General features: G+C 66.7%; 95 protein-coding genes, 1 pseudogene and 1 riboswitch (2 of these 97 running past the window's edge). Of the genes and pseudogenes, 33 read left to right on the forward strand and 63 right to left on the reverse strand.

What is annotated here, in order from left to right; all coding sequences use genetic code 11:
• A protein-coding gene (argF, locus tag EYS42_RS01770) for an ornithine carbamoyltransferase (protein WP_130966139.1) crosses the window boundary here: on the forward strand, positions 1-13 show its final stretch. It extends 920 nt beyond the left edge of the window; the window shows 13 of its 933 coding nt (coding positions 921-933); the start codon falls outside the window, past its left edge; the stop codon is at positions 11-13.
• A gap of 86 nt (positions 14-99) precedes the next feature.
• On the opposite strand, the gene EYS42_RS17410 is transcribed toward argF, so the two are convergent.
• The 15 genes from EYS42_RS17410 to ybgC all read right to left on the reverse strand — a co-directional run bounded on the left by EYS42_RS17410 (position 100) and on the right by ybgC (position 20328).
• Positions 100-1524, reverse strand: a complete 1425-nt coding sequence (locus tag EYS42_RS17410; protein ID WP_130966140.1) for a methyl-accepting chemotaxis protein — start codon at positions 1522-1524, stop codon at positions 100-102.
• Between the two features lie 97 nt (positions 1525-1621).
• Positions 1622-2977, reverse strand: coding sequence for a methyl-accepting chemotaxis protein (locus tag EYS42_RS01780; protein WP_130966141.1), 1356 nt, complete (start codon positions 2975-2977; stop codon positions 1622-1624).
• A 73-nt stretch (positions 2978-3050) separates the two neighbouring features.
• Positions 3051-3764: an RNA polymerase sigma factor FliA gene (locus EYS42_RS01785; RefSeq protein ID WP_130966142.1), complete on the reverse strand. Its 714-nt coding sequence runs from the start codon at positions 3762-3764 to the stop codon at positions 3051-3053.
• A 21-nt stretch (positions 3765-3785) separates the two neighbouring features.
• The gene (locus EYS42_RS01790) at positions 3786-4616 is read right to left on the reverse strand and encodes a flagellar biosynthesis protein (protein WP_130966143.1); all 831 of its coding nucleotides are present in this window, start codon (positions 4614-4616) and stop codon (positions 3786-3788) included.
• Between the two features lie 13 nt (positions 4617-4629).
• Positions 4630-6378 carry a flagellar biosynthesis GTPase FlhF gene (flhF, locus tag EYS42_RS01795; protein WP_130966144.1) on the reverse strand — a complete coding sequence of 583 codons (1749 nt, stop codon included), beginning with the start codon at positions 6376-6378 and terminating at the stop codon, positions 4630-4632.
• Positions 6375-8480 (reverse strand): flagellar biosynthesis protein FlhA, encoded by a 2106-nt coding sequence (gene flhA, locus EYS42_RS01800; protein WP_130966145.1) that lies wholly within the window; start codon positions 8478-8480, stop codon positions 6375-6377. The genes flhF and flhA overlap by 4 nt, the downstream gene beginning before the upstream one ends.
• Before the next feature lie 3 nt (positions 8481-8483).
• Entirely contained in the window at positions 8484-9626 is a 1143-nt protein-coding gene (gene flhB / locus EYS42_RS01805; RefSeq protein WP_130966146.1) for a flagellar biosynthesis protein FlhB, read from the reverse strand.
• Positions 9627-9773: 147 nt separating this feature from the next.
• Positions 9774-11321, reverse strand: coding sequence for a SpoVR family protein (locus EYS42_RS01810; RefSeq protein WP_130966147.1), 1548 nt, complete (start codon positions 11319-11321; stop codon positions 9774-9776).
• Positions 11318-12622 (reverse strand): YeaH/YhbH family protein, encoded by a 1305-nt coding sequence (locus tag EYS42_RS01815; protein WP_130966148.1) that lies wholly within the window; start codon positions 12620-12622, stop codon positions 11318-11320. The genes EYS42_RS01810 and EYS42_RS01815 overlap by 4 nt, the downstream gene beginning before the upstream one ends.
• 128 nt (positions 12623-12750) lie before the next feature.
• The gene (locus EYS42_RS01820) at positions 12751-14673 is read right to left on the reverse strand and encodes a PrkA family serine protein kinase (protein ID WP_130966149.1); all 1923 of its coding nucleotides are present in this window, start codon (positions 14671-14673) and stop codon (positions 12751-12753) included.
• A 320-nt stretch (positions 14674-14993) separates the two neighbouring features.
• Entirely contained in the window at positions 14994-17555 is a 2562-nt protein-coding gene (locus EYS42_RS01825; RefSeq protein WP_425358853.1) for a GspE/PulE family protein, read from the reverse strand.
• Positions 17556-17697: 142 nt separating this feature from the next.
• Positions 17698-18627 (reverse strand): energy transducer TonB, encoded by a 930-nt coding sequence (locus EYS42_RS01830; protein ID WP_130966150.1) that lies wholly within the window; start codon positions 18625-18627, stop codon positions 17698-17700.
• Positions 18628-18633: 6 nt separating this feature from the next.
• The gene (locus tag EYS42_RS01835; RefSeq protein ID WP_130966151.1) at positions 18634-19074 is read right to left on the reverse strand and encodes a biopolymer transporter ExbD; all 441 of its coding nucleotides are present in this window, start codon (positions 19072-19074) and stop codon (positions 18634-18636) included.
• A gap of 12 nt (positions 19075-19086) precedes the next feature.
• Positions 19087-19800 (reverse strand): protein TolQ, encoded by a 714-nt coding sequence (gene tolQ, locus EYS42_RS01840; protein WP_130966152.1) that lies wholly within the window; start codon positions 19798-19800, stop codon positions 19087-19089.
• Positions 19801-19827: 27 nt separating this feature from the next.
• Positions 19828-20328, reverse strand: a complete 501-nt coding sequence (ybgC, locus tag EYS42_RS01845) for a tol-pal system-associated acyl-CoA thioesterase (RefSeq protein WP_425358854.1) — start codon at positions 20326-20328, stop codon at positions 19828-19830.
• A 123-nt stretch (positions 20329-20451) separates the two neighbouring features.
• On the opposite strand from ybgC, the gene EYS42_RS01850 reads away from it, so the two are divergent.
• A complete protein-coding gene (locus tag EYS42_RS01850; RefSeq protein ID WP_130966154.1) occupies positions 20452-21762 on the forward strand; it encodes an acyltransferase in 1311 nt (436 codons plus the stop codon).
• Between the two features lie 83 nt (positions 21763-21845).
• Here EYS42_RS01850 and EYS42_RS01855 read toward each other — a convergent pair whose 3' ends face one another.
• The 3 genes from EYS42_RS01855 to EYS42_RS01865 form a co-directional block, all read right to left on the reverse strand.
• Positions 21846-22967, reverse strand: a complete 1122-nt coding sequence (locus EYS42_RS01855; RefSeq protein WP_130966155.1) for a beta-ketoacyl-ACP synthase III — start codon at positions 22965-22967, stop codon at positions 21846-21848.
• A 118-nt stretch (positions 22968-23085) separates the two neighbouring features.
• The gene (locus EYS42_RS01860) at positions 23086-23799 is read right to left on the reverse strand and encodes a pseudouridine synthase (RefSeq protein WP_130966156.1); all 714 of its coding nucleotides are present in this window, start codon (positions 23797-23799) and stop codon (positions 23086-23088) included.
• Between the two features lie 19 nt (positions 23800-23818).
• Complete coding sequence (locus tag EYS42_RS01865) at positions 23819-24841, reverse strand: bile acid:sodium symporter family protein (RefSeq protein WP_207301085.1); 1023 nt, start codon at positions 24839-24841, stop codon at positions 23819-23821.
• A gap of 64 nt (positions 24842-24905) precedes the next feature.
• Here EYS42_RS01865 and EYS42_RS01870 point away from each other — a divergent pair, with 64 nt between their 5' ends.
• Positions 24906-26069 (forward strand): DNA alkylation repair protein, encoded by a 1164-nt coding sequence (locus tag EYS42_RS01870; protein WP_130966157.1) that lies wholly within the window; start codon positions 24906-24908, stop codon positions 26067-26069.
• A 32-nt stretch (positions 26070-26101) separates the two neighbouring features.
• On the opposite strand, the gene EYS42_RS01875 is transcribed toward EYS42_RS01870, so the two are convergent.
• The 3 genes from EYS42_RS01875 to exaC all read right to left on the reverse strand — a co-directional run bounded on the left by EYS42_RS01875 (position 26102) and on the right by exaC (position 28551).
• Complete coding sequence (locus tag EYS42_RS01875; RefSeq protein ID WP_130966158.1) at positions 26102-26461, reverse strand: ArsC family reductase; 360 nt, start codon at positions 26459-26461, stop codon at positions 26102-26104.
• A 75-nt stretch (positions 26462-26536) separates the two neighbouring features.
• Positions 26537-26923, reverse strand: coding sequence for a DUF779 domain-containing protein (locus EYS42_RS01880; protein ID WP_130966159.1), 387 nt, complete (start codon positions 26921-26923; stop codon positions 26537-26539).
• Between the two features lie 107 nt (positions 26924-27030).
• The gene (gene exaC / locus EYS42_RS01885) at positions 27031-28551 is read right to left on the reverse strand and encodes an acetaldehyde dehydrogenase ExaC (protein WP_130966160.1); all 1521 of its coding nucleotides are present in this window, start codon (positions 28549-28551) and stop codon (positions 27031-27033) included.
• 306 nt (positions 28552-28857) lie between these two features.
• On the opposite strand from exaC, the gene EYS42_RS01890 reads away from it, so the two are divergent.
• The 3 genes from EYS42_RS01890 (at position 28858) to EYS42_RS01900 (ending at position 32402) form a co-directional block, all read left to right on the forward strand.
• A complete protein-coding gene (locus EYS42_RS01890) occupies positions 28858-30900 on the forward strand; it encodes a sigma-54-dependent Fis family transcriptional regulator (protein WP_130966161.1) in 2043 nt (680 codons plus the stop codon).
• Between the two features lie 69 nt (positions 30901-30969).
• Positions 30970-31689, forward strand: a complete 720-nt coding sequence (ubiG, locus tag EYS42_RS01895) for a bifunctional 2-polyprenyl-6-hydroxyphenol methylase/3-demethylubiquinol 3-O-methyltransferase UbiG (RefSeq protein ID WP_130966162.1) — start codon at positions 30970-30972, stop codon at positions 31687-31689.
• A complete protein-coding gene (locus EYS42_RS01900; RefSeq protein ID WP_130966163.1) occupies positions 31686-32402 on the forward strand; it encodes an HAD family hydrolase in 717 nt (238 codons plus the stop codon). Before ubiG ends, EYS42_RS01900 begins: the two co-directional genes overlap by 4 nt.
• 98 nt (positions 32403-32500) lie before the next feature.
• Here the strand turns inward: EYS42_RS01900 and EYS42_RS01905 are convergent, their stop codons facing one another.
• Genes EYS42_RS01905 through EYS42_RS01920 form a run of 4 tightly spaced genes read right to left on the reverse strand, consistent with a single transcriptional unit; the run spans position 32501 to position 37727 of the window.
• Complete coding sequence (locus EYS42_RS01905) at positions 32501-33958, reverse strand: mannose-1-phosphate guanylyltransferase/mannose-6-phosphate isomerase (protein WP_245503459.1); 1458 nt, start codon at positions 33956-33958, stop codon at positions 32501-32503.
• Positions 33959-33989: 31 nt separating this feature from the next.
• A complete protein-coding gene (galE, locus tag EYS42_RS01910; RefSeq protein WP_130966164.1) occupies positions 33990-35021 on the reverse strand; it encodes a UDP-glucose 4-epimerase GalE in 1032 nt (343 codons plus the stop codon).
• An 8-nt stretch (positions 35022-35029) separates the two neighbouring features.
• Positions 35030-36298, reverse strand: coding sequence for a hypothetical protein (locus EYS42_RS01915; RefSeq protein ID WP_130966165.1), 1269 nt, complete (start codon positions 36296-36298; stop codon positions 35030-35032).
• Between the two features lie 34 nt (positions 36299-36332).
• Positions 36333-37727: an undecaprenyl-phosphate glucose phosphotransferase gene (locus tag EYS42_RS01920; RefSeq protein ID WP_130966166.1), complete on the reverse strand. Its 1395-nt coding sequence runs from the start codon at positions 37725-37727 to the stop codon at positions 36333-36335.
• A 184-nt stretch (positions 37728-37911) separates the two neighbouring features.
• On the opposite strand from EYS42_RS01920, the gene EYS42_RS01925 reads away from it, so the two are divergent.
• The 12 genes from EYS42_RS01925 to EYS42_RS01980 all read left to right on the forward strand — a co-directional run bounded on the left by EYS42_RS01925 (position 37912) and on the right by EYS42_RS01980 (position 52928).
• On the forward strand, positions 37912-38442 hold the full coding sequence (locus EYS42_RS01925) for a hypothetical protein (protein WP_130966167.1): 531 nt from the start codon (positions 37912-37914) through the stop codon (positions 38440-38442).
• Positions 38443-38462: 20 nt separating this feature from the next.
• Positions 38463-40025: a ubiquinone biosynthesis regulatory protein kinase UbiB gene (gene ubiB / locus EYS42_RS01930; protein ID WP_425358860.1), complete on the forward strand. Its 1563-nt coding sequence runs from the start codon at positions 38463-38465 to the stop codon at positions 40023-40025.
• 182 nt (positions 40026-40207) lie between these two features.
• Positions 40208-41656, forward strand: coding sequence for a high affinity choline transporter 1 (locus tag EYS42_RS01935; protein ID WP_130966169.1), 1449 nt, complete (start codon positions 40208-40210; stop codon positions 41654-41656).
• A gap of 102 nt (positions 41657-41758) precedes the next feature.
• Positions 41759-42097 carry an FmdB family zinc ribbon protein gene (locus EYS42_RS01940; RefSeq protein ID WP_130966170.1) on the forward strand — a complete coding sequence of 113 codons (339 nt, stop codon included), beginning with the start codon at positions 41759-41761 and terminating at the stop codon, positions 42095-42097.
• 21 nt (positions 42098-42118) lie between these two features.
• On the forward strand, positions 42119-42793 hold the full coding sequence (locus EYS42_RS01945; protein ID WP_130966171.1) for a DUF502 domain-containing protein: 675 nt from the start codon (positions 42119-42121) through the stop codon (positions 42791-42793).
• Between the two features lie 73 nt (positions 42794-42866).
• Positions 42867-44669, forward strand: coding sequence for an aspartate--tRNA ligase (gene aspS, locus EYS42_RS01950; protein ID WP_130966172.1), 1803 nt, complete (start codon positions 42867-42869; stop codon positions 44667-44669).
• A 139-nt stretch (positions 44670-44808) separates the two neighbouring features.
• On the forward strand, positions 44809-45654 hold the full coding sequence (locus tag EYS42_RS01955) for a CsgG/HfaB family protein (protein ID WP_130966173.1): 846 nt from the start codon (positions 44809-44811) through the stop codon (positions 45652-45654).
• Positions 45651-46139, forward strand: coding sequence for a dihydroneopterin triphosphate diphosphatase (gene nudB, locus EYS42_RS01960; RefSeq protein WP_130966174.1), 489 nt, complete (start codon positions 45651-45653; stop codon positions 46137-46139). The genes EYS42_RS01955 and nudB overlap by 4 nt, the downstream gene beginning before the upstream one ends.
• A gap of 203 nt (positions 46140-46342) precedes the next feature.
• Positions 46343-49609: a calcium-binding protein gene (locus tag EYS42_RS01965; RefSeq protein ID WP_130966175.1), complete on the forward strand. Its 3267-nt coding sequence runs from the start codon at positions 46343-46345 to the stop codon at positions 49607-49609.
• An 80-nt stretch (positions 49610-49689) separates the two neighbouring features.
• Entirely contained in the window at positions 49690-50508 is an 819-nt protein-coding gene (locus EYS42_RS01970) for an endonuclease/exonuclease/phosphatase family protein (protein ID WP_280960172.1), read from the forward strand.
• A complete protein-coding gene (gene clsB, locus EYS42_RS01975; RefSeq protein WP_130966177.1) occupies positions 50498-51820 on the forward strand; it encodes a cardiolipin synthase ClsB in 1323 nt (440 codons plus the stop codon). Before EYS42_RS01970 ends, clsB begins: the two co-directional genes overlap by 11 nt.
• A gap of 1 nt (position 51821) precedes the next feature.
• Positions 51822-52928: a ligase-associated DNA damage response exonuclease gene (locus tag EYS42_RS01980; protein ID WP_130966178.1), complete on the forward strand. Its 1107-nt coding sequence runs from the start codon at positions 51822-51824 to the stop codon at positions 52926-52928.
• Between the two features lie 134 nt (positions 52929-53062).
• Here the strand turns inward: EYS42_RS01980 and EYS42_RS17230 are convergent.
• The 14 genes and pseudogenes from EYS42_RS17230 to EYS42_RS02050 form a co-directional block, all read right to left on the reverse strand.
• Positions 53063-53470: pseudogene (locus tag EYS42_RS17230) on the reverse strand (histidine phosphatase family protein); the annotation flags it as partial.
• Between the two features lie 6 nt (positions 53471-53476).
• Positions 53477-54373 (reverse strand): adenosylcobinamide-GDP ribazoletransferase, encoded by an 897-nt coding sequence (locus EYS42_RS01990; protein ID WP_207301086.1) that lies wholly within the window; start codon positions 54371-54373, stop codon positions 53477-53479.
• A gap of 2 nt (positions 54374-54375) precedes the next feature.
• Positions 54376-55479, reverse strand: coding sequence for a nicotinate-nucleotide--dimethylbenzimidazole phosphoribosyltransferase (gene cobT / locus EYS42_RS01995; protein WP_130966180.1), 1104 nt, complete (start codon positions 55477-55479; stop codon positions 54376-54378).
• A gap of 87 nt (positions 55480-55566) precedes the next feature.
• Complete coding sequence (locus tag EYS42_RS02000; protein WP_207301087.1) at positions 55567-56442, reverse strand: ABC transporter substrate-binding protein; 876 nt, start codon at positions 56440-56442, stop codon at positions 55567-55569.
• A gap of 84 nt (positions 56443-56526) precedes the next feature.
• On the reverse strand, positions 56527-58062 hold the full coding sequence (locus EYS42_RS02005) for a cobyric acid synthase (RefSeq protein ID WP_130966181.1): 1536 nt from the start codon (positions 58060-58062) through the stop codon (positions 56527-56529).
• A complete protein-coding gene (locus EYS42_RS02010) occupies positions 58059-59213 on the reverse strand; it encodes a pyridoxal phosphate-dependent aminotransferase (RefSeq protein WP_130966182.1) in 1155 nt (384 codons plus the stop codon). The genes EYS42_RS02005 and EYS42_RS02010 overlap by 4 nt, the downstream gene beginning before the upstream one ends.
• Positions 59210-60247, reverse strand: a complete 1038-nt coding sequence (gene cbiB, locus EYS42_RS02015; protein WP_130966183.1) for an adenosylcobinamide-phosphate synthase CbiB — start codon at positions 60245-60247, stop codon at positions 59210-59212. The genes EYS42_RS02010 and cbiB overlap by 4 nt, the downstream gene beginning before the upstream one ends.
• Positions 60248-60256: 9 nt before the next feature.
• Positions 60257-60826, reverse strand: a complete 570-nt coding sequence (gene cobO, locus EYS42_RS02020; RefSeq protein WP_130966184.1) for a cob(I)yrinic acid a,c-diamide adenosyltransferase — start codon at positions 60824-60826, stop codon at positions 60257-60259.
• A gap of 184 nt (positions 60827-61010) precedes the next feature.
• Entirely contained in the window at positions 61011-62369 is a 1359-nt protein-coding gene (locus EYS42_RS02025) for a cobyrinic acid a,c-diamide synthase CobB (protein WP_130966185.1), read from the reverse strand.
• A gap of 16 nt (positions 62370-62385) precedes the next feature.
• Positions 62386-63153: an ABC transporter ATP-binding protein gene (locus EYS42_RS02030; RefSeq protein WP_130966186.1), complete on the reverse strand. Its 768-nt coding sequence runs from the start codon at positions 63151-63153 to the stop codon at positions 62386-62388.
• Positions 63154-63155: 2 nt separating this feature from the next.
• Positions 63156-64175 (reverse strand): FecCD family ABC transporter permease, encoded by a 1020-nt coding sequence (locus EYS42_RS02035; protein ID WP_245503461.1) that lies wholly within the window; start codon positions 64173-64175, stop codon positions 63156-63158.
• Positions 64172-65086: an ABC transporter substrate-binding protein gene (locus EYS42_RS02040; protein ID WP_130966187.1), complete on the reverse strand. Its 915-nt coding sequence runs from the start codon at positions 65084-65086 to the stop codon at positions 64172-64174. The genes EYS42_RS02035 and EYS42_RS02040 overlap by 4 nt, the downstream gene beginning before the upstream one ends.
• Positions 65083-65646, reverse strand: a complete 564-nt coding sequence (cobU, locus tag EYS42_RS02045; RefSeq protein ID WP_130966188.1) for a bifunctional adenosylcobinamide kinase/adenosylcobinamide-phosphate guanylyltransferase — start codon at positions 65644-65646, stop codon at positions 65083-65085. The genes EYS42_RS02040 and cobU overlap by 4 nt, the downstream gene beginning before the upstream one ends.
• Positions 65646-67532, reverse strand: coding sequence for a TonB-dependent receptor domain-containing protein (locus tag EYS42_RS02050; protein ID WP_130966189.1), 1887 nt, complete (start codon positions 67530-67532; stop codon positions 65646-65648). The genes cobU and EYS42_RS02050 overlap by 1 nt, the downstream gene beginning before the upstream one ends.
• A gap of 65 nt (positions 67533-67597) precedes the next feature.
• Positions 67598-67838: riboswitch (cobalamin riboswitch) on the reverse strand.
• 40 nt (positions 67839-67878) lie between these two features.
• Between EYS42_RS02050 and EYS42_RS02055 the strand changes: the two genes are divergently transcribed.
• Both EYS42_RS02055 and EYS42_RS02060 read left to right on the forward strand, forming a co-directional pair.
• Positions 67879-68118 (forward strand): cell division protein ZapB, encoded by a 240-nt coding sequence (locus EYS42_RS02055; protein WP_130966517.1) that lies wholly within the window; start codon positions 67879-67881, stop codon positions 68116-68118.
• Positions 68119-68129: 11 nt separating this feature from the next.
• Entirely contained in the window at positions 68130-68468 is a 339-nt protein-coding gene (locus EYS42_RS02060) for a cell division protein ZapA (protein WP_130966518.1), read from the forward strand.
• A gap of 328 nt (positions 68469-68796) precedes the next feature.
• Here the strand turns inward: EYS42_RS02060 and EYS42_RS02065 are convergent, their stop codons facing one another.
• A complete protein-coding gene (locus EYS42_RS02065; RefSeq protein ID WP_130966190.1) occupies positions 68797-69792 on the reverse strand; it encodes a GGDEF domain-containing protein in 996 nt (331 codons plus the stop codon).
• A 162-nt stretch (positions 69793-69954) separates the two neighbouring features.
• Between EYS42_RS02065 and EYS42_RS02070 the strand changes: the two genes are divergently transcribed.
• Positions 69955-70845 carry an NAD(P)-dependent oxidoreductase gene (locus tag EYS42_RS02070; RefSeq protein ID WP_130966191.1) on the forward strand — a complete coding sequence of 297 codons (891 nt, stop codon included), beginning with the start codon at positions 69955-69957 and terminating at the stop codon, positions 70843-70845.
• Between the two features lie 81 nt (positions 70846-70926).
• On the forward strand, positions 70927-71697 hold the full coding sequence (locus EYS42_RS02075) for an oxygen-binding di-iron domain-containing protein (protein WP_130966192.1): 771 nt from the start codon (positions 70927-70929) through the stop codon (positions 71695-71697).
• On the opposite strand, the gene EYS42_RS02080 is transcribed toward EYS42_RS02075, so the two are convergent.
• Both EYS42_RS02080 and EYS42_RS02085 read right to left on the reverse strand, forming a co-directional pair.
• On the reverse strand, positions 71621-72466 hold the full coding sequence (locus tag EYS42_RS02080) for a hypothetical protein (protein WP_130966193.1): 846 nt from the start codon (positions 72464-72466) through the stop codon (positions 71621-71623). The genes EYS42_RS02075 and EYS42_RS02080 overlap by 77 nt on opposite strands.
• Positions 72463-73311, reverse strand: coding sequence for a hypothetical protein (locus EYS42_RS02085; protein WP_130966194.1), 849 nt, complete (start codon positions 73309-73311; stop codon positions 72463-72465). The genes EYS42_RS02080 and EYS42_RS02085 overlap by 4 nt, the downstream gene beginning before the upstream one ends.
• Before the next feature lie 71 nt (positions 73312-73382).
• Between EYS42_RS02085 and EYS42_RS02090 the strand changes: the two genes are divergently transcribed.
• On the forward strand, positions 73383-73595 hold the full coding sequence (locus tag EYS42_RS02090; protein WP_165456602.1) for an oxidoreductase-like domain-containing protein: 213 nt from the start codon (positions 73383-73385) through the stop codon (positions 73593-73595).
• A gap of 38 nt (positions 73596-73633) precedes the next feature.
• Here the strand turns inward: EYS42_RS02090 and tssG are convergent, their stop codons facing one another.
• From tssG to EYS42_RS02125, 7 genes are all read right to left on the reverse strand, one after another.
• Positions 73634-74713, reverse strand: a complete 1080-nt coding sequence (tssG, locus tag EYS42_RS02095; RefSeq protein ID WP_245503462.1) for a type VI secretion system baseplate subunit TssG — start codon at positions 74711-74713, stop codon at positions 73634-73636.
• 35 nt (positions 74714-74748) lie between these two features.
• Positions 74749-76674: a type VI secretion system baseplate subunit TssF gene (gene tssF, locus EYS42_RS02100; protein WP_130966195.1), complete on the reverse strand. Its 1926-nt coding sequence runs from the start codon at positions 76672-76674 to the stop codon at positions 74749-74751.
• 4 nt (positions 76675-76678) lie between these two features.
• A complete protein-coding gene (gene tssE / locus EYS42_RS02105; RefSeq protein WP_165456603.1) occupies positions 76679-77116 on the reverse strand; it encodes a type VI secretion system baseplate subunit TssE in 438 nt (145 codons plus the stop codon).
• A 101-nt stretch (positions 77117-77217) separates the two neighbouring features.
• The gene (locus EYS42_RS02110) at positions 77218-77778 is read right to left on the reverse strand and encodes an Hcp family type VI secretion system effector (RefSeq protein WP_130966197.1); all 561 of its coding nucleotides are present in this window, start codon (positions 77776-77778) and stop codon (positions 77218-77220) included.
• 54 nt (positions 77779-77832) lie between these two features.
• Positions 77833-79329 (reverse strand): type VI secretion system contractile sheath large subunit, encoded by a 1497-nt coding sequence (tssC, locus tag EYS42_RS02115; RefSeq protein WP_130966198.1) that lies wholly within the window; start codon positions 79327-79329, stop codon positions 77833-77835.
• A gap of 4 nt (positions 79330-79333) precedes the next feature.
• Positions 79334-79855: a type VI secretion system contractile sheath small subunit gene (gene tssB / locus EYS42_RS02120; protein ID WP_130966199.1), complete on the reverse strand. Its 522-nt coding sequence runs from the start codon at positions 79853-79855 to the stop codon at positions 79334-79336.
• Positions 79856-79872: 17 nt separating this feature from the next.
• A complete protein-coding gene (locus EYS42_RS02125) occupies positions 79873-80649 on the reverse strand; it encodes a hypothetical protein (RefSeq protein WP_165456604.1) in 777 nt (258 codons plus the stop codon).
• A 288-nt stretch (positions 80650-80937) separates the two neighbouring features.
• Between EYS42_RS02125 and tssJ the strand changes: the two genes are divergently transcribed.
• Genes tssJ through icmH form a run of 3 tightly spaced genes read left to right on the forward strand, consistent with a single transcriptional unit; the run spans position 80938 to position 83751 of the window.
• On the forward strand, positions 80938-81522 hold the full coding sequence (gene tssJ, locus EYS42_RS17025; protein WP_165456605.1) for a type VI secretion system lipoprotein TssJ: 585 nt from the start codon (positions 80938-80940) through the stop codon (positions 81520-81522).
• 38 nt (positions 81523-81560) lie between these two features.
• Positions 81561-82916 carry a type VI secretion system baseplate subunit TssK gene (tssK, locus tag EYS42_RS02135; protein WP_130966202.1) on the forward strand — a complete coding sequence of 452 codons (1356 nt, stop codon included), beginning with the start codon at positions 81561-81563 and terminating at the stop codon, positions 82914-82916.
• Positions 82917-82950: 34 nt separating this feature from the next.
• On the forward strand, positions 82951-83751 hold the full coding sequence (gene icmH / locus EYS42_RS02140; RefSeq protein WP_130966203.1) for a type IVB secretion system protein IcmH/DotU: 801 nt from the start codon (positions 82951-82953) through the stop codon (positions 83749-83751).
• A gap of 18 nt (positions 83752-83769) precedes the next feature.
• On the opposite strand, the gene EYS42_RS02145 is transcribed toward icmH, so the two are convergent.
• The gene (locus EYS42_RS02145; protein ID WP_130966521.1) at positions 83770-85104 is read right to left on the reverse strand and encodes a replication-associated recombination protein A; all 1335 of its coding nucleotides are present in this window, start codon (positions 85102-85104) and stop codon (positions 83770-83772) included.
• Between the two features lie 542 nt (positions 85105-85646).
• Here EYS42_RS02145 and EYS42_RS02150 point away from each other — a divergent pair.
• Complete coding sequence (locus EYS42_RS02150; protein ID WP_245503463.1) at positions 85647-87731, forward strand: DEAD/DEAH box helicase; 2085 nt, start codon at positions 85647-85649, stop codon at positions 87729-87731.
• A 56-nt stretch (positions 87732-87787) separates the two neighbouring features.
• On the opposite strand, the gene lolA is transcribed toward EYS42_RS02150, so the two are convergent.
• Positions 87788-88483: an outer membrane lipoprotein periplasmic chaperone LolA gene (gene lolA / locus EYS42_RS02155; protein ID WP_130966204.1), complete on the reverse strand. Its 696-nt coding sequence runs from the start codon at positions 88481-88483 to the stop codon at positions 87788-87790.
• A 182-nt stretch (positions 88484-88665) separates the two neighbouring features.
• Here lolA and EYS42_RS02160 point away from each other — a divergent pair, with 182 nt between their 5' ends.
• Positions 88666-92253, forward strand: coding sequence for a DUF748 domain-containing protein (locus EYS42_RS02160; RefSeq protein ID WP_130966205.1), 3588 nt, complete (start codon positions 88666-88668; stop codon positions 92251-92253).
• 63 nt (positions 92254-92316) lie between these two features.
• On the opposite strand, the gene EYS42_RS02165 is transcribed toward EYS42_RS02160, so the two are convergent.
• Both EYS42_RS02165 and EYS42_RS02170 read right to left on the reverse strand, forming a co-directional pair.
• Complete coding sequence (locus tag EYS42_RS02165; protein WP_130966523.1) at positions 92317-94659, reverse strand: DNA translocase FtsK; 2343 nt, start codon at positions 94657-94659, stop codon at positions 92317-92319.
• 262 nt (positions 94660-94921) lie between these two features.
• The gene (locus EYS42_RS02170) at positions 94922-95593 is read right to left on the reverse strand and encodes a Crp/Fnr family transcriptional regulator (RefSeq protein ID WP_130966206.1); all 672 of its coding nucleotides are present in this window, start codon (positions 95591-95593) and stop codon (positions 94922-94924) included.
• 254 nt (positions 95594-95847) lie between these two features.
• Here EYS42_RS02170 and trxB point away from each other — a divergent pair, with 254 nt between their 5' ends.
• The 4 genes from trxB (at position 95848) to EYS42_RS02190 (ending at position 98314) form a co-directional block, all read left to right on the forward strand.
• Positions 95848-96798 (forward strand): thioredoxin-disulfide reductase, encoded by a 951-nt coding sequence (gene trxB, locus EYS42_RS02175; RefSeq protein ID WP_130966207.1) that lies wholly within the window; start codon positions 95848-95850, stop codon positions 96796-96798.
• A gap of 264 nt (positions 96799-97062) precedes the next feature.
• Positions 97063-97296 carry a 50S ribosomal protein L28 gene (rpmB, locus tag EYS42_RS02180; RefSeq protein WP_130966208.1) on the forward strand — a complete coding sequence of 78 codons (234 nt, stop codon included), beginning with the start codon at positions 97063-97065 and terminating at the stop codon, positions 97294-97296.
• 14 nt (positions 97297-97310) lie between these two features.
• Positions 97311-97481, forward strand: a complete 171-nt coding sequence (rpmG, locus tag EYS42_RS02185) for a 50S ribosomal protein L33 (protein ID WP_130966209.1) — start codon at positions 97311-97313, stop codon at positions 97479-97481.
• Positions 97482-97636: 155 nt separating this feature from the next.
• A complete protein-coding gene (locus EYS42_RS02190; RefSeq protein ID WP_130966210.1) occupies positions 97637-98314 on the forward strand; it encodes a M949_RS01915 family surface polysaccharide biosynthesis protein in 678 nt (225 codons plus the stop codon).
• Between the two features lie 48 nt (positions 98315-98362).
• Here EYS42_RS02190 and EYS42_RS02195 read toward each other — a convergent pair whose 3' ends face one another.
• The 7 genes from EYS42_RS02195 to EYS42_RS02225 all read right to left on the reverse strand — a co-directional run bounded on the left by EYS42_RS02195 (position 98363) and on the right by EYS42_RS02225 (position 104263).
• Positions 98363-99589 carry a DesA family fatty acid desaturase gene (locus EYS42_RS02195; protein WP_245503464.1) on the reverse strand — a complete coding sequence of 409 codons (1227 nt, stop codon included), beginning with the start codon at positions 99587-99589 and terminating at the stop codon, positions 98363-98365.
• A gap of 149 nt (positions 99590-99738) precedes the next feature.
• Positions 99739-100494, reverse strand: coding sequence for a lysophospholipid acyltransferase family protein (locus EYS42_RS02200; protein WP_130966211.1), 756 nt, complete (start codon positions 100492-100494; stop codon positions 99739-99741).
• Entirely contained in the window at positions 100494-101831 is a 1338-nt protein-coding gene (locus tag EYS42_RS02205) for a dihydroorotase (RefSeq protein ID WP_130966212.1), read from the reverse strand. Before EYS42_RS02205 ends, EYS42_RS02200 begins: the two co-directional genes overlap by 1 nt.
• Complete coding sequence (locus EYS42_RS02210) at positions 101828-102790, reverse strand: aspartate carbamoyltransferase catalytic subunit (protein ID WP_130966213.1); 963 nt, start codon at positions 102788-102790, stop codon at positions 101828-101830. Before EYS42_RS02210 ends, EYS42_RS02205 begins: the two co-directional genes overlap by 4 nt.
• The gene (pyrR, locus tag EYS42_RS02215; RefSeq protein WP_130966214.1) at positions 102787-103299 is read right to left on the reverse strand and encodes a bifunctional pyr operon transcriptional regulator/uracil phosphoribosyltransferase PyrR; all 513 of its coding nucleotides are present in this window, start codon (positions 103297-103299) and stop codon (positions 102787-102789) included. Before pyrR ends, EYS42_RS02210 begins: the two co-directional genes overlap by 4 nt.
• Positions 103296-103685, reverse strand: a complete 390-nt coding sequence (ruvX, locus tag EYS42_RS02220; protein ID WP_130966215.1) for a Holliday junction resolvase RuvX — start codon at positions 103683-103685, stop codon at positions 103296-103298. The genes pyrR and ruvX overlap by 4 nt, the downstream gene beginning before the upstream one ends.
• Positions 103682-104263, reverse strand: a complete 582-nt coding sequence (locus EYS42_RS02225; RefSeq protein WP_130966216.1) for a YqgE/AlgH family protein — start codon at positions 104261-104263, stop codon at positions 103682-103684. The genes ruvX and EYS42_RS02225 overlap by 4 nt, the downstream gene beginning before the upstream one ends.
• Before the next feature lie 50 nt (positions 104264-104313).
• Between EYS42_RS02225 and EYS42_RS02230 the strand changes: the two genes are divergently transcribed.
• Complete coding sequence (locus EYS42_RS02230) at positions 104314-105804, forward strand: cryptochrome/photolyase family protein (protein ID WP_130966217.1); 1491 nt, start codon at positions 104314-104316, stop codon at positions 105802-105804.
• A gap of 18 nt (positions 105805-105822) precedes the next feature.
• Here EYS42_RS02230 and EYS42_RS02235 read toward each other — a convergent pair whose 3' ends face one another.
• The 3 genes in view from EYS42_RS02235 to EYS42_RS02245 are tightly spaced (at most 45 nt apart) and all read right to left on the reverse strand, a layout consistent with a single transcriptional unit that may run on beyond the window.
• The gene (locus EYS42_RS02235) at positions 105823-106869 is read right to left on the reverse strand and encodes a GGDEF domain-containing protein (protein WP_130966218.1); all 1047 of its coding nucleotides are present in this window, start codon (positions 106867-106869) and stop codon (positions 105823-105825) included.
• A gap of 13 nt (positions 106870-106882) precedes the next feature.
• Positions 106883-113653, reverse strand: a complete 6771-nt coding sequence (locus EYS42_RS02240) for a hybrid sensor histidine kinase/response regulator (RefSeq protein ID WP_245503465.1) — start codon at positions 113651-113653, stop codon at positions 106883-106885.
• Between the two features lie 45 nt (positions 113654-113698).
• Positions 113699-115098, reverse strand: partial view of a methyl-accepting chemotaxis protein gene (locus EYS42_RS02245; RefSeq protein WP_130966219.1) — the 3' portion only. Its footprint extends 931 nt past the window's final position; the window shows 1400 of its 2331 coding nt (coding positions 932-2331); its start codon lies off the right edge, out of view — the gene reads right to left on this strand; it ends in the stop codon at positions 113699-113701.

Genomic DNA, 115098 nt, shown 5'->3' on the forward strand with positions numbered 1-115098 from the left:
GCGGGTGGGCTGACCCGCCGGGCACCGTACCATCCACCACAACATGAAAGAGGGGCCCCGAGGGGCCCCTCTTTCATGTGCACACGGCATCCGATGCGATCACCGCATGGCCAGATCGGGCAAGCGGAACTGCGACACCGCGTGGTGCAGTTCGTCGCTCATCTGCTGCAGTCCGTGGGCCACGGCCGAGGTCTGCTCCACCAGCGCCGCGTTCTGCTGTGTGGTGGCGTCCAGGCGGTTGATGGCCTGATTGATCTGGCCGATGCCGTCGTTCTGTTCGCTGCTGGAGGTGGAGATGTGGCTGATCAGATCGGTCACCTGACGCACCTGTTGCACCACCTGCCCGATGGTTTCGCCCGTGCTGCCCACCAGCTGGCTGCCGGTGTCGACCTGCTCGACGCTGTCGGTGATGAGCTGCTTGATCTCGCGGGCGGCCTCGGCGCTGCGCTGGGCCAGGGTGCGCACCTCACCGGCCACCACGGCAAAGCCGCGGCCCTGTTCGCCGGCCCGGGCCGCTTCGACCGCGGCATTGAGGGCCAGGATGTTGGTCTGGAACGCAATGCCGTCGATCACGCCGATGATGTCGGTGATCTTGCGGCTGGAATTCTGGATGCCGGACATGGTGTCGACCACCCGGTTGACCGCATCACCGCCCTCGGTGGCCACCTCGGACGCCTTCAGGGCCACGCCATTGGCCTGACGGGCACTTTCGGCGCTCGACTTGATGGTGCCGGCAATTTCCTCGACCGCGGCCGCGGTTTCCTGGATGCTGGACGCCGCCTGTTCGGTGCGCATCTGCAGGTCGCTGTTGCCCTGCTGGATGGTCGATGAGGCCTGGCGAATGGCCTCGGCGGCACGGTGCACTTCCTGCATGGCCTCGGTGATGTGGGCCAGGGCATCCTGCAGGCGCTGGCCTGCTTTGCTTTCGGCCTGCATGCGAGCCGCCTGCAGGTCCACTCGACCGTCGTCAGACATCATGCGCTCGACAGCCAGGGTGATTTCTTCACCCGCCTGGAAATCACGCTGCGCGCGCAATGCCAGGAAGATCAGCACCGCGGCTTCGGCCACCACGTACACCGCATGCTCGACCACCTTCATGAGGCCAGGCTCGGTGAAGCAGATGGGCCCCCACCCCCAGGCCTGCATGTAGTTGAAGCTGAGGTGGTGCACCGCAATGGCTGCAGCCCCCACCACCACAGGCACCACCTTGCGGTACACCACCAGACAGGCCATGAAGGCGAACACCGCAAAGTGGGCCTCGTTGTGCCCGCGTGCGGCATGGATCAGCAGACCCACCGTGGCCATGCCCAGAACGGGCATGGCCCACTGGCTCAAGGCGCGACCACCGCCCGCCAGGGCCGCCGCGGTGGACAGCCCCACCAGCACGATGGCCAGGGTGATGACCAGCCCCACACTGCCGTAGACGCCGGCATAGGCCACAGCCCCCAGTGCGGTCAGGCCGATGGCACTCAGCACCACCTGATCGGCCGGTGCGATGCGTGATGTGTGTTCAGAATGACTCATTTTCGTACAGCTCGTGTCCAGTCGATGTCACCTTGGGTTTCGGATAATCCCCTGTGAACTTGAGGGCTTATACCCCTTGGGGTATGCCGAAACGCGTTCAAAACCGGTAGGCCAGCCGCAACCCACCCCAGTGGCGCCCTCGCACCACGATGGGCGCTGAGGCCTCCTTGAGCATGACGAACTGGCCACCGCCCATGTCGCGGCGGTAGGTCTGCAGCAGGAAGGGCCGGGTGTTGCGGGCCGAGGCCAGCCCCGTGCGGTCGTTGAAGATGCGTCGCCACCGGGCATTGGCCGTGTTCCAGACCACATCGCCCGCGCGCTGGGTCTGGCAGTACTTGCGGTTGTGGGTGGGGATGTAGCCGTTGCGGTCGGCGCCGATGCAGAAGACCACGTTGGGCAAGGCGTCGAGCGCCGGCTCCTGGATGGCCGGGAAACGTGCATCGGTGACCGGGTTGAATCGGGTCAGGTGCTGCAAGGGGTTGCTGCCCTGCACGGGTCGGTAGTCATCATCGAAGAGTTGGGCCTCGCTGAGCTGGCCACTGGCCAGTGCGTCTTCCAGGGTCTGGGCCAGTTGGCCAGCCACCCGCTGGGCCATCTCGATGTAGGGCGTGTCGGCGGTCTGCACGCCGCAAGACGCAATGACCTCCATGAGGCGCTCGGACACACCCAGCACGGTCTCGCTGCGGCGCACCGCCTGCGACAGCGCCTGGCGTGAGGCCTGCACCTCCTGGGCCATGCGCTGGCCCTGGTGCTGCAACTCGCCACTGACCTCGATGCTCTGCGCTGCCGATTCGCTGATGCGCGCCACGCCTTCTTCCACATGGCGCAAGGCGGCCTGGAAGCCTTGGGTGTGGCCCTCTTCCGGGGTGCGGCGGATGTCCCGCTCGAGGGCCTGCACGCGGCCATCCAGTGCAGACACGGTGCTCATGATGGCCTTGGACGTGGTCTCGACCTGGGTGGAGAGGTCGCGCACGGCGTCGGCCACCACCGAAAAGCCGCGGCCGGCTTCACCGGCGCGCTTGGCCTCGACCGAGGCATTGAAGGCCACCAGCCGGGTCTGCAGGGCAATCTGAGTGATTTCTCGGGCGGCCTCCGCCACCTCCTTGAGCGAGGCCACCAGGGCCGACACTTCATGGCCCACCTGATCGACGGCCGCGCGGGCCTGGCCCACGGCCTGCAGGCTGTCGTCGGTGCGGCTTCGGATGGCGGACTGCGCCTCGGAAATGCGGTCGAGCTGCCCCACCAGTTGCGACAGTGCCCCTGCCTGGCGCTCGGCCACAGCGGCGCTGTCTTCCAGCGTGCCACGCAATTGCGCGGCCTCCAGCCCCAGCCCGGACGTGTCCTGCTGCAGCTGGCGAGCCAGGCTCAGTGCATCGGGCCGGTCATCCACCGGCTCGCGCTGCACGGACGCGACCACCTCAGCCTGTGGTCGCGAACGGAACGGCAACAGCATGGCTGTTCCCCTTGAAGTGGCCGCAAGCCCGCGATGCCTGCGGCGGCCTTCGCCCGTTCGAATGGCAAGGACATCACCACTCCCGAAGCTTCACACGCAACCGGGCGATGGACTGGCTGTGAAGCTGGCACACACGTGATTCGGTCACCCCGAGCACGGCGGCAATTTCCTTGAGGTTCATGTCCTGCTCGTAGTACATGCTCATGACGTACTGCTCCCGATCGGGCAGGTTCTTGATGGCTTCGACCAGGGCCTCGCGCATGCGGTGGTCCTGGATCAGCGACAAGGGGTCGTTGCCCTCGTCGGCCACATGGCGGTCGAGATAGTCGCTGTCGCCATCGTCACCACTCATGTCTTCCAGGTAGATGAGCTGGGTGCCACGCACCTTGCCCAGCATTTCCTGGTACTCGACCAGCGTGATGCCCATTTCCTTGGCGATCTCGCTTTCCTGCGGCGCACGGCCCAGCTTCTGCTCGAGCCGGTGCACGGCGCCTTCGATGTCGCGCTGCTGCTTGCGGGTGCCGCGGCTCATCCAGTCGGCGCCGCGCAGCTCGTCGAGCATGGCGCCGCGGATGCGCTGGGTAGCGAAGGTCTCGAACTGCACGCCCTGCCCGGCATCGAAGCGGCTGAGCGCATCGCTCAAGCCAATCATGCCCACCTGGATCAGGTCGTCGATTTCGACGTTGGCCGGCAGCTTGGCGATCATCTGATGCGCCAGGCGCCGCACCAGCGGGCTGTACTGGTGGAGCATCGCGTTCAGATCGAGGCGGCCTTTGGCGGTGTACATGTTCTGCTCCATGAACGTCATTCAGTTGAAGACCGGTGCGTGGCGGGACGGCAAGGCCGCACCCGGCGAGACCAGTTGATCAAAGGCGCTGTCGCCCAGGGTGTGCGGCATGGCACAACGCAGCAGGTCGGCAGCCATTTCCAGGAAGCGCGCAGAGGGCTCCCGGGTGGGCGGCTCCATCGGGTTGATGGGCAGCCAGGCATGCTGGGCCGCGTGCAGGAAGCTGTCGGCGCATTGCGCCAGACGGCGGGCCACCTGCGGCGCCAGCTGTGAGTTGGGGGCGGCACACACGATCAGGTCGTGGGCCATCCAGTTCGCGCGCTGCGCCATCACCTTCACGCCGGCATAGGCATGCGTGAGGCCTTCGGCGCGTTCGTCGGTGAACAACAACGGGCGCACGTTGTGCCCTTTCGAGCCGCGCCCCAGCACCCGCACCAGCTCGCTGGCCGGCGCATGCAGCAGGACCACGTCCATCTGGGGTGCGGCATCGGCGATCTCGTCGACCAGGGTCTGGCTGCAGCCCTGGGCATCGACATGCTTGAGCGGCAGGCCCTTGGCTGGCAGGTAGTGCACATGCGGCGAGAGCTCTTCCAGGCCTTCGCGCAGGTCGAATTCGGCCAGTTCGGAGGGGCGTCGGGCGCGCTCGCCGGCGTCGACCACCAGGGTGCGCAGGCCAAAGCCGGCGTAGGCCGCACACAGGCGTTCGAGCACCACGCCGCCGTACATCACCTCGGGGTTGGACACCACCGGGATGAAGCGCAGCACACGGGTCTGGAACATCTGCCGCAGGCCATGGGCCTGATCCACCGGACGTGCAGCAGGGGCTGTCATCGTGTTGAGCGGAGGGTTCATGAACGGCTCGGGCTCAGGCGGCAGAAGAGGGGTTGGCAGCGGCGGTGTCCGACAGGGCGTTGGCCGCCAGGATCAGGCTGACTTCGTTGGGGTCGAGGCGGAAAGCCGGGTTCAGGCTGGCCCGCAAGGCCCGGTGCACCAGCGAAGTCGCGGTCAGACGATGCCAATCTTCGGGCACCCGTTGACCATTGGCGACGCCAAGGATCTTGGTCTTGTGACGAATTAACGCATCCAGGGCCGGGCCGAGTTTCACGGCTTCGTCCAGCTTGGAGAGCACCACGCCAGCGCACTTGTGGGCCTGGTAAGCCACCAGCACGTCTTCGATGGCGTCGCCCTGCGCCGAGGCGTTGACCACCAGCAGCTTGCGGATTGACTTGTGGCTGACCATCTCCAGCATTTCGCGGGTGCGGGCGTCACGCTGGGGCATGCCGGCCGTGTCGATCAGGATCATCTTCTTGCCGGCCAGCAGCTCGAGCAGGTCTTCCAGCGCGGCGCGGTCGTGGGCAATGTGCACGGGCACGTTCAGGATGCGGCCGTAGGCGCGCAGCTGCTCGTGGGCGCCCATCCGGTAAGCGTCGAGGGTGATCAGGCCCAGGTTGTGCGCGCCGTGCTTGGCCGCGAACAATGCGGCCAGCTTGGCGGTGCTGGTGGTCTTGCCCACGCCGGTGGCACCGATCAGGGCAAAGATGCCGCCCTGGTCTTCGATGTTGGGTTCGTTGTCGGCGGTGTTCAGGTTGCGCTCGAGCACCATGCCGGCCCAGTCCATGGGGTCACGCTGGCCGGCCACCACGTCGGCGGGCATGCCGTCGATCATCTTGCGGATCAGCACGGGCGAGAAGCCGCCATCCAGCAGGCGCTGGGCCATGGTGGCCTGGCTGGGGGTGCGTTGCAGGCGCTCGATGAAGGCGATGGTTTCAAAGCGCTCCTTCATCATGGCGCGCATGGCCCGCAGCTCGCCCAGCATGGACGCATTGGCCGCCTGCGCAGCCGCCAGGGCTTCGCGGGTGCCATCGTCGGGCGCTGCCACCTGTGCGGCGGCCACGGCGGTGGCGCTGGGTCGGGCGTTGCCCGGGGTGGGCTTGGGCGTCTGGGCCACCATCTGCGACATGGTCAGGTCGGCCGGGTCGCTCCACAGGCCGGGGCGTTGCGGGGCGCTTTGAGGCAGGGGCTGGGCCTGCGGCTCCAGCTGGGCAGCGGCCTGCGGCAGCTCGGCCACAGCCAAGGCCACGCGGGGCGCAGCTTGCGCCGCTGCGCTGGGCAGAGGCTGGGCCAGGTCCAGGGGCTCGTCAACCACGGCGCGGGTGCGAGCCGCCAGGGCCGGGGCCTTGGCGGCGCCCTGCCCGTTGCTGCCCACGCGCTGGGCCAGCTGGTCTTCGGGCGTGGGGGCCAGTTCGGGCTCCATGCGGGCCTTCAGGGCGGCCTGGCGGCGGCGCAGCATGCGTTCACGCACATAGTCCTGGAAGGACAGCGTGCTCATGGCCAGCTGGCGCACATCTTCCTGCACGGTGGTGGCCAGCGAGGCCACGGCCTGGCGGGCGCCACCCTTGGGGGCCTTGCTGCCCTCGTCCACCGGTTCCTGACGGCTCTGATGGGCCGCCTGTTTCTCGATGGCGGCCATGCCCTCGGGGGCCATGGCCATGATCTCCACACCACCCTCGGGGGCTGCCTTGTTCGACAGCACGATGGCATCGTTGCCGAAGGCCTCTTTGACCTTCTGCATGGCTTCGCGCGAAGTGCGACCGGTGAAGCGTCTGACGTTCATGCGTGGCCTCCAATCAGGGTACCAATGCGGATGGAGTGGGTCTCAGGGATCTCGCTGTGGCCCAGCACCTTCAGGCGCGGGGCCGCACGCTTGAGCAAGCGGGCCAGGCTGGGGCGGATGTTGTCCGGCACCAGCAGGCAGGCGGGGTGGCCCAGGTTTTCCTGGCGCTGCGAGGCTTCGGCGGCCTGGCGGGTCAGGTGGTCGGCCACGCCCGGATCGAGCATGGGGCCGTTGGGCGAATTCAGGGCCTGGCTGAGCAGGCGTTCGAGGTCGGGTTCGATGGCGATCACGTCCAGCTCGCGCACCGGGCCGTAGATCTGCTGCACGATGGCCGGGGCCAGCCCCACCCGGATGCGGCGGGCCATCTCGTTGGCATCGCTGGCCAGGCCCGGGGTGAGCGCGGCCTGCTCGGCCAGCGTCTCGATGATCGAGCGCATGTCGCGGATGTGCACACCCTCGTCCAGGAGGAGCTGCAAGACCTTCTGCAGGGTGGCAATGCCGACCATCTTGGGTACCACGTCTTCGATGAGTTTGGGAGCCAGTTTCGTCACGTGTTCCACCAGTTGCTGGGTTTCGACTCGGCCCAGGAGCTTGGCGGCGTGGACTTGCATCAAGTGTGAAAGGTGGGTGGCCACGACGGTCGAGGAATCAACCACGGTGTACCCGGCCATTTGCGCTGCTTCCCGCTGGCGTTCTTCCACCCACACCGCAGGCAGGCCAAAAGCCGGGTCGATGGCCTGGGTGCCGGGCAGCGGGTTGGTCACGTGGCCCGGGTTGATGGCCATCAGCATGCCGGGGTAGACCTCGCCCTCGCCCACCACGGCGCCACGCAAGGTGATGCGGTAGACCGCAGGCCGAAGTTCCAGGTTGTCCTTGATGTGCACGGAAGGCGGCAGGAAACCCACCTCTTGCGCGAACTTGCGGCGCACGCCCTTGATGCGGTTGAGCAGGTCGCCGCCACGGGCCGTGTCGACCAGCTGGATCAGTCGGTAACCCACCTCCAGGCCCAGTGTGTCGACCGGCTGCAGGTCATCCCAGGAGGCCTCGCCATTGAGTTGCGGGCCTTCGGCCGGCTTGTCGCTGGCCTTCGGCTGATTCTTCTCGGCCTCGGCGCGCAGGTACTGCTTCCAGGCCCCCCAGCCCAGCACACCGGCCGCGGGCACGAAGATGAAAAAGGGCATGCCGGGCACCATGCCGATCAGGGCGATCACGCCCGCGGCCACGCCCATCACCTTCGCATTGCGGAACACCTGCCCGATGATCTGGGCGCCCACGTCTTCGTCCTTGCCCACGCGGGACACCACCATGGCCGAGGCCACCGAGATCAGCAGGGCCGGGATCTGGGCCACCAGCGCGTCACCCACGGCCAGCAGCACGTAGGTGCTGGCGGCGTCACCGGCGCTCAGGTCATGCTGAGCCACCCCGATGATGAAGCCGCCGATGATGTTGATGAACAGGATCAGGATGCCGGCGATGGCGTCGCCTCGCACAAACTTGGAGGCACCGTCCATGGAGCCATGGAACTCGGCTTCTTCACCGACCTCGCGGCGGCGCTTCTTGGCCTCGGCCTCGTCGATCAGGCCAGCGTTCAGGTCGGCGTCGATCGCCATCTGCTTGCCAGGCATGGCGTCCAGGGTGAACCGTGCGCCCACTTCGGCGATGCGCTCGGCACCCTTGGTGATCACCACGAAGTTGATGATCACCAGGATGGCGAACACGATGATGCCCACCGCGAAGTTGCCGCCGATCAGCACATGACCGAAAGACTCGATCACCTGGCCGGCCGCCCCGGTGCCGGTGTGGCCATTCATCAGCACCGCACGGGTGGAAGCCACGTTCAGAGACAGGCGCAGCAGCGTGGTCAGCAGCAGCACCGCCGGAAACGCCGCAAAATCGAGCGGGCGCTTCATGGTGGCCGACACCATCATCACCATCAGGGCCATGGCGATGTTGAAGGTGAAAAACAGGTCCAGCAGCAGCGGTGGCAGCGGCAGCACCATCATCACCAGCACCATCAGCACCACCACGGGGGCGGCCATGACCTGGAAGGTCTTGGCGTCCTGGCCTGACAGGCCCTTGAGTTTCAACAGCAGCTCGTTCATGCGTCAGGCTCCACGGGTGTGGTGGGGGTCGAGGTCTCGCGGCACGTCCAGGTCGGGCATGTGGCCCGGCATGGGGGCCTTGCCGGCCAGGGCGGCCTTGAGCTGGTACACATAGGCCAGCACCTGGGCCACGGCGCTGTACAGGGCCATGGGCACTTCGGCGTCCACCTCGGTGGTGGCGTACAAGGCACGCGCCAGGGGCGGCGCTTCCAGCACCGGCACCTCGTGTTCCGTGGCGATGTCGCGGATCTTGAAGGCCATCAGGTCCAGGCCCTTGGCCACCACACGCGGGGCGCCCATGGTGCCGTCGTCGTACTTGAGGGCCACGGCATAGTGGGTGGGGTTCATCACCACCAGATCGGCCTGAGGCACATTGGCCAGCATGCGCTTGCGGGCACGCTCGCGGCCGATCTGCTTGATCTTGTTCTTGACCTCGACGTTGCCTTCCTGCTGCTTGAACTCGTCCTTGACTTCCTGGTGGCTCATCTTCATCTGCTCGGCAAACAGGTACTTCTGCAAGGGCCAGTCGAGCAAGGCAAAAGCGGCCACCACCAGCAGCAGGCTCATCAGCACGCTGCGCACGGCCTCACCCACAGCGGCAAAAGCAGCAGGCAAGGGGAGCGCCAGCAGGTTGACCAGGTCGGGCCAGCGCTTCCACAGCAACAGGCAGCCCACGGCTCCGATGACCAGCCCCATGGCGCAGGCCTTCAGCGCATCGAGCAGCTGCTTCTTGGAAAACACATTGCCAATGCCCTGCAAGGGGTCGAGCTTGCTGAACTTGGGCGCGATCACCTTGAAGGTCATGACCCAGCCGCCGGCAGCCACGCTGGCGGCCACCGAGGCCAGGGCAATGCCCAGGGCCAGAGGCACCACCAGCACCAGGGCCTGCGTGACCCACTGGCCCAGGCGCTGCACCATCATGTCGGGGGCCGCGACCGTGCGGGCGTCAAAGATCAGACCGCTGCGCAGCAGCTTGCCCACGGCATCGAACCAGGTGGGCGTCAGGGCGATCAGGATGCCCGTGGCGGCCAGCAACACCAGGAAGTGCCCCAGGTCTTTGGAGCGCACCACCTGGCCGTCTTCGCGGGCTTTGGAAAGCTTCCGCTCCGAGGCTGGTAACTGTTTGTCCTGTGAGTCGTCTGACATGGTGCAAGGGGGTACTTCGTCCTTGTCACCATTGTTCGCAGCGCCCCGCTTTTCTTTAGCGGGATAAGGGGGGTGCCCCTTGCGCTATTCCGGAGGGGTTTCAGGGCGCGAAACCCGCAGGCCGCGCCCTGCCCCCCGGTTTTCCGGTCAATCCATGTTGGCCGGCACCACCGTCCATTGCTGGCGGGATGTGCCCTGGCCATCGACGCTTTCCAGGTGCACCGGGAAACCCCACAGGCGCGCGACATGCTTGAGCACCTCGCGGGTGTCGCCATGCAAGGGGCGGCTGTTGTGCTGGGTGTGCCGCAAGGTGAGCGAGCGGTCGCCGCGCAGGTTCACGCTCCAGACCTGAATGTTGGGCTCGCGGCTGCCCAGGTCGTACTGGCGGGACAAAGCTTCGCGCAGGCTGCGGTAGCCCTGCTCGTCGTGGATGGCCGAGACCTCCATCTCGCGCTCGTGCTCGTCGTCGTGAATGGCGAACAGACGGAAGTCGCGCATCACCTTGGGCGACAGGAACTGGCCCACGAAGCTCTCGTCCTTGAAATTGCGCATGGCGTAATCCAGGGTCTTGAGCCAGGCGTTATCGGCCGGGTCGCAGCCTTCGGCCGAACCGGCGAACTCGGGGAACCAGCGCCGGTCTTCTTCCGTGGGCTTTTCGCAGATGCGCTTGAGGTCGGTGTACATCGCAAAGCCCAGCGCATAGGGGTTCAGGCCGCTGTAGGCCCGGTGCCCCACCGGCGGCTGGAACACCACATTGGTGTGCGACTGCAGCCACTCCAGCATGATGCCGTCGGCCAGGTGGCCGCGGTCGTACATGGTGTTGAGCAGGGTGTAGTGCCAGAAGGTAGCCCAGCCCTCGTTCATGACCTGGGTCTGGCGCTGCGGGTAGAAGTACTGCGCCACCTTGCGCACGATGCGCACGATCTCGCGCTGCCAGGGCTCCAGCAGCGGCGCGTTCTTCTCGATGAAGTACAGCAGGTTCTCCTGCGGCTCGGCCGGAAAGCGGCGCACGGCCTCTTCTTCCGGGCGGTCGGCACGGCGCGGCAGCGTGCGCCACAGGTCGTTGACCTGCTGTTGCAGGTAGGTCTCGCGCTCTTCGCGGCGGGCCAGCTCTTTGCTGAGCGAAAGTTTGCTGGGCCGGCGGTAGCGGTCAACGCCGTGGTTCATCAGGGCATGGCAGCTGTCGAGCAACTCTTCCACGGCCTCGATGCCATGGCGCTCTTCGCACTGGGCCACGTACTTCTTGGCATAGACCAGGTAGTCGATGATCGAGCCCGCATCGGTCCACATGCGGAACAGGTAGTTGCCCTTGAAGAAGCTGTTGTGGCCGTAGGCCGCGTGCGCGATCACCAGGGCCTGCATGGCCATGGTGTTTTCTTCCATCAGGTAGCTGATGCAGGGGTTGGAGTTGATGACGATTTCATAGGCCAGCCCCATGTGCCCGCGGCGGTAGTTCTTCTCGGTGGCGATGAACTCCTTGCCGTAGCTCCAGTGGCGGTAGTTCACCGGCATGCCCACGCTGGCGTAGGCGTCCATCATCTGCTCGGCCGTGATGATCTCCAGCTGGTTCGGGTAGGTGTCGAGCTTGAAGCTCTCGGCCGTCTCCCGGATCACCTGGTGGTAATCGTTGATGAGTTCGAAGGTCCAGTCGGACGGTGAAGGCAGCATGCGGCTGCTGCGAGTGTCGGCATTCATGCGTCAACCCCTTCCTTCTTGAACAGCTCACGGAAGACCGGGTAGATCTGGCTCTGGTCCAGCACCTTGCGCATGGCGAAGTGCTTGTGGCGCTCGCTCAGGGCCAGGTACTCTTCCCACAGATTCTGCTCGGTCTGGGCCACCTGCACATAGGCAAAGTACCGCACCAGGGGCAGGATCTTGTTTTCCAGGATCTCGGTGCAGCGGCTGGAGTCATGGTGCCAGTTGTCGCCGTCAGAGGCCTGGGCCACGTACAGGTTCCATTCGCTGGTGGGGTAGCGGGCCTGCATCACCTCGTCGAGCAGCACCAGGGCGCTCGACACCACCGTGCCGCCGGTTTCGGTGGCGTGGAAGAACTCGTCTTCCGTCACCTCTTGCGCCTGGGTGTGGTGGCGGATGAACACCAGCTCGATCTTGTCGTAGTGCCGGGTCAGGAACAGGTACAGCAGGATGAAAAACCGCTTGGACAGCTCCTTGCGCTGCTCGTCCATCGAGCCGGACACGTCCATCACGCAGAACATCACGGCCTTGGTGGTGGGCACCGGCACCTTGATGCGGCTGCGGTAGCGCAGGTCGATCGGGTCGAGGTACGGAATGCCCTGCAGGCGGGCCTTGAGGTGGTTCAGCCGGTCTTCCAGCTTCTCGATCTCGGCGGCGATGTCGCGCACCAGCGCGTCGTCAGAGGCCGCACCTTCGCGCTCTTTCAGCTCACCCAGGCGGTGTTCGATCTCGCGCACTTCACCGCGGCTGCTGGCGCCCAGCGCAATGCGCCGGCCCAGCGCACCGCGCATCGAGCGCACCACGTGCAGGTTGTTGGGGGTGCCGTCGCTGGAATAGCCGGCACGCTGGCTCTTCCACTCGGGCACTTCGGCCAGCGCGGTCTTGACCAGGTTGGGCAGGGCCAGGTCTTCAAAGAAGATCTGCATGAACTCTTCTTTGCTCAGGCTGAACACGAAGTCGTCTTCGCCTTCGCCTGAATCACTGGCCTGATCACCCCGCCCGCCCTGACCGCCCTGCCCTTCCGGCTTGGCGATGCGGTCGCCGCGCACGTACTCGCGGTTGCCCGGGTGCACCATGTCGCGCGTGCCGCCCTGGCCGTGGTGGAACACCGGCTCGGACAGGTCCTTCTTGGGGATGGCGATGTCTTCGCCCTTTTCGATGTCGCGGATGCTGCGGCCATTGATGGCCCGCTGCACGGCCTCGCGCACCTGCCCCTTGTAGCGACGGAGGAAACGTTCGCGGTTGCCGACGGACTTGTTCTTGCCCGCCAGTCGCCGGTCGATGATGTTGCTGATGCTCATGTTCGTCCTTCGCCTGCACCCGCCGAACGCCCCTCAGGGCGATCGGACAGGCGGGGAAACGCCCGGACTTCGCCTTGTGAGCAAATGACCGTGGCGTTTCATGGGTCGCTCCTTGGGCTGGGGGCCAGTCAGGACGACTTGCGCACGCGCAGGTACCACTCGCACAGCAGGCGCACCTGCTTGGCCGTGTAGCCCTTGTCGACCATGCGGTTGACGAAGTCTTCGTGCTTCTTGGCTTCGTCGGCACTGGCCTTGGCGTTGAAGCTGATGACCGGCAACAGCTCTTCGGTGTTGCTGAACATCTTCTTCTCGATCACGGTGCGCAGCTTTTCATAGCTGGTCCACAGCGGGTTCTTGCCGCCGTTGTTGGCACGGGCCCGCAGCACGAAGTTGACGATCTCGTTGCGGAAATCCTTCGGGTTGGCAATGCCCGCCGGCTTCTCGATCTTTTCCAGTTCTGCGTTCAGCGAGCCCCGGTCGAAGATCTCGCCCGTGTCGGTGTCGCGGTACTCCTGGTCCTGGATCCAGTAGTCGGCGTAGGTCACATAGCGGTCGAAGATGTTCTGGCCGTACTCCGAATAGCTCTCCAGGTAGGCCGTCTGGATCTCCTTGCCGATGAACTCGGCATAACGGGGCGCCAGCATCTCCTTGATGTAAGCGATGTACTTCTGCTCGACCTCGGCCGGGAACTGCTCGCGCTCGATCTGCTGCTCCAGCACGTACATCAGGTGCACCGGGTTGGCGGCCACTTCCTGGCTGTCGAAGTTGAACACCTTGGAGATGATCTTGAAGGCAAAGCGCGTGGAGATGCCGCTCATGCCTTCATCGACACCGGCGTAATCGCGGTACTCCTGGATGGACTTGGCCTTGGGGTCGGTGTCTTTCAGGTTCTCGCCGTCGTACACCTGCATCTTGCTGTAGATGCTGCTGTTTTCGGGCTCCTTCAGGCGCGTGAGCACCGCAAACTGCGACATCATCTTGAGCGTGCCCGGGGCGCAAGGCGCCTGGCTCAGTGACGAGCCCCGCACCAGCTTCTCGTAGATCTTGACCTCTTCGCTCACGCGCAGGCAGTACGGCACCTTGACGATGTAGATGCGGTCCAGGAAGGCTTCGTTGTTCTTGTTGTTGCGGAAGGCCTTCCACTCGCTCTCGTTGCTGTGGGCCAGCACCACGCCGTCGAACGGGATGGCGCCAAAACCTTCCGTGCCCTTGAAGTTGCCTTCTTGCGTGGCCGTCAGCAGAGGGTGCAGCACCTTGATGGGCGCCTTGAACATTTCCACGAATTCCAGCAGGCCCTGGTTGGCCAGGCACAGGCCACCCGAGTAGCTGTAAGCGTCGGGGTCATCTTGTGCGTAGGTTTCGAGCTTGCGGATGTCGACCTTGCCCACCAGCGAGCTGATGTCCTGGTTGTTTTCATCGCCCGGCTCGGTTTTGGCAATGCCGACCTGCTTGAGCACGCTGGGGTAGCGCTTGACCACGCGGAACTGGCGGATGTCGCCACCGAACTCTTCCAGGCGCTTGACGGCCCAGGGGCTCAGGATGCGCTGCAGGTAGCGGCGCGGGATGCCGTATTCCTTTTCGAGGATGGGGCCGTCTTCACCCGGGTCGAACAGGCCCAGCGGCGACTCGTTCACGGGCGAGCCCTTGATGGCGTAGAACGGCACCTTCTCGGCCAGCACTTTCAGGCGCTCGGCGATCGAGCTCTTGCCGCCACCCACCGGGCCCAGCAGGTAGAGGATCTGCTTCTTTTCTTCCAGGCCCTGAGCGGCGTGGCGGAAGTAGCTCACCACCTGTTCGATGGCGTCTTCCATGCCATAGAACTCCTGGAAGGCCGGGTAGATCTTGATGACCTTGTTGGTGAAGATGCGCGACAGCCGCGGGTCATTGCGGGTGTCGATCATCTGCGGCTCACCGATGGCCTGCAGCATGCGTTCTGCAGCGGTGGCATAGGCCGTCTTGTCGTTCTTGCAGATCTCGAGGTATTCCTCGAGGCTCATTTCTTCTTCGCGTGTGCGCTCGTAGCGGGCGGCGAAGTTGCTGATCACGTTCATGCGGGCCTCCGGACATCGAACTCAAAGGTTGATGCACGTCGGTTGGCCGCCGCCAGATCACGCTGGTGGGGATGCCAACCTGTGCATCGCCATGTCACCAAAGATCGATCAATTCAGCTGCGAGGCAAGGGCCGATGAGGCCTGGTTTCCGAGCCTGTTTCAATGCCTCGGACGGCTGAGTTGTTGTGACTATCTTGCACCTTTTTTGGCCCTCGCGTGCGGTGGCGGCACAACATTCCCCACAAACGTGAAAGCTGCCCTTTACACGCCCCCTTGAACAGGCGTCAGACAGCCCGAGGCCTTGGGGTTGCCACCAGGGCTCAGGTGTTGCTGGTGGCGCGCACTTCTTCCATGCCGGTGATGCCCATCAGCACCTTCTCGATGCCGTCCTGGCGCAGGGTCTGCATGCCGTCGAACAAGGCCTGGCGTTGCAGCTCCTCAGCCCGGGCACCGGTCTGGATCAGGCGTCGCAGCTCGCGGGACACCACCATCAGTTCGTGGATGCCCGCACGGCCCTTGTAGCCCGTGTGGTTGCAGTGCGGGCAGCCCGGGCTGTGGTACTTCATGAGCCGCCCTTCCCGCCCGAACTGAGCCTGCCAGCGCGCCATCAATGCCTGCGCATCAAAGCGCTCCGGGTCGGGCGGGCACACGTGCAGGAAGTCGGCCAGCAGGGTCTGAGCCTCTTCGTCGGGCATGGGCTCGCTGACCCGGCACTGGGTGCACAGGCGGCGCACCAGGCGCTGCGCCAGCACCACCAGCAGCGAGTCGGCGAAGTTGAACGGGTCCATGCCCATGTCGAGCAGGCGGGTGACGGTTTCGGGGGCGCTGTTGGTGTGCAGCGTGGACAGCACCAGGTGGCCTGTCAGCGAGGCTTCCACGCCCATGGAGGCGGTTTCGGCGTCGCGCATTTCGCCCACCATGATCACGTCGGGGTCGGCACGCAGGAAGGCGCGCAGCGCCTTGGCAAAGGTCCAGTCAATCTTGGGGTTGACCTGCACCTGACGCAGGCCGGGCTGCGTGATTTCCACCGGGTCTTCGGCTGTCCAGATCTTGCGCTCAGGCACGTTGATGAAGCTCAGCGCCGAATGCAGCGTGGTGGTCTTGCCCGAGCCTGTGGGGCCCACGCACAGCACCAGGCCATACGGGCGCTCCATGGCCGCCTTCAGCCGCTCCAGGTTCCAGGGGCTCAGGCCGATCTTGTCGAGCGGCAAGGGCTTGGCCGACGCCAGAATCCGCATGACCACGTCTTCCAGGCCATTGTTGGTCGGGATGGTGGCCACACGCAGCTCGATCTTGTGCTGCGGCACGAACCTGGCGAAGTTGATCTTGCCGTCCTGCGGCTTGCGGCGCTCGGAGATGTCCAGGTCGCACATGATCTTGACCCGGGCGATCACCGCGGTGCGGTAGTTGTGGGGGAGCTCCAGGTAAGGCACCAGGGCGCCGTCTTTGCGGAAGCGGATCTTGACCTTTTCCTTGCCGGGGTAGCTCTCGATGTGGATGTCGGAAACACCCTGCTGGTGGGCCTCGATGATCATGGTGTTGATCAGGCGCACCAGGGAGTTGTCGCTTTGCTCGATGGCACGCTCTTCTTCGACACCCGACTCGCGCCCTTCAAGCTCCAGGCTGGCGATCAGGGCGCTGGAATCTTCGCCTTCGAGGTCCAGCTGCACCGCAGGCAAGGCGGGCTTGCCTCCGCTGTCCAGTGACAGGTCGGCGCCGATGCGGGCGTAGGCCTCGTACAAGGCTGCGTCCATCTGCTGCCGGTGCTCGGCTAGCACAGGCACGATCTTGCACTGCGTGATGAACGCCAGCTCGTCAATGTGCTTGCGCTGGCTGGGGTCTTCCAGGGCCACGATCAGCGAGCCTTCGCGCAACAGCAGCGGCATGGCCTCCAGCCTCGCAGCCACGGCATACGGCAGCTTGCGCAGGGCCTCGGCCTCGACCGGGAACTTGCCCACGTCGACCACGGGGTAGCCCATCTTGCGAGCCAGGGCCATCTTCAGGTCCTGGCGCGAGACGAATTCGAGCTGGATCAGCACCTCGCCCAGGGGCACGCCACGGTCGCGCTGCTGCTGGGCCAGGGCATCGTCCAGCTGGGCCTGCGTGACCAGGCCCAGGGCCAGCAAGGCCTCGCCGATGCGCACCATGGGCATGCGCTTTTGCTGGGAAATGGCCACCAGCAACTGCTCGGGGTTGACGACCTGCGACGACAGCAGGATGTCACCGAGCTTTTGCGTGCGCATGTGCTGCTGCACCTCCACCGCGCGGGCCACCTGCTCGGGCGTGACCACCTGGCTGGCCACCAGCACCTCGCCGATGCGCCCGCCCAGGTCGGCGTGGGTGTAGGCGTCACGGGGCACGAACAGGCGCTGCACGGCACCGTCGGTGCCCTCGGGCGGGAACAGGAACAGGCCGAAGCCCAGCTCCACATGCCCGACCGTGAGGCCCTCCAGCACCTGGCCGTCGCTCAGGTTCAGGGTGTAAGGGGTGCTGCTGCGGTGGCCCAGCAGCTGGCCCAGTTCGGCATTGCCACCATCGGTCAGGCGCAAGGGTTTCAGGGGCCGGGTCAGCAGCATGCTGCGGAAATGCCGAAACCGCAGCGGCACCGTGGTGCGTGAAGGAGGAAGCTGCACGTGGGCCAGCTGCTCTCGCGGCTCGAACAGGGCCAGGCGGCCACTCATCTGCTTGCCATTGAGGCCCTCGATTTCGCAGGGTTCGTGTTCGATCTGCTCGCTGGGCGGCGCGTATGTGGCAAATGGCGGCGTGGGCCACAGGAAGGCGCCGTCATCGGCGGTGTACACCTGCACATCGGCCGGCAAGGCAGCCGACGCCGACAGGGTGTCGGTGTCGTCCAGGGGAGGCAGGGGTGGCAGGTCAGGCATGGGGCTCTCCGCACGGCACGAGCACCCCTGCCCTTCGGGCATGGCAGACGCACGTCCGCGATGCTTGCCATGCTATGAAAGGCCAGGCCGATCAGGTCGGCACAAATGCACGCCCGACCCCGCCCATTTCAAAAGGGTCCGATCAGAAGTCGCGTGGGCGGAAATCGATCTGCATGACCGGCGGCACCTTGCCGCGCTCGTCCAGTGGCAGCACCTCGGTGCGGTCGACGGCGCGCAGCACCGCGTCGTCCCAGGCGGTGTTCCCGCTGCGGGTGATCAGGCGGCGGCCGATGATGCGGCCGTCCGGGGCGCACCGCACCTCGACCGTGGCCAGAGGGTTGCCGGCCACCTCGTCGGTGAAGACGATGTTGGGCTTGATGCGCGCCTTGATGCGACCCGCATAAGCCGCGCTGGGCCCGGCAGAAGGCGTACCCTCGCCACCCAGGTCGGCCATCAGGCTTTTCAGGCGGGCCTGACGCTCGCGTTCGAGCTGGGCACTGCTGGGGCCTGGTTCTGACTTGGCTTGCGCCTTGACGGCCTCTTTGGCAGCCTCTTTGGCGGGCTCTTTGACGGGCTTCGGGGTTTCCTTGGCGACCGGCTTGGGTGGCTCCTTCGCCGGCTCTTTCACCGGTTCAGGCTTCTTGCGCGCCTCTTCCAGCTTCTTCTTGAGCTGGGGCGGGTCGGCCTCGAACACTTCCTTGGCCGGCTTTTTCTTCTCGGGCTCGGGCTTGCGCTCGACCTGGATGTCGGCCGGCTTGGGTGGGGGCGCAGGGGTTGGCGCGGGCGCCGGTGGCGGGGGGGGTGGCACGGGGGCGGGTGCCGGTTCAGGTGCCGGCGGTGGGGGCACCACGGGCGCGGTCTCCACCCGGGCAGCGGGTTGGGCCGCGACGGGCACCTCGGCCCACACTTCGGCCTCGACCACGTCCTGCGGCTGAGTCTTCCAGCTCATGTGCAGCATCAGGCCCACCGCCAGCAGGCCATGGGCGGCCAGCGCCATCAGCAGGCCCTGACGCCAGCCTTCCTGCACCCGGGGGCGCAGGATGTCAGGAGGGGAAGCCACCGCGACGCTCATGCAGGCTCAGCCTCCGGTGGTGCGCACGGACAGACCCACACGGGCCACACCAGCCTTCTGCAGCAGGTCCATCACCTTGACGACCACCTCGTAGCGCACGTCCTTCTTGGCCGAGATGATCACCGGGGCGCTCTGGGCGCCCCCTTCGGTGCGGTCTTGCTCGTCCTTCACGCGGGCTGCGATGTCTTCCATCGGCAGCTGGCCCGAGGGCTTGCGGTCGATCACCAGCTTCAACTCGGTGTCTGATTCGACCAGCACCTCGATGACCTTGTCCGGGGCCTTCTGGGCCTTGCCCATGGTCGGCAGGTCGACCACCCCCGTGGGCAGCAAGGGGGCGCTGACCATGAAGATGATGAGCAGCACCAGCATGACGTCGATGAACGGCACCATGTTGATTTCGGCATTGGTGCGGCGACGTCGCCCGCCGCGGCCCATGAGCTGTGCCATGCGTGCCCCTTCTCAGCGCGCCGTGCCCACGCCGCGGCTTGCGTCGGGGGTGGCCATCATGGCGTTGCGGGCCAGGATGTTGGAAAACTCTTCCTGGAAGGTTTCCAGCTGGATGGCGATGCGGTCGATGTCGCGGCCGAAGCGGTTGTAGGCCAGCACGGCCGGAATGGCCGCGAACAGGCCGATGGCCGTGGCCACCAGGGCCTCGGCGATGCCGGGAGCCACCGTGGCCAGCGTGACCTGCTGCAGGTTCGACAGGCCGGTGAACGCATGCATGATGCCCCACACGGTGCCGAACAGGCCCACATAAGGCGAGACCGAGCCCACCGAGCCCAGGAAATCGAGGCGGGCTTCCAGCAGGTCCATCTCGCGCTGGTAGCTGGCGCGCATGGCGCGGCGGGCGCCTTCCAGCAGCGTGGGCACATCGGCCACTTTCTTGTCGCGCAGCTTCATGAACTCGCGCATGCCGGCGGCGAACATGCGCTCTTGCGGCGAGGGCGGGCCGTCGCCTCGGGTGGCGTCGCCGTAGAGCTCCTGCAGGGTGCGACCGGCCCAGAACTCGCGGTCGAATTCCTCGTTGTCGGCCTTGACCTTGCGCAGGCCCATGGCCTTGCTGAAGATGATGGTCCAGCTGGCCAGTGACACGCCCAACAAGAGCGCCATGACGATCTGGACCACCACGCTGGCCTGCATCACCAGCTGGATGATGGACAAATCCTGGTTCATGGGTTCAAGCCTTTCTTGTTCGAGGGTTCATTGTGGCGCATGGCCCGCAGGGTTCTGCGCGCCGGGCTGCGCCTGAAGCTGCGCCAGCAGGTCGGCCGGCATGCGGGCCGGGCGCAGGCTGCCGTCGGCCGCCCTGTTCACCCAGCCGATGCGGATGTGCCCCTCGCACAGCAGGGTGTCACCGCGCCAGGCCTGCTGGAACACCGCCATGCTGGCGCGGCCCACTTCACCGAGCTGCACAGTGACGCGCAGGCTGTCGTCGAGCACGGCCGGTTGCAGGTACTTCACGCGGGTCTCAGAGACGACGAACATGCCGCTGCCGGCCTGCCGCAAGGCTTCCTGGCTGGGGCCCCGGCTACGCAGCCATTCGGTGCGCGCGCGTTCGAAAAATTTCAGGTAGTTGGCATAGAACACCACGCCGCCGGCGTCGGTGTCTTCCCAGTACACGCGCACAGGCCAGCTGAAATCGGCCGGTGCCGCCCCTTCGGCGAGGGCGTCGGGGCCGCTGGGCATGCGTGTGTTCTCCATGGCCCGAACTCTACCAAAGCAGTGCCTCCAATCGCGGGGGTGGGGCATGTTTCGCGGGGCAAATCCGGGGGCCGTGCGACCGGCGGCTGCATTAGATTCCCCCAGTTAGAGAAGGATTCCTGCATGCCCAAGCCCCAGTCCACCCTAGTGATGAGCAAGATCGTCAAGTGCGGCGCCACCTGCGAGCGCCAGTACCTGACCGGGGTCGACGTGTTCAACACCCACACCGGCATCCCCGTGACGCTGGTCTACCCCAAGGGCCTGGACGTGGCCCGACTGGAAGCCGGCCTGGTGCGCGAAGTGGCCCGCCAGCCCGTCATGGCCGGTCGCATCAAGACCGATGAACAGGGCATGGCCTACATCGACGGCAACGACGGCGGCCTGGCCCTGCGGGTACACCGCGTCAAGGGCCGCATGCCGAACTTCGGGCCTGATTGCCACATGGCCAAAGACCTCAAGCACTTCGGTCGGGTCATCTTCCCCTGGAGCGTGGTCAACAAAGACGTCTCGCTGTTTCACATCGACGTGCACCAGTACGAATGTGGCGGCGCGGTGCTGTGCATCACCGGCATCCATTCGCTGTATGACGGCTCCAGCTTCTGGAAGTTCATGCTGGACTGGGCCAAGGCCACCCGCGGCGAGCCCACCGAGCCGCCTGATTTCGACCGCTCGATCATGATCAGGATCGGGCAGGAACACATCAATGACCCGTTCGACACCGGCCTGGTCTACAGCGCGGGCTTCTGGCAGCGCCTGAAGCTGTACTGGGGCTTTGCCTGGCAGGCCCTCACGGCCCTGGACAAGGGCGTGTTCCGCATCCCGGCCAGCACCATCGACCAGTGGAAGGCCCAGGCCAAGGCCGAGCTGCCACCCGACCACCCCGGCGTGAGCACGGTCGACCTGGTCACCCTGCACGTGATGAAGGAAATGTCGCCCGTGATGTGGTGCGACAAGGACCGCTTCATCGGCATGGTGATCGACCTGCGCTACAAGCGCCGCCTGCGCCTGCCGCGCGACTACTACGGCAATGCACTGGGTCAGGGCGAGGTGCGCTACACCAAGCGCGAGCTGGAGACCGAATCGCTGGCCCAGCTGGCCGCGCGTTGCAAGGTGCCCTCCGAGACGGTGTCGGACAAGGTGTTCTTCGGCTTCCTGGGATTCATGGAGCGCATGCGCCAGGAAAAGAAGTGCCACACGCTGATGATGAAGAACGCGGTGGACACCATCGAGGCCGGCGTTGTGCTGAACAACTGCAGCCACTTCCCCACCTACGACATCGACTTCGGCACCGGCAAGCCCAGCTGGCACGACAACGCCCAGGTGGTCTACCGCATGATCATGCTGTGCCCCACCCCGCAGCAAGATGGCGGCATCGACGTGCACCTGACCGCGCGCAAGAACGAGGTGGCCGTGTTCAGGAAACTGTACGGCTGAGGCCCTTCACGGCCCTTCACGGCCCTTGGGACCATGAAAAAAGGGGCGCATGAAGCGCCCCTTGGGTTTTTTTCGGCCAGGTGTCAGCGCTTGCGCACCACCACCGAGCCCACCGAATAACCGGCACCGAAGGAGCAGATCACGCCCAGGTCGCCCTGTTTCAGGTCACCATGGTGCTCATGGAAGGCGATGATGGAGCCGGCCGACGCGGTGTTGGCGTAGGTGTCCAGGATCAGGGGGGCCAGGTCGGCCGTGGGGTCGCTGCCCACCAGCTTGCGGATCACGAACTGGTTCATGCCCGAATTGGCCTGGTGCAGCCAGAATCGGCGCACCTGGGTGGGCTCGAAACCCAGCTGCTTGAGGTGACCTTCGATGTGGGCGGCGGCCACCGGCACCACTTCCTTGAACACCTTGCGGCCTTCCTGGCGGAAGGTCTTGTCGCGGGCGTTGGGGTCGCTGTCTTCACTGCGGTTCATGAAACCGAAGTTGTTGCGGATGTTGTTGGAGAACTGCGTGGCCAGCTGGCTGCCCAGCACTTCCCACTGGTCGTTCGAGGTGGCCGTGTCGGCACGCTCGAGGATCATGGCCGTGCACACATCACCGAAGATGAAGTGGCAGTCGCGGTCTTTCCATTCCTGGTGGGCCGAGGTGATCTCGGGGTTGACCATCAGCACGCACTTGGCCGAACCGGAGCGGATGGCGTTGATGGCCTGCTCCATGGCGAAGGTGGCGGCCGAGCAGGCCACGTTCATGTCGAAGCCATAGCCCTTGGCACCCAGGGCCTGCTGGATCTCGATGGCCATGGCCGGGTAGGCGCGCTGCATGTTGGCCGACGAGCAGATCACGGCGTCCACATCGGAGCCCTGCTTGCCGGCGGCGGCCAGGGCCTTCTTGGCGGCGTCGACCGCGATCTCGGCCATCAGCGAGAGCTGGTCATCGCCGCGCTCTTCGAAGCGCGGGTGCATGCGGTGGATGTCGAGGATGCCTTCCTTCTCGATCACGTAACGCTGCTTGATGCCCGAGGCTTTCTCGATGAACTCGACGCTGGAGGGCGACAGGGCGGCCACGGTGCCAGCTTCGATCTCGGCCGCATGGTCGGCGTTGAACTTGGCCACGTAGGCGTTGAAGGAGGCCACCAGCTCTTCGTTGGTGATGACGTGCGGAGGCTGGTAGAGACCGGTGCCGCTGATGACAACTGAAGTCATGGGAAATCCTGTGAAGCCTGGGCGCCAGGCGCCCGATCAAGCCGCGTATGGTACGGGCAAGCCGCACCCAGCGGCGTCAGGGATCCCCACATGAACGGCCCAAACCAAGGGATAACCCTCAGAAATCAGCACCCCGAACGCAAGAAATGACAAGACCACTTGTCACATCAGCCAGGTCGGGCCAGCTCAGGTGCTCGGCATGCAGGCACAGGCGCTCCGCTTCGGCAAAGGCATCGGGGCCGTAGAGCGGGTCGCCGACGATGGGGTGACCGATGGCCAGCAGGTGCACGCGCAACTGGTGCGTGCGGCCCGTCACGGGCTCCAGCGCCACCCGAGTGCGCCCTTGAGCCAGGTCGCGCGCCAGCACCTTGAAGCGGGTCAGCGAGGGCTTGCCGGTGTCGGGGCACACCTTCTGCATGGGACGGCGCGGCCAGTCGGTGATCAGGGGCAGGCTGATCTCGCCTTCGTCGGGCTCGACCAGGCCGTGCACCAGGGCCACATACTGTTTGGTGACCCGGCGATCACGGAACAGGGCACTGAGGGTGCGCTGGGCCTCGTCACCCCGGGCCAGCATCACCAGGCCCGAGGTGGCCATGTCCAGCCGGTGCACGGTTTGCGCCTCGGGGAAGCGGCGCTGCACGCGGTGGATCAGGCAGTCCTGCCGGTCATCGCCCCGACCCGGCACCGACAACAGGCCGGCAGGCTTGTGCACCACCAGCACCTGCGCGTCTTCGTGCAACAGCTCCAAACCGGCGTCGGGCGGGGGGTGGTAGGCCACCTCCGGCGTGAGCGAGGGCGGTGAGCCCGCCGGGCGCAAGGGCTGCTCAGACATCACGCAAGCCAGCCAGGGTTCAGGACCGCGCCGCGTAACGGCGCGCCATCACGGCACACACGAACAGCTGGATCTGGTGGTAGATCATGATCGGCAAAATCAGCACCCCCATGGCGGCCGAGCCCCCGAACAGCAGCTTGGCCATGGGCATGCCCGAGGCCAGGGTTTTCTTGCTGCCGCAGAACACGGCCACGATCTCGTCTTCCACGTCGAACTTCATCTGGCGGGCCACCCAGCGGGTGAAGGCCAGCATGGGCAGCAGGAACAGCAAGGCGCCCGCCGTGGCCTGCAGCAGGAGTTGAGGGCCGTGCCGGGTCCACAGGCCGTCGGCCACCGAATCGCTGAAGGCGGCCCACACCAGCAGCACGATCACCCCGCGGTCGAACACGGTGGTGACAGGCTTGATGCGGCTGAAGAAACCACCCAGCACCGGGCGCAACAGGTGGCCCACCACGAAGGGCAGCAAGAGCATCTGGGCCACCTTCAGCATGGTGGCACCCACATCGAGCTGCTGCACCCCGCCCTGCCCCAGCACGCCCGAGGCCCCGATCACCAGGCTGACCAGCAAGGGTGTGAGGAACACACCCAGCAGGGTCGACAAGGTGGCGTTGAGCACGGCGGCGGCCACATGCCCACGCGCCAGGGCCGTCATGGCCACCGACGACGACACGGTGGAAGGCAGCACAGCCAGGTAGAAAAAGCCCATCAGCAGGTCATGCGAGATGTGCCGCCCCAGCAGCACGCTCCACAGTGCCCACCACAGGGGAAACAGCACATAGGTGCAGCTTTGCACCAGCAGGTGCAGCTTCCAGCGCGTGGCACCCGCCTTGAGGCTGTCGGTCGACAGGCCCATGCCGTGCAGGAAGAACAGCAGGAACACGCCCACGTCGGTGACGGTGCCCAGGTGCAGCACGCCGTCGCTGCGCCCCCAGTCGGGCGCCACAGAGGCCAGGCCGACAACCGCCACCATGGCCAGCAGGAACCAGTCGATGGCGCCGCGGGCCGGGCGCAGGCGTGGCAGGGGTCGCATGGAGCGGCGCATGGGAGAAACTTCAGGCAGAAAACCCGTTAGGGTAGCGCATGCCCTCCATTTCAAGCGCATGCCCATGGCCGAAGCCTTCAAACACCTGATCGGCGCCCACACCGTGGCCGAGGTGGGCCACCACCTGAAACGTGTGTGGCCAGCGTTCGACCGGCCTGCATTCGAGCGCCAGGCCCTGGCGGACCTGGACACGCTGGAATTCAAGGCCCGGGCCGTGCACCTGGGAAACGCGCTGGCCAGCCACCTGCCGCCCGATTTCGAACACGCCACCGCCGTGCTGGTGGCCAGTCTGAAAGCCGTGCCTCCACCCGCGCACCACCACGACCCCGATGCCGAACTGGGGCAATTGCAGACCGACGCCACCGGCGTGGCCGGCTGGGCCCTGTGGGCTTACGGCGATTTCGTGGCGCGGCACGGCCAGGCCCATGTGCCGCAGGCCCTGATCGCCCTGCACGCCATCACCCAGCGCTTCACGGCCGAATTCGCCATCCGGCCCTTCCTGGTGAACCACCCGGAAGCCGTGCTGGCCGTGTTGCGGCAATGGCAGCATGACCCCAGCGCGCATGTGCGCCGCCTGGTCAGTGAGGGCAGCCGCCCCCGCCTGCCCTGGGGCTTGCGGCTGCAGGCCCTGGTGCAGGACCCCACCCCCACCCTGCCCCTGTTGCGCACCTTGCAGGACGACCCCAGCGAGTACGTGCGCCGCAGCGTGGCCAACCACCTCAACGACATCGGCAAAGACCACCCCGGTGTGCTGGTGCAGTGGCTGCAGGAGCACCTGCCCGGTGCCCCCATCACCCGGCAGCGCCTGCTGCGCCACGCCAGCCGGCACCTCATCAAAGCGGGGCATCCTGGGGTGCTGCAGGCCTGGGGGCTGGGCCTGGGCTTGCAAGGGCACGCCACACTCCAGGCCGCACACCCACAGGTACAGATAGGGCAAAAACTGCCGATTCACATCCGGGTCCACGCCTCACCCGACGCGCCCGTCCAATCCCTGGAGGTGGACTACCGGGTACACCACATCAAGGCCGACGGCAGCACCAGCCCCAAGGCATTCAAAGGCAAACGCATCACACTGCCGCCAGGCGAGACCGTGGCCTGGCAGAAGCTGCACAGCTTTGTGCCCGTGAGCACGCGGGTGCTGCGCCCGGGCCTGCACCGCATCGACCTGCAGGTCAATGGGCAGCTTGTGGCCGAGACCGAAGTGCTGTTGCTGGACGTCCAAGTCTGAGCGCCCAGGTCTGGGCATTCAGCCGGTGGCGATCACAGGGCTGCCGCCACCGCCGCCTGGGCCTTGTCGTCAAAGCCCACGGCCAGCACCCCCCCTGCGCGCTCGATCACCGGGCGCTTGATCACGCTGGCCTTGTCGAGCATCAGGGCACGGGCACTGGCGGCATCCACCACCGCGGCCTTGGTGGCCTCGTCCAGCTGGCGCCAGGTGGTGCCCTGGCGGTTCACCAGTTTCTCCCAGCCCACCGCCGCGATCCAGGCATCCAGCCGGTCGGCCGGCACACCCTGCTTCTTGTAATCATGGAACTGATGAGCCTGCCCCTGGTCGTCGAGCCAGGTGCGCGCTTTCTTGACGGTATTGCAATTGGGGATGCCGTAAACGATCAGGGCCATGGTGAAAAGCATTCAGTGGAGAGACTGCACAAGTTGCACCCCACACTGTCGCACAAGGCTGTCAGGCCCCTGGCCTCAGGGGGCTTGCTCGGTCACGCCAGATGCCTGTGCCTCCAGCGCCCGCCACTCGTCATCGGTCCAGAGGCGGGTGCGGGCCACGAAGTGGTGCCCGTCGGCGTCTTCCAGCGAAAAAGTGCCCAGGCTGCCAGGCGACACGTCCAGCGTCAGTTGCACGCCCATCAGGTATTCGCACTGCGACAGGCTCACATGAAACGGCACGCCGCTGACCCGCCCCAGCAGGCGGTCGTCCGGCATCAAGGTCATGTCCCCCTCGGCGTAGCACATGGGGGCACTGCCCTCGCAGCACCCACCGGCCTGGTAGAAAAAAATGGCGCCGTGGCGGGCCTTGAGCTGCTCGATCAGCGCCAGCGCCTGGGGCGTGGCGGTCACACGGTCGATCATGCGCACTCCAGATGAAAAAAAGGGGGGCTCGTGGCCCCCCGAAGAGATGGCGCTCAGGGTTGGAGAAGCGCCATCCAGACACTCGATCCAGGGAGACAGTCAGCCGATCAGAAAAAGCCCAGCTTGTTGGCGTCGTAGCTGACCAGGATGTTCTTGGTCTGCTGGTAGTGGTCCAGCATCATCTTGTGGGTCTCGCGGCCAATGCCCGATTCCTTGTAGCCGCCGAAGGTGGCGTGCGCCGGGTAGTGGTGGTAGCAGTTGGTCCACACGCGACCGGCCTGGATGCCCCGGCCGAAGCGGTAAGCGCGGCTGCCGTCGCGGGTCCACACGCCAGCGCCCAGGCCATACGGCGTGTCGTTGGCGATCTGCATGGCTTCGGCCTCGTCCTTGAAGGTGGTCACGGCCAGCACGGGGCCAAAGATCTCTTCGCGGAAGATGCGCATGCCGTTGTGGCCCTTGAACAGCGTGGGCTGGATGTAGTAGCCATCGGCCAGATCGCCGCCCAGCTGCGCACGGTCGCCACCGATCAGCACCTGCGCGCCTTCGTCCTTGCCCACCTGCAGGTAGGACATGATCTTGTCCATCTGCATGCTCGAAGCCTGCGCGCCCATCATGGTCTCGGTGTCCAGCGGGCTGCCCTGCTTGATGGCGGCCACGCGCTGGAGCACCTTCTCGATGAAGCGGTCGTAGATCGATTCGTGGATCAGGGCGCGGCTCGGGCAGGTGCACACCTCGCCCTGGTTGAAGGCGAACAGCACCATGCCTTCGATGGCCTTGTCCAGGAAGGCGTCGTCAGCGGCCATCACGTCTTCGAAGAAGATGTTGGGGCTCTTGCCGCCCAGCTCCAGCGTGGCCGGGATCAGGTTGGCCGCCGCGGCCTGGCCAATGATCTTGCCGGTGGCCGTCGAGCCCGTGAAGGCGATCTTGGCGATGCGCTTGCTGTTGGCCAGCGGCATGCCGGCTTCGCGGCCCATGCCGTTGACGATGTTCAGCACGCCCGGGGGCAGCAGGTCGGCGATCAGCTCGGCCAGCACCAGGATGCTGATGGGCGTGCTCTCGGCAGGCTTGAGCACCACGCAGTTGCCGGCACCCAGGGCCGGGGCCAGCTTCCAGGCGGCCATCAGGATCGGGAAGTTCCAGGGGATGATCTGACCGACCACGCCCAGCGGCTCGTGGAAGTGGTACGCGATGGTGTTGCCGTCGATCTCAGAGATCGAGCCCTCCTGCGCCCGCAGGCAGCCGGCGAAGTAGCGGAAGTGGTCGGCCGACAGCGGGATGTCGGCGTTCAGGGTTTCGCGGATGGGCTTGCCGTTGTCCACGGTCTCGGCATAGGCCAGCTTCTCGACGTTGGCCTCGATGCGGTCGGCGATCTTGAGCAGGATGTTCGAGCGCTCGGTGGGCGAGGTGGCGGCCCACTTGTCCTTGGCGGCGTGGGCAGCATCCAGCGCCAGCTCGATGTCGGCCTCGGTCGAACGCGCTGCCTGCGTGAACACGCGGCCATTGATCGGGGTGATCACGTCGAAGTACTGACCTCCCACGGGGGCCACGAACTTGCCGTTGATGAAGTTGTCGTAACGGGTCTTGAAGGCAACGGGGGCGCCCGCGCTGCCGGGGGTGGCGTAGATCATGTGGGTCTCCTGTGAAGGTGCTCAGCGGCACAGACCCTTTCCATAGCGCACAGGGCGTGCCATCTGGGGTTTCACCTGATCTGCGCACACGCTTGCCTGGGACGCCCCCTCCACCCCACCCACCCCGGTTGTGCCAGAGGTGTCACCCGAGACACCCATTGCGTGACACATCGCGCAGAAAAGTGACGGTGTCACGTTCTGACACAGTGGGAACCCGCAGGCGCCCCCCATGAATCGGGGAGATACTTTCTTCCGCACTGCAGACCGCGGCCAAATGAACAAACGCTGGGCACTCGAGGGACAACCATGCACCTGATCCAACCGAACCGCTTCGACCAACTCCGCGAGGCCCGCCGTGGCCTCCTGGAAGACGGCGTGGTGCCGGCCGGTCTGGTCGACGACGTGGTGTCGCGTTCCTGGACCCGCAGCCAGATGGCCGGCCTGTCGCCCACCGAGCCGCCCATGGCCCCCCCGGTCAGCAGCGGAGCCGAACTGCGCCGAGCCCTGGCCCGCGAGTACGACTTCCTGTCGCATGCCCGCCCGGTCATGGAATTCCTGTTCGACCAGATGCGCGACAGCGGCGCCATGGTCATCCTGGCCGACGCCCAGGGCATGCTGCTGCACAGCCTGGGCGATGCCGAGTTCCTGCAACGCGCCGAACGCGTCTCGCTCTGCCCTGGGGCCCTGTGGCGCGAGGAATACCGCGGCACCAACGCCATCGGCACCTGCATCGTCGACCAGACCCCCACCGTCATCCAGGGCGGCGAGCACTACCTGGAGCGCAACGGCTTCCTGACCTGTGCGGCCGCCCCTGTCATGGCCCCTGACGGGCACCTCAAGGGCGTGCTCGACATCTCGGGTGACCAGCGCGGCTACCACCCACACACCTTCGCGCTGGTGCGTTCGGCCACCCGCATGATCGAAGACCGCCTCTTTCACGCGCGCCACGCCAACGACCAGCTGCTGCGCCTTCACCCGCACGTGGAAGGCCTGGGCGGCGTGGGCGAAGGCCTGCTGGCCGTGACCGAAGACGGCTGGGTGATGGGCGCCAACGCGGTGGCCCAGCAATGGCTGAGCCTGTCGGCCAGCCAGATCGGTGCCGTCACCCTCGACCGCCTCCTGGGCCCGCAGGCCCAGCGCCTGCTGAACCTGCCCGCCACCGGCACGCCCACCCGCGTGACCACCATGAACGGGCAGACCCTGTTCGCCCGCGACGAACCCGACCGCCGCCGCCGCATCTGGGCCGTGGCCAATGCCGCCGAGACCGACGACCGAGGCGCAGCGGGCCGGCCAGGCGGCAGCACCGCCACCGCCCTGCCCGTGCGCCCCGTGCGCAGCCACCGCCCCAAAGACGATGTGCGGCTGAGCAAAGCCCTGGCCCGCGCCTTGCGCGTTCAGGCCCAAGGCATCCCCGTGCTGCTGCAAGGCGAATCGGGCACCGGCAAGGAGGTGTTTTCTCGCCAGCTGCACCGCGAAGGTGACCGCGGCAACAAGCCGTTTGTGGCCGTGAACTGCGCAGCACTGCCCGAAACGCTGATCGAAGCCGAGCTCTTCGGCTACGTGGGGGGTGCCTTCACCGGCGCACGGCGCGAGGGCTCACCGGGCCGCATCCGGCAGGCCGAAGGTGGCACCCTGTTCCTCGATGAAATCGGCGACATGCCCCTGGCCCTGCAAGCCCGCCTGCTGCGGGTTCTGCAAGACAAGTGTGTGGTGCCCGTGGGCGGCTGCCACCCGGTGCCGGTCGATTTCGTCCTGGTGTGCGCCACCCACCGCAACCTGCGCGAGGCCGTGGCCCAGGGCGAGTTCCGAGAAGACCTGTTCTGGCGCATCAACGGCCTGACGGTGCAATTGCCCGCCCTGCGCGAGCGCGGCGACATGGTCGAGTTGATCGACGACATGCTGCACAGCCTGGCCCACGACATGAAACGCCACGAAGTGCCTAGCCTGGCCGACGAGGTGCTGCAGGCCCTGCAGCAGCACCCCTGGCCCGGCAACCTGCGCCAGCTGCACGCCGTGCTGCGCACCGCCTGTGCCCTGCTGGGCCCGCATGACAGCGAACTGCACTGGGAACACTTTGGCGAGGACCTCTGGGACGACGTGTTCTCGCGCCCCATCCGCGCCGACGACGCTCTGGACGACCGGCTGGCCGCCCAGGCCCGCCAACAGGCCGCGCTGACGGCTGCCCCAGGCCCTGAATCGGCGCCTGAAACCAACCTGCGCCGCCTGTCGAACAGCGCCATCGAGCGCGCCATCCGCGACAGTGACGGCAACATGACCCAGGCCGCCCGCCTGCTGGGCATCAGCCGCAACACGCTGTACCGTCGCATCAAGCAAATGAGCACGCACTGAGTGAGCACGCGTTGAACAAGGCGGTCCGGGGCCGCCTGTTCGGCGCCGGCAGGCGGTACCATCTCGGGCATGAGCACGTCTGCCCCCCTCCACGCCAACGCCGACCCTCAGGAGCTGGCCAAGTTCAGCGAACTGGCCCACCGCTGGTGGGACCCTGAGAGCGAGTTTCGCCCCTTGCACCAGATCAACCCCTTGCGCCTGGACTGGATCGACCAGCACGTGGGCCTGGCGGGCAAGAAGGTGGTCGACGTGGGCTGCGGCGGTGGCATCCTGGCCGAATCCATGGCCCGCCGCGGTGCTGATGTGCTGGGCATCGACCTGGCCGACAAGGCCCTGAAGGTGGCCCAATTGCACGCCATGGAAGCCGGTGTGGCCCACCTGACCTACCGCTCGGTGGCGGTCGAGACCCTGGCCGCCGAACAGTCGGGCCTGTACGACGTGGTCACCTGCATGGAAATGATCGAACACGTGCCAGACCCTGCCTCGGTGGTGCGCGCCTGCAGCGAGCTGGTCAAGCCGGGCGGCTGGGTGTTCTTCTCCACCCTGAACCGCAACCTGAAAAGCTTCCTGTTTGCCATCGTGGGCGCCGAGTACGTGCTCAAGATGCTGCCCAAGGGCACGCACGAGTACGGCAAGTTCATCAAGCCGGCCGAACTGACCCGCTGGACCCGCGATGCCGGCCTGAACGCCGTGGAAATGAAGGGCCTGGAGTTCAACCCCCTCACCCAGCGCTACTGGCTGTCAGGCGACACCAGCGTGAACTACATGATCGCCTGCCGCAAGCCATGAGCACCCCTTCTGAAGGCGCTGCAGGCCACCCCTCGGGGGTGACCGGCCAAATCGAGTGGCCTGCGCCCGTGCAGGCCGTGCTGTTTGACCTCGACGGCACCCTGGCCGACACCGCCGGCGACCTGGGCGGCGCCGTGAACGTGCTGCGGGTGCGCGAGGGCCTGCCGCCCATGGCGCTCGACCTGCTGCGCCCACACGCGTCGGCCGGCGCACGCGGCCTGCTGGGCGTGGGCATGAACCTGTTCCCGGGCGACGAGCGCTACGAGGCCATGCGCCTGGCCTTTCTGGACGCTTACCTGCTGTGCCTGGCCGACACCACCGCCTTGTTCCCTGGCATGACCGAGGTGCTGAACACCCTGGAAACGCGTGGCCTGGCCTGGGGCGTGGTGACCAACAAGCCGCACCGCTTCACGGTACCTGTCATGGAAGGCCTGGGCCTGATGCAGCGCTCGGGCACCACCATCAGCGGCGACACCACGGCACATGCCAAGCCCCACCCCTTGCCCTTGTTGACCGCCGCCGAGCAACTGGGCGTTGACCCGGCCCGCACGCTGTACGTGGGCGACGACCTGCGCGACATCCAGGCCGCCCAGGCCGCCGGCATGCCCAGCGCCGCGGCCGCCTGGGGCTACCTGGGCACGGCCCATGAGGTGCACAGCTGGGGCGCCAGCGTGATCTGTCAGCATCCGCTGGACCTGCTGCGTGTGATCTGACGCGCCTGATCTGAGCTGAGTCAGCGCCCCCTGCCAGGCCGGGGCTCAGGAACGCAAAAGGCGCCCGAGGGCGCCTTTTGCATGCCACGGCGGCAAGCTCAGGACGAGCGGCCGTAGTTGTCCTGGAAACGCACGATGTCGTCTTCGCCCAGGTAGCTGCCCGACTGCACCTCGATGATCTCCAGCGGAATGGCGCCAGGGTTCACCAGGCGGTGCACGGTGCCCAGCGGGATGTAGGTGGACTGGTTCTCCGACAGCAGCAGCACCTTGTCGCCCACCGTCACTTCGGCCGTGCCGCTGACCACGATCCAGTGCTCGGCACGGTGGTGGTGCATCTGCAAGCTGAGCGACGCCTTGGGTTTGACCATGATGCGCTTGACCTGGAAGCGCGGGCCCATGTCGATCGAGTCGTACCAGCCCCAGGGGCGGTGCACCCGGCGGTGCAGGCTGCCTTCCGTGCGCTCGGCCGACTGCAGCTTGGCCACCACGTGCTTGACGTCCTGGCTGCGGCTGCGATCGGCCACCAGCACGGCGTCCGGCGTTTCCACCACGACCACATTGTCCAGGCCCACGGCGGCCACCAGGCGCGAAGTGGCGTGCACCAGGGTGTTGCGGCTGTCCTGGATCAGGCCATCGCCTTCCACGGCATTGCCTGCCTCGTCATGGCCACTGACCTGCCACACGGCATCCCAGGCGCCCAGGTCGGACCATCCGGCGTCCAGCGGCACCATGCGCACGCTGAACCCGGCATCAGGCTGGCGGGGGCACTGCTCCATCACCGCGTAGTCGACCGACTCGGAGGGCACCTTCAGGAACTCGGCCTTGCCCGGGCGCACGAACACCTCGTCGGTGGTGCGCACGTCGAACGAAGCCTGGGTGGCTTCAGCGATGTCCGGGCGGAACTTCTTCAGGGCCGCCAACCAGCGCGAAGCGCGCATCACGAACATGCCGCTGTTCCAGTAGTAGCCACCTTCGGCCAGATAGCCCTGAGCGGTGGCCAGGTTGGGCTTTTCAACAAAGGCCTGCACGGTGCCAGCGCCATCAGCGGCCAGATCGGAGGCCTTGATGTAGCCGAAACCGGTTTCCGGGCGATCGGGCGTGACGCCCAGAATCACGATGTCGCCTTGTGCCGCCACGCGAATGGCCGTCTGCAAGGCGGCGGTGTAGGCCTCTGGCCGGGTCACGGTCTGGTCGGCCGGGGTGACCACCAAGATGGGGTCCTGACCACCGGCCATGGCCTGCAGGGCCGCCAGGGCCACCGCCGGGGCGGTGTTGCGACCCGCGGGCTCCAGCAGCAAACTTTCAGGGGCAGACTTGAGTTCGCGCAGTTGGTCCAGCACCAGGAAGCGATGCTCCTCATTGCCCACCACACAAGGGGCCGCCACGGCGATGTCTTGGGACGCCAGCGACTGAAGCCGAAGATGCGCCTGCTGGAACAGGGTCTGAGGGCCGTTGAGCGCCAGGAACTGCTTGGGGTAAAGCGCCCGGGACAGAGGCCACAGGCGAGTGCCCGAACCACCGGCCATGATCACCGGCAAAACAGCAAAAGCATTCATTCCAACCACCTTGAATTCAATGTCGTGATCATCAGGATTCGAACCCTTGCGGGTTCTTTTGTTGCCAGCGCCAGGAGTCTGCGCACATGGCATCGAGATCTCTGCGGGCCTTCCACCCTAGCAATTGTTCGGCCATCGCCGGATCGGCGTAGCAGCTCGCCACGTCGCCAGGTCGCCTGGGCACAAACACCAGCGGCACCTTGCGGCCACTGGCGCGCTCGTAGGCCTGGGCCACCTCGACGACGCTGTATCCACGCCCAGTGCCCAGGTTGACGGTCAACGACTGGTCATGCTGCGCCAGGTGATCCAGCGCGGCCACATGGCCGTCGGCGAGGTCGCACACATGGATGTAGTCGCGCACACCGGTGCCATCGGGCGTCGGGTAATCCTGTCCGAACACATTCAAGTGCGGACGGCGACCAATGGCCACCTGGGCCACATAGGGCATCAGGTTGTTGGGGGTGCCACGAGGGTCTTCGCCGATGTCGCCGCTTTCATGGGCACCGACCGGGTTGAAATAGCGCAGGCAAGCCACACGAAACCCTGGCACCGATTGCGTCAGGTCTTGCAGCAGCTGCTCACCCCGCAATTTGGTTTGTCCGTAGGGGTTGGTGGCCGTGACCGGCGCGTCCTCGCGGATGGGCAGGGACTGGGGGTCGCCATACACAGTGGCTGAAGAGCTGAACACCAGGTGACGACAGCCGTGCATCTGCATGGCCAGGCACACCGACATCAGCCCCCCCAGGTTGTTCTCGTAGTAGCGAGCAGGCTGTTCAACCGACTCCCCGACAGCCTTGAACGCCGCGAAGTGAACCACGGCTGAAGCACCACCGTGCGACTGAGCCATCTCGAAGGCGCGGGCCAGATCTGCCTGCTGGCGGACATCACCTTGCACGAAGCGAGGTGTACGCCCGCCCAGCTGGGCCAGCCGCTCCAGCACCTTGGGCGAACTGTTGCTGAAATTGTCAATGCCCACCACCTCGTGCCCTGCGGCCCAGAGCGCCAGCCAGGTGTGCGACGCAATGTAGCCGGTGGCACCGGTCAGGATCACGCAAGAAGCCATGGGCAGATTCAGTCCAGGGTCAAGCGGGCATTGCAGCCCAGCGATTCACCGTTGTAGGCTGCGCCAAGACGCGACTGAGAGCGGCTGTAAGCCTCCAGGCTGCAGCCCATGGACACAAACCTGCGAGGAGCGACGGTGAAACCCGCCCGCACCGAGGTGATGTCGGTGCTGGCCTTCTGAAACGACGTGATGTCGGACAACTGGATCACCGTGCTGCTCGAATTGCCTGTGAAGGTGTCGTTGATCCGGCGGTAAGCCAGTCCGCCATTGAGATTGACCTTGCTGGTCAAAGCGTGGTTGACCCCAATGTTCAACGCAGTGCTCAACTGGTTCTGAGACACGTTACTCAGCGTTCCACGCTCCACGTTGCCCAGGCCGTCGTCACGGATGAAATTCAGAGAGTCACCGCGTCCGGAGTTGTCGGTGTCACGGCTGACCGACACCACATAGCTGGTTCGCCCACGCGGCGCAAAATTCCAGGAGAGTGAGCCGGTCAGGCCATCGAAATCAAAACCTGCCGTCCGGGGACGGCGCTCACTGGACCAAGCCACCGAGCTGCGGAGGTTGCTGTACCCCGTGATGATCCAGGTCGATGCGAGATCGATATCGGTGCGGTTGATGCGGTTGATCGACACGTCCACGTTGGGCAACTCGACCTGGGAACGGCGCACGCCCAGGTCGAAGCTGAGGAGGTCTGTCACGTTGTAGCGAGCCCCCACACGAGCGCTGACCTGGTCGCGGTCCTGCGCTTCCAGCAAGCTGTAGCGGGTCTGAGAGGTCGACAGGTTGGTCGACAGTCCAAGGCGGGTGTAAACGCCCAGCAGACCAAACACCGACAGGTTGCGGGCCGTGACGTTTTGTTCGGTCCGGGTGCCCGTGCGCTCGTTGGGATCCTGCAGCGAACGCGACGCCGAAGCCGAAGCCGACACGTAGCCGTTTTGCCCCACAGTGGAGCTCAACGAGAGCGAACCAGAGTACCCGTCGTTGTCAAAGACCTTGAAGTTGCGGTTGCGCTGGGCGGTCGCTGCCAGGGAGGCGGTGTAGCGCTGACGACCGTAGTCCTTGTCCAACCCCAACTGCAGGGTGGTCGACGAAATCAGTTCTGACCGCCGGAACGCATCGTTGCGAAGGTAATTGTTGTCGTAAGAGACATCCTGTTGAACCGAGACACTCAGTGGTTCGATGCGGGCGTGGGCCGATGTCGCCAGCACGGCACATGCAATTGCGCCCGACAAGCTGGCAATCGCAGCGCCCGGTTGGGGTGGAATGAAACTCATGTCAGTCTCCTTGCAGGCCACTCAGCAGCGCCTGTCAGTAAGCATTGCGATCGAACACCATCAGGCGAACGGTCCGGATGATGATCTGAAGATCGAGTCCCAGCGACCAGTTGCGCAGGTACTCCAGGTCGAATTCAACGCGCGCCTGCATCTTCTCGATGGTGTCCGTTTCCCCACGGTAGCCATTGACCTGAGCCCACCCTGTGATACCCGGCTTGACCTTGTGCCGCACCATGTAGGCCTTGATCAGGCGCCGGTACTCTTCGTTGTGTGCCACCGCGTGAGGCCTGGGGCCCACGATGCTCATGCGCCCTTGCAACACGTTGATGAACTGCGGCAGCTCGTCCAGTGATGTGCGACGAATGAACGCGCCGAACGGCGTGATGCGCGGATCCCCTTTGGTGGCTTGCTTGACCACCGCGCCGTTGTCCATCACCCGCATCGACCTGAACTTGTAGACCATGATCTCTTCGCCGTCCAGGCCGTTGCGCTTTTGCTTGAAAATGATCGGCCCCGGTGAAGAAAGCTTCACCCCGATGGCCACTGCGGCCAAGATGGGAGAGATCAGGATCAGGATCACCGCGGCCAGCACGATGTCGGAAATGCGTTTGACCAAAGCATTTGTGCCCGTGAAAGGCGTTTCGCAGATACCGACCACCGGCACGCCATGCAGATCCTGCAAGCGCCCCTGGATGATGCTGATCCCGAACACGTCCGGCACAAAATAAAGCGACGCCGTGGTGCCCTGAACCGCCTCCAGCAGCTCGACGATGCGAGGCTGGGAGCCCAGCGGAAGGGTGATGTACACCTCGTGGATGCCGTGCGCATACACATGGTTGGCAACGTCTCGCAGCCCCCCGAGGCGCATGCTGATGGCCTCAGGCAGCACACGGCTGTCGGTGCGATCATCGAAGTAGCCCACGAACTCGCGGCTGAGGTCACTGGGGTTCTGAAGAGCCCGGGCCACCTTGCCACCCAATGGGCCCGCACCGACCACGATCACCCGACGACGGGCGTCAGGCTGGGCCGCACGATGCTCCAGCACCGCCTTGCCCAGCATCGTGAAGCTCCATTGCAGCAGAGGGGTCAGAAGGCCCCAGGCCAGCACGACCCTTGAGTCGAAAAACACCAGCGAGTTGGTGGCGTAACCGCACAGCCACAGGATCGCCAACATCGAAAACCACGACGTGAGGACGTCCACCAGCACTTCGGTGCGGTTGCCCGCGAACCGGTTCCGTCCCGGGAAGGTGAGCGCAAAAACCAGCAGACACAAGGCCAGCGACGCACGCTGGAGAGGCTCGCCGTACCACGCCATGACCGCCAGGTAAGTGGCCACGGTGATCGCTGGCTCCATGAAGGCCGCCACGAACGACGTCACCGACTGAGGCGCATTGAAGAACGTTCGGTTGTAGTTGCGATTGTTGAACATGGAACACCAGGCACACCCGCAGCGCTGACCACCAGGCGAGCGAGAACCGGACAATTGTGGCCCAATTTGCCCAGCCCACTGCCCCCCTGTTCGCCGGCCTTTCGCTCCCGTTACAACAACGCACAAATCGTGGACATCACCGCCAGGCCATGGGCGCGCGGTTGCGCTGCTTCTACAATGGATCATGGTCGAAAACTTCACCTCCGGGCTGACCGAAGCCCTTGTCGCTCGCCTGATCCTGCTGGCCAACCACGTGCTCAGCAGCGAACCGGTGGCCATGCAGAAGCTGCAACCGTTCGCCGGGCGGCAGATCGTGGTCACGGTCACTTCCACCGCCTCGAACACCCCGTGGCTCAAGCCGCTGGCCGCTCTGCTGCCCCCGCAAACGCGCCTGACCATCACCCGCGCCGGACTGTTCGAGCTGTCCGAAGCCGGTCAGGAGCCTTCGGGCCCGGGCCTGACCATCGACATCGACGTACCGCCCCCGCTGTCGGCCCTGCAACTGCTGATCCGCCGTGAGCGCCCGCCCGTGAACATCGGCGGCGATGCGGCGCTGGCCGAAGCCGCCTCATGGCTCATGAAAAACCTGCGTTGGGACATTGAAGACGACCTGGCCCGCTGGCTGGGCACCACGCCCTCTCAGGTGCTGAAAACCGTGGGTGGGCAGGTCAAGGCGGCCTTCAGCCGTTGGCGCCCGGGCACCACCTCGCGCTGAGCGCCCGGATGCGCCGCGCCCTGACCACCTTCCTGCGCCCGTTCTACATCGGGCTGATCGTGCTGCGGTATGGGCTGGACACCATCCTGCTCGACAGCTTCCGCCATCCCTCGCTGCGCACGCTGTCTCGGGTGCTGTCCTTCGGCCGGCGCCATGAAGCGCCGCGAGGCGCCCGCCTGCGCGAGGCCTTCGAGCAACTGGGCCCGATCTTCGTGAAGTTCGGACAGATGCTGTCCACCCGGCGTGACCTGCTGCCCCCCGATGTGGCGGAGGAACTCGCCCGCCTGCAGGACCGCGTGCCCCCCTTCCCGGCCGAACAGTCGGTCGCGCTGATCGAACAGGCGCTGGGGCAACCCGTGTCCAAACTGTTCAAAACTTTCGAGGCACAGCCGGTGGCCAGTGCATCGATCGCCCAGGTGCACTTCGCCGTGCTGCACGACGGTCGCGAAGTGGCCGTGAAGGTGCTGCGCCCCGGCATGGTCGACGTGATCGACGACGACCTGGCCATCCTGCGCACGCTGGCGGGGTGGGTCGAGCGGCTGTCGGCCGACGGCCGGCGCCTGAAGCCGCGCGAAGTGGTGGCCGAGTTCGACAAGTACCTGCACGACGAACTCGACCTGGTGCGGGAAGCCGCCAACGCCGCTCAGTTGCGTCGCAACATGAAAGACCTGGACCTCGTGCTGGTGCCCGAGATGGTCTGGGACATGTGCACCACCAAGGTGATGGTGATGGAGCGCATGAAAGGCGTGCCGGTCAGCCACATGGACCGCCTGCGCGAGGCCGGGGTCGACATCCGCAAGCTGGCCCGCGACGGCGTGACCATCTTCTTCACCCAGGTGTTCCGTGACGGCTTCTTCCATGCCGACATGCACCCGGGCAACATCCAGGTCAGCCTGGCGCCGAACAGTTTCGGACGCTACATCGCGCTCGACTTCGGCATCATCGGCACCCTCACCGAGTTCGACAAGGACTACCTGGCCCAGAACTTCATGGCGTTTTTCCGCCGCGATTACAAGCGGGTGGCCGAACTGCACATCGAAAGCGGCTGGGTGCCGGCCACGACCCGGGTGGACGAACTCGAAGGCGCGGTGCGCACCGTGTGCGAGCCCTACTTCGACCGGCCCTTGCGAGAAATTTCGCTGGGCCAGGTGCTGCTGCGCCTGTTCCAGATCTCCCGGCGCTTCAATGTCGAAGTGCAGCCGCAACTGGTGCTGCTGCAGAAAACCCTGCTGAATGTGGAGGGTCTGGGGCGCCAGCTCGACCCCGACCTCGACCTCTGGACCTCGGCCAAGCCCTTCCTGGAGCGCTGGATGCACGAGCAGATCGGCTGGCGTGGCCTGCGCCAGCGCCTGATCCGCGAAGCACCGCGCTACGCCAAGCTGCTGCCCGAGTTGCCTCGGCTGGTGCACGAAAATCTGCAGCATGGCGCCCGTGACGTTCGCCATGACCTGCAGTTGATGCTGCTGGAGCAACGCCGCACCAACCGCTTCCTCGGGGCCCTGGTGTTCACTTTGCTCGGCTTCATTCTGGGCGCGGTGGTGGTGCAGGTTCTGATGCGCGCGCACCTGCTTGGCGTGCTCTGACGCCACACCCAGGCCCAGCCCCCGCGTTCGGGGCATGGGTTTGAACAACAGCCGGTGCCCGGTGGGGTGCATCTGGTTTTACACTGCGCGCGAATCCTGACCCCGCGGCCCGTCGGGCCCGGGGTTTGCTGTGTCTGCTCACCCGCTTTGTCCACCCGCTTCATCCGGATGCATTTGCCGACATGAACACCACCTTGCTTGCCTTCGTCGTTGCCTACCTGGTGGGCACCATGCTGATCGGCCTGTACGCAGGCACCCGCGTGAAGAACACGGCCGACTTTGCGGTGGCCGGGCGCAGCCTGCCGCTGGCCATGGTCATCACGACCACCTTTGCCACCTGGTTCGGCGCCGAAACCGTGATGGGCATTCCGGCCAAGTTCGTGGAAGGCGGCCTCAACGCGGTGGTGGAAGACCCCTTCGGCGCCTCGATGTGCCTGGTGCTGGTGGGGGCTTTCTTCGCCAGCCGCCTGTACAAGATGAACCTGCTGACCATCGGCGACTACTACCGCGAACGCTACGGCCGCGGGGTGGAAATCTTCTGTTCGGTGGCCATCATCCTGAGCTACCTGGGATGGGTGGCCGCCCAGATCACGGCCCTGGGCCTGGTGTTCTCGGTGCTGTCAGGCGGCGAAATCTCGCCAGCCACGGGCATGGTGATTGGCACCAGCCTGGTGCTGGCCTATGTGCTGGTGGGCGGCATGCTGGCCGTGGCCTGGACCGACTTCATCCAGATGGTGGTGCTGGTGGTGGGCCTGTCCTTCATTGCCTACACCGCAGCCGGTCAAGCCGGTGGCGCCGACAAGGTGCTGGCCCTGGCCGAGCAGAAAGACTGGTTCAAGTTCCTGCCCGAGCCCACGGCCGACGGCTGGGTCTGGTTCGTGGCAGCGGCCATCACCATGATGCTGGGCTCGATTCCGCAGCAGGACGTGTTCCAGCGCGTGATGTCGGCCAAGGACGCCGACACCGCACGCAAAGGCGCCATCATCGGTGGCTTCAGCTACCTGGCCTTTGCCTTCGTGCCCATGTTCATCGTGGCCTCGGCCCTGATCATCATGCCGGGCGAAATTGGCGAACTGCTGGCCAACGACCCGCAGAAGGTGCTGCCCACTCTGATCCTGAACCACATGCCGCTGGTGGCCCAGATCCTGTTCTTCGGCGCCCTGGTGTCGGCCATCAAGTCGACCTCGTCGGCCACGCTGCTGGCCCCCTCGACCAGCTTCGTGGAGAACATCCTGAAGAACCTGATGCCGAACATGACCGACAAGATGGAGTTGCGCCTGATGCGCATCACCATCTTCGTGTTCACGGGCCTCGTGCTGACCTACGCCATCGTGATGCAGGGCACCTCCATCTACGACCTGGTGTCCGCCGCTTACCAGGTGCCCCTGGTGGGCGCCTTCGTGCCCCTGGTTTTCGGGCTGTACTGGCAGCGCGCCACCACGCAGGGCGCCATCGCGTCGATCGTGCTGGGCATCGGCACCCTGGCACTGTTCACCTTCAACGCCACCCTGGGTGAGGCATTCCCTGGCCAGCTGGCCGGGCTGGGCATGGCGCTGGCCGGCATGTTGCTGGGCTCGCTGGGCCCTCAGCTGATCGCCAACAAGCACCTGAAAGCCGCCCACATCGCCTGAGCGCGGGGGGTTGAATTCTCAGGGTTCGCCCTGAGTTGAACGGGCGGCCGTCTAGAATGAGGGCCGTCCGTGTTGTTTCTGCATGCCCCCAGGGGGTCTGACATGCCCATCTACGCCTACCGTTGCAACGACTGTGGTCACGCCAAAGACGTGCTGCAGAAGATTTCCGATCCCGTGCTGACCACCTGCCCTGCCTGTGGCGCCGAGGCCTTCCAGAAGCAGATCACCGCCGCCGGCTTCCAGCTCAAGGGCTCGGGCTGGTACGTCACCGATTTCCGTGGCGGCTCGGGTGGTACCAGTGCCCCGGCCGTGGCGGGCGGTGCCGCCGCCTCGGCGGCTGCCAGCGACACCAGCGCCGCATCGTCCAGCGACAGTTCCTCTTCGTCGTCTGACGGGGGCACGGCCGCAGGCGGCTGTGGCACCTCCTGTGCCTGCCACTGATTCCCGAACCGGGTCCACATCTTGAAAAAATACCTCCTGACCGGTCTGCTCGTCTGGCTCCCGCTGGCGGTCACCGTGTGGGTGCTCTCCAGCGTGGTGGGCATGCTCGACGGCATCTTCGCCTCGCTGCTCGTGGCGGCCAAGACCGTGCTGCCCCTGTCCGCCCACGCCACGCTCGATGGCTGGCGCGACACCAAGGGCCTGAGCGTGCTGGTCATGATCAGCGCTTTGTTGCTGACCGGTGCTGCCGTCAGCAACATGGTGGGTCAGTGGCTGCTGAACCAGTCGAACCGGGTGTTCTCGAACATTCCCATCGTCAAGAGCATCTACACCTCGGTCAAACAGGTGTCCGACACGCTGTTTTCCAGCAGTGGCCAGGCCTTTCGCGAAGCCGTGCTGGTGCGCTACCCGCATGCCGAGAGCTACACCGTGGCCTTCGTGACTGGCAAGCCCAGCGGCGAGGTGGCCGCCAAGCTGCCCACCGACATGGTGACGGTGTATGTGCCGACCACACCCAACCCGACCTCGGGCTACATGCTGCTGGTGCCCAGCACCGATGTGATCAAACTGAACATGTCGGTCGACGAAGCCCTGAAATACGTGATTTCCATGGGTGTGGTGGCCCCGCCCACCAACGCCGGAGGCCCCCAAGTGCCTCCCGCCGGCACGCCCGCCGCGCCAGGCACCCATTCCTGAACGACAATCGAGGGTTTGCAGCGCCGTGCTTTTGCAGCGGTGCCACCGACCTTCACCCCCGGAGAGAACAACAATGCGCACCACTTACTGTGGTCTGGTCAGCGAAGCGCTGATGGGCCAGACCGTGACGCTGATGGGCTGGGCCCACCGTCGCCGCGACCACGGCGGCGTGATCTTCATCGACCTGCGTGACCGCGAAGGCTTGGTGCAGGTGGTGTTCGATCCCGACCGCGCCGAATCGTTTGCCACCGCCGAAGGCGTGCGCAACGAGTTCTGCCTGAAGGTCACGGGCGTGGTGCGCGCTCGCCCGGCCGGCACCGAGAACGCTGGCCTGACCAGCGGCAAGATCGAAGTGCTGGGCCACACGCTGGAAGTGCTGAACGCCTCGGTGACGCCCCCGTTCCAGCTGGACGACGAGAACCTGTCGGAAACCACCCGCCTGACGCACCGTGTGCTGGACCTGCGCCGTCCGTACATGCAGAAGAACCTGATGCTGCGCTACCGCGTGGCCATGGAATGCCGCAAGTACCTGGATGAAAACGGCTTCGTCGACATCGAAACCCCGATGCTGACCAAGAGCACCCCGGAAGGTGCCCGCGACTACCTGGTGCCCTCGCGCGTGCACGATGGCCAGTTCTTCGCGCTGCCGCAGTCGCCCCAGCTGTTCAAGCAGCTGCTGATGGTGGCCGGCTTCGACCGCTATTACCAGATCACCAAGTGCTTCCGCGACGAAGACCTGCGCGCCGATCGCCAGCCCGAATTCACCCAGATCGACATTGAAACGAGCTTCCTGACCGAGCAGGAAATCCGTGACATGTTCGAAGGCATGATCCGCCATGTCTTCATGAAGGCGCTGAATGTGGACCTGGGCGAGTACCCGGTCATGAAGTACGCCGATGCCATGTTCCTGTACGGCTCGGACAAGCCCGACCTGCGCGTGAAGCTGCAGTTCACCGAGCTGACCGAAGTCATGAAGGACGTCGACTTCAAGGTGTTCTCGACGCCTGCCACCACCAAGGGTGGCCGCGTGGTGGCCCTGAACGTGCCCGGCGGCGCGGCCATCAGCCGCGGCGAGATCGACGCTTACACCGAGTTCGTCAAGATCTATGGCGCCAAGGGCCTGGCCTGGATCAAGGTCAATGACGTGGCCGCCGGCCGTGAAGGCCTGCAGTCGCCCATCGTGAAGAACCTGCACGATGCCGCCATTGCCGAGATCCTCAAGCGCACCGGCGCCCAGAACGGCGACCTGATCTTCTTCGGTGCCGACAAGGAAAAGGTGGTGAACGACGCCATCGGTGCCCTGCGCCTGAAGGTGGGCCACTCGGAGTTCGGCAAGAAGGCCGGTCTGTTCGAAGACCGCTGGGCGCCGCTGTGGGTGGTCGATTTCCCGATGTTCGAGTACGACGACGACAGCGAACGCTGGAACGCTGTGCACCACCCCTTCACGGCCCCCAAGGATGGTCACGAAGACTACATGGACACCGACCCGGGCAAGTGCATTGCCAAGGCCTACGACATGGTGCTCAACGGCTGGGAACTGGGTGGTGGCTCGATCCGCATCCACCGTGCCGACGTGCAGAGCAAGGTGTTCAGCGCCCTGAACATCACGGAAGAAGACGCCAAGGTGAAGTTCGGTTTCCTGCTGGACGCCCTGCAGTATGGCGCGCCTCCGCACGGTGGCCTGGCCTTCGGCCTGGACCGCCTGGTCACCCTGATGACCAAGGCCGATTCCATCCGTGACGTGATCGCCTTCCCCAAGACACAGCGCGCCCAGTGCCTGCTGACCGGCGCCCCGTCGCTGGTCGACGAAAAGCAGTTGCGCGAGCTGCACATCCGCCTGCGCAACGCCCAGGCTGGTCAGGCCCCTGCGGCCTGATCGCTTCAGCGCCCAAGGAAAACCGCCCCATCCGGGCGGTTTTTTTGTTCTCGCTGGCCCGAGGGCGCCCTGTGCACCCCAGCGTTCGTGATGCAGCGTGCCAGGTTTTAGACTGCGAGGATCAATTCAGGAGGACAGCATGCGAACCCATTCATTCAGCAATCCATGGCGCAGAGGACTGCTCTTGCCGGTCGCAGCCCTCGCGCTGAGTGGCTGCCTGGACAAGCAAGCGCCCAAGGGTTCCGTCGAACTGGGGCAAGGCGGTTCGGTGGTCACTGGCTCTGCAGGCCCCTTGGGCGCACAAGGGGCTCATGCTTCATTGACCACCTGCGACAAGCCGGTGGCCACACTGGCCTTGGCAGAAAACCCCGATGGCTATACGGTGAGCAGCCAGTACCGTCTGCCTGCTTCGCCCGTGCCATTGATCAAACTGATGGCCCAGCAAAGTGGTTGCTTTCGGGTGATGGACCGTGCGGGCGGCTTGCGAGGCACGATCCAGGAAAACGAGCTGAAAGAGGCCGGCATCGTGCGCGCTGACAGCACGGTGTCCAAAGGCAAAGGGCTGGAGGCGCAATACACCATCGTGCCCAGCCTGACATTCAGCGAGCAGGACGCAGGCCGGGGCATCGCTGGCATCGCTTCGTCCATTCCTGTGCTGCGTGACCTGGGCGCGCTGATCGGGCTGATCGAGCAGATCAAGCTCAAGGAGGCCCAAGTGGCCCTGCTGCTCACCGACAACGAAACCACCGAGCAACTGGCCGCCGCCACCGGCTCGGCCCGAAGCACGGACATGGGGCTTGGAGGCCTGATCGCCAGCAAGCTGGGAGGCGCTGGAGGCATTGGATGGAGCAACACCAACGAAGGCAAGGTGATTGCTGCCGCCTTTCTGAATGCGCACAACCAGTTGGTGACCCAGGTCCGTCAATTGCAGCCCAAACCGTTGCCTCCGGCCGCGCCGACCCGACAGGGCACAATCAGCCCATGAGCGAAACAGCACAAGCACAGCCACGGCCCAAGATCCCACAGTCGGTGCTGGTGGTCATCCACACACCGGCACTGAACGTGTTGCTGATCGAACGCGCAAAGCAGCCGGGCTTCTGGCAAAGCGTGACCGGCTCGAAGGATTTTCTGGACGAAGACTGGCGCGAGACCGCCGTCCGCGAGGTGGCGGAAGAAACCGGCATCGTGGTGGGCAGTCACTGCATCTCGCCCGAGCACCTGCAGGACTGGGCGCTCGAAAATGTGTATGAAATCTACCCGGTGTGGCGAAAGCGCTATGGACCCGGCGTGACCCACAACACCGAAAGGGTGTTCAGCTTGTGCGTGCCGGAAGGCACGCCCGTGACCCTGGCCCCCCATGAGCACACGCGCTATGAATGGCTGCCTCTGGCTGCCGCAGCCGACCGCTGTTTCTCGCCGTCGAATGCCGAGGCGATCTTGCAATTGCCCCAAAGATGGTCTGGCCGCTGAACGCAGTGGCTCTCACCTGCGCTGCTCCCTCTTTCTGTTGACCACGACCTGACGACCTGACGCCACGCCGAGGGTTTGCCTGCATCCCCTCGTGGTTGCGTGCATTGGTTTGCCCCTGTATAAATGCGCATATTGCGCATTTATTGAATCGCAATCCATCAGGCGAAGGTTTCTCGCCGCAAACCATTCATCAGGAGGCAACCATGGCTCTTCACTCCGGCACGTCCGGCCCCGACACCCTCACCGCAAACTGGGGCGATGAAGCCTCGGGAGGCGACGGCCATGACCTGATCCGCAGCACCGGATCTGCACTTCTGATCGGCGGCTCAGGCCAGGACACCTTGATTGGAAACAGGTGGGGCTCTGACACGCTAGACGGTGGCACTGGCGATGACTTCTTGCACACGGTCAGCCTGGATGCACCAGAGGGTGCAGTGCTCAGCACGCTCAGCGCGCTGAACTGGGCAGGCGGCAATCTGATCCGCGTACAGGCCAACAGCGGCCATGATGTGCTGATCCGCAAAATGCCGGCGGGCATGCCCGATCTGGCGGCGGCCGACACCATCTCGCTGGACGCAAACATCCGCATCGACAGCCTGCAGGCAAGGCTGGACGGTCGGGATCTGCAACTGAGCTGGTCGGACAATGCACAAGGCCGCAGCAGCCTGACCATCCGCGATTACCTGCAAGCCAATCAGACACTGCCCCGAGGCTTCGTGGTGAGGCGGGCCGACGGCGTGGAGGTCGACATCCCGGTGGCACGCTGGAACACCCGCACCACGGTGCTTGGGGATGCCGATCTGGTGCTGGGTGACGCCCGCACGGCAGACACCCTGGCCGGAGGCGCAGGGGCCGACACGCTGCAATCAGGCGGAGGCAACAGCCTGCTGGAGGGTCAACTGGGCACCGATGTGATCCTGGCTGGCGACGGGCAGGACACGGTTCTGGGGGGCTGGGATGCTGACCTCCTCAGTGGACAAGGTGGACATGACCTTCTGAGGGGTGGGCATGGCCAGGACACTTTGATCGGCGGCAGTGGTGACGACACGCTGCAAGGTGGTGAAGGCGCCGATTTGCTGCAAGGCAACGAAGGCCGGAACTTGCTGCAAGGTGGCGCAGGACGTGACACCCTCACCGCACAAGCACCCAGCACCTTCGATGGTGGCAGTGGCCACGACATGCTGCTGGCTGCCAATGGCGACAACACGTTCGTGATGCAGCGACACGGCGGCCATGACATTGCAGGCCTGGCCTCATCACAATCGCCCTTGCTGGATCAGAGGGGACTCCAAGGGCTGCAGACCGTGAAGATGGCTGCCGGGATCAAGCCTGAAGAGGTGATGATCCGGGAATCCATGAACGAAATCTGGGTGTCACTGAAAGACGGCAGCAGCCGACTGCGTCTCGATCTCGACAAGGCAGGTGGAGGAAGCTTGCACCAGGTGCTGTTTGCAGACGGTACCCATTGGGATGGCGCCGAACTCAGCGCCAAGATCCAGCGGGTCACCGACGGCGACGACACGTTGCGACTTCGACCTGACGAGCATCAACTGGACGGGCAAGGAGGCCATGATCATCTGTTCGGAGTGGCCGGCGACACATTGATCGGTGGCGCCGGCAATGACCAACTGAGCATCTGGAGCTCTCCCGACGACACTGCAGCCCAAGGGGGACTTTTGAAAGGCGGCAGCGGCCAAGATGCCCTGGACGGCGCGGGCGGCGCTGACACCCTGAACGGTGGCACCGGCAGCGATTGGCTGCGCGGCGATGTCGGTCGGGACACCTATGTGTTCCAGCGAGGCGACGGACAGGACGTGATCGAAGAGTTCTCGTGGTGCAACGGAGACCCCTCGGTCACGCTGGCGCAAGAAGTGCAGATTCAGTTGGGCGATGGCATCCGTCAGCAAGACCTGCATTTCGTGCGCACTGCACGCGGGGCACTGGAGATCAACGTGCGTGACGGCGGCACAGGCACAGGCACCGACCGCATCACCGTACAAAACTACTTCATCGGCAACGTCAGTGGCTCGTTCATCCAACTGGCAGATGGCTCCACGCTTGGCACTGACGAGGTCGACGCCTACCTGGCAGCACATCCCACACACATCAGCAGCCTGGTCACCACGGGCACCAGTGGCAATGACACGATCGACACACGAGGGGCCAACGCCACCTTCCAAGGGGGAGCTGGGGCAGACACCTACTTGTGGGGCGATCGGGGCGGAAAGGCCACGGTGATCGACCAGGCTGATGGGCAGAGCACCAGTGCAGACTGGCTGCAACTGGCGGACAACATCCGCCCGGATCAGGTAAGCGTGCAACTGTTGGGCCCACACGGCTGGTCATTGCGCGCTGAAGACGTCTTGGGACAAGTGAACGTGATCCGCCCTGCCGGCACCGATGTGTCGTTGGAGGCCTTGCTCGGGGTCAGGTTTGCGGATGGCACCACATGGACGCAAGGGGACATCGCTGCGAGACTGCGGGCGGCACACCCGGACGAATCGGCCTGGTACCAAGGAGGTGCAGACACCATCACCCGTGGGGTTGGCACATCAGACATCGCGCTGGGCGGCGCGGGTTCGGACACCTACCTGGTGGGGCTGAACTCAGGCATCTCGCGGATCGGCGCCAGCACCATGCGACCCGATCAGGCACAAAACTCGCTCCAGCCGGATGGCATCAGTCACATCCTTCACGGTGCCGCACCTCAGGCACAAGCGTCTGACGTGGACACTCTGCGCTTGTTGGATGGCATCCGCCCCCAAGACGTGCAGGCCATGCTGAACAGCCAGGGGGACCTGATGCTGACGGTTCGCAACAGAGACCTCGAATTGAAGATCGACCAGTTCCTGCCCAACGACGGGCTTGCCTGCGAAGTCGATCGCGTGGTCTTTGCCGACGGCACGCAATGGGGCCGAAGCGAGCTGCTGACCTTGGCCCAGGCACAGCGGAGCCAGGGGCTGGCCTTGATGGCCGGACGGACCTCGACGTCCATGACTGGCGAAGATGGCAACGACTGGCTCCGGGGGGCGGCTGGTCGCGACACCCTGGTGGGAGGTCAGGGCGATGACTGGCTGGAGGGTGGGCTGGGAGATGACCTGTACACATGGCGCCGTGGCGACGGCAACGACCGGATCGTGGAACACCCCACGTCCGACAGTGGCACCGACACCCTGAGGCTGGATGGTGTCAACCTGGCGTCACTGCGGTTCAGCCGCCAGGGCAATGACCTGGCCATCCAGGTGCAAGGACAGGGCGCTGGCAGTGTGACTGTTCAGGACTGGTACCTGGGCACTGCGCGCCAGATCGAGCGGGTGACCTATGACGGCGGCAGCTTGACCCAGCAAAGCGTGCAACAGCTGGTGCAGGCCATGGCCAGCAACGTCCAGGCACCGGCGCTGGCTGCCACCGGCACTGTCATGAATGCGCCCAGCCCAATGCCTCAGCCCTATGGCCCCATGGGGTTTTGACGGGCCCAAGCGTCTAACTGGCCCCCTGCCCCGGGTCTAACCGACCCGACGAGGCAGGGGACTGGCGCTATGCTTTGCCTGTGCTCAACCCTCTTCAATCCACCCTGCTGCCCCCGTCCACGCTGACCGCCAGTTCGTTGCGGGTGGCCACGTACAACATCCACAAGGGTGTGCGCGGCATGGGGCCCACCAAGCGCCTGGAGATCCACAACCTGGGCCTGGCCGTGGAGGCCATGGACGCCGACCTGGTGTGCCTGCAGGAGGTGCGACACCACCACCACCAGGAGGCACGCGCCTTTTCGGCCACGCAGTTCGGCCATTGGGCCTGGCCCCCCCAGCCTCAGGCCGACTTTCTGGCACCCGAGGGCTATGAGGTGGCCTACCGCACCAATGCCGTGACCCGGCATGGCGAACATGGCAACGCGCTGTTGTCTCGCTGGCCGCTGGGCGAGGTGCGACACCACGATGTGTCCGACCACCGGCTGGAGCAGCGCGGTCTGCTGCACGTGACCGTGCAGTGGCACCACGCGCTGCTGCATGTGGTGGTGGTGCACCTGGGCCTGATCCACGCCAGCCGTGTGCGCCAGACCCAGCGTGTGGCCGACATGGTGCTGCAGGACATCCCCCTCGACGCGCCCGTGATCGTGGCCGGTGATTTCAATGACTGGAATGAGGCGCTGGACCAGATCCTGGTGCCAGCAGGCCTGCACCGCGCCCGCACCGATGACATGCCGCGGGCGGCCACCTTCCCGTCGCGGGTGCCGGTGCTGGCGCTGGACCGGGTGTACACGCGAGGCCTGCGCTGCAGCCAGCTGATGGTGCCCAGGGGCACGGCCTGGGCCCGCATGTCGGACCACTTGCCGCTGGTGGCCGAGTTCGAACTGGCCGATGCCGTTTGACGATGACCCGCAACAGGCCCTGAGTCTGGCCTGGTACGCCCAACGCACGCCGGTGTACACGGGCGGCCATGCCGTGGAGCTGCTCAAAGGCGGACAAACCTTGTTCCCGGCCATGGTGAAGGCCATCGATGCAGCGCGACACGAGGTGTGGATGGCCATGTACCTGGTCAGCCCCGTGGGGCAACCGGCCCTGGTGCTCAAGGCCCTGCGGCGTGCCGCTCAACGGGGCGTTCAGGTGCGGCTGGTGATCGACGGTGTGGGGTGCGCTGACACCGATCCCGAGACCTGGCGTGACCTGAGCGCCGACGGCGTGCAGCTGGTGATGTACCGGCCGGTGCGGGGCTGGTGGTCGCTGCTGACCGAGCCCCGCGACTGGCGTCGCATGCACCTCAAGCTGTGCGCCATCGACGACCGGGTGGGCTTTGTGGGCGGCATCAACCTGATCGATGACCTGCACGACCTGGTGCACGGCTGGAGCCAGCAGCCCCGGCTGGATTACGCGCTGGGCGTTCAGGGGCCCGTGGTACTGCCGATCCAGCACACCATCCGGGCCTTCTGGATGCGGGCCCAGTTCGGGCACGACTGGCGCGACGACCTGCTGAGCTGGGTGCGGCAACCCCAGCGCCTGAGACGTTTGCAGGCGGCCTGGCAGCAAGCCAGGCTCAAGCTCAGCCCGGCCGAGCAGCAGAGCCTGGCGCACCACGCCCACAGCCGCGCGCCCGTGCGTGTGGCCTTCGTGATGCGCGACAACCTTCGCCAGCGCAACACCATCGAGCGCGCGGCGCGTCAGGCCATCGAGCAGGCACGCAGCACGGTCGATCTGGTATGCCCCTATTTCTACCCGGGGCGTGTGTTGCGCAAGGCGCTGGTGCGTGCGGCCCAGCGAGGGGTGAGGGTGAGGCTGCTGCTGCAAGGCAAACCCGACTATGTGATGGCCGCCCTGGCTGCCCGGGTGCTGTATGCCGAATTGCAGCAGCATGGTGTGCGGGTGTTCGAATACCAGGCTGCGTTGCTGCACGCCAAGGTGATCTGCGTGGACGGTGAATGGTGCAGCGTGGGCTCGTCGAACTTCGACCCGCTGTCGCTGCAGATGAACCTGGAAGCCAATCTGCTGGTGAAAGACCGCGCCTTGACACAGCGCCTGAGCGCCTTGGTTCAAACCGATTTTGCGGCAAGCCAGGAAGTGCCAGTGCAGGCTCGCGGCGCTGCACCCTGGTGGATTCGGCCGGTGCGGGCCCTGATTTCGTGGACCGCGCGCACCTACCTGCGGCTCGGTGGAGTGCGTTGGCGCCAACGCCAACGCAAGGCCTGACATGAGCGACGACCTGATCGTGCGCCGCCCGGAAGGCCTGTACTGTCCTGCGGGTGATTTCTTCATCGACCCGTGGCGCAAGGTGGATCGCGCCCTGATCACCCACGCCCATGCCGACCACGCGCGCACAGGCTCGGCGCACTACCTGTGTGCGGCCCCGGGTGCGGGTGTGCTGCGGGCACGGCTGGGCGGCATTTCACTGCAGACCCTGGCCTATGGCGAGGCCCTGCGCATTGGCGAGGTGACCGTGTCCTTCCACCCGGCGGGGCATGTGCTGGGCTCGGCCCAGGTGCGCGTGGAACACCAGGGCCAGGTGTGGGTGGTGTCGGGCGATTACAAAACCCAGCCCGACCCGACCTGCACGCCCTTCGAACCGGTGCGCTGCCACTGCTTCATCACGGAGTGCACCTTCGGTTTGCCGATCTACCGCTGGCGGCCCTCGCACGAGGTGATGGCCGAAGTGAACCAGTGGTGGCAGGGCAATGGGGCCGCGGGGCGGCCTTCGCTGCTGCTGGGCTACAGCTTCGGCAAGGCCCAGCGGCTGCTGGCGGGCCTGGACCCGTCGATCGGGCCGATCGTGGTGCATGGCGCCGTGGAGCCGCTGAACGAGGCCTACCGTGCCGAAGGCGTGGCCCTGCCAGCCACCTTGCGCATGGCCGAGGTGAAAGACAAGCGCCTGTACCAGCAGGCCCTGGTGGTGGCGCCGCCCGGTGCGGCACGCGGCCCCCTGGCGCGCACCCTGGCCCAGGCCAGCGACGCCATGGCCAGCGGCTGGATGCAGTTGCGCGGTGCCCGGAAGCGGGCCGGTGTGGACCGAGGCTTCGTGCTGTCTGACCACGCCGACTGGCCTGGCCTGGTGCAGGCCATCGGGGCCACGGGTGCCGAGCGCGTGATCGTGACCCACGGCCAGGAAGACGTGCTGGTGCGATGGCTGCAGGAGCAGGGCCTGCAGGCCTCGGCCATGGCAACCGATTACGGTGGCGAGGCGGCCAACGATGTGGCACTGGTGACTGAGGCACCGGCATCACAGGCCGCATCGGAAACGCACGACACGGCGGACAGCCCGTCCCCCGGCAGCCCGCACTCCAGCAGCCAGCACTCGCCGTAAGCAGGCGGCCGAGGCCACTGGTCGGCACGGGGCCATTCACCGGGCGCATGGGTGGCCAGCCAGCGTGCAGCCAGCATCCAGCCGGCATGACCCACCACCACGGCGCATGGCACAGGCGGCTGCCAGCTGGCCACACGGGCCAGCAGTTGCTGAAGGCTTTCGCCACCGCCAGGCGCGTATCCTGAGAAGTCAGCCACCCAGGCGTCCACCTCGGTGCGGTCGATGTCGGCCCAGCGCTGGCCATCCCAGGCGCCGAAATCGGCCTCGCTCAAGGCCGCATGCACCTGGTGCTGCCAGCCCCAACGGCGCAACAGGCGCCCCACCACGCGGGCTCGTTGCAAGGGCGAGGTGCACACCACACGCGCCCAGCCCTGGCGAGCGGCTTCACGCCGGATGCGGCGGGCCAGACGCCGGGCGCGGCGCGGGTCGACCGGCAGGTCGGTGCGACCGATGCAACGGCCCTCATGCCCCCTTGGGCGCGGGTGGCGAAACACCGGGCAAGGCCAGTGGGGCCCTGTGGGCAGACCCGACGATTCAGGCATGGCCACTCAGCCCAGCTCGAAACCCGACACCGGGCGGATCACGGCCAGCCAGCCCAGCAAGGCGGCCAGCTCGGCCAGTTGCTGGCAAGCCCCCAGGGTGTCGCCAGTGAAGCCACCCAGGCGCTGGCGAAACCACCGAGCGGCCAGCGCCATGGCCAGCAACACGCCCAGGCTGGAAATGCCCATGGCCTGCCACCAGGTGCGCACGGGCCAGCCCCACAGGTTCAGGCAGGCCCACAGGCACAGCGCCACGACCGCCAACATGAGGCTGGCGCCGAGCAGCGTGCGAGGGCCCGCGCGCAGGGCCAGGGGCGGCGCTTTGGCCTGGCCGGCATCTCCCGCGTAGGGCAGCAGGCACATCAGCACCACCGGCGCCCAGCGCGAGGCGGCATGCGCCCAGACCAGGCCCAGGCACGTCCAGCCCAGCAGCACGCGGTGGATGCCACTGCTTTGGGCCGCGTTCAGCTCGGTCACCCAGGGGGTGAGCAGGCTGCTCAGCACCGCCGCCTTCAGGCCCAGCATCAGCACCACACCCACGGCACCGTAACTGCCGATGCGCGAGTCTTTCATGATGGCCAGCGCCTTGTCGCGCGGCACGGCGCCCCCCAGCCCGTCGCAGGTGTCGGCCCAACCGTCCTCGTGGAAGGCGCCGGTCAGCCAGACGGTGGCGGCCATGCTCAGGCCCACCGCCACGGCCGGGGGCCACCAGGCGCTGGCCAGGGCCAGCACCAGCGCGCCCCAGGCGCCCACCAGCAGCCCCACGGTGGGCAGGTGGCGAAGGCTGCGCGGCATCCAGGCCGGATCGAACCCCACCCAGGCCGGCACCGGCACCCGCGTGAAGAACTGCAGGGCAGTGAACACCAGCCGCACTTCCAGCAGCAGACGCCGGGCCAGGCTGCGCATGTTCAGGCCTCTTTCTGACCGATGGTGGGGCTGACCGTGTGGTCGTCTTGCTGGCTGACCTGGGCCTGCTCGAAGCTGGCCATGTCGCGCAGGAAAACGCAGGCCGACTGCAGCAGCGGCCAGGCCAGTGCAGCGCCCGAGCCCTCGCCCAGGCGCAGGTCGAGCCTGAGCAGAGGCTGGGCCTTCAGGTGGGCCAGCATGCGGGCATGGCCGCTTTCGTCCGACTGGTGCGCGAACACACAGCGCTGCAACACCAGGGGTTGCAATGCCTGGGCCACCAGCAAGGCACTGGTGGCGATGAATCCATCGACCACGATGACACGGTCTTGCGCGGCGGCCTCCAGCATGGCACCGGCCATCATGGCGATCTCGAAGCCGCCGAAGGCCGCCAGCACGGCCAGTGGATCGGCTTGCCCGGCAGGGGTCGGGGACAGCGCCTGTGCATTGACCTGCACCGCCTGAGACAGCACGGCCAGCTTGTGGCGCAAGCCGTCGTCACTGACGCCGGTGCCACGGCCCACGCAGTCGGCCAGAGGCACACCGGTCAGGGCATGCATGATGAGCGCGGCGCTCGATGTGTTGCCGATGCCCATTTCCCCGAACAGCACGGCGTTGCCGGGCAGGCCATCGACCACAGCGGCGCCCTGCTGCAGGGCCTGCTGGCATTGCGCGGCACTCATGGCCGGGCCTTCGCTGGCGTCTTGCGTGCCCAGGGCCACCTTGCGCACCTGCAGGCCTGCACGCGGGGCGATGTCACGGGCCACGCCCGCATCGACCACCGTGAGCGCCAGGCCATGCTGACGGGCCAGCACGCTGACGGCCGCTCCACCGGCCAGGAAGTTCTCCACCATCTGCCAGGTCACGTCTTGCGGGAAGGCCGACACGCCCTTGCGCGCCAGGCCATGGTCCCCCGCGAACACCACCATCTGGGGCGACTGCAAGGCAGGGGTTTCGGTGCCCTGCACCATGCCCAGCTGCCAGGCCAGCCGCTCGAGGGCACCCAGGGCACCCAGCGGCTTGGTCTTGTGGTCGATCACGTGCTGCAGGCGGGGCGCCAGAGCGGCATGGCGCTGGTGCAGGTCGTGGATGCGGGAGGTGTCGGTCATGGAAGGCATGGGTTCAGGAATCGGCTGACTGCAGGCGAAAGGCGGGCGACAGGTGGGCGTCAGGTGTGATGGGGTGATGGGCCAGGCTCAGTGGGCCGCAGCAGGGGCACGCCAGTCAAGCGGCCCCTGGTAGCCGAGGGCTTCGGGGGTGGTGCCGACCACGCGGCAGATGGCGGCCAACATCTGGGCCAGGCCACGCTCCAGCGCCACGGGCCCGGGGGCCAGGAGGTCTGACGAGGGCATTTCCAGCACGGTGGCGTTCAGTGCAGCCCAGCCCGGGCGGGCCAGCACCTGGGCCGTGTCGAAGCGCTGGCCGCACCACGCGCCCAGCACCAGCTGCGGCTGAGCGGCCAGCACCTCATCGGGCGTGACCGCGCGAGCGCTGAACGGGTCACGCCTGGCGCGCTCGGCCATGACGTCGATACCGCCGGCCAGGGTGATCAGCTCGCTCACCCACTGGATGCCGCAGGTCAGGGGCGTGTGCCACTCTTCGAAGTACACGCGGGGCCGCCAGGGCAGCCGCGCCGCGGCCTGCTGCACCTGCGCCACATGCGCACGCAGTTGCTGGTTCAGGGTATGGGCCTGCTCGGTGCGGCCCACGCACTGCCCCAGGGTGTCGACCATGGCATGGATGCCTTCGATGTGCCGGTGGTTGAACCACAGTGTGGGCAGGCCTGCAGCCTCACATTCATCGAGCAGGGCCCGCTGCACCTTGGAATAGCCGATGACCAGATCGGGCTGCACCGACTGGATGCGGGCCAGCCTGGCCGTTTTGAAGCCGCTGACCTTGGGCTTGTCGTGCCGGGCTTCGGGCGGGTACACCGTGAACCCCGAGACCCCGGCGATGCGATCGGCCACACCCAGGCGGTACAGCACGTCAACCGCCTCGGTCGACAGCACGGCCATGCGTTGGGGCGAAACGGGCACCGGGTGGGCGGCAGACATCAGGACGAAATCGTTCATGCGGGGCAACAGGCGATCATCAGACAGGGTCGGGCCATGCGCAAGGCTCAGGGTGAGAGAGGCCAGCGGTCAAGGGGCCTGCGGTCATGGGGCGGCCTGCTGCAGCAGGGTCATCAGGCTGCCTGGCTCGAAGTGGCGGTCGACATGGTCGGCGAGGCCGTCGAACACGGTGTCGAGCCCGGCCACGCCCTGCCCCAGCAAGGCCTGCAACGCAGGTTCGCACTCGAGCAGGCCATGCAGGTACAGGCCCATCACGGCCCCCTGGCGCCAGCCCAGGCACTGGCCCTGGTCGTCGAACAGCACGGGCTGCAAGGTCTCGGCCGGTGGGGCCGCAAGGCTGCCAGACACCGCGTCACAAGGGCGGGTGCGCCCCTGGTGGATTTCATAGCCGCTCACGGCCAGGCCCGCCCAGCACCCCCAGGGCCGAGGCACATGCGGCATGGGGCCGAAGCGCGCCTGGGTGTTTCGCAGCAGCTTGTCGTGCTCGAAGTGGGTGTCGAGGTCCAGCAGGCCCAGGCCGCGCTGGCTGCCGTCGGCTTCGGTGTGCACGCCCGCGCCACGGTCGACGCCGTGGGGGTCCAGCAGGCGCTGGCCCAGCATCTGCAGGCCACCGCAGATGCCCAGCACCGGGCGGCCCGCGCGGGCGTGGGCGCGGATCGGCTCGGCCAGGCCCTGGTCGAACAGCCACTGCAGGTCGGACGAGGTGTGCTTGGAGCCCGGCAGGATGATCCAGTCGACACCGGTCAGGTCACGCGGTTCGCGGGCCCAGTGCAGGCGCACATCGCGGCTGGCACGCAGGGGCTGGAACTCGTCGAGGTTGCTGATGCGCGGGTAGGCCACCACGGCCACCCGCAAGGCACTGCCCGGGCCCCCGGTGGCCTGGTCGTCGAACACGCCGTCTTCTTCGGGCAGGCCATGCTCGCGCCACATGGGCACCACGCCCACCGTGGGCACGCCCGTCAGGCGCTGCAGCATGTCGGGCCCGGGGCTGAGCAGGCTGGCGTCGCCGCGGAACCGGTTGAGCACAAAACCCTTGACGCGCGAACGCTCCAGCGGGGGCAGCAACTCGAAGGTGCCGTACAGGTGGGCAAAAGCGCCACCGCGGTCGATGTCGGTGACAAGCAGGCAGGCGGCATGCGCATGCAGGGCCGTGCGCATGTTGACGTAATCGCTGGCGTGCAGGTTGATCTCGGCTGGCGAGCCGGCCCCTTCGATGACGACCAGGTCGTGCTCGGACATGAGCTCGTTGAGGGCCTGCCGCGCATAAGGCCACAGCAGGTCGCTGCGCTCGCGCCAGGGCACGGCCTTGAAGTCGTCGCGCACCTGCCCCATGACCACCACCTGGCTGGCGGTGTCTTTCTCGGGCTTGAGCAGCACGGGGTTCATGCGCACATCGGGCACCACACCAGCGGCGAGGGCCTGGAAGTACTGGGCGCTGCCGATCTCGCCTGGGCGACCGTCGAGACCTGGCACCACCCGGGCGTTGTTGCTCATGTTCTGCGCTTTGAAGGGCGCCACTTTCAGGCCCTGGCGCGCATACCAGCGGCACAAGGCGGTGGCCAGCCAGCTTTTGCCGGCCCCGCTGGTGGTGCCCAGCACCATCACGGCACGTGCGCTCATGGGAGATCTCCTGATTCGGTGGTGGCAGGCGCGGAACAGACCGTGCGCAGTGCAGCGTGCATGTCGGGGCTCGGCGCATGAACGGGCGCCTGAGCCGACACCGGGCTCAGTGCCCTGGCCAGTGCTTGTTGCGCCTGCGGGCCCTGGGCACTCAGGCGCCACCAGCCGGGTGCACCCAGGCTGGTGGCGTCGCGCAGCTTCAGGCCCTGCGCGCGCCAGGCCACGGCGTCCACCCGCAGGCCTTCAGGCGGACGCGCCAGAAAGAAATGGCTGTCGGTGGGGGCCACGCGCCAGCCCTGCGCCTTGAGCAGGCCCTGCAGGTCATCGCGCCACAGGCGCAACTGCGCGCGGCTTTGCGCCAGCCAGGCCTGCACTTCGGGCAGCAGGCAAGCCTGCAACAGGGCCACGCCCTCGGCAGACAACACCCAGCCCGGAGCCAGTTGCCACAGGCGCTGCACCAGGCTGTCGGCCTGCAGTCCTGCCGGGGCCACCAGCCATCCGGCGCGCACGCCGGTGGCGCCCAGGGCCTTGTTGGGCGACCACAGCTGCCACACCTGGGGCCACACGGGCGCCCAGGCGGCGTCATCGCGCGGGGCCATGCGCAGGGGCTCGTAGGCCAGGTCCAGGGCCACCACCGAGCCTTGCGGCAGTTCGGGCAGGTGCGCGGCCAGCAAGGCCACGCGTTCGGCACTCAGCAGCCGGCCAGTGGGGTTGAGCGGGTCACACAGCCACCACAGCACGGGCTCACCTGCGTGCACGGCCGCAGCCCCCTCGCCCAGGGGGCACGGCAGCACGCGCAGGCCCAGGGCCCGAGCGGCCTCGGCGTAATCGCCATAGCCGGGCTGAGGCACCCACACGGTGCGCACGCCCTGAAGGTGCGCTATCAAGGTCAGGCGACGAATGGCTTCGCTGCTGCCGGCCGTGGGCACGATGCGCCGGGCCGACACGCCCTGCTGCGCCGCCAGGGCCTCACACAGGGCTTCGTAGCCCGGCGCGGGGTAGTGGCGGCGGTCGGCGCTGGCCAGGGCCTGCCGCAAGGCCTCGGGCCAGGGCAAAGGGTTGGCGTTGCTGGAAAAGTCATGCGGGGCCACACCTTGGGCGTCGGTGCCGCCGTGGGCCGCCCAGGGCGGGGTGTGCACAGACGGGTTCATGCACCACCTCCGGCCGGGTTGACAGCGCTGCCCATGCCCAGGGCCTGCAGGGCCACCAGCAGCACCGTGCAGGCCCACAGCAGATGGCGCACTGCCTGGTCGGCCCATGCCAGGGCCTGGGCGGTGTCGGCCGCAGCCGCCTGGCGCCCCAGGGGATGCAAAGCGTAAACGCCCGGCTTGCGCAAGCGCACGCCCAGCAAGCGCGCCATGGTGCCCATCGGCCAGCCCCCATTGGGTGACGGGGTCTGCGCGGCCTCGTGCTGCATCTGCGCCCAACCGGGCCAGCGGCCCGCGGCCAGGCACAGCAGCAAGGCCGTCAGGCGCGCAGGCACCCACGACAAGGCGTCGTCAGCCCGTGCGGCCCATTTGCCCACCCACTCATAGCGCCCGCGATAGCCCCACATGGCATCGGCCGTGTTGGCAAAACGGTAGAGCGCCGCGCCCGGCAGGCCCAGCAGCACGAACCAGAACAGTGGGGCCACCACCGAGTCGTTGAGGTTCTCGGCCAGGGTCTCGATGGCGCTTTCGCGCACCTGGGTGGCGTCCAGCACCGTGACATCGCGGCTGACCAGGCGGGCCAGTCGCTGCTGCCCGGCCTGCAAAGACTGGCCCAGGGCGGTTTCCACTGCGGCCACTTCGCTGGCCAGCATGCGCCAGGCCATCAGGGGCTTGAGGCACAAGCCCAGGGCCACGCCCTGCACCGCCCACAGGGCCAGCCCCGGCAGGCCTTGGAAGCCCGTGCCGTCAGGCCATTGCGCCAGCCACCAGGCCTGGCTGGTGGCCTGCACACCCACCTCGATGGCCAGGGCCAGCACCAGCACACCCAAGGCGCCCAGGCACCAGGCCAGGGTGCCGCCCAGCAGCGCCTGGGTGGCGGGCCAGGCGGTCATGCGCGGGCCCAGGGCACCCAGGTAGCGCCCCATGACCACCACGGGGTGGGCCCACACGGGTGGCTCGCCAAACCGGCGATCGACCCACCAGGCCACCCACAAGGCCACACAGGCCGCCATGCACACCCCCTGCCCCGCGCCCATGCCCGTCCCTCAGTCCTCGATGCCACGCTGGGCTGGCACGCCCGCGTTGTAGTGGTGCTTGACCAGGGTCATCTCGGTCACGGTATCGGCCAGCTCGACCAGCTCTTGCGGCGCACCGCGGCCGGTCAGCACCACGCTGACGTGGCTGGGGCGGTCACGCAGCACCTGGATCACGGTCTGCAGATCAAGCCAGCCATAGCGGATGGGGTACATGATCTCGTCGAGCACCACCAGGAAGTGCGTGCCCGCCGAAATGGTCTCGGCACAACGCGCCCAGCCATCACGGGCCAGCTGGGCCGAATGCTCCAGGTCACGGCTTTTCCAGCTGAAACCGTCGCCCAGGCCTTCGATGGGCACGCCCAGTTGCTCGAACACGCGGTGCTCGCCAAAGCGCGCCGAAGGCACCTTCATGAACTGGTAGATCTTGACGACCTTGCCTCGGCCGTGGGCGCGCAGGGCCAGGCCGAAAGCGGCCGTGCTCTTGCCTTTGCCATCGCCCGTGTGGATGAGGATCAGGCCACGGCGCTCGCCGTCGGGTTTTTCAGCTTGCCGGTCAACGGGCGGTTTTTCAATCTGCATTCAGACTCCAGACACTGACAAAGGGGCCTGTTCCAAGGGACGGCCCCGCACGACACACATCATCGTCGGGCGACACGCCCGATGGCAGGGGCCTGTGCGCCCCACGTCCAAGGCCTGTCGTTCGACAAACACCTTCGGCTCGCCCCGTGCCGGCAGCACGCCGACTTCTGCACACCCGCCCCACTCAGCGCACCCCGGGGCCGAACAGCGCCGCCACCGCCGAAGGGTTGGACGGGAAGTACAGGTGCAGGAAGCTGGCCAGCAAGCGCCGGTGGCGCCACACCGCTTCGGGCTGCCCGTTCAGGCGACGCGGCCGGGTGGTGCCCGCCGGGCTCAAGGGGCTGTCCATCGCCGCATGGTGGAAGGTGTGCCCACGCAGCACGCCCTCTGGCAGGGCCACGTCGTGCAGGCCCAGGTTCACCAGGCGTTTGCGCATCGTCCCTTCACCGGCCAGCAGACCCCACATGGGCACACGTTCGCCCTCGTGCGGGGTCAGGCCATCGATCAAGGCCAGCATGCCGCCGCACTCGGCCACCAGAGGCTTGCCTGCGGCCACATGGTCCTTCAGCCAGGCCTGCACGTCGTGCCGTGCGGCCAAAGCCTTCGCATGCAACTCCGGGTAGCCGCCGGGCAGGTAGAGGGCATCGGCTTCGGGCAACACGGCGTCATGCAAGGGCGAGAACATCTGCACCTCGGCGCCCAGCGCCCGCAGCACCTGCAGGTTGGCCGGGTACACAAAGGCAAAGGCTTCGTCCCGGGCCACGGCCACACGCACGCCGGCCAGGGGCTGACCTGCCGGCAGCTGCTCAGGCTCGGGCAGCTCAGGCGGCGGCAGGAACTGCACCGGCGCCGGCATGGCGGGCTGCATGGCGCCCAGGGCCTGGGCCGCACGGTCCAGGCGTGCTTCGATGTCGGCCACCTCGTCGGCCTGCACCAGGCCCAGGTGACGCGAAGGCAGCTGCAGGGCTTCGTCGCGCGGCAGGCCGCCGAACCAGGCCATGTCCTGGGGCAGGCTTTCCTGCAGCATCTGGGCATGGCCCGTGCTGCCCACGCGGTTGGCCAGCACGCCGGCCACCTGCAAACCGGGCCGGTATTGGGCCAGCCCCAGGGCCAGGGCACCGAAGGTCTGGGCCATCGAGGCCGCATCGATCACGGCCAGCACCGGCAGGCCCAGCGTCAGGGCCAGGTCGGCCGACGAGGGGTTGCCATCGTGCAGGCCCATCACGCCTTCGACCAGGATCACGTCGGCCTGCTGGGCCGCTTCCCACAACAGACGGCGGCAATGGGCTTCGCCCCCCATCCACAGGTCCAGCTGCAACACCGGGTGGCCGCTGGCACGCTCCAGCACCATGGGGTCCAGGAAATCAGGGCCGGTCTTGAACACGCGCACGCGCCGCCCCTGCTGCACATGCCAGCGCGCCAGAGCCGCGGTGGCCGTGGTCTTGCCCTGGCCGGAAGCCGGTGCGCTGACCAGCAGGGCCGGGCACGACACGGCACCGGCGGGGCCAGAGGCCAAGGCGGGAGGTTGCAAAGGTGAAGGCATGTGCGTCAACAAAAGTTCAGACAATCAAAGGCAGGGCCACCCACTGGCCCACCACCTGGTGCAGGCTGACCCGGTGGTCGAACACGGCCTGCAGGGCCTGGCGCGTGGCGGCATCGTGGGGTGAGCCCTGGTGCAGCACCCGGCCCTGGGCCATCACCACCAGTTCATCGGCCATCAGGGCCATGTTCAGTTCGTGCAGCACGCTGACCACGGTGGTGCCCGCGTTGCGCTGCTGTTGCACCATGGCCAGCCAGTCGGCCTGGTGGGGCGGGTCGAGGTGGCTGAGCGGTTCGTCCATCAACAGCACAGGGGCCTGCACGGCCAGGGCACGTGCCAGCAGCACCCGCTGGCGCTCACCACCCGACAGGTGCGACAGCGGGCGGTCGCGCCAGGCCCAGCAGTGGGTCTGCTGCATGGCCTGCTGCACCACGGCCTGGTCGTGTGCAGTGGGGGCCGCCAGCCAACCCTGATGCGGCATGCGGCCCAGGGCCACCACATCGATGGCGCGCAGGTCGTCGCCCCCGCCTTCGGCCTGGCCCAGCCAGGACACGAAACGGGCGCGCTCGCGCAGTGGCCAATCGGCCAGGGCACGGTCTTGCCAGAGCACCTGCCCCGTGCAGGCCTGCAGGCCGGCTATCACCTTGAGCAGGGTCGATTTGCCCGCACCGTTGGGCCCGACGATGGCCGTCCAGCGCCCTGGGGCCAGGCGCAAGGACACGCTCTGCAAGGCGAAGGCCTCGCCCTGTCGGGGCCACTGCACGGACACGCTTTGAACACTCAGCATGGTCAGCTCCGGTGCATGCGCCACAGCAGGTAGCCGCCGCCCATCACGGCGGTCAGCACCCCCACGGGCAACTCTTGCGGTGCCCACACCCAGCGGGCCACGGTGTCGGCGCACAGCAGCAGCAGCCCGCCCATGGCGGCCGACAGCACCAGCAGGGGGCCATGGGTCAGCACCACGCGGGCACGCACGAGGTGCGGGGCCACTAGGCCCACGAAGGAGACCAGCCCCGCCTGGGCCACCGCAGTGGCTGTGCTCAAGGCCAGCGCCAGCACCAGCACATTGCGCACCCAGGCCATGGGCACGCCCAGGCTGCGCGCCACGGCGTCACCCAGGCTGAGGGCGTCGAGTGCGCGTGCGCCACCCAGGGCCATCAGCAAGGTCACCCCGAGCACCGGGGCCATCACGGCCACGGCGGGCCAGCCCAGAAAGCCCGTGGTGCCCAGCATGAAGGCCTGCATGGGCCGCATGATGTCGGGCACCAGCAGCATGGTCATGGCGCTCAGCGCGCCCAGCACCACCCCCACCACCACGCCGGCCAGCAGCAGGCGCAAGGTGTGCAGCACGCCGCGCGCCAGGGCCAGCGTCAACAGCACAGCCGCCAGGCTGCCCAGGAAGGCGGCACCGGTCAGGCCCAGGCGCCCCCACCAGGCCATGCCCATGGGGCTGAGCCCGAAACAGGCCATGCACAGGGCCACGCCCATGGCCGCCCCGGAAGAGCTGCCCAGCAGGTAGGGGTCGGCCAGCGGGTTTCGGAACAGACCTTGCGCCAGCGCGCCCGACAGCCCCAGCAAGGCACCGGCCAACCAGGTGCCCAGGGTGCGCGGCGCGCGGATGTCCCACAGGATCTGGGTGGCCATGTCGGCGTTGTCCACCGGGGGGCGCCACAGCAAAGGCTCCCACCCCTGGCTGCCCACCGACAAGCTGGCCAGCACCGCCAGCATGGTCGAGAGCAGCAAGGCCAGCACCAGGCGCCACAAGGCCGCTGGCTGCGAGGCCTGGGCCGAAGCCATGAACAGGCTCATCGCGCCCCCTGCCCTGCAGGCCACAGGCGCTGCAGGCACTTGAGCATCACGCGTGCGGCCTCGCCCATGCGGGGCCCGGGGCGCGACAGCACATCGGTCTCGTCGGGCGAGAAGGCACACACCCGCTGCTGCTTCACCGCGGCGATGCCCGACCAGCCTGGCCGTTGCGGCAAGGCAGTGGCACTGCGCGAGGCCACCATGATCAGGGCCGGGTTGGCGCGCACCACGTACTCGGGGTTCAGTTTGGGAAAAGGGCCCATGGACGCGGGCACCACATTGACCAGCCCGAAGGATTTCAGCGTGGCGCCCATGAAGGACGACTCGCCCGCGGCAAAGGGCGCGGCATCAACCTCGTAGTACACGGTCTGACCGCGGGCAGCCGGTGGCACAAAAGCGGCCGCGGCCTTGAGCTCGCCTTCGATGCGGCGCCACAGGCGATCGCCCTCCGGTCGCTTGCCCAGCACGGTGGCCACCTTGCCGATCACGCGCTGCACATCGGGCTGCGAGCGGGGCTCCAGGGCCACCACTTTGATGCCCAGGGCCGTGAGCCGATCGATGATGCGCGAGGAAATGCCCAGCAGCACCACATCGGGCCGCAAGGCGACGATGCCTTCCACACTGGCGTCGTCAAGGCCGCCCAGCTTGGGCAGCTTGCGCACGGCCTGCGGGTGGGTCGAATAACGGTCGGTGCCCACCACCTTGGCGCATTCGCCCAGTTCGCACACCGTTTCGGTCAGCGAGGGCAGCAAGGTCACGATGCGCTGCGGCGGCTGCGCCCATTGCACGCTCACGCCCCGGTCATCGACCACCTGCACGGGCGCAGCCATGGCCGAGCCCGCAACAGCCATGGCAACCGCGGCAGCCCAGCGGGCCGTGCGCCACAGAAGCCTCAACACCGCGGGCCCGCTCATGCCACCACCGGACGGTGCCAGGGCTGCCCGGCGACCATCAAGGTCAGGTCGCTGCACCGGGCCGCAAAGCCCTGGTTCAGCCAGCCCAGTTCATCGACAAACTGGCGCACCTCGCGGCCCATGGGCACCACGCCCCAGCCCACCTCGTTCGACACAGCCACCACGGGGCCGCTCAGTTGCGGCAAGGTGGCGAACAGGGCCTCGCGCTCGGCACGCCAGGCGGCCACATCGCCCGGCCCCTCGGCCGGCATCAGCCAGTTGGTCAGCCACAGCGTCAGGCAATCGACCAGCAGCAGGCGGTGCGGTGCCGCCTCACGCTGCAGCACGGCCGTCAGGGCACGCGGCTCTTCCACCGTGCGCATGCCCTCGGGGCGCTCGGCCTGGTGGCGGGCGATGCGCGCGCGCATCTCGTCGTCCCAGGCCAGGGCCGTGGCCACCACCACCACCTCACGCGTGTGGCCATCCACCGCAGGCTGCATCAGCCAGCGCTGCGCCAGCGCCTCGGCATGGCGCGACTTGCCGCTGCGTTGCCCGCCAACGATGAGGTGGTGCATGGTCATCACAGGCTCGGTGTGAAACGAATGCCCACGAACACGGCACGGGGTGTCACCGAATAGTTGCGTGCCAGCTCGTATCGACGGTCGGTCAGGTTGTCCAGACGGGCCACCAGCTTCCACTCTGCATCGAGCGCACGGCTGAGATCAGCGGACCACACGGTGTAACCTGCCAGTCGGTTGCCTGCGTCCATGCGGTAGGACTGAGCTTGAGCCTGCACGCCCCATTGCCACCCCATGACGTCCGACTCGGCGCGCAAGGTCGCACGCTGACGGGCACGGCGGTCCAGCAAGGCATCGGTGCTCACCCGTTTGGGCACCCCCAGGTCGACACTGCCCTGCCAACGCACGCCCAACCAGGGCGCAGAAGCCATCAACTCAACGCCTTTGAGGTGGGCCTGACCCAGGTCCATGTAGCACCCATCGACCGACGCGCGCAAGCAGCCGGATGCCGCCGGCCGAGACACGAAGTCGGTGAGGTGGTCGATTCGGGTGTCGTACGCCGTGACGGCGGCCTGCACACCGTTACGGTCATGCTTCAGGCTGAGCTCGGTGGTACGTGAACTTTCGGGCTGCAGGCCAGGCGTGCTGTAGTAGCTGAAGCGCTGGTACAGGGTCGGCGCTTTGAATGCCGTGCCCCAACTGCCGGTCAGCTGCCATCCGGGTGCCAGCTGGTAACGAGCACCCACGTGCCCGGTGTGATGACGGCCGAACTCGCTGTCGTCGTCCTGCCGCACAGCCAGGTCGGTGCCCCACTGGCCCGCACGCCATTCGTGCCCCAGGGACACACCCAGGTCTTCCCGGGCGGGCCAGACGCCTTTTTGAGCAGGCGCCAAAGCAGTCAGGTTGAAAAAAGTCTCGCGGCGATGATCCACCACGGCCCGTACGGTGTGTGCGCCCAGGCGCTGCTCGACCAGGGCTGAAGCCGTGCGGGTGCTGGTCTCGTTGAGCGCTTGCGAGGGTGTGGTCTGGTAACGGTCGGTGGTCTGCCCGATCGACACCTGCGAACGCAGACCGCCTGCCCATTGGGCCTGCCAACCCAGGTTTCCCTGCGTCAGATCTCGCAACACACGGTCATCGTTCTTCGACGAGGTGGACGCGTCGTACTGGCTGTTGCTGTGGTTCTGCAACCAGCCCACGCTCAGCCGATGGCCTGGCATGACGCGCCAGCCCAGGTTCAGATTCGCCGACGCATCGCGTTGACCGTCACGATCTGCGGCACGGCTACCGATGACGGCATTGAGTCGCGAAGACGGGCCCAACAGCGTGCTGCCCGCAGCGCCGAAAGCCGCGTCCACAGCGCCCCAGTGCCCGGACAAGGCCACGTCGGCCTGCGCCAAGTCCTGGGTGCCCAGCCCCATGCCGACACTGGCCTGGGGCTTGCCAGCGCCTTGCTTGGTGAAGATCTGCACCACACCGGCCACCGCAGAAGACCCATACATCGCGCTGGCGGGACCGCGCAACACCTCGATGCGATCGACCAAAGCCAACGGCAGAGCCTCCCAACCGGCCCCCCCACTGGTGGTTTGCGACTCGAAGGGCACGCCGTCGATCAGCACCAGCACGTGGCGCTTCTCGGCGCCCCGCAGGAACAGGCTGGTGGTGGTCGCTGGTCCGCCATTGCGCACCATTTCAAACCCCTGCACACCGCGCAGCACATCGGCCACGCTGGTGCCTGCTGCACGCTCGATGGCATCACGCCCGATGACCGTCACATTGGCCAGCACCTCGGAGACGGGTTGTGGCAAGCGAGAGGCCGTGACCACCTGCTCCGGCAAAGGTTGAAACACGGGCGATTCCGCCCACGCGTTCGACAGCAACAGGCCCGAAATGGCCATCGACAAAGCAGAACGCAGCCCGGGTGCGCGCGGCACCGAGTGAGAGATCGACATGACAGAAAAGGATCAGCGAGCCCTGACCTGCATCCCCGCAGGCACTGGACGACATGGCGCGCACGCAGGCACACCCCTTGCTGGCCGGTATCCGGGCTGGGCGATGCAACCCGTGAGGCCTTCCCAGTGGAGCGAACCACCAGTGGCAGAGCACACGAGCGAGCCATGCAGGGCATGGCTGACCGCCGACCGTTGCGGGGGCAGCGCAAGTCAGGCTGGCATCGGCGATGCGGCAGACCCTCTTGCTTCCCGTTTAACTGCACCGGGAAGAACCCCGGCACGAGCACCAACAGGCCGCATTGTAGTGCGTGCGCCCCCTACAATGACCAACTCCTCTGGCCCTGCCCTGCCCGCCATGTCCCGGATCGATCCTCTTCTCGACCGCGTCGAACGCCTGCTGCTTCGCCACGAAGAACTGCAGCGCACCAATGCCCTGCTGCAAGAGCAGCTGGCGGTGGTCAGCAACGAGCGCGATTCGCTCAAGGCCCGCCTGGCCGCCGCACGCCACCGCATCGACGCCCTGATCGACAAGCTGCCCGCCAGCGCCGACCAGGCCGCCACCGACACCCCGACCGACCAGCCATGAACCGCCCCGGCATGAAACAGATCGAAGTGGCCATCATGGGCCAGAGCTACCTGCTGGGCTGCCCGGAAGGCGGCGAAGAACGCCTGAAGGAAGCCGTGGCCCGGGTCGACAAGGAAATGTGCGGCATCCGCGATGCTGGCAAATTGCGCGCCCGCGAACGCATCGCCGTGCTGTCGGCCTTGAACCTGGCCTTCGAGCTGGCCGGCACGCAGGCCCAGGCCGCCGCAGCACCCGCGCGCGAGGCCTCGAGCGCCAGCGACGCACCCACCAGCACCGAGCAAGCCGAGCACATCGACCAGCTGATCGGCCGCCTCGATGCCGCCCTCAATGGCGACGGCCACCTGCTCTGACAAGCCCACGCCCGATCTGTCAACAAAACCCGCAAGCACTGCGGTGTTGAGCGGCTCGCACCAAGCCCACCGCCTTACAATGCAGGTGTTCGTCGCGTTCGCGGAAGCTTATATTTCCTTGAACCGATGCTCATTGAGCCAGGGCTTGGAACATTGCGGCACAGGTGCGATCGTCTCGCGTCAGATGAACCCAACGTGCTGCTGACCTCGCCCACCTGAATCCCCTGGGTTCAGGAGTGCGGCGACTGGTGCGCGACGAACGCCTTGAACACATGACAAGAGCCGGCACTGCCGGCTCTTTGCTTGGGTGGGTCGCCCTGCGCTGGCCTCAGGTGGCCGGCACGAACTGGATGCTGGCCAGGGTCAGGTGGTTGCCGCCCTTGGCGCGCGACGCGGCCATGGCGCGGTCGGCACTGCGCATCAGCTCTTCGACTGAACCCGCGGTGTGCGGGAAGCTGGCCACGCCCATGCTCACGGTGAACGGGATCTGCTGGCCATTGAAGGCCACGATGTGCTGCGAGCAGGCCTTGCGCAGGTGTTCCATGCGCGAGTGGGCCGTGGCCAGGCCCACGCCCGACAGCAGCACGGTGAACCGGTCACCGCCCAGGCGGCATGGGGAGTCCATGGCACGGGTGTTGGCCTTGAGCAGGCGCCCCAGGGCCTCGACCACGCGCTCGCAGCTGTCGGCACCGTAGGTTTCGCGGATCTGGTCCATGCCATCGATGGACACCGACACGATGGCGAACTCACGCTGCTCGCGGCTGGAGAGGTCGGCCTCGCGGCGCAACTGCTCTTCGAAGTGGGCGCGGTGGTAGAGGCCCGACACCGAGTCGCGCACCTGGTTGTCCTGCATCTCGCGGCGCAGTTCGGCGTTGGCCTTTTGCTGCTCTTCGAGCTGGGCCAGCGTGGCCTGCACCAGCACGTCGCGCTTGCGCTGCTCGGTCACGTCCTGCCAACAGCTCAGGATGCGGGGCCCCTGTTCGCCACTGGCGGGCACCGGGTGCCGCCACACCACGTACTCGCGGCGCTCGCCATGGCGTTCGATGCGGTGTTCACCGGCATAGGCCGTGCCCAGGGCCACGGCCTGCTGGTCGGCTGCCCTCAGGGCCACCGCCTGCACGGCGTCAAAAAGCTCGGCGTCGGTCTGGCCGACGATGTCTTGGCTGGCCACCAGCACGCGAGGCGCGCAAGGCGACGCGGCGGTGAAGCGCCCGCTGGTCAGGTCCTTGACGAGCACGGCCACGCCGGTCTGGTCCAGGTAGCGAAGCAGCGCATCGTCCAGCGAAGCCAGAGGAGGCATCCAGGTCGCGAGAGAATCGGCCATGTTGTTGATCGTTTGTTGTCCTGCAGCCGCGAAACAAGGGTTCGGAAAGCTCCCTGCATGTTGGCGCAAATCGCCGAGGGCGACCGCCCTTCAAACAAGGGATGAACCACCTTTTTTCCGTGCACAAATGATGATTTTGGGTAACTTTTCGGATTACATCCCATGCTGAAGATCGCAGTGTTGGGCATCGGCCTCATGGGCCTGCCCATGTCCCGCCGCCTCCTGGCCGCCGGACACCCCCTGAGCGTCTGGAACCGCAGCCCTGAAAAAGCCGCACCGCTGGTGGCCCAAGGCGCCCGCCTGGCCCCCTCCCCGCGCGAGGCCGTGCAAGACGCCGACCTGGTCATCACCATGCTGACCGACGGTGACGCGGTGGGCCAGGTGCTGTTTGGCGAGGACTTGCCCAACGCGGCCAGCGGCCTGCGACCCGGCACCCTGGTGGTCGACATGAGCTCCATCCTGCCAGCCCAGGCCCAGGCCCATGCCACCCGGCTGCAAGCCCTCGGCTGCACCGCCCTGGACGCCCCGGTGTCGGGCGGCACCCTGGGTGCCGAAGCCGGCACACTGGCCATCATGGCCGGCGGTGATGCAGGTGCATTCGAGGCCGCCCGACCGGTGCTGGAGGTGCTGGGGCGCCCGGTGCACGTGGGCCCGGCCGGCAGTGGCCAGCTGTGCAAGCTGGCCAACCAGATGATCGTGGGCATCACCATCGGCGCGGTGGCTGAGGCCTTGCTGCTGGCCGAACGCGGCGGGGCCGACCCGGCCAAGGTGCGCGAAGCCCTGCGCGGCGGTTTTGCCGAAAGCCGCATCCTGGAGGTGCACGGCCTGCGCATGGTCGAGCACGACTTCGCCAAACGCGGCTCGCTGGCCGTGCAACTCAAAGACCTGCGCAACGCCATGCACACCGCCGCCGAGCTGGGCTTTGCCGCCCCCATCACCGAGCACCTGACCGCGCTGTACCGGGCGGCCTTCGACCAGGGGCTGGGCGAGCAGGACCAGTCGGCACTTTTCCAACACCTGCACGCTTTGCAGCCGCACCGCACGGGCCACTGAGCGCCCCCTTGAGCGCGATCAAGGCGCGCAAGCGCGCCATGCCGACACTGTCGCCTTTCCCAGAAAATCGAGGCGAAGTCCATGGCCCACGAGCTCTACCGAGACGACCGGCACCGGTGCCTGATGTTCACAGACCTGAGCGCCGACGCCGGTGACGCCGTACCGTCCAATCAGTTCCTCATCGTCAACGAGGACACCGGGGCCATCATCGACCCAGGGGGCAACATGGCCTACAACGAGCTGCTGCTGGGCGTGTCGCGGCACTTCGCGCCGCAGCGCCTGGCCGCCATCATCGCTTCGCATGCCGACCCGGACATCATCGCCTCGCTCGACCGCTGGATGACGGCCACCAGCGCACCGCTGTACATCTCGCGGGTGTGGGAGCGCTTCTGCCCGCACTTCTGCAAACCTGGTAAAACGGTCCAGCGCGTGCGTGGCATCCCCGACGAAGGCATGCGCATCCCCATCGGGAACAGCGAGCTGATCGCCCTGCCAGCCCATTTCCTGCACGCCGAAGGCAACTTCCAGTTCTACGACCCGGTCAGTCGCATCCTGTTTTCAGGCGATCTGGGCGCGTCGTTCCGCACCGACCTGCGTGGCGGACAGGTGGTCACCTCGCTGGCCGACCACATCCCGTCGATGGCGGGTTTTCACAAGCGCTACATGGTGTCGGGCAAGGTGCTGCGCTGGTGGGCCCAGATGGTGGCTCCCTTGCCCATCGACATGATCGTGCCACAGCACGGTGCCCCGATGGCCGGTGCGGCCGTGGGTGAGTTCATCGCGTGGGTTCAGACCCTGAGTTGCGGCATCGATCTGATGCAACAAAGCCATTACGCCATCCCAGACAGGTGATGGGCAAAGGCCGTCCGTCGCGCAACAACCAGCTCACGTCATTGAACGGCAGGTGCATCAGCCCCTTGGTCACCACGATGGGCAGGTCGTCGATGCCGCGAGACAGGTTGAAACTGGCTTCGCGCGTCATCTGCGCCCGCAGATCGGCCTTCACGGGCACGGTGGCATGCACCCGGGTCTTGAGGGGCACGTTCAGCGTGCCGGGCACTTCCGTGCGCACGGCCAGGTCCAGGTCCAGCGGCACCACCGTGTCCACCGGCACCTGCACCTTCACGGGCACATCGAAGGCCACGGGCAGGTTCACCGTCATGGCGGGCAACCACGACACCAGCGGCACCTGGGCCTGCACTTCGGTCCGCACCGGGATCACGGCGTCCAGGGCCACCGAGGTGCGCACCGGCACCTGGGCGTGCACACGGGCCCGCGCCTGAATGGGGCCAGGCACCTGCACCTGCAGCATCTGATCGATCGGCACCACCACGCGCTGGCGAAGGTCCACATGCGTGTTGAGCACGGAATGCACCTCGGCCCTCGCCTCCAGCCCGGCTGGCAGCTCGATGTGAACCGGCAGGCCGTCGATCAGGGCCAGGCCCTGCCAGTGGTCGCGCCACCACCACAGCAGGCTCACCACCAAGGCCAGCCAGAGCGCCAGGATCAACAGAGACACCCCGATCAGCGCAGGCCAGCCCACGCCGCGGTGCCAGCCCCTTGCATCGCCCTCGGGGTGAGGCGCCCCACCCTGTTCAGCCTCCGCTGCGCCTGGGCTCACGGCCGAACCTCCAGCAGGTCCAGCCGCTCAAGGGCCGAGGCCGCCGATGCCGCCATGCCCGGTGGCAAGGCGCGCACGGCACGGGGGGCCCACGGGCGCATGCGCTCGGGCACCAGCGACGCCCAGCCGCTGGTGGGCGCCACCGTGATCGCATCGAAAGGCAGCAGCACCTCGGTGTGCACCAGCGCCACATTCACCTCCTGCCGCGGGAAGCGCAAGGTGGCCTGCAGGGGCTCGGTCAACGGCAGGCTCAGCGACTCTCGGATCGGGATCTGCGCCTTCACCGTGGTCTGCACATGCGCACGGATGGGCTCGGTCAAGGTCACCTGGGCTGGTACGTCCAGGGACACGGGCAGGGTGTGACGCACGGGAACCACCAGCTTGACCGGCACCTGCGCCTTCAGCGGCACCTTGCCTCGGATGGGCACGTTCACGGAAAAGCCCAGCACCTTGGTGCGCACCGTGGTGTCGAGGTCGATGGTCTGGTCGATGGCGAACACATGCTCGAAAGGCACGTCGATCGACACCGGCACCTGGGTTTCCACGTGCACCTTCACGGGCACGGGGTCAGGAAAAGGAATGCTCACGTGTTCGTCGATGGGCACCGACACGGGCAGCACCTGATCGACCTTGACCCGCACCGCCCGACTGACCTCGGCCTGCACGGCCAGGGAATCGGGCAGGCGCACCAGGGCGGGCTGGTGCCTGAGCGTGACCTGAGCCGCCATGTGCCGCCAGGCCCACCAGCCGCACAGGCCCGCCACCGCGCTCATCAGGAGCACCAGCACCAGCGCGGTGAAGATGAGGGCCTTCCAGGTGACCGGGGCAGCACGACGTCCGAACATGCGACCACTCTAACCCAGCGCATGGCCCGAGCACTGCACAATACGGGCTTTGCAACGCTGGCCCCCCCGGCATGAGCCTTCCTTTCACCGACCTGCCCTCGGCACGCGCCATGTTCGAGCGCCTGCAAGCCGAAGCGGCCCGCCGCGGCGAAACACTGCGCGAGCCTCCTCCCGAGCCCACCACCTGCTGCGGCCGCGGCTGCAATGGCTGCGTGTGGGAAGGCTGGTACGACGCTGCGTTGTACTGGCAGCAAGAAGCCGAACTGATCCTGGGTACCGACTGACCAGGGGCCTCTGCGGTCCGGCATGGTGGTGAACCGGCTCAGGCCTGCGCGCCAGGCTGGATCTCGTAGACCACGTCGTGGCGGTGGGCGGTGCTGGGGCCCGACAGCAAGAAGGTGTCCCAGCCCAGACGCCCTGCCAACGGCGCGCGGGCGCTGTCCAGGCTGCACCCTCGCACGGCATCGCGCTGCAGCACCAGCTGGACCTCGAAGGCCACACTCACGCCATGGCACAGCGCTAGCCAGGAGGCCAGCGCGCGCGCGCCCTCGCCGCCCGGCCTGAAGCGCGCATGCTCGGCCTGGCTCAGAGGGCCCAGCACCAGGCGGGCCCGCAGATCACGCTGCCACACCCGCCCGCCCAGCAAGGCCGACTGCCCCAGCACCCCGCCCTGCTGCCCGAGCAGCGACCGCCCCTCCTGGGGCACCTCGGCCCACTGGCCCACGAAGGGTTCCAGCTGCACAGGCACCTGCAGGTAATCGGCCAGCAGGCGTTGCAGCTGCTCGGCCGACAGGGTGCGCTGCTGCAAGGCCCCTGAAAAGTAAGCCAGGGCCTCGTCAGCGACGCCATGCGTGGCACCGTCATGCCGCCCCCGCAAAGCCTTTTGTCCCAAGCCTGCCAGGGCCAGCGCCATGGGCAGGAAATGCTGCTGACTGTCTCGCTCGTAGCGCAAGGCCAGGCGGTGCTTTTCCCAGGCGCGGTGGAACAGGCCGACCATGCGGTTGGCGAACAGGTCGAGGAAGGCCCGGGCCCCGTCGTCACGCGTTTCAGCTTCGCGGTGCAGCAGCGATTCGGTGTAGGCCGTGGGCAAGGCGCCCTGCCCACCCAAGAGGCCCATGAAGGCCGGGGTGAGTTCGTAAGTGCCTGGCAAAGGTGCCCCACCCGACTTGGCATCCAGTGCGCCGCTTGCCGCGCCATCGGCGCGTGTTTCAGCAGGCCCTGGCCCGACGCACCGCAAGGCTTCGATCTCGCTGGCAGGGAACGACAAGGCCAGGGAGTTCCGGAAGCGGATCTGCTGGCCCAGGGCGTCGTCACGGCCATGGGCCTGGAGCAGCAGGCGAACCGCCTGGAAGAACCCGAAGCGCTGAGGCTCTGACTGCAGGAGCGCCAGCGGTGATGGCACCGCCCGCCTGGCCCTTGAAGGGGGTGGCAAGGTGCTCACAGCAAAGCCCTGGCGCCACTGCGTGGTGGGCACTGGATCAGCACCTCGCCGCTGCGGGCGGACAGCACCGTGAGCTGCGTGAAGCTGTTGAGGTGCGCATACAGGCCAAAGAAGTGATCCAGCACCGCCACGAGCGCGCCCAGCCCCGAGCCCACGAATGCGCTTTCTTCAACCTCCAGGCGCACTTCGGTGCCACGCACGAAGGTGGCAAAGGGCTTGCCCGGCAGCCAGGCCGTGGCCGCGCGGTGGCTCACCCCCACCAGGCCTTCGATCTGGCGGGCATTGGCGGTGGAGCGCGGCAGGTCGTACAGGCGCAACATTTCCTGCAAGGCCTCCAGCCCGCCCTGGCTGATGGACAGGTGGTTCAGCGACAGGTGCGACACCAGGCGCCACAGCAGCCCCTGCCCACGCTCGAAACGCAAGGTGGGCGTGGGTTTGCGCAGCAGCCGGATCTCGCGGGCCAGGGAGCCCCCTTCCAGAAACAGATCACCCCCCTGTGCGCCCACGGTCAGCCAGGTGGGCAGATCGCGGTGCGTGGCCCACACCTGCAGGCTGAGGGTGTCGGTCTGTGGCAGCGCCGGCTGGAACTCGGTGTCGACCAGGGCCAGCTCGGTCTCGTGACCTGGGCTGGTGTCGGCGATGCTGTCGTCACGGCGCACCCACCAGTAGCGCCCGGGCCGCGCTCCCGGCTCCGCGCCCTCGCCCCCTTGCAGCACCTGCGGGTGGCGCAGCGAGAAAAAAGGCTCGAAAGTGTCCACCTGCTCACCATCGGGCGACTGCCGCACGCGGTAGACCTTGTCGATGCTGTGCACCTCGTGGGCCCAGGGTCGCCGGCCATCGACCAGCACCGGGTAGGCCACCGAGGTGTGCGTGATGCGGATGGGGTCGGCGGGCGTGCGGTACAGGTTGATGACCGGCGTGCAACCCAGCTGCAGGTTGTCGGCCTGCACGCTTTCGAGCAGGCGCGAGGTGTCGGAGTCGGCCCGCACGCCCTGCACCAGCAGGTGCAGGGTCAGCATGCCGCCACCAGGCCCGATGTCGCCGCCGGAGCCCGACATGGTGTCAGGGCCCACATCGGGCATGGGCAGGTCCACGAAGTTGAACTTCTCGGGGAAGGCGAAGTATTCGGTGAGCAAGCGGTAGGCCGGATGCGCCCGGGCGTCGACATCGAGCAAGGCTTCGTCTTCGCCAAAGCCCACCAGCGTGGGCAATGCCGACTGGGGCATGCCACCGGCATCGGCCCGGCGTGCAGGGCCCTGCCAAGGCACATGGGGGCGCGTCTCAGCCATCACGGCGCACACCTGGCGCGTGAGGGTTTCGCGCAAGGCACTGACCAAAGAGGCTTCGCCATCGAGGTACACGCGCAAAGTCTGCCCCTTGAACATGTCCCAACGGGCCTGAGGCGACATCAGCTGCAGGCTGAGCGACAACACCGAGGTGGCGGCCGACGGCAAGCGCGTGCCCGCAGGAGCCGCCACGGCATTGCGGTACTGGGCCTTCACCAGTTGCACGGGCCACAGGGCCAACGGCTGGGTGCTGCGGAACTTGCAGGCGACGCCTTTGACCGGTCGGCTGTTGAGCACGGTGCCGCGCGGCACCTTCACCGCCCGCGTGAGCTGGGCCGCCTGAGGCCCCAGCTCGAAACGCGCCACCGAGCACGAAGGAAACGGGCGCAGGTAATGGGGGTACAGCACCTCCAGCAGCGACTCGGTGACGAGGGGGAAATCATCGTCCAGGCGCTTGTGCACGCGAGCTGCCAGCAAGGCAAACGACTCGATCAGGCGCTCGACGTGCGGGTCCTGGGCCATGTCGTGGCCCAGTTGCAGGCGCGACGCGATGCGGGGGTAGGCCTGTGCAAACTGCTGGGCCGACTTGCGCATCCAGGCCAGTTCGCGTTCGTAATGGGGCAACAAGGCCTGCATGGCGTCAACCTCCCAGGGGGCGCTGCACCTGGTAGCGCTGGGTGAGCGGTGACAGCACCGCATCGAAACTCACGGGCTCCATGGCCTCGTGGGCCACCAGCAAGGCGCGGATGCCAAAGTGCAGGCGCTGGGTGCTGCCGTCGGTGCGCGACACCACCACCTGCACCTGACGCAGGCGGGGCTCGTGCAGCGCCAGACTGCGCTGGATGTCCTGGCACAAGGCCTGGCGATCGTGTTCACTGCTGAGGCTGAAGGCCACGAAATCCTTGAGCCCGTAGGACAGCACCGACTGCTGGCACTGCGGCATCCCATCGAGGGCTTCCGGCTGCAGGCCACAGCGGCTGTTGAGCAAGCGCTCGACGTCGCCCGCCACGCTGTCTTTGAGACGCTCGACCGAGGTGTGCACCACCTCGCCCTGGGCATCTCCCAGGAGCTTTTCCATCAGATTGAGGCTGAACAACGCCATCGACATGAAGCAAGCGGCGACCAACGGCCGCCGCTTGTCCTCCCTTGATTTTTTAAGTTTTGACCGTCAGTTCAGCATCAGCCGAACGTGGCGGTGTTGGTGGCCAGGTTCCAGGCACCGGTGCCGGTGACTGCGCCCTGGCTGCCGTCCAGCTTCGAAGCCGAGTAAGTCCATTCCACCGACGAGTACTTCAGGCCGAAGGTTTCCTTGGGGATGCCTTCTTCCGTGACCGAGGGGGCCACCGACGAGATCAGCACGTTCTTGAGTTTGATGACCAGGTACTTCACACGGGCGTTGGTGGTGCCGGTGTTGAAGGAACCTGTCTGGCCGCTGGCGCGGTAGAAGGTGATCTCGACTTCAGGCGTGACCAGGCCTTGCGAGGCGGCTTGCCACAGCTTGGGGCTGGCCGAATCGATGTCCTTGACGAAGGTCATTTCTTCGTGCTCGCAGCGCTCCGACGTGTGGCCACCCGAGGTCGACGACGAGGCCGACTTGGGCTGACGGATCAGGTGCTTCCACGAATCGACTTCGATGGTCGGCTTGCTGTTCTGGCCCGTGGCCGAGTTGCTGCCATGGGCAGCGTCGCGCACGTCACCCTTGATGGCCGAGTTCTTGAATTCGATGTAGATGTCTTTCACAGGCTTTCCTTCCGTGAATGTTTATGGAAATACAGGGTCAGAGAACGTGCCCGATCAACCGCGGCCGCCCTGGGGCAGCTCAGCCACCAGACGCAGGGAAACCGAGAGCTCATCGAGCTGGAAGTGCGGCCGCACAAAGGCCACCGCACGGTACACCCCGGGACGGCCGGGTACTTCCTGCACTTCGATGGAAGCTTCCCTCAGGGGGTATTTCGCCTTGGCTTCCTGAGAGGCGCTGTCGTCGGCCAGCACGTACTGGTTGATCCAGCCATTCAGGAACCCTTCGACATTGCCCGCCGAGGCGAAGCTGCCGATCTTGTCGCGCATCATGGCCTTGAGGTAATGGGCGATGCGGCACACCGAGAAGATGTATTGCAGCTGGGCGGCCAGCACCGCATTCGCATTCGCAGCGGGGTTGTCGTATTTCTTGTGTTTCTGCACCGACTGCGCACCGAAGAAGGCGGCGTAGTCGGTGTTCTTGCAGTGCACCAGGGGGATGAAGCCCAGGTCGCTGAGCTCTTTCTCGCGGCGGTCGGTGATGGCCACTTCGGTGGGGCACTTCAAGGCCACTTCGCCGTCATCGGTCTTGAAGGTGTGGGTGGGCAGGTCTTCGACCAGGCCGCCACCCTCCACGCCACGGATGGCCGCGCACCAGCCGTACTGCTCGAAGGCCGAGGTCAGGCGGGCCGCAAAGGCGTAGGCCGCGTTCACCCACAGGTACTTGTCGTGGTGGGTGCCGTCGGTGTCTTCCACGAAGGTGAAGCCTTCGGTGGTCAGGCCATCTTTGGGGTTGTAGGGCAGACGGCCCAGGAAGCGCGGCAGGGTCAGGCCCACATAGCGCGAATCTTCAGAATCACGGAAGGACTTCCACTTGGCGTATTCGACCGTGTCGAACACCTTGGACATGTCACGCGGCTTGCCCAGGTCGGTGAAGGCCTCCAGGCCCATCAGCTCGGGCGAAGCAGCCGACAGGAACGGCGCGTGTGAGGCGGCCGCCACGTGCGACATCTGTTCGATGAAGTACATGTCTTCGGGCGAACGACCCACTTCGAAATCACCGACCATGGCCGCAAAGGGTGCGCCCCCGAAGGTGCCGAACTCTTCTTCGTAGACCTTCTTGAACAGGGCCGACTGGTCGAAATCGATGGCCGACTTGAAGTCCTTGACCAGCTCTTTCTTGCTCACGTTGAACACCTTGATCTTCAGGTGTTCGCCGGTGGAGGTCTGCTTGCACAGGTAGTGCAGGCCCGACCAGCTGGATTCGAGCTTCTGGAACTCGGGGGCGTGCAGCACTTCCGACAACTGGTCAGAGATGAGGCGGTCGATGTCGGCAATGCGGGCATCGATCATGGCCGACAGGTTGTCGGACACGGTGACAGTGCCGTCCATGACTTCACGGACCAGCTCGCCGATCAGGTCGCGGGTGCGGTGGTGCTCGACTTCATTGCGGGCCACACGGCTTTGCTGAATCAGGCTGTCCAGCAGCGAGCTGCCTTCGGTCGGCAGGGCAACAAGGCCTTGGGCGCCCTGGGTTTGCAGTTGTGCGCTCATGGGGTCACTCCTTGTCGGCCTGAGGGGCCACTTCGGCATTGAGCTGGGTCAGCTTGTCGGTGCTGGCCAGGGCATCGACCAGGAGGTCTTCGAGCTTCTCGTTGCTGGCCATCTTGGCGCGCAGGTCGGACAGGCGGGTGCGGGCTTCGAGGAGGCGGCGCAGGGGCTCGACCTGTTCGACCACAGCCTCGGGGCGGAAGTCGTCCATCTTGTTGAACGCCAGGTTGACGGCGAACTCGCCGCCGTCAGCGCTGATGCGGTTGCGCACGCGGTAGCTGGCGCGGGGCGCCATGCCGGCCATGACCTCGTCGAAGTTGTCGAGATCGACATTGACGAACTTGCGGTCCTTGACCTTGGGCAGGGGCTGATCCGGGTTGGGCTGGCCGGTGAAATCACCCATCACGCCCATGACGAAGGGCAGTTCTTTCTGCTCGATGGCATCGCCGATCTCGACGTCGTAGGTCAGCTGCACGCGCGGGGGGCGCACGCGCTCCAATCGTTTCTGAACGCTGTCTTTCTTGGACATGGCAACTCCTGAGTGATTTACTTCAATGAACCGAAAGGGTTGGTGGCTTTGGTGCCGCCCCCCACCAGGGCCCCGCCAGTGGCAGGTGCCTTCACGGGCAGGCGTGCGCCGCCCACAGCAGGGTTGCCGAGACTGGCGGCGGCCGGGCCAGCGCCTTGTGCGCCGGACGGACCTGCAGACGTGGCATTGGCGGTGGCCGACGGCATGCGAGGGGCTGCGGTGCGGCTGTTGCGTGCGGGAACCGAGCGGGTTTCTGGCTTGGCGGGGCCTGCTGCAGGGGCTTCAACGAGGATGGGCTCGCCAAGGGCTTCGCGGATCAGACGGGCCACACTTTCGGCTTCGGCGCGCGCGGAGCCGTTGACTTCGTTGACCTTGCGCAGTTGATCGAGGGCTTCGGCACTGACACGCAAACCGCTGACGGCCAGGATGCTCTTGGCCGTGAGATCGGCCGCATCGCGCTGCAAGGCTTCCTGGGCCGCCTGGATGGCCTGCCCGTACTGGCGGCCTTCAAAATGAATCTGGGCGCGGCGCAGCCACGGCATCTTGCTGGTGGGCTCCAGCCGTGCAGCGTCGTCGAGGAGGTCGAGTGCGCGCTCTGTGCGACCTTCCTTGTGGGCCTTGTCGACCGCCGCCATGGTGGACGCGATGCGATCGGGCACCACCTGCCCGGCCACGGTCACGGGCTCGGCCTGAGTGGCCGTTCCATGTGGGGCTGTGGCACACCCCGCCATCACACACACCAAACCAGCGGCCATGCTCGCGCGCACGGCACGTTGAACGAACGTCAACTGCACGTCATCTCCCTGAATGGACTCTTGAATTTCCGACACACGGACCGTGCCGGACAGCGCGCATTACAGCGGAAATCACACCCACACACCCCCCCCCACAAGGGGGCCGGTTACAGACTATTGCACCCGGTTGCAAATCCCCCTCCCCGGAGGGGGCTGCCCCCCGATTTGTCCCACCAAAGGGGTCCTTACACTACGCGCCGCGGGCATGCACAGACCCGCTGCAACACGAAGTCAGGGAAGCCACACATGGGCCGAGGGTCTGTTTCATTGCTGCTGCGTGCCGGGCTGATGAGTGCCCTGCTGGCACTGCTGACGGGGTGCGCCTCGTCCACCAAGGAAATCCTGATGGAGGGCCTGAGCGCCGCCAAGGACACGGCCCTGGAAAGGGTCGGCCTCAAGAAGGCCGAGCTGCCCGAATCGGCCAAGCCCGAACGCACGATCGCCTGGACTTTGCAAGCCGACGAGCAGCTCAACCGGGGCCGCGCAGGCCCGGCGCTGTCGGTGGTGACGCGGCTGTACAAGCTGCGCAGCCCCGATGCCCTGCTGAAGGCGCCGATGGAAACCTTCGGCAATCCGGCGCTGGAACGGGCGCGACTGGGCGATGACCTGATCGAGGTTCGCGAGATCCCCCTGCTGCCTGGCCAGGTGGTGAACTTCAAGGAAAAGACCCACCGCGACGTGCGGCATGTGGCGGTGGTGGCCCTGTTCCACAGCCCGGCCGTCGGTCGATGGCGTTATGCCTTTGCCACCGAGGACGTTGAGCGCACCGGCATTGCCCTGGGGGCACATGCCTGCTCTTTGACTGTCGGCCAGGGGCGTCCGGTCGAAGCCACCGACGTGCCACACGACCTGCCAGAGACCAGCTGCCCCTGACCGAAGCCCGGCTGACCAGAACACTCCCGATACACACCGTGACACCCTCTCCGAAGATTCTCTGGGGCGAAGGCCTGTTCCTGCGTCCGCAGCACTTTCAGCAGCAAGACCGCTACCACGAGTGGCGCCTGGCCCAGATGGCACAGGCCTTGCACCCACAGGCCTGGGGTCTGCAGGGCATGCAGGTCGATGCCGACGCCTTGGGCAGCGGCGTTTTGCGTCTGACCTCGCTGGCCCTGATCTCGCCCGATGGGGAGGTGGTGCGTGCACCGGATATCGACGAGCTGCCGCCCCCCTTGCAACTGCACACCTTGCCCGACACACCGGGCGGCGGCGAATGGGTGTTCCACCTGGCCATGGCACCTCTGCGCGAGGCGGGCGGCAACGCGGCCGCCAGCCCGCAAGAGGCCGACACGGCCCTGCGGTATTACCACCGCCACAGCGAAGTGCCCGACATCTACACACAGGCTGTTCCGGCCGAAGTGGTGACGCTGGGCCGCTCCTTGCGCGTGCTGGGCCCTGACGAACCTCGCGCCCACCTGATCACCCTGCCTTTGCTGGCCCTGCGGCGCACCGCCACCGGAGGCTTCGAACGTGTCGAGCGTTTCATGCCGCCCAGCCTGTCGCTGCAGGCCTGCCCGCCCTTGCTGATGCTGTTGCGCCGTCTGATGGACGTGCTGCAGGCCAAGGTCGATGCGCTGTACGGCATGCACCGCGAGCCCAGCAAGAACATCATCGAGTTCCGCTCAGGTGATGTGGCTTCGTTCTGGTTGCTGCACACGGCCAGTGCCGGTTTTGCACGCCTGACCCACCTGCTGCGTCAGCCCGGGTACCACCCCGAGCGCCTGTTCGAGTCGCTGCTGGAGCTGGCCGGCGCGCTGATGACCTTCTCGCGAGGCTTCACGCTGGCCGACCTGCCCACCTACGACCACCTCCACCCGGGGCCGGCCTTTGCCCAGCTGGACCACATCATCCGCGAGCTGCTGGACACCGTCATCTCCACGCGCTATTTCGCCATCCACCTGCAGGAACAGGTGCCCTCGTTCCACCAGGGCCGCCTCGATTCCGAGCAGGTGCATGCCCAGACCCAGCTGTACCTGGGCGTGAGCGCGGCCATGGCGCCGATGGAGCTGGTCGAGACCGTGCCCATGCGCTTCAAGGTGGGCGCGCCGGATGATGTGGACAAGCTGGTGCTGTCGGCCATGCCGGGCGTGCGGCTGGTGCACGCGCCGCAGGTGCCTGCGGCCGTGCCCGTGCGCCCAGGGGCCTACTACTTCACGCTGGAAGCCCGTGGCCCTTTGTACGAGCGCATGCTGCAGGCCCAGTCGGTCACGGTGTACGTGCCCGCGGGTGTGCAGGACCTCAAGCTTGAACTGATCGCCGTGAACGCCTGAGCCCACACCTCGACACGCCGCAGGAGACCTGACCATGAGCGCCCAATTGCAGACTGTTTCGCCGCCGGCCGGCGCCCACCCTCTCGCCCATGCCGCAGCTGCCCCCAGCCTGCTGACCGAACCCGCAGCACGCACACCCAGCCTGCTCGACCTGATGTACGACGGCTTCTACCTGCTGTTCCTGCTCAAGGGCAAGAACGCACCGCAGGATGCCGACACCTTCCGCGACCGCATCAAGCAGTTCCTGACGCAGTTCGAGCGTCAGGCCACGCGGGTGAATGCGGCGGTCGACGACATCCACCTGTGCAAGTGGGCCTTCTGTGCCACGGTGGACGAAGCCATCTTGATGTCAGGCTTCAAGGCCCGCGACGCGTGGCTTCGCCAGCCGCTGCAGTTGCAGTTTTTCGGCGAACAACTGGCCGGCGAACAGTTCTTCGAACGGCTGGAAGAATTGCGTCGCCAGGGCAGCAGCCGGGTGCAGGCGCTCGAGGTGTTCCACATGTGCCTGCTGCTGGGGTTCCAGGGCAAGTACATCCTGGAAGGCTCGGAAAAGCTGAACTACCTGGTGGCCCGCGTGGGCGACGAGATCGCCCACCACAAGGGCAAGCGTCAGGGCTTTGCCCCGCACTGGGCCGCCCCTGACCGCGTGGTGCACCAGCTCAAGCACGAAGCACCGCTGTGGGCCGTGCTGTCGGTGCTGGCGCTGACCGCTGTGCTGGTGTTCACCGGCATGCGCTGGCACCTGGGCTCGCACACCCGCCAGGGTCTGGCGGCCTTCCAGAACGTGGTGCAGCTGGCGCCTCAGGTGGCCCACGTGACCATCACACTGCCCTGAACTGACAGACCACGCGCTTCACGCACCACCCTGGGCCTCGTCGTCGAGCTTGCGCAGGAAGGCCAGTTTGTCGGCAATCTTGACCTCCAGGCCGCGGGGCACAGGCTGGTACCAGCCGGGCGCCTCGATGCCCTCAGGCAGGTAGGTCTCGCCGGCCGCATAGGCGTGGGGCTCGTCGTGGGCATAGCGGTAGGCATGCCCATGGCCGAGTTCCTTCATGAGCTTGGTGGGTGCGTTGCGCAGGTGCACGGGCACCTCGCGGCTGCGGTCCTGCTTCACGAAGGCACGCGCCTGGTTGTAGGCGTTGTAGCCCGCATTGCTCTTGGGAGCCACGGCCAGGTAGATCACGGCCTGGGCCAGGGCCAGCTCGCCCTCCGGGCTGCCAAGGCGCTCGAAGGTGGTGGCTGCGTCGTTGGCGATCTGCATGGCGCGCGGGTCGGCCAAGCCAATGTCTTCCCACGCCATGCGCACGATGCGGCGCGACAGGTACTTGGCGTCGGCGCCACCGTCGAGCATGCGGCACAGCCAGTACAGCGCGCCGTCGGGGTTCGAGCCACGCACCGACTTGTGCAGCGCCGAGATCTGGTCGTAAAAGTGGTCACCGCCCTTGTCGAAGCGACGGGCGTTCAGGCTGGTCGCCTGGGCCACGAACTCGGCCGTGATGTGCGTGAGTCCTGCCGCACCCGCCGCCGTGCTGCACTGTTCCAGCAGGTTCAGGAATCGGCGCGCATCGCCATCGGCATGGCCGATCAGCGTGTCGGCAGCGGCCTCGTCGAACTGCAGGTGCGGCAAGGCCCGCGCCTGGGCACGCTGCAGCAACTGGCGCAGTTCGGCATCGGTCAGCGACTTCAGCACGTACACCTGGGCGCGCGACAGCAAGGCCGAGTTCACCTCGAACGACGGGTTCTCGGTGGTGGCGCCGATGAAGGTGAACAGGCCCGATTCGACATGGGGCAGCAAGGCGTCCTGCTGGGCCTTGTTGAACCGGTGGATTTCATCGACGAACAGGATGGTGGCCTTGCCCTGGGCCTGCAGCACCTGCGCCTGCTCCATGGCCGCCCGGATGTCCTTGACACCCGAGAACACCGCGGACAGTGCGATGAATTCGCAACCGAAGGCCCGCGCAGTCAGGCGCGACAGCGTGGTCTTGCCCACCCCCGGCGGGCCCCAGAAGATCATCGAGTGCGGCTTGCCGCTCTGAAAGGCCAGGCGCAGGGGCTTGCCTTCGCCCAGCAGGTGGGTCTGCCCGACCACATCGTCGAGCGAGGCAGGCCGCAGCAGTTCGGCCAGCGGGGCCGAGGGCGACACGCGCGGGGCGTGCACCGCCGCGCGAGGCTCGGGCGCCTCGTCCATGGGCAACAGGCTTTCTTGCATGGCGACATTGTCTCAGCAGTGCCTCGCCAGGTGGCATGCTCGCCCCCCACGGCCCCCAGCGAACCGGTGGATGACGCGGGCCCTCACCCCCGCCCTGAACGCGGGATTGGACAAATTGCGTGAAAACCCCCACAATGGCGAATTCGCTCATCCACGCTGGCATGCCAGCAGTGCCCGCCACAGTGATGCTGTGGCAGGCGAAGGTGGCGAATCCAAGTTCATCGACTCTGACCTCTTTCAAGCCGGATGACGGCGCGCAGGCAAGCCCTGTGCTGGCCTTCATCACATACGTGACTTGAGTTCCGGTTGGCGGCGATGCCGTCGCTTCGACCGACTCAACGTGACCTCGGTGCACCGTCCATGTCCATGGACTGCACCCTCACGCAGTCCGGACACGTACCCAGCGACTTCACCTTGGGCCTGTGCCAACGCTGATGCGGCACCGGCCTCTCGGGCTTTGCCTGCCGGGTCGGAACCCGTGGCGGGCGGGCACCGTGTTCTCTGCATCGGCTTGAAAGCACATGATGTCCAAGAATTTCAAGAACGCCGAACAGTCGGCTTCCAAGATCGACGCCCTGGCCCGCCAACTGGTCGAACTCGACGACGAAACCGGCCTGCCCCTGCAGGCAGAGGCTGAAGTCGATGCCGAAGAAACCGCTGAGGCGGCTGACACGAACGCCTTTGCCGCACTGGGCCTGAGCCCGTCGCTGCTGCGTGGCCTGCAGGATTCGGGCTACACCCAGCCCACCGACGTGCAAGTGCGCGCCATTCCCGCCGCCATGGCCGGCCGCGACCTGCGCGTGGCCTCCAGCACCGGCTCGGGCAAGACCGCTGCCTTCATGCTGCCGGCCCTGCAGCGCATCGTGGCCGCTCGTGGCGACAACAACAAGCGCCGCGAAAAGGGCAAGGTGGCTGGCCCGCGCGTGCTGGTGCTGGCCCCCACCCGTGAACTGGCCATGCAAGTGGCCAAGGCTGCTGACACCTACGGCCGCCACCTGCAAGGTCTGCGCGTGGCCACCGTGGTCGGTGGCGTGCCTTACGGCTACCAGCTCAAGGCCTTGAAGGGCCCGCTGGACGTGCTGATCGCCACCCCTGGTCGCCTGCTGGACCACCTGGGCACCGGCGCTGCCGTGCTGAGCAACCTGGAAGTGCTGGTGCTGGACGAAGCCGACCGCATGCTGGACATGGGCTTCATCGACGACATCGAAGCCATTGCGGCCGCCACGCCTGAAAACCGCCAGACCCTGATGTTCAGCGCCACCTTCGCGGGCCACGTGGGCCGACTGGCCGAACAGCTGACGCACGAAGCCGAACTGATCGAAGTGGCCTCGCACACCGACAGCCACGACAACATCGAACAGCGCCTGCACCTGGCCGATTCGCTGAGCCACAAGAACGACCTGCTGGACCACATCCTGACCGACCGCGCCGTCGACCAGGCCGTGGTGTTCACCAGCACCCAGCGTGACGCCGACGTGCTGGCCATTCGCCTGGCCGACATGGGCCACGCCGTGGCCGCCCTGCACGGTGGCATGCCCCAGGGCCGCCGCAACCGCGTGCTGCAGGCCATGCGCCATGGCCAGCTGCGCGTGCTGGTGGCCACCGACGTGGCCGCTCGCGGCATCGACGTGCCCACCATCACCCACGTGATCAACTACGGCATGCCCATGAAGGCCGAAGACTACGTGCACCGCATTGGCCGCACCGGCCGTGCCGGTCGCTCGGGCCTGGCCCTGACCCTGGCCGAGCGCCGTGACGTGCCCATGGTGCGCCGCATCGAGCGCTTCACCACCCAGCGCATTCCCGAGTCGGTGATCGAGGGCCTAGAGCCCAAGATGAAGATGCAAGCCGAGCGCCCTGCCCGTGGCGGCAAGCCGGCCCCGGGCCAGCGCGGCCGTGGTGACGACCGCCGTGGTGGTTTCGGCGGTGGCTTCGGTGGCCGTGAACAGCGTTTCGCTGACCGCGGCGAGCGTGGTGATTTCGGTGGCGACCGTGGCCAGGGTGGCTTCGACCGCCGCGCCGACCTGCGCCCTTCGTTCGACCCCCGCAAGGACGACGCCCGCTTCCGCCCGGCTGAAGCGCACGACGACGCAGCGCCCCAGCGCCCGGCTTTCCGTGACGACCGCCACCCGGACACCCGTGGCGAGTTCCGCCCGGACCGCCGTCACGAAGGCCGTGCCGACCGCGGTGACCGCCCCTTCGGTGACAAGCCTTTCGGTGAAAAGCGCTTTGGCGACAAGCCGTTTGGCGAGCGCAAGTTCGGTGACAAGCCCTTTGGCGAGAAAAAGTTCGGCGACCGCGACCGCAGCTTCGGCGACAAGCCCTTCGGCGAAAAGCGCTTTGGCGAAAAGCGCTTTGGCGACAAGCCGTTTGGCGAGCGCAAGTTCGGTGACAAACCTTTCGGCGAGAAGAAGTTCGGCGACCGCGGCGGCTTCGAAGACAAGCGTGGCTTCGAGCCCCGTGGCGACAAGCCCCACGGCGGCAAGGGCGGCTTCGGTGGCAAGCCCTCGTTCGGTGGCAAGCCTGGCTTCGGCGGCAAGCCCTCGTTTGGCGGCAAGCCCAGCTTCGGTGGCAAGCGCCCCGGCTTCGGCAAGCGCGAAGGCTGATCACTGAAAAGAAAAAGGCCCCTCGGGGCCTTTTTTCATGGCGTCTCGGCTGGCGCTCAGGGCTGCTGCAACACGTCGGCGCCCGGCGGCGGGGTGAAGGTGAAGCGCGACGGTGACAAGGTCACTTTCGTGTCGACTTTCTGGAAGTCCAGCCGCGACTTCTGACCGAAACTGTCCAGCAGTTCCAGGGCCACCAGTTGCCCCGCGGTGAAGCCCACCTTCACCGACTGGAATTGCCCGTCTTTGGCTTTGGGCAGGGCCTCCACCCATTCGATCTGCCCTGCGGAGGGGGCGGCCTTCAGGGTGAAGTCTTTTTCCAGGTTGCCGCCAGCCAGCAGGGCCGCCGGCGATGCGCCAACAGCCTGGCTCATGCCCCGCACCGTCACCTGGTTCAGGTCGGCGTCGTAGAGCCACACCTTCTGTCCATCGCCCACGATCAGCTGCTCGATGGGCTGCGTGTAGGCAAACCGGAAGCGGTTGGGGCGATCGAACTCCAGCGTGCCGGTCGATTTGCGGGCCTTCTTGCCATCGGGCGAGGTGACGGTCTGCGTGAAACTGGCCTGCGCGCTCTTCACGTCTTTCACGAAGTTGCGCAAAGCCTGCACCGGGTCGGCCCAGGCCGCCGAGGCCATGCCCAGGCTGCACCACAGTGCGGCGCCCAGCACAGCGGTCTGGCGCCAACTCTGGGTCACTTGGCGGCCTGCGGCCTCAGGGGCCCCCTTGGCCTGGAGGGCCTTGTTCGTCACACTCATCCAGCTGTTCCTGCCGCCCCACACGGTGGGCGTGTGCAGCCGATTGTTCCACAGCCACCCCACCCTTCTGCCCCTGTGGCGAACGCCCGCTTCGGGGACTGGCCGCGCCGCAGGCAAGCCCTGACGTGCCCGACAATGGCCACAGTGGCGCCTGCCACCCCGCCGCCCCTGTTGTGCCCACCATGAACGCCCCCACCGACACCCCCACCTCCCCCCTTGCATCCGGGGCTCGGCCCACCCAGAGCCGACGCTGGCTGCGTCCCACGGCCGTGGCCGCTGCGGTGCTGGCCACCTGGGGCTTGGGCGTGGGCGTGGGCCTGCCTCGCCTGATCCAATCTCAGGTGGAGCAGCAGGGCGAAGCCGCCCTGGGCGTGCCGGTTCAGGTGGGGGCCGTGCGCCTGTCGCCGCTGACACTGGCGCTGGAAATCGACCGGCTGGAAGTGGGCCCGCCGCAAGCCCGCTGGCTGAGAGTGGGACAGGCCCGCGTGCGGCCCTCATTGGAATCGCTGTGGCGCCTGGCCCCCGTGATCGCCGAGGTGCAGCTGGTGGCCCCGCAGGTCACCCTGGTGCGCACGGGCGACACCACCTTCAACATCACCCCGGTGCTGGAGCGCCTGCGCGCCCGCCCGGCCAGCCCCGACACGGGTGAGCCTGCGCGCTTTGCCGTGGCCAACATCGCGGTGCGCGACGGGCGCTTCGTGTTCGACGACCAGGTGCTCCAACAGCACCACACCATCGACCAGCTGGCGCTGGGCATCCCCTTCCTGTCGAACCTGCCCGTGTTCATCGACAGCCAGGTGCAGCCCTTGCTGAAGGCGCGGGTGGATGGCAGCCCCCTGACCATGAGCGGCCAGACCTTGCCTTTCAAGGACGGCCGGCAATCGACCCTGAACCTGCAATGGCAGCAGGTGGACGTGGCGCACTGGTTGCGCGCGGCCCAGCCCTTCCTGCCCGCCGAGTGGGGCGTAAGTCCGCAAGGCGGCACGCTGAGCACCGACCTGACCCTGCACTTCGAACAACCCGCCAAGGCTGCGCCTGTGGTGCGGCTGACCGGCCAGGCCAGTCTGGACCGCCTGGGGCTGAGCGCCACCCGCCTGCCCGGGCTGGGCCAGACCACCCTGGGCTGGCAAAGCCTGAAGGTGCAAGGCCTGGACACCCAGCCGCTGCGCCAGCAGGCGCGCGTGGGTCAGGTCAGCCTGCAAGGCCTGACCCTGGCCGTGCGCCCTGCCACGGGCCAGCCCACGCGCAGCACCCCAGCGGCTCGCTCCCAGCCCTCCCCTCGCGCCGAAGCGGCGCAGGCCAGCCCCTGGCAATGGGCGGTGGGCACCGCCAGCCTGCAGGCCAGCCGCATCGATGTGCAGACCGCAGCCCTGCCCTGGCCCCAACTGACGGCCCTGCAAGCCCAGGTCAAGGGACTGAGCAACGACCCGAAGGCAGCGGCCGCCGCCTGGCAACTGGCCCTGAGCGACGAACATGGCGGGCAGGTCAAGGCCGATGGCACCGTGCACCTGCCAAGCGCCCACACCGACCTGACCGTGGCCCTGCAGGATGTGCAGGTGCCCGCCTGGCTCAAGCCACTGGAAGCGGGCCTGGACCTGCCCGTGGCCCTGCGCCAGGGCAAGGTGTCGGCCCAGTGGCCGCTGGCCGTGCAATGGGCGGCCCGCGCCGATGCCCCTGCCGCACTGAGCCTGAAAGACGGCACCGTGCAACTGGCCGACTGGCAGGCCAGAACCCGCCCAAGCCGCAGCACCCCGCTGCCCCTGCAGGCCGAGCAGATCGACTTCCAGCGCCTGAGCCTGCAAGGCATCCAGGCCGTCGTGCCCCTGACCGGCAACACGCCGCCGCAAGCCCGCGTGGCCGACACCGTGCTGGAGGGCTTCAACGCCCGGGTGCAGCAAGGCGACCTGAAACTCGCGCTGCAGCAGACCCGGCTGCAGGTGCGCAACGCCTCGACCGACCTGAAGCAGCCGGTGCAGCTGGACCTGCAGGCGCGCACGCCGGGCCAGGGCACCCTGGCTGTGCAGGGCGAGGTGCGTCCTCAGCCGCTGAACGCCAAACTGAAGGTCAAGGCCCGCCAGCTGGACCTGAGCCCGCTGCAGCCTCTGCTGGCCCCGCACGTGAACGTGGTGCTGGCCAGTGGCCGGGCCCAGGCCGATGGTCAGCTGACCCTGCAACGGGGCGCGGGTTCGACCCCGGCCTTGAAAGCGGGCTATCAGGGCATGGTGGGCCTGAACGAGCTGAAGCTGCTCGACACGGTGAACGACGGCACCCTGCTGAGCTGGCGCCAGCTGGCCCTGAACCGCGCGCAGTTCGACTGGCAGGACGACGGGCAGAAGGCGCCTCAGCTCAACGCCGACCTGGGCCAGATCCAGCTGGCCGACTTCTTCGGCCGCGTGATCGTCAATGCCGACGGTCGCCTGAACCTGGCCCAGATCGTCAAGCAGGCCTCGCAGACCGAGCCAACCTCGCTGACCACGCCCCAGGCCCCGACGGGCTCGCCCACCTCCACTGCACCCGCCTCCCCCGCTGCGCCCGCCCCAGCCGCCCCCAATGCCTCGGCAGCGGCCCCCGCCTCACCGGCCAGCGAGCGCCCCACCCCGGTCATGGACCTGCGCTGGCAAGGCATCACCCTGGCGCAAGGCCGGGTCGACTTCACCGACCTGTTCATCAAGCCCAACTACTCGGCCAACCTCACGCGCATCGGCGGCACGGTCTCGGCTGTGGCGGCGCGCAACCCCGAACCCGCCACGGTGGACATCGCCGGCAGCGTGGACGACGCCGCACCACTGAAGATCAGCGGGCGCATCCACCCGCTGGGCCCCACGCTGTTCACCGACATCCAGGCCAGCGCCAAGGGCGTCGAGCTGACACGCCTGAGCCCCTACGCCGCGCGCTATGCGGGCTACAACATCGACAAGGGCAGCCTGTCGATGGACGTGAGCTACAAGGTCGATGGCGGTAAACTGGCCGCTGAAAACCGCATCTTCCTGGACCAGCTCACCTTCGGGGAGCGCAACAACAGCCCCGATGCCACCCACCTGCCCGTGCAGCTGGCCGTGGCCCTGCTCAAGAACAGCCGTGGCGAGATCGACATCAACCTGCCGATTTCGGGCTCGATCAATGACCCGCAGTTCTCGGTGGGCGGTATCTTGTGGAAGGTGGTGGTGAACCTCGTCACCAAGGCCCTGACCGCCCCGTTCTCGTTGCTGATGGGCGGGGGTGGCGAAGAAATGAGCTTCGTCGCCTTCGCACCCGGATCAGCCGTGCTGGACGACACCGCCCGCAAGCGGCTGGATGCGCTGGGCGCCAAGCTGGCCGACAAAGGCGGCCTGAAACTCGACGCCACGGGCTGGGCCGACGCTGGCAGCGACACCGAAGGCCTGCGCGACGAGCACGTGCGCCAGCTGATGCGCGCGGCCAAGGCCAAGGCCACCGGCCAGGCGGTGGAAGACACCGAAGTGGCCCCGGCCGAGGAGGCCCAGTGGCTGGCCGCCGCCTACAAGGCCGCCGACATCAAGAAGCCGCGCAACCTGGTGGGCCTGGCCAAGACCCTGCCGCCGGCCGAGATGAAGGCCCTGCTGCGCGCCTCGGCGCCCACGGGCAACGAGGCCCTGACGCGCCTGGCCAACCAGCGCGGCAATGCTGTGAAGGCCTACCTGGTGCAGAAGGTCCCCGCCGACCGCGTGCTGCTGACGGCCTCGAAGCTGAACCCCGAAAAGGCCGCCGACGACAAGGGCCCGGTGACCCGGGTGCAGCTGGGCGTCAAATGAAACAGGGCGCCCGCAGGCGCCCTGTTCGGCGTGGAGCGGCCGAGCGCTCACCGGATCACGGGCTCACTGGTCGTCCCATGGCGCCGACGTGGCGCCGCCGTCCCCGCCCCGCGCCGGGGTGATGATCTCGCGGTTGCCATTGGTGGCCATGCTAGACACCAGGCCCGACTTCTCCATCTGCTCCAGCAGGCGCGCCGCGCGGTTGTAGCCAATGCGCAGGTGGCGCTGCACCAGCGAGATCGAGGCCTTGCGGTGCTGCAGCACCACGGCCACGGCGTTGTCGTACATCGGGTCTTGCTCGCCGTCGCCACCGCCCATGGGGGAGCCGTCGAGGTTGCTGCCTTCGTCGCCCAGCGAGCCACCTTCCAGAATGCCCTCGATGTAGTTGGGCTCGCCCTGGGTCTTGATGTACTGCACCACGCGGTGCACTTCCTCGTCTGACACGAAGGCGCCGTGCACCCGCATGGGCAGGCCGGTGCCCGAGGCCATGTAGAGCATGTCGCCCTGCCCCAGCAGCGCCTCGGCGCCCATCTGGTCGAGGATGGTGCGGCTGTCGATCTTGCTGCTGACCTGGAAGGAAATGCGGGTCGGGATGTTGGCCTTGATCAGGCCCGTGATCACGTCGACCGACGGGCGCTGCGTGGCCAGGATCAGGTGGATGCCGGCCGCGCGGGCCTTCTGGGCCAGGCGCGCGATCAGCTCTTCGATCTTCTTGCCCACCACCATCATCAGGTCGGCCAGCTCGTCGATCACGATGACGATGTGCGGCAGGCGCTCCAGCGGTTCGGGCTCGTCAGGCGTCAGGCTGAAGGGGTTGGGGATGAGTTCGCCCCGCGACTTGGCCTCGTCCATCTTCTTGTTGTAGCCGGCCAGGTTGCGCACGCCCATCTTGCTCATGAGCTTGTAGCGGCGCTCCATCTCGCCCACGGCCCAGTTCAGCGCGTTGCCCGCCTGCTTCATGTCGGTCACGACCGGGCACAGCAGGTGCGCGATGCCTTCGTACACGCTCATTTCCAGCATCTTCGGGTCGATGAGGATGAGGCGCACATCGCGGGCTTCGGCCTTGTACAGCAGGCTCAGGATGGTCGCGTTGATGCCCACCGACTTACCGGAACCCGTGGTACCGGCCACCAGGCAGTGCGGCATCTTGGCCAGGTCGGCCACCACGGGCGCGCCCACGATGTCCTTGCCCAGGCCGATGGTCAGCATCGACTGCGCGTCGTTGTAAACCTGCGAGCCCAGGATCTCGGTCAGGCGGATCATCTGCCGCTTGGCGTTGGGCAACTCCAGCGCCATCAGGTTCTTGCCCGGGATGGTCTCGACCACGCGGATGCTGACCAGCGACAGCGAACGGGCCAGGTCCTTGGCCAGGTTGACGATCTGCGAGCCCTTCACGCCGGTGGCCGGCTCGATCTCGTAGCGGGTGATGACCGGGCCCGGCGAGGCAGCCACCACGCGCACTTCAACGCCGAAATCCTTCAGCTTCTTTTCGATCAGGCGCGAGGTCATTTCCAGCGACTCGGCCGTGACGGTCTCCATGCGGCCCGGGGCCTCGTCCAGCAGGTCGATCTGCGGCAGCTTGGTGTCGGCCATGTCCGAGAACAAGGGCTGCTGCTTTTCCTTGACCACGCGGTCGGACTGCGGCACCTCGATCACGGGCGGCTCGATCACCAGGGGGATGGGTGCATCAAGGGGCGAGAGTTCCTGGCGCTCTTCGGCCACCACGCGCTTGCGCTCTTTCTTGGCCTTCTCGCCGATGCGGATGTCCTGTTCGACCTCGCGGCGGGTTTCGCGGCGCTCCTTGAGCAGGTCACCCAGGCCACCGATGCGCTCGGCCAGGTCCAGCCACGAAAACTTCAAGGCCATGCCCATGCCGGCCACCAGCAGGCCGATGGCGGCCACGCCCGAGCCATTGAAGCCCAGCCACTTCATGGCCAGCGGGCCGAGGGTGGCGCCCAGCACACCGCCGGCGTGCTGGCCGGCCAGGCTGAGCTCCTGCCGGTACAGGCGGGTCCACTCCAGGGTGCAGCTGGCCGCCAGCAACACGGCCACGCCCAGCCAGAAACGCCAGGCGGGGGTGGCGGGCGCCTGAGGCAGCCCCAGGGCGGTGTCTCGGCGCAGCCACAAGGCCAGGCCCCCCAGCCAGCTGCGCGCGCCGATCACCAGCAGCCACCAGCACGACTGGCCCAGCAACGCATACGCCAGGTCGGAGGCCCAGGCCCCGGTGGCGCCCACCCAGTTGGACACCTCCACATGCTGCCCCGAGGTCGTGAAAGCCGCGTCCATGGGGTGGTGGCTGAGCAGCGCCAGCAGGAACAGCACCAGCGCGATGCCACTGGCCAGCAGGTTGAACTGGTAACGCAGGCCCGCCTCGGGCGGTGGCACCGGCTCGGGCGGCGGCGTCATGGCCTGCCGCGTGACGCGGCCAGTCACGCGGCGGCCGGCCGTGTCGGCACGGGGCTCACGGCGGGGCGTGCGAGGGGCACGGGGCGGATCGGCGCGATCGTCTGCCGCGTCGTCCTGCAAGGATCCCAAAGGAAAGCTCATCCCGTGATTGTGGGGTGAAAAAAGCAAAAACCGCCCCGTGGCGACCACGCAGGCGGTGTGCAGCATGAAAGCCTGCCAAGGGCAGGCTTTCGGTCCCGAAGGCCTCTCGGGCGTGAGCGGCTCAGGCGGTGGCGACCAGGTGGTCGCGCAGCACCACCGACCCGGTCTCCTGGGTGTGGATCAGGCCGCGCTCTTCCAGGTCTTTCATCACGCGAGAGACCATTTCGCGGGATGCGCCCACGTGCTTGGCCAGGTCCTGGCGCGACACCTTGGTGCGGATGATCTTCTCGCCATGGTCTTCGTCGGCCATGTCCAGCAGCGCACGGGCCACGCGGCCGTACACGTCCAGCAGGGCCAGCGATTCGATCTGGCGGTCGGCATTGCGCAGGCGGGACACCAGGCCACGCAAGATGGCGTAGCTCAGGCTGGAGTTCTCGGGCAGGCAGCGCGCGAACTCGGCACGGCCCAGCAGCAGCACGTCGGTCTGCACCTCGGCGCGCACGGTGGCAGAGTGCGGCTCATTGTCGATCAGGCTCATCTCGCCGATGTAGTCGCCCGCCTCCAGCACGGCCAGGATGACTTCCCGGCCTCGCTCGTCGGCGGCCACCACGCGCGCCCGGCCTGTCAGCAGGATGAACAGCGCATTGGTCTTGCGGCCACGCTCAACAATGAGCTCACCGCGTCGAAAACGACGCTTGACCACGCTTTCGGCAATCGACTCGGCCTGCGCCTGGGTCAGCATGGAAAACAGGGGAACGCGCCGGATCAGATCCAGGTTGGACAACATCGCCATGGGCATCTCCTCATTGGTGCCAGGGGTGCGGTTTGCAACAGCGGTGGCTGAAAGCCACCGGGTCCTGACGCTGTCTTTTCGCGCCGGTCTGTGGCATTGCTCACCAGTCCCTACAATTTTCGGCAGGCGCTCCGGAATTTTTAGACATTTTTTTGACTTCTTTCCAATCCCGTCCGCGCCACAGGAAATTCAATGGCGATCCGCGGCGGCCACAAGCAACCGTTGGATACTTCTGCCTGCACTGAAAGACACCCATGAGCACTTCACACAGCCAAGTCCTGATCCTCGGCTCCGGCCCTGCCGGCTACTCGGCCGCCATCTACGCCGCCCGCGCCAACCTCAAGCCCACCCTGGTCACCGGCATGGCCCAGGGCGGTCAGCTGATGACCACCACCGAAGTGGACAACTGGCCCGCCGACGTGCACGGCGTGCAGGGCCCAGAGCTGATGCAGCGCTTCCAGGAACACGCCGAGCGCTTCCAGACGAACATGGTGTTCGACCACATCAACGAGGTCGACCTGTCCAAGCGCCCCTTCACGCTCAAGGGTGACGCCGGCAGCTACACCACCGACACGCTGATCATCGCCACCGGCGCCTCGGCCAAGTACCTGGGCCTGCCCTCGGAAGAGGCCTTCATGGGCCGCGGCGTGAGCGGCTGCGCCACCTGCGACGGTTTCTTCTACCGTGACCAGGAAGTGTGCGTGGTGGGCGGCGGCAACACGGCCGTCGAAGAAGCCCTGTACCTGTCGAACATCGCCAGCAAGGTGCACCTGGTCCACCGCCGCGACAAGTTCCGCGCCGAAGCCATCATGATCGACAAGGTCCATGAGAAAGTGGCCGCCGGCAAGATCGAGCTGCACCTGTTCAACACCCTGGACGAAGTGCTGGGCGACAACACCGGCGTGACCGGCGTGCGCCTGAAGAACGTGAACGACGGCAGCACCACCGATGTGGCCCTGAAGGGCTGCTTCATCGCCATCGGTCACTCGCCCAACACCGACATCTTCAAGGGCCAGCTGGAGATGGAAGACGGCTACATCGTGACCCGTGGCGGCCACAAGGGCTTTGCCACCATGACCAGCGTGCCGGGCGTGTTCGCCGCCGGCGACGTGCAGGACCACGTGTACCGCCAGGCCATCACCAGCGCTGGCACCGGCTGCATGGCCGCCCTGGACGCCCAGCGCTTCCTGGAACAAGGCGCCTGAAGCCTTCACCCCGGAAGGCCCTCTGAAAGAGCCTCCAAGCAGGAACTTGGCGAGACGTCAAGTTCCTGCTAGAATCTCGTTTTTCTTCGGAAAAAATTTGGCCCGAGTGGCCGGATCGCGAAGTTCAGGTGAATGCGCTTGCTGCAACCCGGATGATCCCGCCACCGGAAGGGTGTTCACCAGGCAGGCTTTTTCATGGGCCCACCTGCTCTGCTCACCGCTTCGCAACACAAGCGCACTACGCGAACGAACTGGAGAAGCGTCATGGCACGCGTCTGTCAAGTCACGGGCAAAGGCCCGATGTCCGGGAATAACATTTCCCACGCCAACAACAAGACCAAGCGTCGTTTTCTGCCCAACCTGCAGTACCGCCGTTTCTGGGTCGAAAGCGAAAACCGCTGGGTGCGCCTGCGCATCAGCGCCGCCGCTCTGCGACTGATTGACAAAGTGGGCATCGACCAGGTCCTGGCTGACCTGCGCGCCCGTGGCGAACTGTGATTGGAGAATGAACCATGGCTGCTAAAGGCGGACGCGAAAAGATCAAGCTGGAATCCACTGCGGGCACCGGCCACTTCTACACCACCACCAAGAACAAGAAGACCACGCCCGAAAAGCTGGAATTCATGAAGTTCGACCCCAAGGCCCGCAAGCACGTGGCCTACAAGGAAGTCAAGCTGAAGTAATTTCAGCCCTTCCCACCGAAAAGCCCGCCCGCGCGCAAGCCTGGCGGGTTTTTTGTCGCCTGTCAGGTGTTGCCCCATGTCACGGGGCGGGCGCAGCTTTGCCACACTGCGATACGCTAGGCGCACCTGTGTCCGATCGTCATCGCACTGCACCCATGAACCCCAGGAAGACCTTGTCATTGGCCCTTGCAGCGGGCACCGCGCTCTCAGGGGGCCTGTCTGCCCATGCCGCCACGGCCGTCGCCACGGTGCCGGTGGAGGCCCACGCCTTTCACCAGGCCGACCTGCCCCTGCCCGCCCCGTTGGTGATGGGCTGGCAGTACGAAGACCAGAACGGCAAGCACCTGGTGGCCCTGATGCAGAGCGCCGACGCCAAGACCAGCCGCCGCGCAGCCAAGGCCACCGGCACGGCCGCCTGGCAGGGGCCCGCCCTGTACGCCGTGTCATGGCGCCTGAAGGGGGCGCGCTGGGTGGCCGAATGGGCCCTGCGTGATGGCGTGGAATGCCCCGAACTGGACGCCGAAGCCCGTTTCGTGCTGCCCCAGGTCACGACGCTGGACGCCGACGACGACGGCGTGGCCGAGGTGTACCTGCCCTACAAGCTGCTCTGTGGCGGTGGTGTCGACCCCAAGACGCTGAAGGTGATCATGCGCAGCGGGGAGCAGAAACTGGCCGTGCGTGGCAGCACCCGCGTGATCCTGCCCGACCAGGCCCCGGCAGGGGGCGACTACCAGCTGGACGAGGCCCTCGACCTGCCTGCCAACAAACCGTTTCGGCGCCAGCTGATGAAGCTCTGGCAGCAGACCTACCTGGAAAAACCGGGCGCACCATGAAAAAAGCCCCGCTGATGCGGGGCTTGGTTCTTCCGGGCGCAGCCTGGATCAGGCGTGCGCGGCGCGCAGCTTGCGCGAGAACTCCTGCAGGGCCTGGATGCCGCTGGCCTCGGCCTTCTGGCACCAGGCCTGCAGCTCATGGGCCAGCTGTTCGGCCGACACATTGGTCTTGGTCCACACCTGGCGCAGTTCTTCACGCATGGCGATCAGCTTGCCCAGCTTGGGGTTGTCGGCCAGGGCCAGGGCCAGGTCGGTGCGCAGGTTGGCGGGCACCTTGTCTTCGTCGCGGTGCAGCCACTTGCGCACGCGGGCCAGCTTCTCGGCCGCCGCCTGCTGGCCATCACCCTTGAGGCGGTTCAGCTCGGTGGCGCAGGCCGCACGCACTTCGCGGGCGTAACTGGCCATCAGCTCGTAGCGGTGTGCGGCAATGGCCTCGAGGGTCTTGACGTCGGCCACGGGCTTGACTTCACCCAGCGTCAGGCGCGGCGGCACCTTGCGCACGGTGGCCAGGCCCAGCATCTCCAGCCCCCGGATGTAACCCCAGCCGATGTCAAACTCGTAAGGCTTGACCGACAGCTTGGCCGAGGTCGGGTAGGTGTGGTGGTTGTTGTGCAGCTCTTCGCCACCGATGAGGATGCCCCAGGGGCTCACGTTGGTGGACGCATCGGCCGCCTCGAAATTGCGGTAGCCCCACCAGTGGCCCAGGCCATTGATGATGCCGGCCGCCGTGATCGGGATCCAGACCATCTGCACGGCCCACACGGTGATGCCGATGGCACCGAACAGGGCCAGGTCGATGGCCAGCATCAGGAAGATGCCCAAAGTGGCGTGCGGGGTGTAGAGCCTGTTTTCCAGCCAGTCGTTCGGCGTGTTGTGGCCGTACTTCTTGAGCGTTTCGGCATTGGCAGCCTCGGCCGCGTACAGCTCGCGACCGCGCAGCAGCACGGTCTCGATGCCGTGGGCCACGGGGCTGTGCGGGTCTTCGGCGGTCTCGCACTTGGCGTGGTGCTTGCGGTGCACGGCCACCCACTGCTTGGTCACCGTGGCCGTGGTCAGCCACAGCCAGAACCTGAAGAAGTGCGACGGGATCGCATGCAGGTCCAGCGACCGGTGCGCCTGCGAGCGGTGCAGGAAGATGGTGACCGACGCGATGGTGATGTGCGTGAGCAGCAGCGTGTAAGCCACGATCTGCCAGGCACTGGCGTCGACCAGACCCTTGTCGGCCCACGTGAGGAAGGCGTCAACCGCGGGCGAAGACATCAGGAATTCGAACATGGGGTACCTCAGACGAAGCCGCGATTGTAGGACCCGGGCCGGGACTCAGCGCTTGCGGCAGCGCAAAGATGGGGGTGAACCCCCACGGTCCAGTGTGTGTCGAACGCCAGCCGGTCAGCGCGTGGAAAACCCGTGGGCTTGTGGTGTTTTCACGGGCGAGCCAACTGCTGCAATGCAGCATCGATCTCGGCCTGCAGGGTTTCGGCCAGGGCCCGCCGGTCGGCGTGTGTGACACGGTGGGCCGGCAGCACCTGAAGGGTCACGGTCAGGTTTTTCGCACCGGCCACCCACCACAGTGACTGCACCAGTGTGGTGTCGCCCACATAGGCCGCTGCCGGGCTGATGGCGTGCTGCGCATCGCTGTAGCGCACGGCCACGGGCTGAACCGGCACATCGGCGTCGATGGCCGACTGCAGCAGGTTGGCGTGGAAATGAAGCAGGGCTTGGCCATCACCCGTGGTGCCCTCAGGGAAGACCGCGGCCGTGCCCCCTTCTTGCAAGGTCTGCGTGAGCAGGCCCATCACGCGCATGGCGTCACGGCGGCGAGCGCGCTCGAGCAAGATGGTGCCGGCCAGCACCACCATGCGCCCCACCACGGGCCATTGCGCCACCTCGGCTTTCGACACGAAGCGTGCGGGGTGGGCTGCCAGGATGGCCACGATGTCCAGCCACGACACATGGTTGCCCACCACCAGCTTGGCGCCCGGACGGAATTCACCCTGCACCTTCAACTGCACACCCAGGCCCCGCAGCACGCGCAGCGACCAGCGCTGCACCAGCTCGCGCTGGCGCTCAGGGGTGTGGCGGGCAAAGCTGCGGTTCATGCACCAGGCCACCCACAACAGGTTGACCAGGGTGCGCAGCAGGCGCACCACCGCCACCGGCACACGCCACCAGGGGATCATCAGGCCACCTGGGCTTCGTGGGCCACCTGCCCGGCCACCACCGTCAGGCGCACGCGCCCCGGCATTTCCATGCCGGTGCACTCGTAGGCAAACGGGGTGTGCTTGCCCTGGCTGACCAGGGCCTCGGGCTGCACACGCCAGCTGTCACGCGGGTCGAACACGCACAGATCGGCCACACCGCCCTGCACGATGCGACCTGCACTGGTGGCCAGCGAGCCCAGGGCGTCGCCCAGCACCTTCACGGGGCCCAGGGTGACGGTGCCCAGTGCGCGGCGCAGGGCCTCGGCTGGCAGGCTGGCGGCCTCACCGGCTTGCAGGCCCGCGGCCTTCAGCGCCAGGCTCAGCAGCAGCTCGACACCGGTGCCGCCGGGGGTGGCTTCGCCAAAAGGCAGCAGTTTTTCGTCTTCGCTGACCGGGGTGTGGTCAGACACCAGGGCGTCGAGCGTGCCGTCGGCCAGCGCGGCCTGCAGGGCATCGCGGTCACGGCCCTGGCGCAGCGGCGGGTTCAGGCGCATGGCCGAGTTGAAAAAGCCGATGTCCACGTCGGTCAGCATCAGCGAGTTGATGCTCACGTCGGCCGTGATGGGCAGCCCCTGGGCCTTGGCCTGGCGCACGATCTCGATGCCGGCCGCGCTGGACAGGCGGCACAGGTGCACGCGGGCTCCGGTGGCGCGCGACAGCTCGACGATGGTGTTCAGGGCAATGGTTTCGGCGGCCACGGGCACACCCGACAGGCCCAGGCGCGTGGCCACGGCACCGCTGGCGGCAATGCCCTTGCCCAACCAGGCGTCTTGCGGGCGCAGCCAAACCGAGTACCCGAAGGTGGCCGCGTACTGCATGGCGCGTTGCAGCACCAGCGTGTCCTTGATGGCCACTTCGGCCTGCGAATAGCCCACGCAGCCGGCTTCGTGCAGCTCGGCCATCTCGGTCAGGTTCTCGCCCTTCAGGCCGCGGGTCAGCGCCCCCAGGGGGAACAGACGGCAACGGCTCAGCTTGCGGGCACGCAGCTTGAGCATCTCCACCAGGCCGGGCTCGTCGAGCGTGGGGTCGGTGTCGGGCAGGCAGACCACGCTGGTCACCCCACCGGCAGCGGCAGCGGCCAGTTCGCTCTCCAGCATGCCTTCGTGCTCGTAGCCCGGCTCGCGCAGGCGCACGGCCAGATCCACCAGGCCCGGGGCCACGATGCAGCCGGAAGCGTCGATGGTGCGGTCGGCCGTGAAGTCGGCACTGACCTGGCCGATGGACACGATGCGACCGGCGGCCATGGCGACATCGCCCTGCACGTCCAGGCCGCTGGCCGGGTCGATCACGCGGCCGTTCTTGATCAGGAGTTTCATGCTTCGTTCCCCGCGATGATGGACATGACGGCCATGCGCACGGCAATGCCGAAAGTCACTTGCGGCAGGATCACGCTCTGGGCGCCATCGGCCACGCTGGAGTCGATCTCGACACCGCGGTTGATGGGGCCGGGGTGCATCACGATGGCGTCGGGTTTGGCCAGGGCCAGCTTTTCCGGGGTCAGGCCGAATTCCTTGAAGAACTCGCCCGAGCTGGGCAACATGCCGCCGCTCATGCGTTCGTTCTGCAGGCGCAGCATGATCACCACGTCGGCATCGCGGATGCCTTCTTCCATGCTGTGACACACGCGCACGCCCATCTCGCGCAGGTCACCGGGCACCAGGGTGCGCGGGCCCACCACACGCACCTCGGGCACGCCCAGCGTGGTCAGCGCGTGGATGTTGGAGCGGGCCACGCGCGAGTGCACGATGTCGCCCACGATGGCCACCGTGAGGTTGGTGAAGTCTTTCTTGTAGTGCCGGATGGTGTACATGTCCAGCAGCGCCTGCGTGGGGTGCGCGTGGCGACCGTCGCCGGCATTGACCACGTGCACATGCGGCGCGCAATGCTGGGCGATCAGGTAAGGCGCACCGCTTTCGCTGTGGCGCACCACGAACATGTCGGCGTGCATCGCGCTGAGGTTGGCGATGGTGTCCAGCAGGCTTTCACCCTTGGAGGCGCTGCTCTTGGCGATGTCCAGGTTGATGACATCGGCGCTCAGGCGCTTGGCCGCGATCTCGAAGGTGGTGCGGGTGCGGGTGCTGTTCTCGAAGAACAGATTGAACACGCTCTTGCCACGCAGCAGCGGGATCTTCTTGACCTCGCGGTCATTGACCGACACGAACTGGCCGGCGGTGTCCAGGATCTGGTGCAGCACGTCGCGGGGCAGGCCCTCGGTGGTGAGCAGGTGGATCAGCTCGCCATGCTGGTTGAGCTGGGGGTTGCGTCGTTGCATCAGACCCTCTCGAAATGGAAAGTGAACTGGCCATCGGCCCCACGGCCCAGCGACACGCGCTCGGCCGCTGGCAGGGTGATGCGCGCGGCCGAGAAGGCCGGCTCGATGGGCAGCTCGCGGCCCCCGCGGTCGACAAGCACCACCAGGGTGACGCTGGCGGGGCGGCCGTAGTCGAACAGTTCGTTGATCACGGCGCGCGTGGTGCGGCCGGTGTACAGCACATCGTCGATCAGCAGGATGTGGCGGCCTTCGATCTCGAAAGGCAGGTGGGTGGCGTCACGCGAGGCGGCCATGCCGCGGCGCGAGAAATCATCACGGTGCAGGGCCGACGAGATGCAGCCATGCGGTTCGGTCCGCTGCAGGTCGTGGCTCAGGCGCTCGGCCAGCCAGGCGCCGCCGGACCACACGCCCACCAGGGCCGAATCGGGTTGCACCAGGCGTTGCACGCCCTTGAGGAGCACGCCATACAGCTGCTCGGCGTCCAGGCGAAGGGAGGCTTGGGTTTCGCTCATGGGTTGTCGTTGAAAAACTGTTGCAGGATCACGGCCGCCGCGGCCGCATCCAGGTCATCGGGGTCGTCGCGTTCGGCTTCGACACTGGAATAGCGCTCATCGACCTCGTGCACCGGCAGGTGGTAGCGGCCGCTGAGCTGGCGGGCGAACTTGCGTGCCGCCAGGGTGATCTCGTGCTCGGCACCGTCAGGGTGGAAGGGCACCCCCACCACCAGGGCGTCGGGCTGCCATTCCTTGATCAGGCGCTGGATGTGCTCGAAGCGGGCCGAGCCTTCGGCGGCGATGGAGCGCAGGGGCTGGGCCTCGCGCAGCAAGGTGTTGCCACAAGCCACGCCCACGCGGCGGCGCCCGTAGTCGAAGGCCAGCAGGGTGAGGGGTGCCGTCATGCGTGGCCTGCGTCGAGCGACAGCACGCTGCGGTCGATGCCCAGCAGCGAGAGCGCCCGGTCGTAGCGCTGCTCCACCGGGGTGTCGAAAATGATGGCGGGGTCGGCCTGCACGGTCAGCCAGCCGTTGCGAGACAGCTCGTCTTCCAGCTGGCCGGCGCTCCAGCCCGAGTAGCCCAGGCTGATGAACACCTTGCGCGGGCCGGCGCCACTGGCCATGGCTTCCAGCACGTCGCGCGACGTGGTCATTTCCAGGCCGCCGGGGATCTTGATGGACGAGTTGTAGTGCCCGCCCTCTTCATCGAGCTGTTCGTGCAGCACGAAACCACGCTCGGTCTGCACCGGGCCGCCCAGGTACACGGGGGTGGACAAAAGGTCGTCACGCTCGAGGTTGAGGTTGACCTTTTCAAACAGGCCGCGGACATCGATGTCCACCGGCTTGTTGATGACCAGACCGAGGGCGCCGCGTTCGGTATGCTCGCACATGTACACCACCGAGCCCGCGAAATTGCCGTCGCTCATGCCGGGCATGGCAATGAGGAACTGGTTGGTGAGATTGATGGGCGCTTGTTCGGACATGCGCGCAATTTTAGTCGCCCTGCAATGCCCCCGCCCGCTGAATCAGACACATGACCGAACGAATCGACTCTGCCCTGGTCTGGTTTCGCCGCGATCTGCGGCACACCGACCATGCCGCCCTGTACCACGCCCTGAAAAATGCCCGCCGGGTGTGGTGCGTGTTCGTGCTGGACACCGACATCCTCGATGCCCTGCCCCGCCATGACCGGCGCGTGGCCTTCATCCTCGACAGCCTGCGTGAGCTCGATGCCGCCCTGGCCCGGCTGGCCCCTGGCAGCGGCCTGATCGTGCGCCACGGCTCCGCGCGCACCGAACTGCCCCGGCTGGCGGCCGAACTGGGCGTGCAGGCCGTGTACGCCAACCACGACGACGAACCTGACGCCCTGGCCCGAGACGCCCAGGTACGCGGCAAGCTCAGCGGCCTGGGCGCCGCGCTGTTCACCTCGAAAGACCACGTGATCTTCGAGCGCCACGAGGTGCTGACCGGCAACGGCACGCCCTATGGCGTGTTCACGCCCTACAAGAACGCCTGGCTGAAAAAGCTGGAGCCCTTCTACGTCAAGCCCTACCCGGTGGCGCCCTACGCGGCCCACTTGGCGGCCATTCCGGAGAAGATCGCCCCCCTGTGGCCCGAGCGCGTGCCCACCCTGCCCGAGATCGGGTTCGAGCCCGTGACCGACCTGAAGGTGCCCACCGGCATGAGCGGTGCAGAGCAGCTGCTGGACGATTTCCTGGCGCGCATGGACCGCTACGACGAGCAGCGTGACTTCCCGGCCGTCAAGGGGCCCAGCTACCTGTCGACCCACCTGCGTTTTGGCACCGTCAGCATCCGCCACCTGGCGTCGCTGGCCTGGGCCCGCATGAAGGAGGGCTCGGAAGGCGCCCGCGTGTGGTTGTCGGAGCTGATCTGGCGCGATTTCTACCACCAGATCCTGCACCACCACCCGCACGTGGTGGGCGGCGCCTACAAGCGCGAGTACGACCGCATCAAGTGGGCCAAGGGCAAGGAGGCCGAGGCCCACTTCCAGGCCTGGTGCGAAGGCCGCACCGGCTACCCCCTGGTCGACGCGGCCATGCGCCAGCTCAACCAGACGGGCTACATGCACAACCGCCTGCGCATGGTGGTGGCCAGTTTCCTGATCAAGGACCTGGGCATCGACTGGCGCCGGGGCGAGGCCTACTTCGCCGAAAAGCTGCTGGATTTCGACCTGTCGGCCAACAACGGCGGCTGGCAATGGGCCGCCTCCAGTGGCTGCGATGCCCAGCCCTACTTCCGCATCTTCAACCCCACCAGCCAGAGCGAAAAGTTCGACCCGCAGGCCAGGTTCATCCGGCGCTACGTGCCCGAGCTGGCCCCGCTGCCCGATGCCGCCCTGCACGCCCCCTGGCTGGCCCGCCCGGCCGACCTGGCCGCCGCCGATGATTTCGTGCTGGGCCGCGACTACCCCCAGCCCATCGTGCAGCACGACGTGGCACGGGCCGAAACGCTGGCGCGCTATGCAGTGGTGAAGGCGCCTGACACGGGCGCCAAAAAGCGCTGACCGCCCCGGCTTCCGGGGTCAGAACAGCTCGACGTCGCCTTCCAGGTTGGCGTCTTTGATGGTGCCAGCGCGCAGCAACTCGGGGTGGCTGATCACGCGGTTGCGCCCATGGTGCTTGGCGTGATAAACCGCCACGTCGGCCCTTGAGAACGCCGCACTGGGGCTGTCGCTGGGCTGCACAGACGTGAAGCCGACGCTGACCGTGACTTGCCCCACCTGCGGGAAGGCATAGCTGGCCACCCGCTGGCGGAACCGGTCGAAGGCGGCCAAGGCGCCTGCTTCTTCGGGGCAGCGCACCATCACCACGAACTCCTCGCCGCCAAAGCGGAAGAGGCGATCGTAATGCCGGAAGGTCTGGCGCATCAGGCGGGCCACCAGCACCAGCACCTCGTCACCGATCAAGTGGCCGTACTGGTCATTGACCTTTTTGAAGAAGTCGATGTCGAGCACGCCCAGCCACCACTGGTCGCCCACCCGCTGTCGGCGGTCGGTGTCGCCCGGGGCCAGCATGTCGCGCCGCAACGAAGCCGACAGGAACGAGGTGTCGAAGGTCTGGCGGTTCAGCAGGCCCGTGAGGGGGTCCCGCTGGCTGGACGCCAGCAGCCGCAGAAAGTTGTCGAACACCTGCAGCACGGTGTGCACGGTGCGCACGGCCTGGATGCCCAGGCTGTCGGGCGTGACCAGCTCCACCACGCCCACTTCGCCGTCGTCGGTGTTCAGGGGCATGACGGTCAGCCAACCCGGCGGCAGGGGTGCCCGTGTGGGCACCTGCAGCATGGACGGGTCTTCCAGGGCCTGCTGGCGCAAGGGTTCGTCGTCGAAGGCAGGCAAGCTCTCGGGCTCGGCCCAGGACGGGTCACAGTCGAAGCCGCCGCTGGCCGTGACCTTGGCGCACTTGAACCAGCGCCGCTGCCCTTCCCCGTCGCGGATGGTGCGGTGCACCCCCGCTTCGTGCGCATCAAGGATGCGGCAAAGCGCCTGCGCGAGCCCCTGGTCCAGTTGCTCGCGGTCACGCAGGCTGGTCAGGGTGACCAGCTGCTCCATGGCGCCTTGCGGGCTGTTCATGCCTTGACATGGATCAAGTGAGAATGGCTCGAGTGTAGCCAGCCACAAGGCTCAGCAGTTCGTCTTCGCTGTAAGGTTTGCCCAGATAGTGATTCACACCGAGTTCTGCTGCGTAGTCCCGGTGTTTTTGCGCAATCCGCGAGGTGATCATCACCACAGGGATGTCGCGCCAGCGGGCATCCCCGCGCAGGTTGCGCACCAGGTCGAAGCCGTCCATGCGGGGCATTTCAATGTCCGACAGCACCACGGTGGGCGTTTCCTCGGCCATGCACTCCAGCGCCTCCAGGCCGTCCTTGGCCAGGATGACACGGTAGCCCTCGCGGGTCAGCAGACGCTGCGTGACGCGTCGCACGGTGAGCGAATCGTCCACCACCAACACCAGGGGCACGCGTGACGCTTCGGCCTCGGCCTGCGCAGCCAGGGCAGCAGCCGCCAAGCCCTCCTCGCGGGCCTGACGGGCCCAGTGCTGTGCTTCCTGACCGTACACCGTGGCCAGGGCCACCGGGTTGTAGATCAGCGAAATGGCACCCGATGCCAGCAGGGTCATGCCCGCCAGACCGGGCACGCGCGAGAGCTGCGGGCCCAGGTTCTTGACCACCACGTCCTGGTTGCCCAGCACTTCGTCGACGTGCAGGGCCACGCGTTGCTGAGCCGAGCGCACCACCACCACCGGCAGTGAGCGGCCTTCCGCGGAACCCCTGGGGCTGTGCTGCAGCAGCGCGCCGAACCAGAAGAACGGCAAGGTCAGGTCGGCATACGGCACGCTGCCCGAGGCGTAGGCCGCTTCGACCTCGTCGGCGCGGGCACGGCGCACGATCTCGACCAGGTTGGTCGGGATGGAGGCCACCATGTCGCCGCAACGCACCATGACCACCTTGGTCACGGCGGTGGTCAGGGGCAGCACGAGCTTGAAGCTGGTGCCCTGCCCGGCCGCCGTGGCGGTTTCGATGCGGCCGCCCATGGCGTTCACGTCCGAGCGCACCACGTCCATGCCAATGCCCCGGCCCGCCAGTTCGGTGACGGTTTCAGCCGTGGAGAAGCCGGGCTGGAAGATCAGCTGGGCCAGTTCGGCTTCGGTGGGCTCGGCGTCAGGGGCCAGCAGGCCCTGAGCCACGGCCTTGTCGCGGATGCGTGGCAGGTTCAGGCCGGCACCGTCATCACGGAACTCGATGCTGACTTCGTTGGCTTCCTGGCGAATGGCCAGCACGATGGCGCCCATGGCGGGCTTGCCGGCGGCTTCGCGCACATCCGGCTTTTCGATGCCGTGGGTCACGCAATTGCGCAGCAAGTGTTCGAAGGCACCGGTCATGCGGTCGAGCACGCCGCGGTCGACCTCGGTCTGTCCACCCACGATGTCCAGGCGGGCCTGCTTGCCGGTTTCCTTGGCCGCCTGACGCACCACGCGGTACAGGCGGTCGGCCAGGCCTTCGAACTCCACCATGCGCGTGCGCAGCAGGTCATCCTGCAGGTCACGGGTCAGGCGCGACTGGGCAGCCAGCTGGTCTTCGGCGGTTTCCAGGTTGCGCACCAGGCCGCGCTGCACGGTGGCCACGTCGTTCACCGACTCGGCCATCATGCGGGTGAGTTCCTGGAAGCGCGTGTAGCGGTCGAACTCCAGCGGGTCGAACTCGGCCTGGTTGGCACGGGCCGCCTCCATGCGGGTGCTCAACTGGGTTTCGGCCTGCAGTTCGATGTCACGCAGTTGCTGACGCAAGCGGTCCAGGTTGTCGGTCATGTCGACCACCGAGGTGCGCATCTGCGTGAGCTGGCTGGCCAGGCGTGTGCGGGTGATCGACACCTCGCCCGAATGGTTCACCAAGCGGTCGAGCAGGCGTGGCTTGACGCGCACCACGGCCAGGGCCGCGCTTTGCTGCTCGCCGGCACCAGCGCTCTCGGACAGGCGGAATTCGCCCACCACGCTGGCCCAGTCGATGGGCTGGGGCACGGGGGCTTCAGCCTTGCCTGCCAGAGCGGGTGCAGACGCGTTCACGCTGACCTGAACATCCGCACCTTGGGCAACATCCGCCTCAAGGGCGTCGGCATTGCCTGCTTCGGGCATGGCTTCTGCGAGCCCTGATGGATCGCCAGCCAGCAGGTCGGGCTCCAGGGCCAGCACGTCGGCTTCGGCCGCCAGCACGGCATCGACGCTCACGGTCTCGGGCGACTCATGCAGGGCCACCGGAGCCAGCGGCTGGCTCAGGCCCGGCTGCAGCGGCTCGGCATGCACCTCGGGGATCTGGTTCAGGTCGGCACGTTGCAGCGCGTCGAACAGCTCGGACAGCACGTCGGAGCGATTCTGCAAGGCCTCGATCTCGTGCGGCTCAGCCACTTCGCGCACCACGATGCGTTCGACCGCCGATTCCATCCGGTGGGCCAGTTCGCCCAAGCGCATGGCACCGGCGAGGCGAGCACCACCCTTGAAGGTGTGCAGCGTGCGCATGCAGGCGGTGGCCAGGTCCATGCGTTCCGGGTGGGCTACCCACTGTCGCATGTCGGCGGCCAGCTGGGGCAGCAGCTCCTGGGCCTCTTCCTCGAAAATGGGGAACAGGTCGGGGTCGATGGCATCGACAGCGTCGATGTCGGCGTCATCCCCCAGGTCGATGCCCGCATCGGCTGCCAGCAAGCTCATGCGTGCGGGCTCGACCAGGGGCTCGAACGGCTTGAGCTCGGGCAGGCCCAACGGCATGGGCTGAGTGCCCGCATCGTCCAGGCTGAAATCCACCGCAGTTTCGGGTGCGGAAGGCAGCTCGGTGACGGGTGCTTGCGCTGTTTCTGCGGACGATTCAGGCGACGCGAGTGCGGTGGCCTCCACCAGGTCAGCGGCGACTTCGGCGACCTCGTCGGACGCAGCGCCTCCTTCGGCCACCTCGACTGGCGCCATACCGTCGACATCGAATTCGACAGCAAGGTTGGCAGAGCTCAGCTCGATGGCCTGGATGTCGCTTTCAGGGTTGCCTTCTGGCAGAGTACCGAGCGCTTCACCCGGTTCGGGCAGGTCATCGGCCGACTTCACCAGACGCAGATGCGGACGCCCGGCCTCAGGCATGACCCACTCGGCTTCGGCCACCGGGCCGGCATCGTAATGCTCCAGACGATGGATCAGGTCGGCGCTGGGGGCCTTCAGGAAGCCTGCCGCAAACTGGTGCAGCAGGCGACGGATTTCTTCGGCGGCTTCGTTGAACAGCTCGGCCGAGACCTGGTCACCCCCACCTGCAGCCTGACGCTTTTCGAGTGCGTGTTCCAAGTGGCGGGCCAGTCCGGACAGGTCGTGGTAACCGACTGCCCCCGAGTTGCCGGCCAGCGAGTGGGCCAGGGCCACGACCTCGTCGCGCAGGGACTCGTGCCATTCCAATGCCCATTCGCTCAGCGCGGTGCTGAGCTTGCGCGACTGCTCGTCGGCTTCGTTGAGGAAGATGTTGAACAGCGGGATGCTGATGCGCAGGTCACCGATCACCTTGACCTGATCGTCCACCGGCTCGTCGACCGACTCGGCATCGGTGGCTTGGGGCACATGGTCGTGGGCAACGGGCAGGTCTGCCGCTTCGGACGCGTCGGCCACGTCGATCTGCGCAGGCTCGACCACTTCCGCTGGCTCGACCATCAGGGGGGGGTCTGAGAACGCCTGCGTGTCGAATTCCAGCGAGCCTGCGTCTGCCGCCCCCGCATCGGCCTGTCCTGCATCGGGCACTCGAGCTTCGGCGGCCCCCATCGCGGCGGAGGTCGAATCGGACATGTCGTCAAGCGCCGAGAGGTCCAGACTCAAACGCTCGATGTCCCCCACCTCACCCACCAGGGGCGCGGGCTGGGTTTCGGCCTGGTCCGGGTGCTCGGCGCCCATGGCCTGATCCAGGTCCATGGGCTCGGTGGCTGCCAGCAGCGGCTCAGCCGTTTCCAGGGCGATGTCGACCGACGGCTCGGGCTCGTCGAACACTTCGAGTGTGGGCAGGTCGTCAAGGGCGAGCGGTGCCAGGGTGACCGTGGCGGCTTGGCCCTGTGCCTCGACCTGTTGCGAGAGGTCCTGGTCAGGCACAGCGTCCAGCGCTTCAGCCGTTCCACCGGAATGCGTGTCGGTGAAGTCAGGCGTGAAACTCAGGGCTTGGGCATCGGGGCCTGTGTCGGGCGCTGCATCGCCATGTGCGGCGCGAAAGGCCTCGGGAGCCGTCACCTCCGGGGCGGCAGGCATCAGGCCGATGCGGCGGCCTTCCAGTCGCAGGGCGTCGGCCGCAGCCACAATGGGCTGCGGACTGCGGTGAGCATCCTGATGGGTGGCGATGTCCTCGATCCAGCCAGCCAGGTCGTCCAGCACCTCGGCGCTCAGGCCCAACAGGGCTTCAGAGGCCGGCGCCTGCGACGCCAGACAGCTGTTGTACAGCTGCTCGCAAGCCCACGCAGCGTCACCAAAGTCCCGCAGACCCACCATGCGTGAGCTGCCCTTGAAGGTGTGGAAGGCACGGCGCACTGTGGTCATGGCTGCGATGTCATCGGGGTGGATGGCCATGTCGGCCAGTCCAGCCCGTGCCTCGGCCAGCACCTCGCGGGCTTCCTCCAGGAAGATGCCGCGCATTTCGTCGTCTTCTTCCAGGCCCGTGTCAGGGAGCGCCACGGCCTGAGGCACCAGGGTCTCCTGCATGGCAGGCAGAGGTTCGACCTCCTGCGGCGCTGCCTCGGGCTCGACCACGGCCTGGGCCAGGTCATTCAAAGCCGCGGCAGCCTGCTCACGGGCTGCCTGCTCGGCATCAACGTCATCGGCCTGTACGGCGCGCTCCAGGGCCTGCTGCGCCTCGGCCACCGTGGCGGCCAGTTCGGGTTGTTCCTGCACCAGCGGGTTCTGCGCCAGGTCGGCCAGTTCCAGCGAGATTTCAGGCAAGGTGGTGTCGTCGCGCACCACCGATTCGGCCAGCGATTCGGCCACATCGTGGGTGTACTCGCGCACTTCCTGCTCGGCCGGGCGGGCCATCACGTGCACTGGATCAACTTCGGGCGCCGGGGCTGCCACGCGGCCCATGATGGGGGCCAGCACACCCTTGTCGGCGTCGAAAGCGAACACCGACTTCACCAGGTTGGGCTGCACGCCCAGCATGTCGACCATGAAGCCGATGGCGCTGAGGTTGCTGGCCAGGCGATCATGCACACCCTGCTGGGCGGCCGCTTCGAGATCGGCATCAGGGGCCGTCAGGGCGTCCACGTCGTGGCGCATGCGCACCACAGCCTGAGAGCCGGCGTCCAGACCCAGCACGGCCATCACGCCCTTCATCGACTGCAGGCGGCCAGCAGCATCGGCCAGCGGCATGGTCTGGCTCGGGTCACGGAAAAACTGATCAATACCCTTTTCGCACTCGGCCAGGGTGTTGCGCAGCTCCTGCACGACGCTGCCGATGGTCTGGCGGTCGGAGACCTTGCGGTACAAGGCCTCCATCCAGGGCTCCAGAGGCTCGGCCTCACGGCCTTGCTGCACCTGGCGCATGCGCTGGGCCAGACGGTCAAGGCGATGCAGCTCATCGGGGTGATCGAATTCACCCTCGTCGAGCGAAGCTTCAAGGTACAGCAGGCTGGTGGCCACTTCCATGGCCAGCGTGGTCTCAGGCGCCTGATTCGAGGCCACAGTGGCCGACACAGTGTCGGTCAGGGCCGAAGCGAGGTTTTCGCCATCTTGATAAAGCTTGCGCACTGAATCGGCCACCAGGGCGAACTGCTCGTTCAACCCCCCCAGGCGGATCAGTTCACCGGCTGAGACGGCCGACCAACCGTCTTTGGCCAGCACCACGCGCTTGATGGCCTGGGCCACCCAGCTGGGGTCGAAGCGGCCCAATGAGGCCTGGCGCAGGTCGATGGGGTGGTGGCGCTCCAGGCGGAAGGCCTGACGCAGCTGGTCCAGCACGCTGCTGACAGGCGCGGACTCGGCCGGAGTGTCGGCAAGGGTGTCAGGCGCAGGCTGCGCCTGCGCACAGAAAAACAGCAATTCGTGCGTGAGTCGATCCGACAGCAGCACGTGGCCCTTGGCCAGCTTGCGCAGCTGGCTGAGCAGGGCCGACAGCACGCGCTTGACATGCACCGTGACGGGCAGCCGCTCTTCGGCAATGGCCTGCAGGAAGCCGCAGGCCAGCACCCAGGTGGCCGACTCGCGGTGCGCCTGGCGGGCCGTGGCGCCAGCGGCCAGGTCGGAGCACAACCCCACCAGCGGGCGTGCATCGGCCGACTGGCCACTGCGCAGCAGCTTGAGCAACGCAATCTCAAACAGGTCGACAGCCTGCACGTCGGCTTCACGGGCGGCGCTGTCAGCCGGTGGGGCCACCGGCACCTCCAGAGACAGTGAGGGCCACTCCTGCACCCACAGGTCAGAGGGGCGGGCCAGGTCGGCACCGGCCAGGGTCATCAGGCGCTCGTACTGCGGGAACAGGCCCATGACGGACACCTGCTTGCCCGCCAGGCGGCGGCGCATGTAGTCGAGCAAGGCGAACGAGGCCGATTCGATGGCCTTGACACCCTCTTCGTCGAGCGACTGGGGGCGGTTCACGTAGCGCTGCACCAGCGCTTCGCTGGCGCGCAGCAAGGTGGCGCCACCGGCCACGCCGGCGAGCTCCAGGGCACCGACGCCCTGGTGGATCTGCTGGCGCGCGGTGCGCAGCACGGCCGGATCCACCGCATCAACATCGGAAAAGCCGGTGGTGACCGACTCTTTCAGGCAGCGCTGCAGCGACTTCTGAGCCGTCTCCAGAGACTTCTTGACTTCCTCGTAGACCCACGCAAGCGCGCTGAGGTCATCCGGCATGGGTGAGGGGTTCATGGTGTGATCCATCGCTCAGGCGTCGCTCTCGGTGCGAAAGGTCGGTCAGGCGATGCGGAAACGCGCCACCGACTGCTGCAGTTCTTCGGCGGTGCGCGACAGTTCGCGCACCAGCTGGGCGGTCGAGCGGGTGCCGTCGCCGGCCTGTTCGGTCACCGCGAAAATGTGCTGGATGTTGGCCACCACCACGTTCGCCTGCTCGGCTTCTTTCAGAGCTTGCGACGAGATCTCTTCAATCAGCTCGGCCAGTCGACGTGACACGCGGTCGATGTCGTTCAGGGCGGTACCGGCCGCGTCGGACAGACGGGCCCCTTCCACCACCTTCTGCGTGGAGCGCTCCATCGCGCCCACGGCGTCTTGCGTGTCGGTCTGAATCGTGCGCACCAAGGCAGCAATCTGCCGGGTGGCATCGCCCGAACGTTCCGCCAGACGCTGCACTTCTTCGGCCACCACAGAGAAGCCGCGACCGGCTTCACCGGCAGATGCGGCCTGGATGGCGGCGTTCAGGGCCAGCACGTTGGTCTGTTCGGTAATGTCCGAGATCAGTTCGGTGATTTCACCGATCTCCTGCGACGATTCACCGAGGCGCTTGATGCGCTTGGAGGTTTCCTGGATCTGCTCGCGGATGGTGTTCATGCCCCCGATCGCGTCCTGCACGGCCTTCAGGCCGGAGTCGGCGGCTTCCAGCGATTGACGGGCCACCTCGGCGGAGTGCTGGGCCTGGGCCGACACTTCGTTGATTCGACCGGCCATGTTCAGCACCGATTCGCCAGTTTCGCGAATCTCGCGCAGCTGCTCGTCGGAAGCGGCCAGCAGTTCGGTCGAGGTGGCTTCCACCTGGCTGGTGGTGTCGGACACCCGGCTCACCGTCGCCTGCACCTGGGCCACCAGGCTGCGCAGCTCTTCCACCGTGAAGTTCACCGAGTCGGCGATGGCGCCGGTGATGTCTTCGGTCACGGTGGCCTGTTGGGTCAGGTCACCTTCAGCGACCACCTGCAGTTCGTTCATCAGGCGCAGAATGGCCGCCTGGTTGGCGTCGTTCACTCGCTTGGCTTCACGCTCTTGGCGTTCAGCTTCCTGGCGCTGGAACTCCGCGACCAGGGCGCGGTGGCGCTGCTCGGTCAGGTACACACGCAGCAAGCCGTAACCAGCACCGGCGACCAGACCCAGGAACAACACCACCAGGGCGACGTTCAGGCCGCCCACACCGGCGCCTTCCGACAGCTGGCGCTGGGCCTGCTCCAGGCCTTTGCGCAGCGGTTCGCTGTCGGTCACGATGCTGACTTGCGCGTCACGCGCGGCCACCAGGCCTTGCAGGCTGCCCAGAATGAAAGTGGACTGGGTGCGCACCTGGTCGAACTGCTTGATCAGGGCATCGAGCTGCTCGCGCACTTCCGGGTCACGGGTGCCCTGCAGTTGCAACTCGTTGTTGCCATTGTTCAGGC

The organism is Aquabacterium lacunae (genome assembly GCF_004310865.1).
GTDB lineage: Bacteria > Pseudomonadota > Gammaproteobacteria > Burkholderiales > Burkholderiaceae_C > Aquabacterium > Aquabacterium lacunae.

What these genes read in the sequence shown, in the direction of transcription:
- EYS42_RS17410 (WP_130966140.1), bottom strand. Translation starts at nt 1,524, where the DNA reads ATGAGTCATTCTGAACACACATCACGCATCGCACCGGCCGATCAGGTG.
- EYS42_RS01780 (WP_130966141.1), bottom strand. Translation starts at nt 2,977, where the DNA reads ATGCTGTTGCCGTTCCGTTCGCGACCACAGGCTGAGGTGGTCGCGTCC.
- EYS42_RS01785 (WP_130966142.1), bottom strand. Translation starts at nt 3,764, where the DNA reads ATGTACACCGCCAAAGGCCGCCTCGATCTGAACGCGATGCTCCACCAG.
- EYS42_RS01790 (WP_130966143.1), bottom strand. Translation starts at nt 4,616, where the DNA reads ATGAACCCTCCGCTCAACACGATGACAGCCCCTGCTGCACGTCCGGTG.
- flhF (WP_130966144.1), bottom strand. Translation starts at nt 6,378, where the DNA reads ATGAACGTCAGACGCTTCACCGGTCGCACTTCGCGCGAAGCCATGCAG.
- flhA (WP_130966145.1), bottom strand. Translation starts at nt 8,480, where the DNA reads ATGAACGAGCTGCTGTTGAAACTCAAGGGCCTGTCAGGCCAGGACGCC.
- flhB (WP_130966146.1), bottom strand. Translation starts at nt 9,626, where the DNA reads ATGTCAGACGACTCACAGGACAAACAGTTACCAGCCTCGGAGCGGAAG.
- EYS42_RS01810 (WP_130966147.1), bottom strand. Translation starts at nt 11,321, where the DNA reads ATGAATGCCGACACTCGCAGCAGCCGCATGCTGCCTTCACCGTCCGAC.
- EYS42_RS01815 (WP_130966148.1), bottom strand. Translation starts at nt 12,622, where the DNA reads ATGAGCATCAGCAACATCATCGACCGGCGACTGGCGGGCAAGAACAAG.
- EYS42_RS01820 (WP_130966149.1), bottom strand. Translation starts at nt 14,673, where the DNA reads ATGAACGTGATCAGCAACTTCGCCGCCCGCTACGAGCGCACACGCGAA.
- EYS42_RS01825 (WP_425358853.1), bottom strand. Translation starts at nt 17,555, where the DNA reads ATGCCTGACCTGCCACCCCTGCCTCCCCTGGACGACACCGACACCCTG.
- EYS42_RS01830 (WP_130966150.1), bottom strand. Translation starts at nt 18,627, where the DNA reads ATGAGCGTCGCGGTGGCTTCCCCTCCTGACATCCTGCGCCCCCGGGTG.
- EYS42_RS01835 (WP_130966151.1), bottom strand. Translation starts at nt 19,074, where the DNA reads ATGGCACAGCTCATGGGCCGCGGCGGGCGACGTCGCCGCACCAATGCC.
- tolQ (WP_130966152.1), bottom strand. Translation starts at nt 19,800, where the DNA reads ATGAACCAGGATTTGTCCATCATCCAGCTGGTGATGCAGGCCAGCGTG.
- ybgC (WP_425358854.1), bottom strand. Translation starts at nt 20,328, where the DNA reads ATGGAGAACACACGCATGCCCAGCGGCCCCGACGCCCTCGCCGAAGGG.
- EYS42_RS01850 (WP_130966154.1), top strand. Translation starts at nt 20,452, where the DNA reads ATGCCCAAGCCCCAGTCCACCCTAGTGATGAGCAAGATCGTCAAGTGC.
- EYS42_RS01855 (WP_130966155.1), bottom strand. Translation starts at nt 22,967, where the DNA reads ATGACTTCAGTTGTCATCAGCGGCACCGGTCTCTACCAGCCTCCGCAC.
- EYS42_RS01860 (WP_130966156.1), bottom strand. Translation starts at nt 23,799, where the DNA reads ATGTCTGAGCAGCCCTTGCGCCCGGCGGGCTCACCGCCCTCGCTCACG.
- EYS42_RS01865 (WP_207301085.1), bottom strand. Translation starts at nt 24,841, where the DNA reads ATGCGCCGCTCCATGCGACCCCTGCCACGCCTGCGCCCGGCCCGCGGC.
- EYS42_RS01870 (WP_130966157.1), top strand. Translation starts at nt 24,906, where the DNA reads ATGGCCGAAGCCTTCAAACACCTGATCGGCGCCCACACCGTGGCCGAG.
- EYS42_RS01875 (WP_130966158.1), bottom strand. Translation starts at nt 26,461, where the DNA reads ATGGCCCTGATCGTTTACGGCATCCCCAATTGCAATACCGTCAAGAAA.
- EYS42_RS01880 (WP_130966159.1), bottom strand. Translation starts at nt 26,923, where the DNA reads ATGATCGACCGTGTGACCGCCACGCCCCAGGCGCTGGCGCTGATCGAG.
- exaC (WP_130966160.1), bottom strand. Translation starts at nt 28,551, where the DNA reads ATGATCTACGCCACCCCCGGCAGCGCGGGCGCCCCCGTTGCCTTCAAG.
- EYS42_RS01890 (WP_130966161.1), top strand. Translation starts at nt 28,858, where the DNA reads ATGCACCTGATCCAACCGAACCGCTTCGACCAACTCCGCGAGGCCCGC.
- ubiG (WP_130966162.1), top strand. Translation starts at nt 30,970, where the DNA reads ATGAGCACGTCTGCCCCCCTCCACGCCAACGCCGACCCTCAGGAGCTG.
- EYS42_RS01900 (WP_130966163.1), top strand. Translation starts at nt 31,686, where the DNA reads ATGAGCACCCCTTCTGAAGGCGCTGCAGGCCACCCCTCGGGGGTGACC.
- EYS42_RS01905 (WP_245503459.1), bottom strand. Translation starts at nt 33,958, where the DNA reads ATGAATGCTTTTGCTGTTTTGCCGGTGATCATGGCCGGTGGTTCGGGC.
- galE (WP_130966164.1), bottom strand. Translation starts at nt 35,021, where the DNA reads ATGGCTTCTTGCGTGATCCTGACCGGTGCCACCGGCTACATTGCGTCG.
- EYS42_RS01915 (WP_130966165.1), bottom strand. Translation starts at nt 36,298, where the DNA reads ATGAGTTTCATTCCACCCCAACCGGGCGCTGCGATTGCCAGCTTGTCG.
- EYS42_RS01920 (WP_130966166.1), bottom strand. Translation starts at nt 37,727, where the DNA reads ATGTTCAACAATCGCAACTACAACCGAACGTTCTTCAATGCGCCTCAG.
- EYS42_RS01925 (WP_130966167.1), top strand. Translation starts at nt 37,912, where the DNA reads ATGGTCGAAAACTTCACCTCCGGGCTGACCGAAGCCCTTGTCGCTCGC.
- EYS42_RS01935 (WP_130966169.1), top strand. Translation starts at nt 40,208, where the DNA reads ATGAACACCACCTTGCTTGCCTTCGTCGTTGCCTACCTGGTGGGCACC.
- EYS42_RS01940 (WP_130966170.1), top strand. Translation starts at nt 41,759, where the DNA reads ATGCCCATCTACGCCTACCGTTGCAACGACTGTGGTCACGCCAAAGAC.
- aspS (WP_130966172.1), top strand. Translation starts at nt 42,867, where the DNA reads ATGCGCACCACTTACTGTGGTCTGGTCAGCGAAGCGCTGATGGGCCAG.
- EYS42_RS01955 (WP_130966173.1), top strand. Translation starts at nt 44,809, where the DNA reads ATGCGAACCCATTCATTCAGCAATCCATGGCGCAGAGGACTGCTCTTG.
- nudB (WP_130966174.1), top strand. Translation starts at nt 45,651, where the DNA reads ATGAGCGAAACAGCACAAGCACAGCCACGGCCCAAGATCCCACAGTCG.
- EYS42_RS01965 (WP_130966175.1), top strand. Translation starts at nt 46,343, where the DNA reads ATGGCTCTTCACTCCGGCACGTCCGGCCCCGACACCCTCACCGCAAAC.
- clsB (WP_130966177.1), top strand. Translation starts at nt 50,498, where the DNA reads ATGCCGTTTGACGATGACCCGCAACAGGCCCTGAGTCTGGCCTGGTAC.
- EYS42_RS01980 (WP_130966178.1), top strand. Translation starts at nt 51,822, where the DNA reads ATGAGCGACGACCTGATCGTGCGCCGCCCGGAAGGCCTGTACTGTCCT.
- EYS42_RS01990 (WP_207301086.1), bottom strand. Translation starts at nt 54,373, where the DNA reads ATGCGCAGCCTGGCCCGGCGTCTGCTGCTGGAAGTGCGGCTGGTGTTC.
- cobT (WP_130966180.1), bottom strand. Translation starts at nt 55,479, where the DNA reads ATGACCGACACCTCCCGCATCCACGACCTGCACCAGCGCCATGCCGCT.
- EYS42_RS02000 (WP_207301087.1), bottom strand. Translation starts at nt 56,442, where the DNA reads ATGAACGATTTCGTCCTGATGTCTGCCGCCCACCCGGTGCCCGTTTCG.
- EYS42_RS02005 (WP_130966181.1), bottom strand. Translation starts at nt 58,062, where the DNA reads ATGAGCGCACGTGCCGTGATGGTGCTGGGCACCACCAGCGGGGCCGGC.
- EYS42_RS02010 (WP_130966182.1), bottom strand. Translation starts at nt 59,213, where the DNA reads ATGAACCCGTCTGTGCACACCCCGCCCTGGGCGGCCCACGGCGGCACC.
- cbiB (WP_130966183.1), bottom strand. Translation starts at nt 60,247, where the DNA reads ATGGGCGCGGGGCAGGGGGTGTGCATGGCGGCCTGTGTGGCCTTGTGG.
- cobO (WP_130966184.1), bottom strand. Translation starts at nt 60,826, where the DNA reads ATGCAGATTGAAAAACCGCCCGTTGACCGGCAAGCTGAAAAACCCGAC.
- EYS42_RS02025 (WP_130966185.1), bottom strand. Translation starts at nt 62,369, where the DNA reads ATGCCTTCACCTTTGCAACCTCCCGCCTTGGCCTCTGGCCCCGCCGGT.
- EYS42_RS02030 (WP_130966186.1), bottom strand. Translation starts at nt 63,153, where the DNA reads ATGCTGAGTGTTCAAAGCGTGTCCGTGCAGTGGCCCCGACAGGGCGAG.
- EYS42_RS02035 (WP_245503461.1), bottom strand. Translation starts at nt 64,175, where the DNA reads ATGAGCCTGTTCATGGCTTCGGCCCAGGCCTCGCAGCCAGCGGCCTTG.
- EYS42_RS02040 (WP_130966187.1), bottom strand. Translation starts at nt 65,086, where the DNA reads ATGAGCGGGCCCGCGGTGTTGAGGCTTCTGTGGCGCACGGCCCGCTGG.
- cobU (WP_130966188.1), bottom strand. Translation starts at nt 65,646, where the DNA reads ATGACCATGCACCACCTCATCGTTGGCGGGCAACGCAGCGGCAAGTCG.
- EYS42_RS02050 (WP_130966189.1), bottom strand. Translation starts at nt 67,532, where the DNA reads ATGTCGATCTCTCACTCGGTGCCGCGCGCACCCGGGCTGCGTTCTGCT.
- EYS42_RS02060 (WP_130966518.1), top strand. Translation starts at nt 68,130, where the DNA reads ATGAAACAGATCGAAGTGGCCATCATGGGCCAGAGCTACCTGCTGGGC.
- EYS42_RS02065 (WP_130966190.1), bottom strand. Translation starts at nt 69,792, where the DNA reads ATGGCCGATTCTCTCGCGACCTGGATGCCTCCTCTGGCTTCGCTGGAC.
- EYS42_RS02070 (WP_130966191.1), top strand. Translation starts at nt 69,955, where the DNA reads ATGCTGAAGATCGCAGTGTTGGGCATCGGCCTCATGGGCCTGCCCATG.
- EYS42_RS02075 (WP_130966192.1), top strand. Translation starts at nt 70,927, where the DNA reads ATGGCCCACGAGCTCTACCGAGACGACCGGCACCGGTGCCTGATGTTC.
- EYS42_RS02085 (WP_130966194.1), bottom strand. Translation starts at nt 73,311, where the DNA reads ATGTTCGGACGTCGTGCTGCCCCGGTCACCTGGAAGGCCCTCATCTTC.
- EYS42_RS02090 (WP_165456602.1), top strand. Translation starts at nt 73,383, where the DNA reads ATGAGCCTTCCTTTCACCGACCTGCCCTCGGCACGCGCCATGTTCGAG.
- tssF (WP_130966195.1), bottom strand. Translation starts at nt 76,674, where the DNA reads ATGCAGGCCTTGTTGCCCCATTACGAACGCGAACTGGCCTGGATGCGC.
- tssE (WP_165456603.1), bottom strand. Translation starts at nt 77,116, where the DNA reads ATGGAAAAGCTCCTGGGAGATGCCCAGGGCGAGGTGGTGCACACCTCG.
- tssC (WP_130966198.1), bottom strand. Translation starts at nt 79,329, where the DNA reads ATGAGCGCACAACTGCAAACCCAGGGCGCCCAAGGCCTTGTTGCCCTG.
- tssB (WP_130966199.1), bottom strand. Translation starts at nt 79,855, where the DNA reads ATGTCCAAGAAAGACAGCGTTCAGAAACGATTGGAGCGCGTGCGCCCC.
- tssJ (WP_165456605.1), top strand. Translation starts at nt 80,938, where the DNA reads ATGAGTGCCCTGCTGGCACTGCTGACGGGGTGCGCCTCGTCCACCAAG.
- icmH (WP_130966203.1), top strand. Translation starts at nt 82,951, where the DNA reads ATGAGCGCCCAATTGCAGACTGTTTCGCCGCCGGCCGGCGCCCACCCT.
- EYS42_RS02145 (WP_130966521.1), bottom strand. Translation starts at nt 85,104, where the DNA reads ATGGACGAGGCGCCCGAGCCTCGCGCGGCGGTGCACGCCCCGCGCGTG.
- EYS42_RS02150 (WP_245503463.1), top strand. Translation starts at nt 85,647, where the DNA reads ATGATGTCCAAGAATTTCAAGAACGCCGAACAGTCGGCTTCCAAGATC.
- lolA (WP_130966204.1), bottom strand. Translation starts at nt 88,483, where the DNA reads ATGAGTGTGACGAACAAGGCCCTCCAGGCCAAGGGGGCCCCTGAGGCC.
- EYS42_RS02160 (WP_130966205.1), top strand. Translation starts at nt 88,666, where the DNA reads ATGAACGCCCCCACCGACACCCCCACCTCCCCCCTTGCATCCGGGGCT.
- EYS42_RS02165 (WP_130966523.1), bottom strand. Translation starts at nt 94,659, where the DNA reads ATGACGCCGCCGCCCGAGCCGGTGCCACCGCCCGAGGCGGGCCTGCGT.
- EYS42_RS02170 (WP_130966206.1), bottom strand. Translation starts at nt 95,593, where the DNA reads ATGGCGATGTTGTCCAACCTGGATCTGATCCGGCGCGTTCCCCTGTTT.
- trxB (WP_130966207.1), top strand. Translation starts at nt 95,848, where the DNA reads ATGAGCACTTCACACAGCCAAGTCCTGATCCTCGGCTCCGGCCCTGCC.
- rpmB (WP_130966208.1), top strand. Translation starts at nt 97,063, where the DNA reads ATGGCACGCGTCTGTCAAGTCACGGGCAAAGGCCCGATGTCCGGGAAT.
- rpmG (WP_130966209.1), top strand. Translation starts at nt 97,311, where the DNA reads ATGGCTGCTAAAGGCGGACGCGAAAAGATCAAGCTGGAATCCACTGCG.
- EYS42_RS02190 (WP_130966210.1), top strand. Translation starts at nt 97,637, where the DNA reads ATGAACCCCAGGAAGACCTTGTCATTGGCCCTTGCAGCGGGCACCGCG.
- EYS42_RS02195 (WP_245503464.1), bottom strand. Translation starts at nt 99,589, where the DNA reads ATGTTCGAATTCCTGATGTCTTCGCCCGCGGTTGACGCCTTCCTCACG.
- EYS42_RS02200 (WP_130966211.1), bottom strand. Translation starts at nt 100,494, where the DNA reads ATGATCCCCTGGTGGCGTGTGCCGGTGGCGGTGGTGCGCCTGCTGCGC.
- EYS42_RS02205 (WP_130966212.1), bottom strand. Translation starts at nt 101,831, where the DNA reads ATGAAACTCCTGATCAAGAACGGCCGCGTGATCGACCCGGCCAGCGGC.
- pyrR (WP_130966214.1), bottom strand. Translation starts at nt 103,299, where the DNA reads ATGAGCGAAACCCAAGCCTCCCTTCGCCTGGACGCCGAGCAGCTGTAT.
- ruvX (WP_130966215.1), bottom strand. Translation starts at nt 103,685, where the DNA reads ATGACGGCACCCCTCACCCTGCTGGCCTTCGACTACGGGCGCCGCCGC.
- EYS42_RS02225 (WP_130966216.1), bottom strand. Translation starts at nt 104,263, where the DNA reads ATGTCCGAACAAGCGCCCATCAATCTCACCAACCAGTTCCTCATTGCC.
- EYS42_RS02230 (WP_130966217.1), top strand. Translation starts at nt 104,314, where the DNA reads ATGACCGAACGAATCGACTCTGCCCTGGTCTGGTTTCGCCGCGATCTG.
- EYS42_RS02235 (WP_130966218.1), bottom strand. Translation starts at nt 106,869, where the DNA reads ATGAACAGCCCGCAAGGCGCCATGGAGCAGCTGGTCACCCTGACCAGC.
- EYS42_RS02240 (WP_245503465.1), bottom strand. Translation starts at nt 113,653, where the DNA reads ATGAACCCCTCACCCATGCCGGATGACCTCAGCGCGCTTGCGTGGGTC.